The organism is Ulvibacter sp. 2305UL32-6 (genome assembly GCF_058148545.1).
The window spans coordinates 1-115,343 of sequence record NZ_JBYVKA010000001.1 but is presented as its reverse complement, the minus strand read 5'-3'; the positions used below and the strand labels follow the sequence as shown (position 1 = coordinate 115,343).

Annotated in this window: 117 protein-coding genes (1 of these 117 running past the window's edge); 52 read left to right on the top strand and 65 right to left on the bottom strand. The window is 36.5% G+C overall.

Annotated elements, in window-relative coordinates:
• The 15 genes in view from ACY2RU_RS00585 to ACY2RU_RS00515 are tightly spaced (at most 35 nt apart) and all read left to right on the top strand, a layout consistent with a single transcriptional unit that may run on beyond the window.
• Positions 1 to 625, top strand: partial view of an NAD-dependent epimerase/dehydratase family protein gene (locus ACY2RU_RS00585; protein WP_490136458.1) — the 3' portion only. 236 nt of this gene lie to the left of the window's left edge; 625 of the gene's 861 nt are visible here — the last part of the coding sequence; its start codon lies off the left edge, out of view; its stop codon occupies positions 623 to 625.
• Positions 604 to 1,584 (top strand): ATP-grasp domain-containing protein, encoded by a 981-nt coding sequence (locus tag ACY2RU_RS00580; protein WP_490136457.1) that lies wholly within the window; start codon positions 604 to 606, stop codon positions 1,582 to 1,584. The genes ACY2RU_RS00585 and ACY2RU_RS00580 overlap by 22 nt, the downstream gene beginning before the upstream one ends.
• The gene (locus tag ACY2RU_RS00575) at positions 1,584 to 2,225 is read left to right on the top strand and encodes an HAD family hydrolase (protein ID WP_490136456.1); all 642 of its coding nucleotides are present in this window, start codon (positions 1,584 to 1,586) and stop codon (positions 2,223 to 2,225) included. The genes ACY2RU_RS00580 and ACY2RU_RS00575 overlap by 1 nt, the downstream gene beginning before the upstream one ends.
• Before the next feature lie 3 nt (positions 2,226 to 2,228).
• Positions 2,229 to 3,167 (top strand): glycosyltransferase family 2 protein, encoded by a 939-nt coding sequence (locus tag ACY2RU_RS00570; protein WP_490136455.1) that lies wholly within the window; start codon positions 2,229 to 2,231, stop codon positions 3,165 to 3,167.
• Entirely contained in the window at positions 3,164 to 3,790 is a 627-nt protein-coding gene (locus tag ACY2RU_RS00565; RefSeq protein ID WP_490136454.1) for a NeuD/PglB/VioB family sugar acetyltransferase, read from the top strand. The genes ACY2RU_RS00570 and ACY2RU_RS00565 overlap by 4 nt, the downstream gene beginning before the upstream one ends.
• Complete coding sequence (gene rffA / locus ACY2RU_RS00560; RefSeq protein ID WP_490136453.1) at positions 3,787 to 4,902, top strand: dTDP-4-amino-4,6-dideoxygalactose transaminase; 1,116 nt, start codon at positions 3,787 to 3,789, stop codon at positions 4,900 to 4,902. Before ACY2RU_RS00565 ends, rffA begins: the two co-directional genes overlap by 4 nt.
• Positions 4,895 to 6,115, top strand: coding sequence for a hypothetical protein (locus ACY2RU_RS00555; protein ID WP_490136452.1), 1,221 nt, complete (start codon positions 4,895 to 4,897; stop codon positions 6,113 to 6,115). Before rffA ends, ACY2RU_RS00555 begins: the two co-directional genes overlap by 8 nt.
• Positions 6,112 to 7,482 (top strand): glycosyltransferase family protein, encoded by a 1,371-nt coding sequence (locus ACY2RU_RS00550; RefSeq protein ID WP_490136451.1) that lies wholly within the window; start codon positions 6,112 to 6,114, stop codon positions 7,480 to 7,482. The genes ACY2RU_RS00555 and ACY2RU_RS00550 overlap by 4 nt, the downstream gene beginning before the upstream one ends.
• Positions 7,482 to 8,627, top strand: coding sequence for a glycosyltransferase family 4 protein (locus ACY2RU_RS00545; RefSeq protein ID WP_490136450.1), 1,146 nt, complete (start codon positions 7,482 to 7,484; stop codon positions 8,625 to 8,627). The genes ACY2RU_RS00550 and ACY2RU_RS00545 overlap by 1 nt, the downstream gene beginning before the upstream one ends.
• Positions 8,620 to 9,168 (top strand): serine O-acetyltransferase, encoded by a 549-nt coding sequence (locus tag ACY2RU_RS00540; protein ID WP_490136449.1) that lies wholly within the window; start codon positions 8,620 to 8,622, stop codon positions 9,166 to 9,168. The genes ACY2RU_RS00545 and ACY2RU_RS00540 overlap by 8 nt, the downstream gene beginning before the upstream one ends.
• 2 nt (positions 9,169 to 9,170) lie before the next feature.
• A complete protein-coding gene (locus ACY2RU_RS00535) occupies positions 9,171 to 10,286 on the top strand; it encodes a glycosyltransferase family 4 protein (protein WP_490136448.1) in 1,116 nt (371 codons plus the stop codon).
• Between the two features lie 5 nt (positions 10,287 to 10,291).
• Positions 10,292 to 11,344 carry a glycosyltransferase gene (locus ACY2RU_RS00530; RefSeq protein WP_490136447.1) on the top strand — a complete coding sequence of 351 codons (1,053 nt, stop codon included), beginning with the start codon at positions 10,292 to 10,294 and terminating at the stop codon, positions 11,342 to 11,344.
• A gap of 28 nt (positions 11,345 to 11,372) precedes the next feature.
• Positions 11,373 to 12,686 (top strand): O-antigen ligase family protein, encoded by a 1,314-nt coding sequence (locus tag ACY2RU_RS00525; protein WP_490136446.1) that lies wholly within the window; start codon positions 11,373 to 11,375, stop codon positions 12,684 to 12,686.
• Positions 12,655 to 13,671 (top strand): glycosyltransferase family 4 protein, encoded by a 1,017-nt coding sequence (locus ACY2RU_RS00520; protein WP_490136445.1) that lies wholly within the window; start codon positions 12,655 to 12,657, stop codon positions 13,669 to 13,671. Before ACY2RU_RS00525 ends, ACY2RU_RS00520 begins: the two co-directional genes overlap by 32 nt.
• Before the next feature lie 35 nt (positions 13,672 to 13,706).
• A complete protein-coding gene (locus tag ACY2RU_RS00515; protein WP_490136444.1) occupies positions 13,707 to 15,101 on the top strand; it encodes a sugar transferase in 1,395 nt (464 codons plus the stop codon).
• A 70-nt stretch (positions 15,102 to 15,171) separates the two neighbouring features.
• Here the strand turns inward: ACY2RU_RS00515 and ACY2RU_RS00510 are convergent, their stop codons facing one another.
• Both ACY2RU_RS00510 and ACY2RU_RS00505 read right to left on the bottom strand, forming a co-directional pair.
• Complete coding sequence (locus ACY2RU_RS00510) at positions 15,172 to 16,350, bottom strand: lipoprotein N-acyltransferase Lnb domain-containing protein (RefSeq protein WP_490136443.1); 1,179 nt, start codon at positions 16,348 to 16,350, stop codon at positions 15,172 to 15,174.
• Between the two features lie 35 nt (positions 16,351 to 16,385).
• Complete coding sequence (locus tag ACY2RU_RS00505; RefSeq protein WP_490136442.1) at positions 16,386 to 17,453, bottom strand: putative type IX sorting system protein PorV2; 1,068 nt, start codon at positions 17,451 to 17,453, stop codon at positions 16,386 to 16,388.
• A 204-nt stretch (positions 17,454 to 17,657) separates the two neighbouring features.
• Here ACY2RU_RS00505 and ACY2RU_RS00500 point away from each other — a divergent pair, with 204 nt between their 5' ends.
• Positions 17,658 to 18,407, top strand: a complete 750-nt coding sequence (locus ACY2RU_RS00500; RefSeq protein ID WP_490136441.1) for a CDP-alcohol phosphatidyltransferase family protein — start codon at positions 17,658 to 17,660, stop codon at positions 18,405 to 18,407.
• A gap of 89 nt (positions 18,408 to 18,496) precedes the next feature.
• Here the strand turns inward: ACY2RU_RS00500 and lptB are convergent, their stop codons facing one another.
• The 4 genes from lptB to ACY2RU_RS00480 all read right to left on the bottom strand — a co-directional run bounded on the left by lptB (position 18,497) and on the right by ACY2RU_RS00480 (position 21,534).
• A complete protein-coding gene (lptB, locus tag ACY2RU_RS00495; protein ID WP_490136440.1) occupies positions 18,497 to 19,249 on the bottom strand; it encodes an LPS export ABC transporter ATP-binding protein in 753 nt (250 codons plus the stop codon).
• 54 nt (positions 19,250 to 19,303) lie between these two features.
• The gene (locus ACY2RU_RS00490; protein ID WP_490136439.1) at positions 19,304 to 19,657 is read right to left on the bottom strand and encodes a carboxymuconolactone decarboxylase family protein; all 354 of its coding nucleotides are present in this window, start codon (positions 19,655 to 19,657) and stop codon (positions 19,304 to 19,306) included.
• A complete protein-coding gene (tatC, locus tag ACY2RU_RS00485) occupies positions 19,647 to 20,486 on the bottom strand; it encodes a twin-arginine translocase subunit TatC (RefSeq protein WP_490136438.1) in 840 nt (279 codons plus the stop codon). Before tatC ends, ACY2RU_RS00490 begins: the two co-directional genes overlap by 11 nt.
• Before the next feature lie 82 nt (positions 20,487 to 20,568).
• Positions 20,569 to 21,534, bottom strand: a complete 966-nt coding sequence (locus ACY2RU_RS00480) for a KpsF/GutQ family sugar-phosphate isomerase (RefSeq protein WP_490136437.1) — start codon at positions 21,532 to 21,534, stop codon at positions 20,569 to 20,571.
• Positions 21,535 to 21,726: 192 nt separating this feature from the next.
• On the opposite strand from ACY2RU_RS00480, the gene recQ reads away from it, so the two are divergent.
• Positions 21,727 to 23,925, top strand: a complete 2,199-nt coding sequence (gene recQ, locus ACY2RU_RS00475) for a DNA helicase RecQ (protein WP_490137454.1) — start codon at positions 21,727 to 21,729, stop codon at positions 23,923 to 23,925.
• A gap of 66 nt (positions 23,926 to 23,991) precedes the next feature.
• Positions 23,992 to 25,359: a T9SS type A sorting domain-containing protein gene (locus ACY2RU_RS00470; protein WP_490136436.1), complete on the top strand. Its 1,368-nt coding sequence runs from the start codon at positions 23,992 to 23,994 to the stop codon at positions 25,357 to 25,359.
• Here ACY2RU_RS00470 and ACY2RU_RS00465 read toward each other — a convergent pair.
• Positions 25,354 to 26,211 carry a sulfotransferase family 2 domain-containing protein gene (locus ACY2RU_RS00465; RefSeq protein WP_490136435.1) on the bottom strand — a complete coding sequence of 286 codons (858 nt, stop codon included), beginning with the start codon at positions 26,209 to 26,211 and terminating at the stop codon, positions 25,354 to 25,356. The two genes, ACY2RU_RS00470 and ACY2RU_RS00465, sit on opposite strands and share 6 nt — an antisense overlap.
• 136 nt (positions 26,212 to 26,347) lie before the next feature.
• Between ACY2RU_RS00465 and ACY2RU_RS00460 the strand changes: the two genes are divergently transcribed.
• Together ACY2RU_RS00460 and ACY2RU_RS00455 are read left to right on the top strand one after the other, a co-directional pair.
• On the top strand, positions 26,348 to 27,280 hold the full coding sequence (locus tag ACY2RU_RS00460) for a peptidylprolyl isomerase (RefSeq protein WP_490136434.1): 933 nt from the start codon (positions 26,348 to 26,350) through the stop codon (positions 27,278 to 27,280).
• A 154-nt stretch (positions 27,281 to 27,434) separates the two neighbouring features.
• Positions 27,435 to 27,959: a YfiT family bacillithiol transferase gene (locus ACY2RU_RS00455; RefSeq protein WP_490136433.1), complete on the top strand. Its 525-nt coding sequence runs from the start codon at positions 27,435 to 27,437 to the stop codon at positions 27,957 to 27,959.
• Here the strand turns inward: ACY2RU_RS00455 and ACY2RU_RS00450 are convergent.
• Positions 27,956 to 28,513 (bottom strand): thioredoxin family protein, encoded by a 558-nt coding sequence (locus ACY2RU_RS00450; protein ID WP_490136432.1) that lies wholly within the window; start codon positions 28,511 to 28,513, stop codon positions 27,956 to 27,958. The two genes, ACY2RU_RS00455 and ACY2RU_RS00450, sit on opposite strands and share 4 nt — an antisense overlap.
• Before the next feature lie 118 nt (positions 28,514 to 28,631).
• Between ACY2RU_RS00450 and ACY2RU_RS00445 the strand changes: the two genes are divergently transcribed.
• The 3 genes from ACY2RU_RS00445 to ACY2RU_RS00435 are packed head-to-tail and all read left to right on the top strand — an operon-like array spanning position 28,632 to position 29,829.
• Positions 28,632 to 28,943: a phosphoribosylpyrophosphate synthetase gene (locus tag ACY2RU_RS00445; protein ID WP_490136431.1), complete on the top strand. Its 312-nt coding sequence runs from the start codon at positions 28,632 to 28,634 to the stop codon at positions 28,941 to 28,943.
• Positions 28,933 to 29,271, top strand: coding sequence for a tRNA-binding protein (locus tag ACY2RU_RS00440; RefSeq protein WP_490136430.1), 339 nt, complete (start codon positions 28,933 to 28,935; stop codon positions 29,269 to 29,271). The genes ACY2RU_RS00445 and ACY2RU_RS00440 overlap by 11 nt, the downstream gene beginning before the upstream one ends.
• A 12-nt stretch (positions 29,272 to 29,283) precedes the next feature.
• Entirely contained in the window at positions 29,284 to 29,829 is a 546-nt protein-coding gene (locus ACY2RU_RS00435; protein WP_490136429.1) for a DUF6265 family protein, read from the top strand.
• A 3-nt stretch (positions 29,830 to 29,832) separates the two neighbouring features.
• Here ACY2RU_RS00435 and ACY2RU_RS00430 read toward each other — a convergent pair whose 3' ends face one another.
• From ACY2RU_RS00430 to ACY2RU_RS00400, 7 genes are all read right to left on the bottom strand, one after another.
• The gene (locus tag ACY2RU_RS00430; protein WP_490136428.1) at positions 29,833 to 30,327 is read right to left on the bottom strand and encodes an SRPBCC family protein; all 495 of its coding nucleotides are present in this window, start codon (positions 30,325 to 30,327) and stop codon (positions 29,833 to 29,835) included.
• Positions 30,328 to 30,405: 78 nt separating this feature from the next.
• Positions 30,406 to 31,653: an erythromycin esterase family protein gene (locus ACY2RU_RS00425; RefSeq protein WP_490136427.1), complete on the bottom strand. Its 1,248-nt coding sequence runs from the start codon at positions 31,651 to 31,653 to the stop codon at positions 30,406 to 30,408.
• Between the two features lie 96 nt (positions 31,654 to 31,749).
• Positions 31,750 to 32,862, bottom strand: coding sequence for a helix-turn-helix domain-containing protein (locus ACY2RU_RS00420; RefSeq protein WP_490136426.1), 1,113 nt, complete (start codon positions 32,860 to 32,862; stop codon positions 31,750 to 31,752).
• A gap of 37 nt (positions 32,863 to 32,899) precedes the next feature.
• Entirely contained in the window at positions 32,900 to 34,366 is a 1,467-nt protein-coding gene (locus ACY2RU_RS00415; protein WP_490136425.1) for a S41 family peptidase, read from the bottom strand.
• Between the two features lie 70 nt (positions 34,367 to 34,436).
• Positions 34,437 to 36,284, bottom strand: a complete 1,848-nt coding sequence (locus tag ACY2RU_RS00410) for a mechanosensitive ion channel family protein (RefSeq protein ID WP_490136424.1) — start codon at positions 36,282 to 36,284, stop codon at positions 34,437 to 34,439.
• 88 nt (positions 36,285 to 36,372) lie between these two features.
• Complete coding sequence (locus tag ACY2RU_RS00405; protein WP_490136423.1) at positions 36,373 to 37,992, bottom strand: SulP family inorganic anion transporter; 1,620 nt, start codon at positions 37,990 to 37,992, stop codon at positions 36,373 to 36,375.
• A 47-nt stretch (positions 37,993 to 38,039) separates the two neighbouring features.
• The gene (locus tag ACY2RU_RS00400; protein ID WP_490136422.1) at positions 38,040 to 38,555 is read right to left on the bottom strand and encodes a GNAT family N-acetyltransferase; all 516 of its coding nucleotides are present in this window, start codon (positions 38,553 to 38,555) and stop codon (positions 38,040 to 38,042) included.
• 204 nt (positions 38,556 to 38,759) lie between these two features.
• Here ACY2RU_RS00400 and ACY2RU_RS00395 point away from each other — a divergent pair, with 204 nt between their 5' ends.
• Complete coding sequence (locus ACY2RU_RS00395; protein ID WP_490136421.1) at positions 38,760 to 39,728, top strand: lipid A deacylase LpxR family protein; 969 nt, start codon at positions 38,760 to 38,762, stop codon at positions 39,726 to 39,728.
• A 4-nt stretch (positions 39,729 to 39,732) separates the two neighbouring features.
• Here the strand turns inward: ACY2RU_RS00395 and ACY2RU_RS00390 are convergent, their stop codons facing one another.
• From ACY2RU_RS00390 to ACY2RU_RS00375, 4 genes are all read right to left on the bottom strand, one after another.
• A complete protein-coding gene (locus ACY2RU_RS00390; protein WP_490136420.1) occupies positions 39,733 to 40,098 on the bottom strand; it encodes a VOC family protein in 366 nt (121 codons plus the stop codon).
• 8 nt (positions 40,099 to 40,106) lie between these two features.
• Complete coding sequence (locus ACY2RU_RS00385; RefSeq protein WP_490136419.1) at positions 40,107 to 42,626, bottom strand: M14 family zinc carboxypeptidase; 2,520 nt, start codon at positions 42,624 to 42,626, stop codon at positions 40,107 to 40,109.
• A 207-nt stretch (positions 42,627 to 42,833) separates the two neighbouring features.
• On the bottom strand, positions 42,834 to 43,241 hold the full coding sequence (locus ACY2RU_RS00380; RefSeq protein ID WP_490136418.1) for a PUR family DNA/RNA-binding protein: 408 nt from the start codon (positions 43,239 to 43,241) through the stop codon (positions 42,834 to 42,836).
• Positions 43,242 to 43,304: 63 nt separating this feature from the next.
• Positions 43,305 to 45,059: an ABC transporter ATP-binding protein gene (locus ACY2RU_RS00375; protein WP_490136417.1), complete on the bottom strand. Its 1,755-nt coding sequence runs from the start codon at positions 45,057 to 45,059 to the stop codon at positions 43,305 to 43,307.
• A gap of 115 nt (positions 45,060 to 45,174) precedes the next feature.
• Here ACY2RU_RS00375 and ACY2RU_RS00370 point away from each other — a divergent pair, with 115 nt between their 5' ends.
• The 4 genes from ACY2RU_RS00370 (at position 45,175) to yajC (ending at position 48,168) form a co-directional block, all read left to right on the top strand.
• On the top strand, positions 45,175 to 46,272 hold the full coding sequence (locus ACY2RU_RS00370) for a Glu/Leu/Phe/Val family dehydrogenase (protein WP_490136416.1): 1,098 nt from the start codon (positions 45,175 to 45,177) through the stop codon (positions 46,270 to 46,272).
• A 96-nt stretch (positions 46,273 to 46,368) separates the two neighbouring features.
• Complete coding sequence (gene nusB, locus ACY2RU_RS00365; protein WP_490136415.1) at positions 46,369 to 47,313, top strand: transcription antitermination factor NusB; 945 nt, start codon at positions 46,369 to 46,371, stop codon at positions 47,311 to 47,313.
• Positions 47,314 to 47,366: 53 nt separating this feature from the next.
• Positions 47,367 to 47,855: a DUF1573 domain-containing protein gene (locus ACY2RU_RS00360; protein WP_490136414.1), complete on the top strand. Its 489-nt coding sequence runs from the start codon at positions 47,367 to 47,369 to the stop codon at positions 47,853 to 47,855.
• A gap of 25 nt (positions 47,856 to 47,880) precedes the next feature.
• Entirely contained in the window at positions 47,881 to 48,168 is a 288-nt protein-coding gene (gene yajC, locus ACY2RU_RS00355; protein WP_490136413.1) for a preprotein translocase subunit YajC, read from the top strand.
• A gap of 71 nt (positions 48,169 to 48,239) precedes the next feature.
• Here yajC and ACY2RU_RS00350 read toward each other — a convergent pair whose 3' ends face one another.
• Together ACY2RU_RS00350 and pepT are read right to left on the bottom strand one after the other, a co-directional pair.
• Positions 48,240 to 48,809 carry a hypothetical protein gene (locus ACY2RU_RS00350; RefSeq protein WP_490136412.1) on the bottom strand — a complete coding sequence of 190 codons (570 nt, stop codon included), beginning with the start codon at positions 48,807 to 48,809 and terminating at the stop codon, positions 48,240 to 48,242.
• Positions 48,810 to 48,873: 64 nt separating this feature from the next.
• Complete coding sequence (gene pepT / locus ACY2RU_RS00345) at positions 48,874 to 50,109, bottom strand: peptidase T (RefSeq protein ID WP_490136411.1); 1,236 nt, start codon at positions 50,107 to 50,109, stop codon at positions 48,874 to 48,876.
• A gap of 145 nt (positions 50,110 to 50,254) precedes the next feature.
• On the opposite strand from pepT, the gene ACY2RU_RS00340 reads away from it, so the two are divergent.
• From ACY2RU_RS00340 to guaB, 10 genes are all read left to right on the top strand, one after another.
• On the top strand, positions 50,255 to 51,274 hold the full coding sequence (locus tag ACY2RU_RS00340) for a quinone-dependent dihydroorotate dehydrogenase (RefSeq protein ID WP_490136410.1): 1,020 nt from the start codon (positions 50,255 to 50,257) through the stop codon (positions 51,272 to 51,274).
• Between the two features lies 1 nt (position 51,275).
• Positions 51,276 to 51,893 carry a LysE family translocator gene (locus ACY2RU_RS00335; protein WP_490136409.1) on the top strand — a complete coding sequence of 206 codons (618 nt, stop codon included), beginning with the start codon at positions 51,276 to 51,278 and terminating at the stop codon, positions 51,891 to 51,893.
• A gap of 92 nt (positions 51,894 to 51,985) precedes the next feature.
• Complete coding sequence (locus ACY2RU_RS00330; RefSeq protein ID WP_490136408.1) at positions 51,986 to 52,849, top strand: hydroxymethylglutaryl-CoA lyase; 864 nt, start codon at positions 51,986 to 51,988, stop codon at positions 52,847 to 52,849.
• Between the two features lies 1 nt (position 52,850).
• The gene (locus ACY2RU_RS00325; protein ID WP_490136407.1) at positions 52,851 to 54,386 is read left to right on the top strand and encodes a bifunctional metallophosphatase/5'-nucleotidase; all 1,536 of its coding nucleotides are present in this window, start codon (positions 52,851 to 52,853) and stop codon (positions 54,384 to 54,386) included.
• Between the two features lie 4 nt (positions 54,387 to 54,390).
• Positions 54,391 to 54,864, top strand: a complete 474-nt coding sequence (locus tag ACY2RU_RS00320; RefSeq protein ID WP_490136406.1) for a heme-binding domain-containing protein — start codon at positions 54,391 to 54,393, stop codon at positions 54,862 to 54,864.
• Between the two features lie 105 nt (positions 54,865 to 54,969).
• Positions 54,970 to 56,145 carry a porin gene (locus ACY2RU_RS00315; RefSeq protein ID WP_490136405.1) on the top strand — a complete coding sequence of 392 codons (1,176 nt, stop codon included), beginning with the start codon at positions 54,970 to 54,972 and terminating at the stop codon, positions 56,143 to 56,145.
• Between the two features lie 71 nt (positions 56,146 to 56,216).
• Positions 56,217 to 56,747: an FMN-binding protein gene (locus ACY2RU_RS00310; protein WP_490136404.1), complete on the top strand. Its 531-nt coding sequence runs from the start codon at positions 56,217 to 56,219 to the stop codon at positions 56,745 to 56,747.
• Positions 56,748 to 57,245: a hypothetical protein gene (locus ACY2RU_RS00305; RefSeq protein WP_490136403.1), complete on the top strand. Its 498-nt coding sequence runs from the start codon at positions 56,748 to 56,750 to the stop codon at positions 57,243 to 57,245.
• 22 nt (positions 57,246 to 57,267) lie between these two features.
• Positions 57,268 to 57,711 carry a hypothetical protein gene (locus tag ACY2RU_RS00300; protein ID WP_490136402.1) on the top strand — a complete coding sequence of 148 codons (444 nt, stop codon included), beginning with the start codon at positions 57,268 to 57,270 and terminating at the stop codon, positions 57,709 to 57,711.
• 81 nt (positions 57,712 to 57,792) lie between these two features.
• Positions 57,793 to 59,265: an IMP dehydrogenase gene (guaB, locus tag ACY2RU_RS00295; RefSeq protein WP_490136401.1), complete on the top strand. Its 1,473-nt coding sequence runs from the start codon at positions 57,793 to 57,795 to the stop codon at positions 59,263 to 59,265.
• A gap of 81 nt (positions 59,266 to 59,346) precedes the next feature.
• Here guaB and ACY2RU_RS00290 read toward each other — a convergent pair whose 3' ends face one another.
• From ACY2RU_RS00290 to ACY2RU_RS00275, 4 genes are all read right to left on the bottom strand, one after another.
• Positions 59,347 to 59,844 carry an OmpH/Skp family outer membrane protein gene (locus tag ACY2RU_RS00290; RefSeq protein WP_490136400.1) on the bottom strand — a complete coding sequence of 166 codons (498 nt, stop codon included), beginning with the start codon at positions 59,842 to 59,844 and terminating at the stop codon, positions 59,347 to 59,349.
• 109 nt (positions 59,845 to 59,953) lie between these two features.
• Positions 59,954 to 60,397, bottom strand: a complete 444-nt coding sequence (locus ACY2RU_RS00285) for a DinB family protein (RefSeq protein ID WP_490136399.1) — start codon at positions 60,395 to 60,397, stop codon at positions 59,954 to 59,956.
• Between the two features lie 2 nt (positions 60,398 to 60,399).
• Positions 60,400 to 60,642 carry a hypothetical protein gene (locus ACY2RU_RS00280; RefSeq protein ID WP_490136398.1) on the bottom strand — a complete coding sequence of 81 codons (243 nt, stop codon included), beginning with the start codon at positions 60,640 to 60,642 and terminating at the stop codon, positions 60,400 to 60,402.
• The gene (locus ACY2RU_RS00275) at positions 60,639 to 61,100 is read right to left on the bottom strand and encodes an SRPBCC family protein (protein WP_490136397.1); all 462 of its coding nucleotides are present in this window, start codon (positions 61,098 to 61,100) and stop codon (positions 60,639 to 60,641) included. Before ACY2RU_RS00275 ends, ACY2RU_RS00280 begins: the two co-directional genes overlap by 4 nt.
• A gap of 223 nt (positions 61,101 to 61,323) precedes the next feature.
• Here ACY2RU_RS00275 and ACY2RU_RS00270 point away from each other — a divergent pair, with 223 nt between their 5' ends.
• The 7 genes from ACY2RU_RS00270 to ACY2RU_RS00240 all read left to right on the top strand — a co-directional run bounded on the left by ACY2RU_RS00270 (position 61,324) and on the right by ACY2RU_RS00240 (position 70,880).
• On the top strand, positions 61,324 to 63,285 hold the full coding sequence (locus ACY2RU_RS00270; protein ID WP_490136396.1) for a peptidylprolyl isomerase: 1,962 nt from the start codon (positions 61,324 to 61,326) through the stop codon (positions 63,283 to 63,285).
• A complete protein-coding gene (locus tag ACY2RU_RS00265; protein WP_490136395.1) occupies positions 63,285 to 64,136 on the top strand; it encodes a peptidylprolyl isomerase in 852 nt (283 codons plus the stop codon). The genes ACY2RU_RS00270 and ACY2RU_RS00265 overlap by 1 nt, the downstream gene beginning before the upstream one ends.
• Complete coding sequence (locus ACY2RU_RS00260) at positions 64,114 to 65,529, top strand: peptidylprolyl isomerase (RefSeq protein ID WP_490136394.1); 1,416 nt, start codon at positions 64,114 to 64,116, stop codon at positions 65,527 to 65,529. The genes ACY2RU_RS00265 and ACY2RU_RS00260 overlap by 23 nt, the downstream gene beginning before the upstream one ends.
• Positions 65,530 to 65,544: 15 nt before the next feature.
• Positions 65,545 to 66,498 carry an AAA family ATPase gene (locus tag ACY2RU_RS00255; protein ID WP_490136393.1) on the top strand — a complete coding sequence of 318 codons (954 nt, stop codon included), beginning with the start codon at positions 65,545 to 65,547 and terminating at the stop codon, positions 66,496 to 66,498.
• Between the two features lie 37 nt (positions 66,499 to 66,535).
• On the top strand, positions 66,536 to 67,675 hold the full coding sequence (locus ACY2RU_RS00250) for an acyltransferase family protein (RefSeq protein ID WP_490136392.1): 1,140 nt from the start codon (positions 66,536 to 66,538) through the stop codon (positions 67,673 to 67,675).
• Positions 67,676 to 67,905: 230 nt separating this feature from the next.
• Positions 67,906 to 70,179: an aconitate hydratase gene (locus tag ACY2RU_RS00245; protein ID WP_490136391.1), complete on the top strand. Its 2,274-nt coding sequence runs from the start codon at positions 67,906 to 67,908 to the stop codon at positions 70,177 to 70,179.
• A 128-nt stretch (positions 70,180 to 70,307) separates the two neighbouring features.
• Positions 70,308 to 70,880 carry a TlpA family protein disulfide reductase gene (locus ACY2RU_RS00240; RefSeq protein ID WP_490136390.1) on the top strand — a complete coding sequence of 191 codons (573 nt, stop codon included), beginning with the start codon at positions 70,308 to 70,310 and terminating at the stop codon, positions 70,878 to 70,880.
• 7 nt (positions 70,881 to 70,887) lie between these two features.
• Here ACY2RU_RS00240 and ACY2RU_RS00235 read toward each other — a convergent pair whose 3' ends face one another.
• The 3 genes from ACY2RU_RS00235 to ACY2RU_RS00225 form a co-directional block, all read right to left on the bottom strand.
• Entirely contained in the window at positions 70,888 to 71,358 is a 471-nt protein-coding gene (locus tag ACY2RU_RS00235; RefSeq protein WP_490136389.1) for a DUF1572 domain-containing protein, read from the bottom strand.
• Positions 71,351 to 72,382 carry a hypothetical protein gene (locus ACY2RU_RS00230; RefSeq protein ID WP_490136388.1) on the bottom strand — a complete coding sequence of 344 codons (1,032 nt, stop codon included), beginning with the start codon at positions 72,380 to 72,382 and terminating at the stop codon, positions 71,351 to 71,353. Before ACY2RU_RS00230 ends, ACY2RU_RS00235 begins: the two co-directional genes overlap by 8 nt.
• Before the next feature lie 194 nt (positions 72,383 to 72,576).
• Positions 72,577 to 73,191 carry a MarC family protein gene (locus tag ACY2RU_RS00225; protein ID WP_490136387.1) on the bottom strand — a complete coding sequence of 205 codons (615 nt, stop codon included), beginning with the start codon at positions 73,189 to 73,191 and terminating at the stop codon, positions 72,577 to 72,579.
• 412 nt (positions 73,192 to 73,603) lie between these two features.
• Here ACY2RU_RS00225 and ACY2RU_RS00220 point away from each other — a divergent pair, with 412 nt between their 5' ends.
• Positions 73,604 to 74,671 carry a methyltransferase gene (locus ACY2RU_RS00220; RefSeq protein WP_490136386.1) on the top strand — a complete coding sequence of 356 codons (1,068 nt, stop codon included), beginning with the start codon at positions 73,604 to 73,606 and terminating at the stop codon, positions 74,669 to 74,671.
• A gap of 5 nt (positions 74,672 to 74,676) precedes the next feature.
• On the opposite strand, the gene ACY2RU_RS00215 is transcribed toward ACY2RU_RS00220, so the two are convergent.
• From ACY2RU_RS00215 to ACY2RU_RS00150, 14 genes are all read right to left on the bottom strand, one after another.
• Positions 74,677 to 76,152, bottom strand: a complete 1,476-nt coding sequence (locus ACY2RU_RS00215) for a vanadium-dependent haloperoxidase (protein WP_490136385.1) — start codon at positions 76,150 to 76,152, stop codon at positions 74,677 to 74,679.
• A gap of 253 nt (positions 76,153 to 76,405) precedes the next feature.
• A complete protein-coding gene (locus ACY2RU_RS00210; RefSeq protein ID WP_490137453.1) occupies positions 76,406 to 76,501 on the bottom strand; it encodes a CDGSH iron-sulfur domain-containing protein in 96 nt (31 codons plus the stop codon).
• A 31-nt stretch (positions 76,502 to 76,532) separates the two neighbouring features.
• On the bottom strand, positions 76,533 to 77,060 hold the full coding sequence (locus ACY2RU_RS00205; RefSeq protein ID WP_490136384.1) for a YdeI/OmpD-associated family protein: 528 nt from the start codon (positions 77,058 to 77,060) through the stop codon (positions 76,533 to 76,535).
• 196 nt (positions 77,061 to 77,256) lie between these two features.
• Positions 77,257 to 78,822, bottom strand: coding sequence for an amidohydrolase family protein (locus tag ACY2RU_RS00200; RefSeq protein WP_490136383.1), 1,566 nt, complete (start codon positions 78,820 to 78,822; stop codon positions 77,257 to 77,259).
• A gap of 175 nt (positions 78,823 to 78,997) precedes the next feature.
• A complete protein-coding gene (locus tag ACY2RU_RS00195; protein WP_490136382.1) occupies positions 78,998 to 79,339 on the bottom strand; it encodes a hypothetical protein in 342 nt (113 codons plus the stop codon).
• Positions 79,340 to 79,737: 398 nt separating this feature from the next.
• Positions 79,738 to 80,796 carry an ACR3 family arsenite efflux transporter gene (gene arsB / locus ACY2RU_RS00190; RefSeq protein ID WP_490136381.1) on the bottom strand — a complete coding sequence of 353 codons (1,059 nt, stop codon included), beginning with the start codon at positions 80,794 to 80,796 and terminating at the stop codon, positions 79,738 to 79,740.
• Between the two features lie 2 nt (positions 80,797 to 80,798).
• Entirely contained in the window at positions 80,799 to 81,422 is a 624-nt protein-coding gene (locus tag ACY2RU_RS00185; RefSeq protein WP_490136380.1) for a low molecular weight phosphatase family protein, read from the bottom strand.
• Positions 81,423 to 81,432: 10 nt separating this feature from the next.
• Positions 81,433 to 81,900, bottom strand: a complete 468-nt coding sequence (locus ACY2RU_RS00180) for a DUF6428 family protein (RefSeq protein WP_490136379.1) — start codon at positions 81,898 to 81,900, stop codon at positions 81,433 to 81,435.
• A 138-nt stretch (positions 81,901 to 82,038) separates the two neighbouring features.
• On the bottom strand, positions 82,039 to 82,371 hold the full coding sequence (locus ACY2RU_RS00175) for an ArsR/SmtB family transcription factor (protein ID WP_490136378.1): 333 nt from the start codon (positions 82,369 to 82,371) through the stop codon (positions 82,039 to 82,041).
• 141 nt (positions 82,372 to 82,512) lie between these two features.
• Complete coding sequence (locus tag ACY2RU_RS00170; protein WP_490136377.1) at positions 82,513 to 83,385, bottom strand: CPBP family intramembrane glutamic endopeptidase; 873 nt, start codon at positions 83,383 to 83,385, stop codon at positions 82,513 to 82,515.
• A gap of 78 nt (positions 83,386 to 83,463) precedes the next feature.
• On the bottom strand, positions 83,464 to 84,954 hold the full coding sequence (locus tag ACY2RU_RS00165; protein ID WP_490136376.1) for a pyridoxal phosphate-dependent decarboxylase family protein: 1,491 nt from the start codon (positions 84,952 to 84,954) through the stop codon (positions 83,464 to 83,466).
• Positions 84,955 to 85,426: 472 nt separating this feature from the next.
• Entirely contained in the window at positions 85,427 to 86,242 is an 816-nt protein-coding gene (locus ACY2RU_RS00160) for a hypothetical protein (RefSeq protein WP_490136375.1), read from the bottom strand.
• Positions 86,243 to 86,470: 228 nt separating this feature from the next.
• Positions 86,471 to 87,007 (bottom strand): pyridoxamine 5'-phosphate oxidase family protein, encoded by a 537-nt coding sequence (locus tag ACY2RU_RS00155; RefSeq protein ID WP_490136374.1) that lies wholly within the window; start codon positions 87,005 to 87,007, stop codon positions 86,471 to 86,473.
• Between the two features lie 36 nt (positions 87,008 to 87,043).
• Positions 87,044 to 87,772 carry a DUF6090 family protein gene (locus ACY2RU_RS00150; protein ID WP_490136373.1) on the bottom strand — a complete coding sequence of 243 codons (729 nt, stop codon included), beginning with the start codon at positions 87,770 to 87,772 and terminating at the stop codon, positions 87,044 to 87,046.
• A gap of 616 nt (positions 87,773 to 88,388) precedes the next feature.
• Here ACY2RU_RS00150 and ACY2RU_RS00145 point away from each other — a divergent pair.
• The 3 genes from ACY2RU_RS00145 to ACY2RU_RS00135 all read left to right on the top strand — a co-directional run bounded on the left by ACY2RU_RS00145 (position 88,389) and on the right by ACY2RU_RS00135 (position 89,731).
• Positions 88,389 to 88,865, top strand: a complete 477-nt coding sequence (locus tag ACY2RU_RS00145; protein ID WP_490136372.1) for an Hsp20/alpha crystallin family protein — start codon at positions 88,389 to 88,391, stop codon at positions 88,863 to 88,865.
• 105 nt (positions 88,866 to 88,970) lie between these two features.
• Positions 88,971 to 89,231, top strand: a complete 261-nt coding sequence (locus ACY2RU_RS00140) for a YodC family protein (RefSeq protein WP_490136371.1) — start codon at positions 88,971 to 88,973, stop codon at positions 89,229 to 89,231.
• Positions 89,232 to 89,242: 11 nt separating this feature from the next.
• Positions 89,243 to 89,731: a hypothetical protein gene (locus ACY2RU_RS00135; protein ID WP_490136370.1), complete on the top strand. Its 489-nt coding sequence runs from the start codon at positions 89,243 to 89,245 to the stop codon at positions 89,729 to 89,731.
• Positions 89,732 to 89,772: 41 nt separating this feature from the next.
• On the opposite strand, the gene ACY2RU_RS00130 is transcribed toward ACY2RU_RS00135, so the two are convergent.
• From ACY2RU_RS00130 to ACY2RU_RS00095, 8 genes are all read right to left on the bottom strand, one after another.
• The gene (locus tag ACY2RU_RS00130; protein ID WP_490136369.1) at positions 89,773 to 90,219 is read right to left on the bottom strand and encodes a CPBP family intramembrane glutamic endopeptidase; all 447 of its coding nucleotides are present in this window, start codon (positions 90,217 to 90,219) and stop codon (positions 89,773 to 89,775) included.
• A gap of 70 nt (positions 90,220 to 90,289) precedes the next feature.
• Complete coding sequence (locus ACY2RU_RS00125; protein WP_490136368.1) at positions 90,290 to 90,430, bottom strand: hypothetical protein; 141 nt, start codon at positions 90,428 to 90,430, stop codon at positions 90,290 to 90,292.
• A 340-nt stretch (positions 90,431 to 90,770) separates the two neighbouring features.
• A complete protein-coding gene (locus ACY2RU_RS00120; protein ID WP_490136367.1) occupies positions 90,771 to 91,226 on the bottom strand; it encodes a GNAT family N-acetyltransferase in 456 nt (151 codons plus the stop codon).
• Between the two features lie 92 nt (positions 91,227 to 91,318).
• On the bottom strand, positions 91,319 to 92,041 hold the full coding sequence (locus tag ACY2RU_RS00115; RefSeq protein ID WP_490136366.1) for a tetratricopeptide repeat protein: 723 nt from the start codon (positions 92,039 to 92,041) through the stop codon (positions 91,319 to 91,321).
• A 47-nt stretch (positions 92,042 to 92,088) separates the two neighbouring features.
• Entirely contained in the window at positions 92,089 to 92,808 is a 720-nt protein-coding gene (locus tag ACY2RU_RS00110; protein ID WP_490136365.1) for a serine hydrolase domain-containing protein, read from the bottom strand.
• 429 nt (positions 92,809 to 93,237) lie between these two features.
• The gene (locus ACY2RU_RS00105) at positions 93,238 to 94,620 is read right to left on the bottom strand and encodes a S41 family peptidase (RefSeq protein WP_490136364.1); all 1,383 of its coding nucleotides are present in this window, start codon (positions 94,618 to 94,620) and stop codon (positions 93,238 to 93,240) included.
• A gap of 227 nt (positions 94,621 to 94,847) precedes the next feature.
• A complete protein-coding gene (locus tag ACY2RU_RS00100) occupies positions 94,848 to 95,708 on the bottom strand; it encodes a DUF5694 domain-containing protein (protein ID WP_490136363.1) in 861 nt (286 codons plus the stop codon).
• Between the two features lie 391 nt (positions 95,709 to 96,099).
• On the bottom strand, positions 96,100 to 96,513 hold the full coding sequence (locus tag ACY2RU_RS00095) for a DUF6326 family protein (protein ID WP_490136362.1): 414 nt from the start codon (positions 96,511 to 96,513) through the stop codon (positions 96,100 to 96,102).
• Positions 96,514 to 96,734: 221 nt separating this feature from the next.
• Between ACY2RU_RS00095 and ACY2RU_RS00090 the strand changes: the two genes are divergently transcribed.
• From ACY2RU_RS00090 to ACY2RU_RS00080, 3 genes are all read left to right on the top strand, one after another.
• On the top strand, positions 96,735 to 97,430 hold the full coding sequence (locus ACY2RU_RS00090) for a cupin domain-containing protein (RefSeq protein WP_490136361.1): 696 nt from the start codon (positions 96,735 to 96,737) through the stop codon (positions 97,428 to 97,430).
• A 181-nt stretch (positions 97,431 to 97,611) separates the two neighbouring features.
• The gene (locus ACY2RU_RS00085; protein ID WP_490136360.1) at positions 97,612 to 98,478 is read left to right on the top strand and encodes a helix-turn-helix domain-containing protein; all 867 of its coding nucleotides are present in this window, start codon (positions 97,612 to 97,614) and stop codon (positions 98,476 to 98,478) included.
• A 27-nt stretch (positions 98,479 to 98,505) separates the two neighbouring features.
• Complete coding sequence (locus tag ACY2RU_RS00080) at positions 98,506 to 99,642, top strand: acyl-CoA dehydrogenase family protein (RefSeq protein ID WP_490136359.1); 1,137 nt, start codon at positions 98,506 to 98,508, stop codon at positions 99,640 to 99,642.
• Between the two features lie 246 nt (positions 99,643 to 99,888).
• Here the strand turns inward: ACY2RU_RS00080 and ACY2RU_RS00075 are convergent, their stop codons facing one another.
• The 15 genes from ACY2RU_RS00075 to ACY2RU_RS00005 form a co-directional block, all read right to left on the bottom strand.
• The gene (locus ACY2RU_RS00075; RefSeq protein ID WP_490136358.1) at positions 99,889 to 100,440 is read right to left on the bottom strand and encodes a hypothetical protein; all 552 of its coding nucleotides are present in this window, start codon (positions 100,438 to 100,440) and stop codon (positions 99,889 to 99,891) included.
• Positions 100,441 to 100,714: 274 nt separating this feature from the next.
• On the bottom strand, positions 100,715 to 101,128 hold the full coding sequence (locus ACY2RU_RS00070) for a hypothetical protein (RefSeq protein ID WP_490136357.1): 414 nt from the start codon (positions 101,126 to 101,128) through the stop codon (positions 100,715 to 100,717).
• A 150-nt stretch (positions 101,129 to 101,278) separates the two neighbouring features.
• Entirely contained in the window at positions 101,279 to 101,623 is a 345-nt protein-coding gene (locus ACY2RU_RS00065) for a cupin domain-containing protein (protein WP_490136356.1), read from the bottom strand.
• 249 nt (positions 101,624 to 101,872) lie between these two features.
• A complete protein-coding gene (locus ACY2RU_RS00060) occupies positions 101,873 to 102,385 on the bottom strand; it encodes a hypothetical protein (protein ID WP_490136355.1) in 513 nt (170 codons plus the stop codon).
• A 153-nt stretch (positions 102,386 to 102,538) separates the two neighbouring features.
• Positions 102,539 to 102,817: a hypothetical protein gene (locus tag ACY2RU_RS00055; RefSeq protein WP_490136354.1), complete on the bottom strand. Its 279-nt coding sequence runs from the start codon at positions 102,815 to 102,817 to the stop codon at positions 102,539 to 102,541.
• Entirely contained in the window at positions 102,786 to 103,619 is an 834-nt protein-coding gene (locus ACY2RU_RS00050) for a DKNYY domain-containing protein (protein WP_490136353.1), read from the bottom strand. The genes ACY2RU_RS00055 and ACY2RU_RS00050 overlap by 32 nt, the downstream gene beginning before the upstream one ends.
• Positions 103,620 to 104,023: 404 nt before the next feature.
• The gene (locus tag ACY2RU_RS00045; RefSeq protein ID WP_490136352.1) at positions 104,024 to 105,367 is read right to left on the bottom strand and encodes a hypothetical protein; all 1,344 of its coding nucleotides are present in this window, start codon (positions 105,365 to 105,367) and stop codon (positions 104,024 to 104,026) included.
• A gap of 163 nt (positions 105,368 to 105,530) precedes the next feature.
• Positions 105,531 to 106,379 (bottom strand): SDR family oxidoreductase, encoded by an 849-nt coding sequence (locus ACY2RU_RS00040; RefSeq protein WP_490136351.1) that lies wholly within the window; start codon positions 106,377 to 106,379, stop codon positions 105,531 to 105,533.
• A 22-nt stretch (positions 106,380 to 106,401) separates the two neighbouring features.
• Positions 106,402 to 107,196 (bottom strand): alpha/beta fold hydrolase, encoded by a 795-nt coding sequence (locus ACY2RU_RS00035; RefSeq protein ID WP_490136350.1) that lies wholly within the window; start codon positions 107,194 to 107,196, stop codon positions 106,402 to 106,404.
• Between the two features lie 402 nt (positions 107,197 to 107,598).
• Positions 107,599 to 108,747: a ligand-binding sensor domain-containing protein gene (locus ACY2RU_RS00030; protein WP_490136349.1), complete on the bottom strand. Its 1,149-nt coding sequence runs from the start codon at positions 108,745 to 108,747 to the stop codon at positions 107,599 to 107,601.
• Positions 108,748 to 109,039: 292 nt separating this feature from the next.
• A complete protein-coding gene (locus ACY2RU_RS00025; protein WP_490136348.1) occupies positions 109,040 to 110,536 on the bottom strand; it encodes a S41 family peptidase in 1,497 nt (498 codons plus the stop codon).
• Positions 110,537 to 110,782: 246 nt separating this feature from the next.
• A complete protein-coding gene (locus ACY2RU_RS00020; RefSeq protein ID WP_490136347.1) occupies positions 110,783 to 111,082 on the bottom strand; it encodes a hypothetical protein in 300 nt (99 codons plus the stop codon).
• 168 nt (positions 111,083 to 111,250) lie between these two features.
• Entirely contained in the window at positions 111,251 to 112,513 is a 1,263-nt protein-coding gene (locus ACY2RU_RS00015; protein ID WP_490137452.1) for a serine hydrolase domain-containing protein, read from the bottom strand.
• Positions 112,514 to 112,745: 232 nt separating this feature from the next.
• The gene (locus ACY2RU_RS00010; protein WP_490136346.1) at positions 112,746 to 113,666 is read right to left on the bottom strand and encodes a hypothetical protein; all 921 of its coding nucleotides are present in this window, start codon (positions 113,664 to 113,666) and stop codon (positions 112,746 to 112,748) included.
• 240 nt (positions 113,667 to 113,906) lie between these two features.
• The gene (locus ACY2RU_RS00005) at positions 113,907 to 115,130 is read right to left on the bottom strand and encodes an alpha/beta hydrolase-fold protein (protein ID WP_490136345.1); all 1,224 of its coding nucleotides are present in this window, start codon (positions 115,128 to 115,130) and stop codon (positions 113,907 to 113,909) included.
• Between the last annotated feature and the right edge of the window lie 213 nt (positions 115,131 to 115,343).

Below are 115,343 nucleotides of genomic sequence, written 5' to 3'. Positions count from 1 at the left end.
GGAACAGCGTTTACAAGCGGTGAACGTCGATTTGGTGATGCGTATTTGTGATCACTTTAAACAAGCCAAAGTTGTGTATTGTTCTACGGTTTCGGTGTATACTTCGGAAGGAAAAATCATCACAGAGTCAACTCCCGTCAACCCACAAAATCCCTATGGTAAATCGAAATTAGCGGGCGAAGAAGTTGTTAAAGAACACCCGAAATTTGCCATTGTGCGAATAACGTCCATGTTTGGACCCAATATGAAAGAAACTACCTTTCTACCGCGTATCATTAAGCAAGCGCTAAAAGGAAAACAGATAGTACTTTTTGGTGACGGAAGTAGAATGCAAAATTATATTTATGTAGACGTTGTGGCGCAATATCTTATTGCAGCTGCTTTGAAAAAAGAGAATGGTATTTTCTTAGCTGCTTCGGAAGAATCGCTATCAAATAAACAACTAGCACAAACTATTCAAAAGGCTCTACCGCATACGCAACTCGAATATCAAGGGGAAGACAATTCTCCTTCGTATCTTTACGACAACCGATTAACACGCGAAAGACTTAAAATAACCAACAGTGCAGTCAATTTGAAAGATCAATTGAAAACCCTCATAGCATGGATAGCAAAAAAGTACTAGTTACCGGTATTGGAGGTAATGTAGGGCAGGGTATTCTTCGGAATATTAAAGCAACGGGGTTTCCTATAATGACCGTAGGCACTAACATCACCGATTTTTCGGCCGGAAATCATCTTTGCGATACTTTTTACAAAGTACCTTATGCGTATGAGCCTTCGTACATTATTACAATGCAGCAAATTGTAAAGAATGAAGGAGTTGATCTTATCATTCCAGCAACCGATTTTGAAGTGTATTATTTATCGGAAAATCAAGACGTTTTGGGTTGTGATGTAGCCGTTTCCGAAGCAAACACAGCCGCCATCTATTTAGACAAATACGCAACATACCTCCATCATAAAAAGCATGCCATACCTTTTGCCGATTCTTTTCTGCCCAGTAAATATATCTCAACGGGCAAACCGAGTATTGCAAAACCAAAAAAAGGCAGAGGATCAAGAGGTATCGTGTTAAACCCAACAGATTTCTCTGGTTTTTCTGATGAGGATTATATGGTACAGGAACTTGTAGAAGGAACAGAAATTACCACTGCTTTCTATGTGAATAAACAGCAAAAACTACATGGCTTAATTACATTTGAGCGGATTCTTGAAAACGGTACAACCACCCATTGTAAGGTTACAATAGATCACGACGCACAATTGGAAGAAATGATCAATTTGATGATTTCTCAAGCACATTTTAAAGGTTCTGCCAATGTTCAGTCTATCGTTACAAAAGAAGGTAAAATTATTCCTTTTGAGATCAATTGCAGGATCTCAGGAACCAATTCAATTCGAGCAAACTTCGGATTTGAAGATGTAAAGTACACCTTGCAAGAATGGTTGTATGACCAAGTCCCTTCCGAAGTAAAAATCAAAAAAGGCGTAGCGACCCGTGTGCTTATGGACGTGATCTATACCGAGGCTACCAATTTCGATCAAGCCAAAGACGCTTCAGCTAAACACATAATCTATTAATGGCAGTTGTAAAATACATACTTTTTGATGCGGCAAACACGCTTATTCATAAACCTACACTCTGGCAAAATTACAGAGAAACGCTGGCACAGCACGGTTATCTTATTGATGAAAAGCTGCTTAAGCACCATCATACCCTAATTAGCGAAACGATACAATTTCCTGATGTCACTTCGGAAACGTTCTATGCCCATTTTAATACAGTTCTTATAAACAGTTTAGGAATTGTGGAAAACAAAAAATTACTTTCTGATATCTTTCTCAGCTGCAAAAATTTGCCTTGGGAGGCATTTTTAGATGTTGAAGCGCTTAACGAACTTCACCTTCCACTTGGAGTACTCTCTAATTTTAATAGCAGTTTACGACAGCTGCTTTCAGAAAAAATTCAAGACGTATCATTTAAACATCTATTTATTTCTGAAGAGCTCAAAGTAACAAAACCAAATGTTGAAATCTTTGAGAAAGCTATTTCGACGATCGGGCTGAATCCCGAAGAAATTTTATACATTGGAGATTCATTGAAATTAGACGTAAAACCGGCACTTGCTGTTGGAATGCAAGCAAAATTGATCGACAGACAAGCTTTGTATCCAGCTTCCAAATACAGCATAGAAAGCCTAGCAGTACTAACCAAATTGTAGCCAGTGAATACCGAACTTTCTTTAGTGGTCCCTGTATATTTCGAAGAAGAGGTGGTTTCTCAATTTATTTTGGAAGTAACCGAAGCACTTGCGAAAATTCAAATTACCTACGAAATTATCTTTATTGATGACGGGAGCGCCGATCGCACTAAAGAGATCATCAATGAGCACGCCGCCAAGGATGATCGATTAAAATTGATCGCCCTTAGTTATAATCACGGCAAGCAAGCGGCTTTGACTGCGGGTATTACATATGCACAGGGGGAGTATCTTTTGTATATGGATCCAGATCTACAGGATCCACCAGCGGAAATTCATCGATTTCTTTCTGAAATTAGAAAGGGATATGACTTGGTTTTTGGAGTTCGAAAGGAAAAGAAAGACACTTTTATTAATAAATTATTTTCTAAAATATTCTGGGGAACACTTCGCCGTTTTACAGGACTTCAAATTCCGAAGGATCTAGCAGTGATGCGCATTTTTAACCGAAAGTTTGCCAACCAGTTTTTATGCTATAAAGAACAAAATCGTTTTATTGAAGGAATCTTTATGCACATTGGTATGAAGCAAACTACCATAACGATTGAGCAGAGAGAGCGATTTGCAGGAAAAAGCAAATTTAATTTTAGAAAAAAAATGGAGTTGGCATTTAATGCTATTTTCGATTTTTCAGAACTCCCATTAAAGTTGGCAGTTAAATTAGGACTGGGTTTTATTGTTATTGGAATTCTAACATTACTTATCATTATCGTTTTAAAACTTACCTTGGTTGATTTCCAATCGGGTTGGCCTTCTATTATAGGAGCGCTGATCATAGCTACGGGTGTTCAGCTGTTTTTTATAGGAATTGCAGCCTTGTACATTGGTAAAATATATAAAGAATCTAAAGGAAGACCCTTGTTTTCAGTTATGGAACTTACTAATCTAACTTCCAGATCATGAAAAAAGTTGCCATCATAGGATCTGGCGATCTCGGACAGCTTATAGGGCATCATGCAAAGCACTCATACAAAGTAGCTGGTTTTTTTGACGATTATCAAGAGGCTGGAACTAAGGTTGATGCGTTGCCTGTTTTAGGAAAAATAGATACCATTGAGGAACAATTTGCAACAGGTATTTTTGACGAAATAATGATCGCAGTTGGATATAAGCATTTTGCGTTTCGCGAAGCGTTGTTTGAGAGGTTCAAGGAGAAAATTCCGTTTGCTACCATCATACACCCCTCATGTTCGGTAGATCCAAGCTGTCTAATTGGGGCAGGGAGTTGTTTGTTGCCAGGATCTGTTTTAGATCGAAATGTGGTGATTGCAAATAATGTTTTGATCAACGTTGGTTGTACGATCGCTCATGACACTACGGTTCAATCGCACAGCTTTTTATCTCCGCGTGTGGCCTTAGCGGGTTTTATAAACATAGGGGAACGCTGCAATATTGGAATTAACACTACAGTTATTGACAAAATATCAATCACCTCGGATGTACAAACAGGTGGCGGAACAGTGATTATTAAAAATATTGAAAAGCCCGGTCTTTACGTTGGTAACCCTGCAAAATTTATACGATGATCCCCTTTAACAAACCTTATCTTTCTGGCAAGGAACTCGTTTATATAAACGATGCAGTTTCTCGTGGCAAACTTTCCGGAGATGGGTATTATACCAAAAAATGCCACAAATTTTTTACAGAGACTTTTAAGTTTAAAAAAGTTTTACTCACCACCAGCTGTACAGACGCTCTAGAAATGGCCGCATTGCTATTAGATATCCAGGAAGGTGACGAGGTGATCATGCCTTCATATACTTTTGTGTCTACTGCAAATGCCTTTGTCTTGCGCGGAGCAAAAATAATTTTTGCCGATTCCCGTGAAGATCATCCTGGATTGGATGAGGCCTCATTGTCTTCTTTAATTACTGAAAAAACAAAAGCGATCGTTGTAGTGCACTATGCAGGTGTCGCGTGTGATATGGATCAGGTGATGCAGCTCGCTAAAGCACACGGTCTATTTGTGGTTGAAGATGCTGCTCAGGCTGTAGATAGCTATTACAAAGGAAAACCTCTTGGCGGTATCGGACATTTAGCAACTTTTTCATTTCATGAAACCAAAAATATACAATGTGGTGAAGGAGGATTACTTATCATAAATGACGAACAGTTTATTGGTAGAGCTGAAATTATATGGGAAAAAGGAACCAATCGTAGTGCGTTCTTTCGCGGTGAAATCGACAAGTACGGCTGGGTTGATATAGGATCTTCTTTTTTGCCTTCAGAATTAAACGCTGCCTATTTATATGCACAGTTAGAACATTTAGAAGAAATTCAGCAAAAACGAAAAGCAATTTGGACCGCCTATTCAGATGGTTTAGCGCAATGGGCAAAAATTAATTCAATTCAAATACCTAGTATTCCAGATTACGCCACAAATAATGCCCATATGTTCTATTTAGTGTGCGCCTCTGTTGAACAACGTTCGGCCTTGATAGCGCATCTCAAAGCAAATAATATATGGTCTGTTTTTCACTACTTGAGTCTACATACGAGTCCGTTTTTTAAAAATAAACACGACGGAAGAAACCTGCTATATAGTGATCGCTATACCGAACGCTTAGTGAGACTTCCCTTGTTTGTCGAACTTGAACCAAAGCAGATTATTGAAAAATTGATCGCATTTCATGGGTAAGCTGCAGCCATATCTTCTATGGGTTTTTCGCGTTGTTGTACTACTGTATACGCTAATTGCTGGTTATTTTTTTCTGAACCGACCCGCAGGCATTGGTGATGAAGACCTGTTTATTAGTGATTTAAAGTACATTCAATCTGATGGCTGGTGGGCAGCCATTGAAAAAGGTATTTCATTGCCTTATATGCTGCTCAGCTACTTACCTGCGCAGTTCCTCGATACACATATCGCCCTACGTTTTATAAATATAGTACTGCTTTTAGGATTAGCAGGCTACTTTTTTTACTTCCGAAGCATAAAAAAAGCAGATTTTTATCTACTCCTGCTTTTCTTTATAAGCACCGTGGGATATTTTTATACGGGCATCAATGATACGCTTCTTATAGTTAGTTCGGTTATCTTTTTTTCTGAAACATATCGACTCGCATTTATAGCGAAAAAAGGAACATTAGCTCTGTGGGGAACCGCCCTAATTATTATGTTCTTTACACGAAGCTTAACTTTGATCTTTCTACCTGTAATTGTGATTTCTATATTTTTAGTGATCAAAAAAGGCGCTTTCAGTAAAAAGACATTGTTAATTCCTGTATTATTTTTTTTGACAATGATCGCGCTTAACCTTCCCGCGTTACAAACAAATGGAGGGCTTTCCTTTGATAAAAAGGATCCGCCTCAAGACGTAACAGTTAATTGGGTACAACGGCAGTATTTAGCTCAACTTATGGTGAATGATGGAAGTTTAAAAAATCATAAACACCCGTCGTGGGAGCAAACAATGGAGTATCTAGATGTGCATGGTGAGGAGGCGCTTCCTAAAGGGATCTTGTCTGGACTCTTCTTCGATATTGGTTTAACGGTTAAAGAATTTTTTAAAGATCTTGGTGAGATCCTTCTCTACGGAAGCAGGCAAATTGGGTTGATCTTACCGATCATGCTTTTCTTCGGAATACAAAGTTTGATCAAAAGAAAACGTATTGATCGATCTACCTATATTCCCTTGCTATTGATTATGATGATGTGCATCTTTGCGTTGATCATTATTTCGTATGTAGAGTTGAGGTGGTTTGGGTCTGTATTTATCATGACGATCTACGGCTTTTGGATGCTTGCTGAAGAAGAACGCATTCCGAAGTCATTAGTCACATTAAACTACGCCGCAATCACGCTTTTAAGCTGCTACGGAATTTACGGGATCCTTAAAGTAATTTGGTGAATAAAAAAGAACGTATATTACTATTAGTGCCCGATGGGACAGGAATTAAAAACTATTTGTACTCAAATGTTTTTAAGAACACCAATCATGAACTGATCTTGCTGCACCCCTTTGATGAGGACACTCTTTCGTATATAAAGACGAATGTTACCTTAGATAGCTGTATCGCCATCCCTAAATACACCGAATCCATCCGTGAAAAGTTTTTACGGGAGCTTATCCACTTAGCACGTCTACGTTATAATGCAAAGGAAGTAGAAAACCCTACGATCCTTAAATTCTGGAAGCGTGGTCATAAGTCATTAAAACTAAAGATCTTTTATACGGCTGTTCAGATGGCAGCAAGAACAGTACGCTCTTATGCGCGCATTGAAGCCTTAGAATTGAAATATGACGAGTCGCTTCAGAAGAATCCATTTTACAAAAAAATTGAAGCCATATTAAAAGAGAATACCCCTACACGTATCTTTTGTACTCACCAACGGGCGCTTGTAGCACCTACAGTTTTTAAAGTAGCACGCGACCTTGGAATCTCGTCAACTACGGTCATTTATTCTTGGGATAATATTCCTAAGGCCCGACTTGCATTACGTGCCGATAACTATTTGGTTTGGTCTGGATTTATGAAAGAAGAATTACATAGCTTCTATCCTGAAATCCCTCTAGATAAGATCACTGTAACCGGCACCCCGCAATTTGAGTTTTATAACGATCTAAAGTATGTCTACTGCAAAGAAGAATTTTATAAAAAATATGGCTTAGACGAAAACAAACAACTTATCTGCTTTTCGGGAGATGATGTAAAAACGTCTCCATATGATCCTCAATACCTTAACGATTTTGCAACCCAGATCACAGAGCAGGGGCGTGCAAACGATTTTCAAATTATTTTTAGACGTTGTCCGGTCGATCTTTCAGGGCGTTATGATTGGGTACTTCAAAAGTTTCCGAAACTGATCGTCGATATGCCACCGCTTTGGAATTTTAATTCTGAAAAATGGACAGCCGTTTATCCTACCCATGAAGACGTCAAATTGTTAGTAAGCCTTGCGCTCTATGCAGATGTTGTTGTAAACGTAGGTTCAACAATGGCATTCGACTTCGGAATGTTTGATAAGCCCTGTATTTATATTCATTACGATCATAAAAAAGACCGGAATTGGTCTGTAGACACTATTTATAAATATCAGCACTTCCGAAGCATGCCTACAAAAAACACTGTATTTTGGCTTAATGGTGCTTCGGAAATCGTCCCGCTACTGGATGCTATTCATAAAAATCCCCAAACCGACATTCATGAATGGTTTCAGATCGTTGTTTCAGATGTCGCAGATGCTTCCAGTAATATCATTAAATCACTCTCCTGATGCATATTTGCTTTCTTACCAATGAATATCCGCAACCCGGCAAACCGCACGGAGGGATAGGTACTTTTGTACAAACCCTGGGAAAAGGATTGGTTTTAGCAGGTCACAGGGTTTCGGTAATAGGAACGGGTGATTCCTCCCAGGATGCTCTTCGCGTAGATGATGGGGTACAGGTATATACTACCAAAGCTTATAAAATTAAGGGACTTAAAGCCTTGCTCAACGCAAAACGGATTAATAAAAAGCTACGCGAAATTCACAAGACACAGCCTATTGATATTGTTGAAAGTAATGAAAACGGACTCGCAATGGTTAGTAAGATTCGGGGCATAAAGTACGTGATACGGATGCATGGCGGACATCATTTTTTTACGCTTTTTGAGAATAGACCGCGTGTAAAGAAAAACGTCTGGCTCGAAAAACGGTCGTTTGCCAAAGCAGATCACTTATTTGCTGTTAGCAAGTATGTGGCTAATATTACTTTAAAAGAATTAAGTCAACCTGAGCGCGAGGTCACTGTGATCTACAACCCTATAGATACTCAAAAATTTCGGCAGGTAGATTATTCGAAGGCAATTCCGCAGTCTTTGTTGTTTGTAGGAACGGTCTGCGAAAAGAAAGGTATACGGCAATTGGTTCAAGCCTTGCCAACCATACAAGAGCAATTTCCGAAGGTACATTTAAAGATCGTGGGTCGCGATTGGTTTTTTGCCAATGGGAATTCTTATATTGAATATTTAAAGCGTGAAATTCCAACTTCGGTAAAGGAGCATATTTCGTTCGAAGGGGTTGTGCCTAATACGGAAGTAGTTAGGTATATTGAAACTTCCGAAGTATGTGTTTATCCATCACATATGGAAGCCATGCCGTTGGCTTGGTTGGAGGTCTTGTCAATGGGTAAACCTTTTATAGGAAGTGCTATTGGGCCAGGATTTGAAGCCGTTTCTGATGGAAAGACCGGTTTACTCTGTGATCCGCATGATCCAAAATCGATCGCGGAAAAAGTAATTTGGATGCTAACAAATAAAGAACAAGCTATCACAATGGGCAAAGCAGCTCGAAAAGATATTTTAGAACGATTTAATATAGAGACCTTAATCGAAAGGAATGTACAGGCATACGATGGCCTGATTCAAAATGGGTAAATTTAGTACAGACATACAAAAGTATAAACGTTATTCAGGGAAGAGCGGTCTCACCGTGTTATTAACCCAACAAGGCCTTTGGGCGCTTTGGGTGTACCGTTGGAATAATGCTATCTACACAAGTACATTGCCGGGTTTTATAAAGAAAGTACTACTTGTTTTTGGAGTGATTTATCAAAAATGGATCGAGATCATTACAGGTATCAGTTTGCCTTATAGCGCAACCATAGGGGAAGGTTTTTATATTGGTCACTTCGGAAATATCATTATCAATGCTTCGGCAGTGATAGGAGATAATTGCAATATAGCACAAGGAGTCACGATTGGTGTGAGTGGAAGAGGAGCAAATCGCGGTGTTCCAACCATCGGGAATAACGTATATATTGGAGCGCAGGCAACCGTTGTGGGGCCTATAACGGTAGGTGATAACGCCGTAATAGGTGCAAATTCGCTAGTATATAGAAACGTAGCAAGCGGTACAACTGTAGTAGGAGTGCCAGCAGAAGAAGTAAGCACAAACGATTCAAAAGGGTATATTTAAGTATGCGTTTTCTAGTAGTTACTCTGGCTCCCACCATGCTCAAAGAAGATGGTCATTTCTATTCGTATGCTCCGTATGTAAAAGAGATGGATCTTTGGTTTTCAGCGGTAGATTCAGTGGCTATACTTTCACCTACTTCCTATGATGAAGTGTTATTGTTGGCGCCTTTTAAACGGAAAGATATTGATGTGCAATCGGTTCCTACACTTGCTTTTAATAGCTTCGGAAAAGCTGCTGTTTCCATACTTGTGTGGCCGTATATTTTTCTGAAATTATTTCGGGAGTTTTCCAAGGCAGATCATATTCATTTGCGTTGTCCGGGAAATATGGGACTGCTAGGTGCTTTGGTGCAGATCTTTTTTCCGAAGAAAACCAAAACAGCAAAATATGCCGGAAACTGGGACCCCAACGCCAAACAACCTAGCAGTTATCGATTTCAGAAGTGGTTGCTCAATAACACTCTACTCACAAAAAATATGCAGGTTTTAGTCTATGGCGAATGGCCTAAGCAGTCAAAAAACATCCGATCTTTTTTTACAGCTACCTATCCAAAATCAAAGATGCTGGAAACCGTAAGCCGGTCTGTAAAACAACCTTTTCGGTTTCTATTTGTGGGCATGTTATCGTCTGGAAAACATCCATTGTATGCTTTAAAACTTGTAGAAGATCTTTATAAAAGTGGCGTAGCTTGTACCTTTAATTTCTATGGAGATGGTGAAGAGCGAGCAGCATTGGAAAGCTATGTTAGTTCAAATAACTTAGAAGAAATTGTTTTTTTACACGGAAATCAAAGTGCGGAAACTATAGAACAAGTATATAAAAGCAGTGATTTTTTAATATTGCCATCGCAGTCTGAGGGCTGGCCAAAAGTAGTGGCAGAGGCTATGTTTTGGGGTGTGATCCCGATTGTTTCAAAAGTATCTTGCGTCCCATGGATGCTAGATCAGGGGAAACGAGGCGCCCTATTATCAATGGACTTTTTGAAAGATACACAACTGCTTAAAAAGTTAGTTGCAGATGACAAAGAGCTGGCTAAAATGTCTAACAAGGCTATGGCTTGGTCACAACAATATACCTTAGACGACTTTGAGAGGGAATTAAAACTGTTGGTGCAATGAGGGTGATGCAACTTATAGATTCGTTGAATCCCGGAGGTGCAGAGCGGGTCGCTCTTACTTTTGCCAATGCATTAGTTGGAAAAATTGAGCAGTCTTATTTATGTACAACAAGGGATGAAGGTCTCCTAAAATCAGCACTTCATGATGAAGTGGGTTATCTTTTTCTACGGAAAAAGGGTACGCTCGATTTAGCTGCCGTATATCGCTTAAAAAAGTATGTGAAGAATAAAAGAATAGATATTGTTCATGCACATACTACCTCTTATTTTATAGCAGCTCTTTTAAAACTGATCTACCCACAAGTACGTGTCATTTGGCATGAACATCAAGGGAATAGGGTTCATACGTCAAGGCTGCAAAATATCCCCTTGCTGTTAAGTTCACTATTTTTTACTAGTATTTTGACGGTAAATACGGAGCTCGAAGCTTGGTGTAAAAGAAAACTATGGACAAAACATGTGCAGTACTTACCCAATTTTGTTGTTACAGATCCAATTAGTCAACCTTCACATGCTCGTAAAGATGTTATTATTTGCGTGGCAAATCTAAAGACACCTAAAAATCATCTTAATCTATTAAAAGCCTTTGCTATAGTTCACAAGCAGCATTCAATGTGGAAATTACAGTTAATAGGAAAGGATTTTCAGGATTCTTATTCGGAAAAGCTAAAAACTTTTATTAAAGAAGCCTCCTTGAGGGATCACGTTGAAATTTTAGGAAGTTCTGATACCGTATTTGTGATGATGCGTGCTGCCTCAATTGGAGTGCTGGCTTCAGATAATGAAGGACTGCCAATGGTGCTACTAGAATACGGGGCCTCTGGGTTAGCAGTTGTGGCTACCCAAGTAGGACATTGCGAAGAAGTAATTAGTACCTTTGGCAAAACGGTGCCATCTAACAATAAAATAGCACTTGCTGATGCCTTAAATTACTACATAGCGAACAAGGCAGAACGAGAAAAAGATGCGGTGGCGTATACGCAGCACATTGCAAAGAATTATGGTGTGGAAGCTGTATTGCCCAAATTATTAAATTGCTATAAAAACGATCACTATTAAACAGAAAAGAAACATAACGTATCTCCAGTTGTTACTTATCCATGCCGCTATGGCCTTGGTTATTTACGCTATGGAGTCAACTTCCAAATTCTTTTTACTAGCCGCGATTATATATTTTCTTTATCGGGTGGTAACCAACAATAATCGAAATGATGAAGTATTGTTAGGAGCTGCCTATGTAATGGGTTTTGAAGTTCTATCCCGTATGACGGGCGGAGCATTTTCTTATGAATTTGCCAAATATGCGGTCATGGGGTTTATGGGAATTGGAATCTTGTATAAAGGGATACACCGTGGAGCCTGGCCTTATGTGCTTTTTATCTTATGTCTGGCGCCTGGAATATTCTTTTCGGCTATGAACTTAGATTATGAAACGAATGTTGCAAATGCTATTGGTTTTAATTTAAGTGGTCCTATGTGTCTGGCGATCACAGCCTTGTATTGCTATAACAGGAAAATGCCCGAAAACCGCTTTAAAGATGTATTGCTGGCGGCTTTACTTCCCATATTAAGCACAACGGCCTATCTGTATATTTATACTCCAAATATTCGCGATACTTTATCAGGAACAGCCTCCAATTTTGCCGCCTCCGGGGGGTATGGACCCAATCAAGTAGCTACTATTTTAGGTCTTGGAATGCTCATACTATTTGTTAGACTCTTTACGATCAAAGATAAACTCACAAATGGAATCGATCTCGCGCTGTTGGCTTTTGTTGGGTATAGAGCTGTTGTGACATTCTCACGAGGAGGTGTGATCACTGCACTTATATGTGCCATAGCCTTTTTAGGAATTTATCTTTTGCAGATCAAGGCTTCGCAACGCAAGGTCTTGATCCCTAGAATTATTATCATTGTTGGTGTCATGGCGATCACTTGGCTTATAACGTCAATATCAACACTTGGGCTTATAGACAAACGTTATTCCAATCAGGATGCAGCTGGCAGACTTAAAGATGATATTTCAACAGGACGACAAGAACTAATTGATTCAGAAATTGAAGCATTTTTACAGAATCCTATTACAGGTGTTGGTATAGGTAAGGCAAAAGAATTTCGCTTAGAAACAACAGGAAGGCTGTCTGCTACACACAATGAAGTGAGTAGAACTCTTTCGGAACACGGACTTTTTGGTATCTTTAGCTTGCTTATTTTACTTTTGACTCCGCTTTTCTTCCGTTTAAAAAACAGAACTAATTACCTCATATTTGCCTGTTATATTTTCTGGATTTTTACCATCAACCACTCAGCCATGCGTATCGCAGCCTCTGCATTTGTATATGGTCTTGGACTTATTGTATTTGTAAAAAATGTCAAAAAAACTGCTGTACATAGGAAATAAACCTTCCCAAAGTACGGGTACGGTTACCACTATCGAAACACTTTCGCTTCTACTTGCTTCGGAAGGGTTTGAGGTAGTTACAGCTTCCGCAGCCAAGAATAAAGCGCATCGTCTTTTAGATATGATCATTACAACTTTTAGGCAGCGTAAAAAGGTTGATTTTGTGCTAATTGACACCTATAGCACTTTAAACTTTGCATATGCCGTCGCAGTTGCAAAGCTCTGCAGAAAATATAAGGTCCCGTACATTCCTATTCTTCATGGAGGTGATTTGCCCAATAGGCTTATTCGGAGCCCGAAACTGACTAAAAACCTCTTCGGAAAGGCCCATGTTAATGTTTCTCCATCACATTACTTAACGGAAGCTTTTAATAAGGCAGGTTTCGACAATGTAATATATATTCCAAATACCATTGAAATTTCAAATTATCCTTTTTTACTTCGGAAGGAGATCAAACCCAAATTACTATGGGTGCGTTCTTTTTCAGAGGTTTATAATCCCATGCTTGCGCTAAAGGTCTTGCAGGAGTTACTTCCGAAGTATCCCAATGCAACATTGTGTATGGTAGGACCGGAAAAAGACGGAACTTTATCTCTATGCAAAAAGTTTTCACAAAAAGAACAATTGGCTGTTACTTTTACCGGACGTCTAGAAAAACAAGCATGGATCGAACTTTCGGCTCAATATGATATTTTTTTAAATACAACCAATTTTGACAATATGCCTGTAAGTGTTGTCGAGGCCATGGCACTCGGACTCCCTATCATTTCAACCAATGTTGGAGGTATTCCTTTTCTAGTGGAAGATAGAGTGAATGGACTTCTGGTCTCACCCAATGATGTAAAAGGCTTTATACAAGCAATAGATGAAGTTATAAAACAACCCGATGAAGCAGTTTTACGCACTGAAATCGCTCGAAAAAAGGCAAACACCTTTGATTGGGAAAATGTAAAACATAAGTGGTTAACGCTTTTAAACCACTAAATAAATACCTATTTTTGAGCGACTAACATAACCGTATGGCTCAGAAATCGAGTATCCATTTTGATATTTCAGAGCGGAAAGTACTTCTGCGTATTTTCGATATTGTATTTGTGCTTGCACTACTTTACGGTGTAGGGCTTGTATTTGATTTCGATTATTTTATTATTAAAGCACAACACTGGGTTTGGTCTATTGTGTTGGGCTTATATCTTACCATTTTTGCTACTATTTTTGAACTTTACAATCTGCAAAAGGCGAGTAAATTTGAAGTGGTTATTCAGAATATTATTTTAACATCTTCTGTAACGGTACTCTTTTACTTGCTCACGCCCTTCTATACACCCGAGTTACCTGCAAATCGTTTACAGATCATCTATTTTTATATTTCTATCAATCTCGCCTTGTTTATTTGGCGATACGCCTATATCGTACTTATTTCGGCGCCTCGTTTTTTTAAAAGAGTACTGCTTGTAGGTAATGCCAATGAAGTTTTGGAAGTAGTTGAATCATTGCAAAAGTCTGATCCAAATTACAAAGTTGTGGGTTATATCAATACTGAACCTAAGAAGGTGGCCGGAGAAGGTATTCGTGAAATTCCAAGTTTTAGTTTCAGGACCATTTCTGAAACCATAAAGAAGTATCAAGTCTCTGAGATCGTGGTGGCATCACCACAATCGGATGCAATGACAGCAGCCTTGTACAACGCATTGATCTCGCAGTTGGAAAATGGCGTGCCTATTAGGGAGTATACCCAGGTATACGAAGAAATCACACACCGTGTACCGATACAACATGTAGATCGCGATTTCTATCGCTATTTTCCTTTTAGCCGAAGTAATCAGAACAAACTATATCTTTTTTTTCATCGAATTTTAGACTTGCTGTTTTCAGTTTTAGGACTCGTTTTTGGCTTGATCATTTCACCGTTTATCATTGTTGGTAACCTAATTGGTAACCGCGGACCGCTTTTTTACACGCAAATACGTGTTGGAAAGAACGGACGGGATTTTAAGATCTATAAATTACGCAGTATGGTCACAGATGCAGAAAAGAACGGAGCACAATTTGCTGCGAAGAAAGATGCAAGGGTTACTAAATTTGGACGATTTCTTCGGAGATCACGTTTTGATGAGATCCCGCAGTTTATCAATGTGATCAAAGGAGATATGAGTGTGATTGGCCCCCGTCCCGAACGGCCAGTTTTTGTAAAAGAACTCACTAAAGAAATTCCTTTTTATCAAGTTCGGCACCTAGTAAAACCGGGGGTTACAGGCTGGGCACAGGTTAATGCTAAATACGGAATGACCCAAGAAGATGCCATTCAAAAATTACAATACGACCTTTATTATATTAAACACCGAAGCCTATTTCTAGATATTAGCATTGTGATCAAGACGCTAAGTACCATTATTTTCTTCCGTGGACAATAGCGGTGAATATTGCTTGTTGAAAACAAGTAAGTATGAACCGATCACAAATAACTGTTCACGAATTACTAAATTATTTATTCCGAAGAAAACTTGCTAGAAACACATATCGAACCATAAGCGCGATAAATAAAGGTAGCAAACCTATTGCGAATACCTGAACACCCGTTACCCAATGAATACTTAAAAGGATGAGTAGTAATATGAGAAATATTACATAGCGCTGAATCCATGCCTTTGGAACTTTTTTACATATTATTCCAAGGAATAAAATATTAAAAGGAAAAGCCCAAAGTAGATTGTAATTATTGGCAGTAGCCGTGTGATCTGTAGCAAACCAAAGTAGAAAGAGCAGGACACCAATCAAGCCAGTAATTAAGAATAAAAGTCCGTCCAACCATCGGGATCGTTGTTTCTTTTGAAAATCGCGTAAGGTGATAAATATGATGAATGCGCTAAGAATTCCTAGAATAAACAACGGACTCAAAAAGAAATTAGTGGACTTTTTAACGGGCTTGTTAACATACAGATCTGTTGTTTGGTTAACAAGCTTTACAGCTCCTTCTGCTCGGTCTATTGTTGCAACTTCAGCGGCTTTATAAATGTATTCTGGAAGAAATTGATGTTCCCATGGGGTCGCATTTCTGTCAATAATAGCTCCCAAAGCAGCATCTATACCGAGACTTCCCCAAGAATTTGCGGTGAGGTTTTTCTGAATTAGTTGCCTAAAGGTCGAATCTTCAGTTACGAAATCATCATTGTAATGTAGTTTATTTCCAAGTACATCAACCAAAACATCCCTTATTTTGGTAGCGCAATTGTCAAAAAAGAAATCGTATTTATATTTTCGGTTTTCAGGTTTGATATTATTTTGGAGAAAATTGAATATAGCTTGTTTTTCACTGCTATTTAAATTGAGACTTTGCTCTTTTAGCCATCTATTCTGACTGCGATAATGGTTGTAAAAAGGCTGAAAATTATTACTGCCTATCTCATATAAAAGCTTCCCCTGAGCAAACTTTAAATAGAAATTTGGGGTATCAAAATCATATCTCCCGTAGTCATAAATAGCGTCAAAACCAGCTTGATCACTTTTTACACGGAATGCATTATGACCAAATTGGTCGCTAAGTGAGTCACCTGGACCAATAGTAATGATGCTAATTTGAGTGTCTTCTGGAAGGGAAACATCCTGAGCTTTGGCCGAAAGGCCCACAAACAGAATAAATAGAAATGCGTAGTATTTGATCAAGAGCCTAGATTTAGCGTTATAAATAGTCTACAAATTTAGCGAAAAACGCTCCAATCTATCGTCAACGAAAATACATTGGAGTAAAGTGCGGCACTTTGATCGCCAATATCAGTTAGGGCATAGTCTACTTGAATGCCTTTATATTTAAAACCAACACCTATATTGGGCTGGAAGCCCACAGATTCATTACCATCTAATTGCTGAACGTTCTGAAAATTACCCATACCAGCGCGAACAAAGATCATATCAATATAACCAAATTGAAGCCCTAGTGCGGGTGTCATGCTTGCGGCAGAAGATGAAATTATATCATTGGTTTCTGCAAATCTAAAGTTAAAATCTACTTCAGTAAGCAAAACATAATCATAATGAAATACGAATTCTCTTGAAATTCCGAGTTGTAGCTTCGGGATGGTGATCTCGGTTGTTTCCGGAAGATCTTGATTCTGCCCTTCCACAGCGCCAGAAATTTCTGCAAATTTCTCCTCATCAATCGCCCAGGCATTAAAAGTTGTGGTAATATCACGCGCCATCAACCCGAAATTCCATTGGCCAGATTCAAATTGAATTCCGGCGTCGAGACCAAATCCCCAGGAACTAGCAAAGTCACCAATTATTCTTCTTATAATCTTAGCATTCACTCCAAAATTGAGTCCGTCGAGTGGTAATCTGCGCGCGTATGAAAAGGTAAGCCCGTAATCTGCTGTAGAGAATAGAGAAATTCTATTGTAATCAATATTTCCCTGATCATCAATTAATTGTGTGGTATTTAAAATATCATCAACGCCAAAACGGATAATTGAAAGTCCTACGGCGCTCTGCTTATCTAAAGGCATCGCAAAGCCAGCATAATCATAATTGGCAATGTTGGCAAAGTAGGAGGCGTGCATTAATGACAATTGTTTGTCTTCAACATGTACGAGTCCGGCGGGATTCCAATAGCCTGAATTTACATCAGCTGTGTTTGCTACCATAGCGTTCGCCATACCAAATGCGGCGGCATCAACACCAATGTTCATAAATTCGTTAGAATATTTACGCACTGTTTGAGCGTTAGCTGTAATAGCTACAAGACAAAAAACAAAAAATAATTTCTTCTTCAAGCTTGGAATTTGGGGGCAAAGATGCCACTATTTTATAAGATAGTAAACTATAATTTTAAACACATATTGTGTTTTCAAGAGCTTAGACGAAAATACTTTGCTATTTTTACAGCGGAAGGTACAATTGTTTGTTTTTTGTGCTTCTTTTATCATTTTTATTTTCAGTAGGGAAAAATTGATTTAGACCTTATACAACGCCTAACTATGATCAAGCAAATACCCAATATTATTACATCGCTAAACTTATTATGTGGTACGGTAGCGATATTGTTCGCAGTTTCTGGCGATCTTATAACCGCTTCAGTTTTTGTTTTCTTCGGAATTTTCTTTGACTTTTTCGACGGACTTGCTGCAAGATTGCTCAACGCCCATAGCGAAGTGGGGTTACAATTAGATTCGTTGGCCGATATGGTGACCAGTGGGGTAGCGCCTGGTATTGTAATGTTACAATTATTGAGTCAGGCAACTACAGGTGCATATCTTGATATTGGGGCGCTGTTTTCTGAATCTGCATGGAACACTTCGGTGTTTGACTATATACCTTTTATCGGGCTCTTAATTACGGTTGCCTCTGCCTATCGTTTGGCAAAGTTTAATGTAGACACACGCCAAACTACGAGTTTTATTGGGTTGCCAACTCCTGCAAATACCCTGTTGATCTTAAGTTTGCCACTTATTTTACATTTTCAGAATACACCAGCTTTAGAAAGCATTATTCTAAATCAATGGATGTTACTTGGGTTAACTTTATTGAGTTGTATTTTATTAAATGCTGAACTTCCGTTGTTTGCATTGAAGTTTAAAACATGGGATCTTAAGAGTAACGCGGTGCGCTATCTATTTTTGCTAGCGTGTATTGTTTTGCTCGTGCTGCTTAAGTTTGTTGCGATACCAGCGATCATCTTACTTTATATTTTGATATCATTGTTTTGGAAAGACCAAGCCCCGCAATAGCGATTGAAGCGGCATCCCTCCAACTTGATTGGAGGATATAGCAGAAAGCGCGACCGAGACCTTACGCTAGTAAGCGTCTTGGGATTGCCCTACTCTTTTTTCTGAAAATCAAGTTTCTTTTTACGCAATTCAAAATTCTGACCTAAATACACCTTACGCACCATTTCGTCTGCAGCCAGTTCTTCTGGGATACCGTGTTTTAAGATGCTCCCTTCAAACATGAGGTAAGTGCGGTCGGTGATGGCAAGTGTTTCTTGTACGTTATGATCGGTGATAAGAATACCGATGTTTTTGTTTTTTAGTTGTGCCACGATACGTTGGATGTCTTCTACCGCAACGGGATCAACGCCGGCGAAAGGTTCGTCGAGTAAAATAAAATGCGGATCGGTTGCTAGGGCGCGTGCAATTTCGGTACGTCTGCGTTCACCACCACTTAAAAGATCGCCTCGGTTGGTGCGAATGTGCCCGAGTCCGAATTCTTCAATAAGCGATTCCATTTTTAAGAGTTGCTCCTTTTTTGAGAGTTTGGTAAGTTGTAAAACGCTTAAAATATTGTCTTCAACACTGAGTTTTCTAAATACCGAAGCCTCTTGTGCTAAATAACCAATTCCGTTCTGAGCTCTTTTATACATCGGGTAGGAAGTGATCTCGGTACCGTCGAGAAAGATATTTCCACCGTTGGGTTTTATGAGACCTACGATCATATAGAACGAAGTTGTTTTTCCAGCCCCGTTTGGTCCTAGGAGTCCGACGATCTCACCTTGATTTACTTCTACGGTGATGCCTTTCACAACCTTTCGGCCTTTGTATGATTTGATGAGATTTTCGGCTTTTAGTTTCATGGAATGCGTTTCACTTAGAACGTTAAAAATAGGATTTAATTTCCGAAGTAGACATTAAGACTCGTAGCTTTCTAGGGCTTCCCAGTATTCATAGGCGCGACGCATATGTGGAATGACGATAGTACCACCTATTAATAGCGATACGCTGAGGGCTTCAACAACTTCTTCTTTAGGAATGCCTAGTTTAAAGCATTCTTCCAAATGGTAGCGTACGCAGTCATCACAGCGTAAAACAAGTGAGTTTCCCAAGCCTAAAAGTTCTTTGGTTTTCTTCGGAAGCGCCCCTTCTGCATACGTATTGGTGTCTAAATTAAATATGCGTTTTACGATCTTGTTGTTATCTGCCAGCAATTTTTCGTTCATTTTAGAACGATAAGCGTTGAATTCGTCTACAATATTATTTGACATGTTGCTTTTCTTTTTTACGTTGTTTTCTTACTACGGCACGTGAAATAAAAATACTAATTTCATATAAAATGATTACCGGAACAGCTACGATCACCTGACTCGCAATGTCTGGAGGCGTTATTATTGCTGAAAGTATTAAAACTCCTACCAAGGCGAATTTGCGGTATTTGCGCAGTATTTCGGGTGTTACAATACCTATTTTAGTCAGGAAGTAAATAATAATAGGTAACTCAAAGATGAGTCCGCTAGCCAATACAGACGCCCGAACCAAGCCAATATAGCTACTTAGGTCAAAATCGTTAAAGACCTCTTCGCTTACACGATAGCTTCCTAAGAAATTGATCGATAATGGAGTGACAACATAGTAGCCAAAAAGTACACCTATAAAGAATAGAATGGAGGCTATGATAATAAAACCCCGACTATTTTTACGTTCGTTGACCATTAGCCCCGGACTAACAAATTTCCAAAACTCATAGATTATGTATGGGAAGGCGACTATTATTCCAGCGGTAATGGAAGTCCAAATGTGGGCCGAAAATTGACCAGCCATGGTTCTACTTTGTATTCTGAAGGGCAGTTCATCAAAACAAAAACTATCTTCAAAACCTAAAAAAGTAGCGGCACGACACAATAATTTATAGGTAGGAAAATCTGATTTTTTTGGTCCGAATAATAATACGTCAAAAATAAAATCTTTGGCAATAAAGGCGATTGTTGCCAATATAACTACAGCAACCGTTGACCGTATCAAGTGCCAACGTAATTCCTCGAGATGATCTAGAAACGACATCTCCTTCCCCGGACTATTCTGTAGGCGTTTTGCCATAGGTGTTGTTTAATGACTTAATGGGTTAATGACTTAATGCTTTAATGAAATAATGTATAATACCTTAATTATTTATTATTGACTATATAATGCCTTCTTTGGTTAGATTATGAATATGAACCACGCCTGTATATTTACCGTCTTCTTCAGCTAAAATTTGAGTAATTCCGTATCTGTCCATAATTTCCATTGCTTCAACGGCCATCGCGTCATTATCAATTCTTTTTGGGTTGCTGGTCATAATATCTTTAGCCGTTAAACCAACAAAACTATCGGTTTTTGTAAGCATTCTACGTAGATCGCCGTCGGTTATAATCCCAAGAATCTTGTCATTTTCAACTACTGCCGTAACGCCCAGCATTTTTTCAGAAATCTCAACGATCACTTCTTTTACGCCAGTATCTGGATGAACTTGCGGTTTTTCGTTTAGTGATGTCAAATTGCTCACGCGTAAGTAGAGCTTTTTGCCCAAAGAACCTCCTGGATGAAATTTGGCAAAGTCTTTACTAGAGAATCCGCGAAGATCCAATAAGCACATGGCAAGGGCGTCGCCAATAACCAATTGTGCCGTGGTACTTGTTGTAGGCGCTAAGTTGTTTGGACATGCCTCTTTTTCAACATACGCATTAAGTACAAAATCTGCCTGCTCTCCTAGAAATGAGGCCTTGTTGGCTGTAATGGCGATCAATTTGTTTCCTACCGCTTTTATTAATGGCACCAATACTTTGATCTCAGGGGTATTTCCGCTTTTTGAGATGCAAATTACAGTGTCATTGATCTGAATGGTTCCTAGATCACCGTGAATTGCGTCTGCGGCATGCATAAAGATAGCAGGAGTACCTGTAGAATTTAATGTAGCCACGATTTTGGTAGCAATGTTTGCGCTTTTGCCAATTCCTGTGATGATGACTCTACCGGTAGAGTGGTAGATATATTCAACTGCATCAGCAAATTCGTTATCTACCAAAGAAGCAAGATGCATGATGGCATTGCTTTCGGTTTCAATCGTTTGCTTGGCTACGGAAATAATCTTACTTTGTTTATTCAAAATTTAGACTTTCTAATGGTTGCTACTGTTTCAGAATTTAGTATATTTAAAAGATAAACGCGATGATACAATTGCGTTTTCAGAATTAAAACACATACTATAGATACAGCAGTACTATAATGGTTGCGAAATTACGATTGTTCCCGTGTTTACACAATTTTATTTACGACCACAACAAATTAACAATTAACGATCAGCGTGAGCGAAACCGATTTATACGCAGCACTAAAAAAATTCTTTGGGTTTACCCAGTTTAAAGGTCTCCAGAAACCGGTGATACAAAGCCTTTTGGCAAAGGATGATACATTTGTGATCATGCCTACCGGAGGTGGAAAATCATTGTGTTATCAACTTCCCGCATTAATGCAGGAGGGTACAGCAATTGTTGTATCTCCACTTATTGCACTTATGAAAAATCAAGTGGATGCCTTGCGTGCACTTTCTTCGGAACACGGTATAGCCCATGTTCTTAATTCTTCTTTAAATAAGAGCGAAGTACGACAGGTAAAAGAAGATATTCTTAGTGGCGTGACCAAACTTTTATATGTTGCTCCCGAATCTTTGACCAAAGAAGAATACGTCGATTTTTTACAAAAAGTGACGATCAGTTTTCTTGCCATAGATGAGGCGCATTGTATTAGTGAATGGGGTCACGATTTTAGACCAGAATACCGTAATCTACGGGCCATTATTAAACGAATAGGAGATAATATTCCTATTATAGGATTAACGGCAACGGCAACTCCCAAGGTACAGGAGGATATTCTTAAAAATCTTGGAATACAGGATGCTAATACCTTTAAAGCATCTTTTAACCGACCTAATCTCTACTACGAAATTCGTCCGAAGACTAAAACTGTAGATAGCGATATCACGCGTTTTGTCAAGCAAAATGAAGGGAAGAGTGGGATCATTTACTGCCTAAGCAGAAAAAGAGTAGAACAACTCGCGCAAACACTGCAGGTAAACGGGATTAAAGCTGTGCCTTATCATGCAGGTTTAGACGGAAAGACTCGAATTAAACACCAAGACATGTTCCTTATGGAAGATGCCGATGTTGTTGTCGCTACTATTGCCTTTGGAATGGGGATAGACAAGCCCGATGTGCGTTTTGTGATCCATAATGACATTCCGAAGAGTATTGAAAGCTATTACCAAGAAACAGGTCGAGCAGGCCGCGATGGTGGAGAAGGACATTGTTTGGCCTACTACAGCTATAAAGATATTGAGAAGCTTGAAAAGTTTATGAGCGGGAAGCCGGTGGCTGAACAAGAAATAGGACATGCCCTTTTACAAGAGGTTGTTTCTTTTGCCGAAACATCTATGTCGCGACGCAAGTTTATTTTGCACTATTTCGGAGAAGAATTTGACAACGCAACAGGAGATGGGGGAGATATGGATGACAATATGCGTTATCCGAAAAAAAAGCACGAGGCAAAAGACGAAGTGATAAAATTACTGAGTGTTGTTGATAAAACAAATGAACAGTACAAAAGCAAAGAAGTGGTCAATGTACTTACCGGGAAGGTGAATGCTATGATCAAATCACATAGAACAGATACACAGAGTTTCTTCGGTTCGGGAACATCACATGATGCACCGTATTGGATGGCATTATTACGTCAATTGCTAGTGGCAGGATACCTTCGGAAAGACATAGAAACCTATGGTGTTATAAATTTGACCAAACGTGGGCGCAATTTTCTAAAAAGTCCAGAGTCGTTTATGATGACCGAAGACCACTCATTTAAAGATGCTAATGACGATACAATAATTGTTCAGGAAAAGGGTGGTGCTGTAGCCGATCAAGCCTTGTTTAGCATGTTGAAAGCTCAGCGCAAAAAGGTAGCAGATAAACTTAATTTACCTCCCTTTGTGATCTTTCAGGATCCTTCTTTAGAAGATATGGCCCTTAAATATCCAATTACAATGGAGGAACTCTCTAACGTACATGGTGTTGGAGAAGGAAAGGCCAAAAAATACGGAACTAGCTTTTTAACCATGATCCAGAATTATGTTGAAGAGAACGATATTATGCGTCCAGATGACTTTGTGGTCAAATCAACGGGTACCAATAGCGCCTTAAAATTATATATCATTCAAAATGTAGATCGAAAATTGCCACTCGATGATATTGCTTCTGCTAAAGGTTTGGATATGGCCGATTTCATTAAAGAAATGGAAGCTATAGTATATAGTGGAACCAAGTTAAATATAGACTATTGGATCGAAGACATTCTTGATGAAGATCAACAAGAAGAAATTCATGAGTACTTCTTAGAAGCTGAAACTGATGCCATTGAGACTGCTATGGAAGAATTTGATGGAGATTACGACGTAGAAGAGCTACGCCTGTATCGCATTAAATTTATTAGTGAGGTGGCTAATTAACTGTTTTTTTGGTAAGCTGCCAGCTTTCATTCCTTTAGAAAACGTAATTTTGCCCAAAATGATTTTATGAAGTGTCTTGTCTCTTTACTATTTATTCTTTTTTCACAACTGATTACAGCGCAACCTTTTTCGGAATATCAAAGTTTTTCTGGTACCTATGATTTTGTATTGGTTGGGAATACACACAATGAAGCTGAAAATGCAGGGGGATCATGCACGTTACTTTCTGAAAGTAGCGCGACCTTAGACTTAAATGCCAATCAAACAGTCGTTGCTGCGTATCTATATTGGTCAGGTTCGGGAACAGGAGATTTCGACATTACTCTTAATGGGGAACTTAGAACTGCTTCACGAACTTTCAGTATTCAAGAAAACGGGCTGGATTATTTTGCAGCATTTGAAGATGTTACAAGTCAGATTCAAGCATTAACTACCAACCAATTAACTTTTTCTAATTTCGATATAGATGTTTCCGCTCACTGTGCCAATTCCACTAATTATGGTGGATGGGCAATGGTTGTTGTTTATGAAGATACTATGTTGCCAGTAAACGATATTCGAGTCAATGATGGTTTCGTTTCTGTTTCCGCCTTGAATCCGATGGTTTCAATAACACTTGATGAACCCATTATTTATAGTACAACAACAGCAACTATTGGGTTTTTAGCTTGGGAAGGCGACAGCAGCTTAGCCAATGGAGAAAACCTTAGTATTAATGGTGAGATCATTCAGAATCCGCCTTTAAACCCGGGGGATAATCTATTTAATGGAACAAATAGTTATACAGGTTCTACAGAGCTGTATAATATGGATTTAGACTTCTTCGATATAAGTGGTCTTATAAATGAAACGGATGATTTCTTGGTCATTGAAATGAATACCGCTCAAGACCTCATTATAATGAATACAATTGTTACTAAAGTAAAGGATGCAACCGCTACAGATACCGATGGAGATACGGTGTTTGATGCGCAGGAAGATCTGAATGACAACAGAATACTTGAAGATGATAATACAGATGGTGATTCGTTAGCAAATTTTCTCGATGATGATGATGATGGAGATGGAACATTAACCAAAGATGAAGATTATAATAATAATGGAACCCCATTAGATGACGACACAAATGGTAACAATATTCCAGATTACCTAGATAACGAGGTGTTTTTAGGAGTGCCTGAGTTTACAAGCGCAAGTATTCAGATTATCCCTAATCCTGTAAAAAATAAGATCACGATTAATGTTTCAAAAGTTTTAATAGAGGAATGTACTATAAAGGTACTTTCGGTAGGAGGGCAGACCATCCTCGATTTTGGCACGGTATCTTTTGGAAATGAGCTTGAATTAGATGTTTCAAATTTAAAACAAGGGCTTTATTTTTTGAGTTTTGAACATAAAAATGTTTCTGTTAGCAAGAAGTTTTTAAAGTTATAATCCGAGCTTCTTTTTTAGTTTTCCTCTAATTTTCCTTAGCCACAAAATCGTTTTGTTAGTGCTCTTAAGTTGATGGAATTTATTTTTTCTTCGGAAATCTTTAAGCTCAGATTCCAAATTGTACTTCAACATAAGCTCACTATTGATCGATTTGGCCACCTCAAACAATTTAATGTCCCATGCATTGCAATCAGCTATCTTTTGAATTTCATTGGAAGTAAAAGAGCTGAGGTTTTTACGTGTTTTGGTTTTATTCTGACTTAAATACAGCGGAAGTTTAGGCCAGTTCAAATCAGATTTTAAGATTAGTAAAGACTCATCAAACTGCTTCGTTAAAAAAACATAATCCATTTTTGTTAGATTCTCAATAGCTTTAGCTAACACACGCTCCCCATGAATTGATAGATCAGTTGGTGCTATATTTCGATCTAGTATGTGAGCCACATCGCCCGCCAAATGACGAGTTTGCACATTATCACTACCAATTTTTTTTGAAAAAAGAATAAATTCTTCTATACTATTCATTTTAAGAACCTGATCGTGTACATGGCTACGCTGAGACTCTTTTAAATAAAAGTATGAAGAAACAAAGCGATCAATAGGATCTCTAAGATAGGTTAATGTTGTGGCCTGTTGTATCGATGGTAGCAATTCCAAAGTGAGATGTCCTTTAACCACATCAAAGGCATTTTGCTTTTCCGCAGTAAACTCTTGAAAAGTTTTTACACCCAAAGCCGCCTTGGTGCCATAAATGTGATAAACCGATTTATACATGGTTGAAAGGATCCTATGTAAGGTAGAACCTGCAGTTTTAGGAATATGTATAAATACTAGGGTCTTGTTGGGCTTCATTGTAAAAGAGTAAAGACAAACAAAAGTACTTATATTTTATGATTGTTTTCTAGTTCGTTTTATATGATTGTTCGTGCTATAATTTTGCAAAACACTTATTCATCGTATCTTTGCCCTTTATAAAAAACTAAGAAACATGCAAGACGGTATTTACGCAAAAATAACGACAGAAAAAGGAGAGATCCTAGGTAAGTTAACCTACAAAAGAACACCGGGAACGGTTGGAAACTTTGTAGCTTTAGCTGAAGGTAACCTAGAAAACGAAGCTAAACCACAAGGCACGCCGTATTACGACGGACTCACATTTCACAGAGTGATCCCAGATTTTATGGTGCAAGGAGGAGACCCTAATGGTACAGGTGCGGGCGGACCCGGATATCAATTTGATGACGAGTTTCACCCAGAACTAAAACATGATGTCCCTGGGGTATTTTCTATGGCTAATTCTGGTCCGGGAACCAACGGAAGTCAGTTTTTTATTACTCATGTACCTACAGATTGGCTCGATAATAAACACACCGTTTTTGGTCATGTTGTTGAGGGGCAAGAGGTAGTAGATAGTATTGCACAAGGTGATACAATTCAAAAAGTAGAGATAATCCGTGTGGGTGATGATGCTAAAAAATGGAATGCTGTTGAGCAATTTCGTCAATTTAATGGTGCAAAGGCCGAACGTGAAGCCGCTGCAAAGAAGGCGCAGGAACAGGCTATGAGCGAATTAACGCAAGGTTTTGATAAGACAGATAGCGGTTTACACTACCAGATCATTCAAAAAGGAACTGGTGCAAAGCCAGAAAAAGGACAAACCGTATCGGTACACTACAAGGGAATGTTTGCAGACGGAGGTGTTTTCGATTCATCATACAAACGCGGCAAACCTATTGATTTTCCAGTGGGAATGGGGAATGTGATTCCAGGTTGGGATGAAGGAATTTTATTGCTGAATACAGGTGATAAAGCCCGTTTTGTGATCCCAAGCGACTTGGCATATGGTGCTGCAGGAGCGGGAGGAGTAATACCGCCAAATGCAACCTTGATATTCGACGTAGAATTAATGGAAGTAAAATAAGAAGAGAACCATTCTTCAATTATGAAATTTTGTGAATGTTTTAGTTCGAACACGCTTCGGGATCTTGAAAACATATTCACAGTTCGTTAATAAGATTTTATAAAGATAAAACGAGAGCACCTTCGGAAACGGAGGTGTTTTTTATTTTTGCTAAATGAATTTAGAACAATTACAATATCCCATAGGGCGCTTTGAAGTGACTTCTGAAATTTCCGAAGAACAACTTCAAGAAGCCATGACCATTTTGGAAATATTTCCTCTTCAGCTACGCGAACTAACAAGTACCCTTTCCGAAGTGAATCTTGAAAAGACCTATCGCGAAGGCAGTTGGACGATCCGTCAAATAGTACATCATCTGGCCGATAGCCACCATAATAGCTACTTGCGCTATAAGTGGGCCTTGACAGAAGATAATCCGTTGGTGAAAGTATACGACCAAGATGCTTGGGCCGAATTAAAAGACTCCAAAACCGCGCCAGTTGCATGGTCATTAACACATATAGAGGTGGTGCATCAAAAAATTGTACACCTACTAAAAATGCTCTCTGAAGATCAATGGAATCGAACTTTTAGACATCCGGTTTCTAAGGAAGTAACAAGTTTAAAGTTAAATACATTGCGATATGCATGGCATAGTATGCATCATTATATGCATATTAAAGCAGCATTAAACAGCTAGTTTTTCCACTTTATATTACAACCTATACTCGGTTTTTGATCTTTACGCTGCGGATTATTATTTAAAATATTATCTAAGGCTTCGCGAACGTCACGTCCGTTTACTGGAATTCCGTTCCCAGGGCGAGAATTGTCTAACTGACCGCGATATACTAGTTTAAGTTCTGAATCAAAGACGTAAAAATCGGGTGTGCAGGCAGCATCAAATGCTTTGGCAACTGTTTGATCTGCGTCAAAAAGATACGGAAAAGGGTAGTGGTGCTCGCGCGCATTTTTCCACATTTCAGCAGGGCTGTCTTGTGGGTATGCCTTAGTATCATTACTACTTATAGCGGCAAATCCGAAACCGATAACCCGATAGTCATTTGCCAATCGTACCAACTCTTCATTGACGTGCTTTACAAACGGACAATGATTGCAGATAAACATAATTATCGTTCCCTTTTCCCCTTGAATATCAGACAAAGAAACAAATTGATTGTTTATAGTGTTGATCAATGAAAAATTGGGCGCTTGTGTACCCAGCGGGAGCATATTTGAAGGAGTTAGAGACATAAATTTTTCGTTTACAGGATTGGTCTGCATTAACAATTCAAAGTTACAATTATTAAATCGGTATTAAAATTTTGAAATTTTGATGTCGAGGCTGTATCTTTAAGCTAAACACATAGTTATGAGAGAAGGATATTCATCGCTATCCGTTGCGATAGCCGATTTAGAAAGTAAAGGGTATACAGCCGATTTTAATCTGGTGGCCGATGGCTTAACGTCAAAATCACTTAAGAAAGAATGGAAAGCCGGACATTGCGATGTTATTAAGTATTATCGGTTTGAAGGAATGACCGATCCTGGCGATAGTAGCATTTTATATGTTATAGAAACGCATGACGGTACCAAGGGTTTATTGGTTGATAATTATAGTGCCAAGGGTAGTTATCTATCTCCTGAGATGCTTAAAAAATTAAAAATAACTCATGAAGAATGAATTATCATGGACCGATTTCGAAAAGGTTGATATGCGCGTAGGTACCATTGTAGACGTGCGAGATTTTCCTGAAGCTCGTAATCCTGCATACCAATTGCATATTGACTTCGGAAGTGAGCTTGGCATCCGCAAAACATCGGCTCAGATCACAAATCTTTACGATCTGAAAGATCTAAAAGGTAAACAAGTGGTTGCGGTAATTAATTTTCCGAAGAAACAAATTGGACCTTTTATGAGTGAATGTTTAGTACTTGGAGCGGTAGAAGGGAAAGATGTAACACTTTTACGGCCAGATGTGCCGGTTGAAAATGGTCTACGGATTTTATAATATCTTTATCGCATGAGAAACATATTATTTTGCTTTTTGATTTTGCTGTTAGTTGCCTGCAAAGAGAACCCAACTACAACAAATACTAATTCCGATGAACCTTCGGCCAAGACGAATACTGTTAATTCTTCCAATAAATTAAACGATGCTGCGGCAATGGCATCGCTTAATTGGCTAATAGGAGATTGGCAAAATACATCTGGAGAAATTAAAATGTATGAAAGCTGGTGGCAGGAAAAAGATCATTCCTTTAGCGCAAAAAGTATTTCCGTAGTGGGAAATGACACTGTTTTTTCAGAAACCATGAAATTACATACAGCCAACGATTCAATTTATATGACTGTTACTGGAGCTCAAGAAGATACAGAGCAAATGGTAACCTTTACGCTTGTCTCAGCGAAGGATAAGACGTTTACTTTCGAAAACAAGAAACACGACTTTCCGCAACAGATCGTTTATTCAAATCCGTCTCGAGATACCATTCATGCATGGATCATAGGGATTCAAGATGGTCAAGAGCGAAAATCCGATTTTTACTTTGAACGGGTAGTTGACTAATAGTTAACTATTTATTACACCTTTTATTTTCGGATCTTTGTTTCGTTGATCAACTTGGGCTTCGTAAAATGATTTTAGATTCAGTAAGAAGAATGTCCATCCGCTAGCACACCCTAATCTAACATCTTTTTTTGATGCATCATCAAGTGGAATACCGCTTTGCGATAATTTTACGATTGTATAATCATCTAAAGATTCAAGTTGTATATCAACGATGCAATCTCCAGCGAAATGAAATTGAAAATGGTCTTTACCATTTGCAGCCAAAACTTTATTTTCTTCTACACCGTCATAACCATACCAATACCATTTATAGCTGTTCCCTGCCTTGACTAGTTCATTCTCAGGAAGTTTATTGCCATCTTTGTCGTAAAAATTAGCCTTGCTCAGAAACCATTTTTCTATCTCCTCCGGGATAGCCCAAGCATTATATAGCTGCTGCATGGGAGCTTTAATAGCAATTTTTTTACTGAATTGTGACCAGTCGAAATCTTTCATAAGATAATTGTAAAATGCTAATATACTTTATTTCAATTATTTACATACAATTTCCTGATGTTCATTTATGATAACACATTATTTATAAGTTGGTGGAGTTCCTTTGCTAAAAGAGATAATTCCGTCAAACCGATTGGTTGGTATAAACTCAATGATGCCTCCGTTTTCCAGTTCGTAGGCGCTAACAGGATTGAATAATATCTTGGTAGCATCAGATTTTCTGATGTCTCTAAGATTTAAAAAAGCAATTTGATTTCCCGTATTGGCTAATTTTTTTTCAATATGTGTGACTCCTGAATTATCAAAAGGGATATTTTTCTGAGTCCAAAATTGATAAGCTTCTCCTTGATAGGCAAACAAGCCCAAGGCGTAATAATCATCGCCATATTTCTCTTTTAAAAAATGTCCCATGAATTTGATAGAACCATCCAAAGTATTTGCGTTTTCTACATGTGCATTATGCGCCCAAATAATAAACTTTTTTTCTGGAAACACTTCTTCAAGCAACCAATTTAAGTTTTCAGCCATAAGCTTATCACGCAGTGCAATTCCATTACTCCATTCACTAAAAGGTCTGTCTACAGAACGCGCAAACATACTTAGCGTTCTGGTCATAATGTCGAATGAAAGACTGGAGAGATCATTTTCAGCTATGATCTCAGTTTTGTTGTTTTCAAGAATGCTTTTTGCTGCTGTTGCCGTATTTACAAAAATGTCGCGGTGTTTTACATAGTTTAATGAATCTCCAGAATAACCGGCTCCATAAGATTTTTGGTAAGAATACATACGTACGTTAAGACTGTCGGCCAGTGTTTTATCGTAGCGTTTAAGTATCGATTGCAATTTGCTTGAAAAATATTCGGAGGAAGTCTGTGTATCATATCCCACATAGGTTAAGGGGTGTTCTGTTTTACTTACTTCTTTTATATGCTGAAACATAGCATTTGCTTCGTTTGCTCTAAAATTTCCGAAGAGAGAATGATCACGTAACTCGATAGCCGTAAGCGTATCGATATCCTGATACGCTAACATGATATCGCCTAAACCGCCTTCCATAGCCAAGATCTCGAAATTCATTTCTTTATGGAGGTATTGAACCAATTCCGACTTAAACTTGTAATACGTCCCAAGTCCGTGAGTACTTTCACCTATTGCTACAATTCGGGCATCGCCAATGACTTTGTTTATTGCGCTAAAATTAAGACTCGTCTCAGACGCTAACTCTTCGACATTTTGTTGAAGCCATTCACCTTCGGTCTTTGTGGTTTGTGCACAAGCAATATAAAGGGTTGAAACGACAAGCAATGCGATTTGTAATATTTTCATAAGATGTGGTTTTCTAAACAAATATGATCATAAGACCTGTATTAACAGCACGTTTGAATTGTCTAGATGTCCAAAAAAGAATCATCTTGGACGTATTTATAACGTAGATTGGTTTTTTTTATACAAAGAAGGGGTGATTCCGGTTGCCTTTTTAAAGATGGCATTAAAGCTAGATTTAGAACTAAAGCCTGCTTCTTCGGCCAAGGTGACTAAAGTGTATTTGTTGGCTTCGGAAGAGCGTAACAATTCTTTAACTTCTTCAACGCGATACAGATTTAGAAATTCTGAAAAGTTCATATGATGTACTTCATTGATATATTTTGAGAGTTCTTTTGTGGTGGTTCCTGTTTCCGAAGCAAATTCGGTTAATGTAAGATTTGAATTGGTATAGATCTTATCTACACCAATAGCCTTCTGAACCTTTTTTGCTAAAAGATCCCAATGCGCTGGTGGTGTATTTTTTTTGTACTGCTTAATGGAGGTGAAAAACAATTTTGGTTTTGTAAAACCCATATAACCAATCCAGTATATCAATAGGGTGTTAAACATAAAGGTTGGGTAAGAAAAGGCAAAGCTTTCTTTCCAATTATGTAAAAATAGATCGAAAGAAAATAAGATCAGATCTATTATCATGATCAACAGGAATACAGTTGTGAGTCGTCTTAACCAGCCAAACACGGGTTGTGACTTCTTTTGTCCATTTACATTTTGAGCATTCTTTTTGATCAGGCGAAGTGAGGCGATCAAGATAGCAATGGTGAATACTTGATAGAAAAATTCATGTATTCTGAAAAAATCTGAATCTACGACCACTCGGGTGATTCTAGCACTATTTTCATAGACTGAGATCCCGAACCAATATGTTCTTAAGAGTCCGTATAAAACGGCTGGTAAAAAAAGATACCACTCTTCTTTGTGGTAAACTTTTCCATCTTTTGACGGAAATTGATTTTTTACATAGAAATAAAAACCAGCACCGATCAACCATTTATAGGGGTAGGGGAACATATGAAGCGGCCGGTAATACTGAAAAAACTCCATGTCTAATAGCGCATAGATCAAGTTGTAAAAGGAAAGTGAGAACAGAAAAAGCAGAAAAAAGTATACTGCTAACCGGTTAATTGTTCTCTTTTGATATAGAAATAGACAGAGAATCATACCTTGAATCCCTCCAAGGAGCATGATTATATTAAAAATATTATAGTCCAAAGATATAAGCTTAAAGCAGTCTAAAGATAGCGATTTGCTATTTAAGGTTTTGCTGTAATTCTAATGCTTTAATTATCGCGATATCACCTTCCGAAGAAAGATCGGCAACCACTTTGTGCAAAAACTCTTGTGTATCTCTGGGATAGTCAATTTCAACGTCGGGTGGAATTCCAAGGCCTTCATAATTATTGCCTTTCATATCTAAATATACCTCGCTTGAGAGTCCGAATTCCCATCCATTCGGTAATTCTTTATCAAGAACATCCGAGAACACGCCTTCGGTTCGCGATCCAATTTGCACAATATTAGGCAAAGACAAGGCACTTAACGCCATGATCTCGGTCGCACTTGCCGATTCTCTGGCGATAAGCAAATAGACTGGTTTTTTAATAGGATTTTCTGAAGCCGGTTGAGTTACATAATTGATTGGCGTAAAGCCATCTCCTAAACGTCCTTTTTTTGAAAATACGACCTTTTCTTTGGGATTAAAACGTTTTAGCACATCCATGCCTACCTCGTCTTTTCCGCCGCCATTAAAACGAACGTCGATAATTAGCGCGCTGGTCCCGGCAAGCTCTTTTAGAATGATGTCAAGAGATTCATTGATTCCGGCGACTTCTTCTGGCGTGCCCAACTCTAGGCGTTCTGCTTCTTCAAAATAGGCCATCCAATAGTTGCGCCACGATAGTGTGTCACTAAGACCAAGGTCAACCAATCCCATCATTTGATTGATCTGGATATAACCAACATTATCTTTTAACTTCCCCCAGCGAAGGTTTCCGTTTTTAATGGAAGTTCCTGTCGGAATATATTCGTCGGCTACCATTTTAGCGACTTGATAATTGCGAAGTCTCTTTTTAGGTACTTCGGAAATAGCAGTAGAATTGCTTTCGACTTTCAAATTATTTTTGTCGGAAAGCGCTTTGGCTGCGGCCTCAATTTCGTCGGGCGCACTAATGCTTATATGCGCATCATCGAAAGATTCCAGCATTTCATTCATGATCATAAATAATTTGGCGTCGCTCGTTTCCGAAGTAACCAACGGTCTGTACGTTGCATACATGGCATTAGGATCAATTTTCCGAAGTTCAAAATAGACGTAGTGGGTTTTAAAGGTCTCCCAAAGGACTTCAAAATTGTGCTCAGGATCATTTGCTTTTGCTTCGGCTGCGGCACGTTCGGGAGATCCCGCTTTACAAACTGCGGGAGCGTCTTTCACTTTTACAAAAAAGTAGCGATTGATGCCATCTTGAATAGAAAGCGTATCATTTGAAATGCTCAGGGCATCGGCAAAACTTGAAATTTCACCATTCATCAAAGGGATACATGAGTATTTAGTGACGTCGGCTAAGATAAATTCGCCTTCTACTATTTTTAGTACGCGACCGTAGCCAACAGATTCATATACGCCGTCGAGGCTTTTTTCTTCTGAAATAGTAGTTGATTTACATGCTGTTATTATACTGGCAGTTGCAGCGATTAGAAATATGGCAAATTGTTTCATAGACTCAGTTTCGTTCTTATAAAGATAAGACGAATCATATAAACCAAAGGTTGCCTAAAGGATACCGAATTTACTTTTTATCGGTTTTGTTGGTAAAATTAAAGCTTGGTGGCTTATATCCCTTTGGTAAATAACTTTCCGGAATGGTAGTCATATTACCATCACGTGCGGCTCGATAATGAGGTGATAAGATCTCAATGTTGCGCTCATTGCATACGTCTTGTATATTTTGATGCAGATTGGAATAGATAATAGCTTGTTTATTTGGGTCTCGGGTATAGCCATTGATCTGATAGGAAACATAAAAATCGTCTAAGCTGGTTTGAAGTACAAAAGGAGCGGGGTCTTTCAGTATTAATTCGGTTCTACTTGCTGCTTCGATCAAGGTTTCGTGCATTTCTTTCCATGGAACGTCATAACCAATAGTTACTGTAGAGTGAATTATTAAACCATTTTCGGGTGCATCACTACTGTAGTTGATCGTATGGCTATTCATAACGGCAGAGTTTGGGATCGATATGATCTCGTTTTTGATAGTCCGAACTCTTGTGACTAAAGTAGATTTTTCAATTACATCACCGAAAACATCTCCAATTTTAACGCGGTCACCTATTTTAAATAGGCGCATATAGGTTAGAACCAACCCAGCGATAATATTTGATAAGGAACCTGCAGAGCCGAAGGTAAATAGAAATCCTAAGAATACCGAAACACCCTGAAATATGGGAGAGTCACTACCTGGTAGATACGGAAAGATCACCACAAACATAAAGGCGATGATGATAATTCGGATAAGTTGATAGGTAGGAGTAGCCCAATCAGGATAGAATCCTGGGATAGCTAAATTTCCTCTTTGAATTTCGGTTTTAAAGAAACGAATTCCTTTTAAAATATATCGAAAGATAAATATGATTACTAAAATAGTGACGAGGCTTGGCAAATAGTTCCAAAATGCTAAAAAGATCTTTTTAACAGGATTCAAGATATAACCGAACATGGTATCTGCAAAACTTTCGGTCCATGGAAAGATTGCAAAAAGCACAGGCAAAGCAATGTAAATGGCTATTACAATGGTAAACCATTTAAAAATTTTATTGATAAGTAATAGGGTGCTTACCTGCCTATCTGCGTCAAAAAAGGTATAATTTTTAAACTTAATTCCCTTAATTCTTTTTCCTTTTTGATCTTCAATTTTACCCGCGGTCCAGCTAAATAGCTTTGAGACATATTTGATCAAAAACAGAATCACTATAAGAACCAATACGGCTAAGCCAACTTTAGTTAAAATACCCCAGACATTTGTCTCATCCTCGTATTGCTGTATGGCATCGGTAATGAGGTTCTTTTGATAGGTTGCTAATTCTAAATTTGTTGTATTACTCCACAGCGCATCATTTTCGGTAACCGTCATGATGATGGTTTCGCCAAAAACAATATCATAAGCAGCTTCAGTTTCAATTATTTTTAAAGAATCTACTGTGAAATTTGCTGTTTCGGGAAGCTTTTTGATTCGTTTATGAACGGCCTCGGCGCGATCTTTTGCTGAAAAACTTCCCAACTTATTGTGGATAGAGAAAAGGGTATCTTTAAAAAAGCCAATAACGGGATAGCCTTTAGCCGATTTGCGAAGGACCTCCATTTGGCGTTGTTTTTCCAGAAGTCGGGTTTCATTTTTTCTTTTGATTGAATCGAGCTTTACTTGAAGCAAGACGCGTTTTTCAGTTTCAGAAGAATTTAAAGATACAATCTCGCGTTCTAGGCGCACCTTTTCAAGTGAATCTATGATCCGTTGTTTTTCTAAAGCCAATAACACAGAAGTATCAGGGCTGTTGGAAATAGTATCTGTTGATTGCGCGTTTCCTATTGGAGCAACGAAGATTAAAATTACAAGTAAAAAGAATATTGTTTTATTATCCATGTTTTGTGTGAAAAATCGCGACGAATGTAATTGATAAATGTATACATCCAAATTTTTTATACATTTATTAACATGCACATTTTCAATGTCATACCTCGCTATCCATAATGTCGGTCACCACATAGTATCGCGGGTCATCTATGGCGTTTTGAATGATGGTTTCAAATTCAGGGTTCCACTTTAATAAAAGGGTTTTACAGTCGGGGCTAAGGTGCGTTAAGGTGACCTTTTTACCACTTTCTAAATACTTATTAGCGATATTCCGAAGTGCTTCAACTCCCGAATGGTCACTAACTTTCGATTCTATAAAGTCGATCTCTATATTGTCAGGATCATTTTTGACATCAAATTTATTATTAAATGCCTGTGTAGAACCAAAGAATAAAGGTCCCCAGATCTCGTATACTTTTGTACCATCCTCTTTTATGTGTTTTCTCGCACGGATCATAGTGGCGCTTTTCCAAGCAAAAGTTAAGGCACTCATAATTACACCTGCTATCACTGCTACTGCAAGGTCAAACCAAACTGTTATAGCTGAAACAGCGATTAATACAAAAGCATCAGACAAAGGTATTTTATGTAAAATTCTAAAACTACTCCATGCGAATGTCCCGATTACCACCATAAACATAACGCCTACCAAAGCTGCGATTGGGATCTGTTCAATTAGCGGTGCTCCAAACAATACAAAACAGAGTAAGGCAATAGCGGCAATTGCACCAGATAGTCGTCCGCGCCCACCCGAATTTACATTGATGATCGACTGCCCGATCATGGCACAACCTCCCATTCCACCGAAAAGTCCGTTTAATATATTTGCACCTCCTTGAGCCACACATTCACGATTTCCACTTCCGCGGGTTTCGGTCATCTCATCAATAAGGTTTAGCGTCATTAAGCTTTCGATCAAACCTACTGCTGCAAGAATAAATGCTGTTGGAAGAATTACCGATAAGAAACTCCCTTTCATAGTATAAAATAGAGTGAAAATTTGATCTTGAAAGGTTGGTAATCCACCTTGTAAGCCTTCACCACCGCCATCACGAATAAAGGATCCTACGGTGCTTACATCGAGACCACCAAAGATGGTTACGGAAGCTACCACAACAATGGCAACCAATGCCGAAGGTATTTTCTTTGTTAGCTTCGGAAGGCCAAACATAATTGCCATAGTTAGGAAAACTAGACCTAACATTATATAAAGGTTTTGTCCGGTTAAAAATTGTTGAGTTCCATTTACATTTTCTTTAAAAAGACCTAATTGTGAAAGGAAGATCACGATGGCTAAACCATTTACAAATCCCATCATTACGGGATGTGGAATAAGTCTAACAAACTTTCCAAGACGTAAAACTCCGGCTAGGATCTGAATCCCCCCAACGATAAGCAAGGTGATAAAAAGCCATTGTAGTCCTAGATTTTCCACGGGTATGTCTAGTGCCATTCCAACTTCGTTTCCTTTTTGGATCATATGAACCATAACTACGGCCATAGCTCCTGTGGCGCCACTAATCATACCAGGTCTGCCTCCAAATAAAGAAGTGATGATACCCATCATAAATGCACCATAGAGCCCCACTAATGGGTCAATACCTGCTACAAAGGCGAATGCAACCGCTTCTGGAACCAAAGCTAAAGCTACGGTAAGTCCTGAAAGGATGTCGTTTTTCGGATTTTGAGTAAAATTTTTAATCGTTTTCTGCCACATAGGTTTTTGCTTCAAAAAGCGGCAAAGGTAATCGATTGCTGCTGTTTTTAGCTATGGTAGCGTGTTTTTTTGATCTCGTAGTAAACAGCATCGTCAAGCCCTTTACATACATCATCTTTCCAGTAAGTCATTCCTAATTTTTCCAAAACACGTACCGATGCCACATTTGCTTTGGCTGCCCTCCCAATGATCTGAATAATTTTTAAGGTTTCAAACCCGTATTGAAGCGTCGCCTTGGCGGCTTCGGTAGCATAACCATGTCCCCAGTCTTTTTTAAAGAAACGAAAACCTATGTCGATCATTCCATCATCATGACGTTTTAATCCGCACCACCCTATAAAATTGTTAGTGTCTTTGGTGATTACCGCCCAGCGTCCCATACCATTTTTTCTGTAATCGTCATAGTTTTTCAGAAACTCTAAAGCGTCTTCCTTTGAGGCAAAGGGAGGGTCTCCTGTATATTTGATCACATCCCAGTCTTCATTGAGATGAAACATATCATTGGCATCGCTTAATTGAAATTCACGAAGCAAGAGTCGGTTTGTTTCCATGATTGTCTGCATACTATAAAAATAATAATAATTATGAATGTTGACCAAAATTTGCGAAATGGCACAGTTGGGTGTTAGGTTAAAATGGAAGTTGATAGGTAATCTTTTTAATTGGGTGAAGTTAGTGTGATTTTTGAAATACTTTTCATGAAGGTTTTCTATGTCATGCCATTAAGTTCTATTATTTTAGTGTTTTCTTAACCGAAACTTGTTTAAATGATAAAGCGATTATCGCTGAGTTTACTTATAATACTTTGCTTTTTTACAATTGTAGTAAATGCTCAGAAGATAGATACTACATCATCATTTCGTGATATCGATAGTGAAAAGTACTTTCGTTTTCAATTTGACAATGATTATTTCACTAACAAGGATCAGGATTATACTGAAGGTTTTAATATTCAAGTCTTTAACCCGTGTTTTGCAAAGAACCCTATAAATTACTTGATCTTTAAGCCAAAAAATGCCCAAATCACTTATGGAGTTTCCGTAGAACATATCTCATACACCCCAGAAAATATAGGTAGTGTTGAGATCCAGTTTGGTGATAGACCTTTTGCATCTGCCTTAATTCTGAATAGTACCGTAGTTTCTACAGATACGGTGCGAAAATCTCGATTTAATACAATAGTTAGCTTAGGACTTATAGGGCAAGGGAGCCTTGGTGAAACTTTACAATTAGGCTGGCATCAACTTACCCGAAATGTGCTTCCGCAAGGATGGCGATATCAGATCAAAAATGATATTGTGCTTACTTATACCGTACAATATGAAAAGGAACTTTTGCGAGCAAACAATTGGTTCTCTTTGCAAACTACATCAAGAGCACAGTTAGGGACTTTATTTACCAATGCAGGTGTTGGGTTTAATATGGTACTTGGGCTTATAAATGAACCATTTTCGGCTGCAGCTGATAATAAAAAACTTCGGCTATATGTATACATTCAACCGATGGCTCATATTGTTGGTTATGATGCTACGCTTCAAGGTGGGATGTTTAACAATGACAGTGTTTATACTATCGCCTCTGGTGATGTAGAACGGTTTACTGGACAATATGTTACGGGGATTGTGATTCAGAAATACGGCTTCTATGCTGAATTCACAAGAACGAGTATTACCCGTGAATTTGCCAACGGAAGGTCATCTCATTGGGGCGGTTTACGTGTTGGGTATTATTTTTAATGACTTAATTGTTAAAGGAGCCAATATGCCATAATACACCAGCAGGATCGTGCATAAAAAATTCCTGTCCCCAGTCTTGCTTAACTATTCTTGAAATTTTAACTCCTTTAAAATTTGATTTAAGTTTTCTTTTTTTTACTTCGGAATGATAGGCTGAAACATCAGAAACTTCCAAAAAAATCATCGAATTTTCTATCCAATCCTTATGGTAGTAATCCTGAAGATAGAAACCGAAGTCTTCTTTTCTGAAATAGGACATATTTACTGATATTGGAATTTCTTCAAAACCAAAATCGCGATAGAATGCTTTGGATATTTTATAATCCTTTGCGCCAATAAAGGGCCGAATAGATTTTATTGTGGAATTCATTTTAAAAATTACATTTCATCTCCGAAGAAAATAGCGTTCATAAGTAGTTTATTTGTACCATACCAAAAAGCTCTAAAATTGTTATTATCCGTAAAGTAAATTACTTGCCCACTTCCCAATCCATCAGTCTTAAAGGCCGCGGTATTGGCAAGTTCTTTTAAATTTGGTTTCGAAATATAACCACTTAGCAAGGGGTTTTCGGTATATCGAATAGGATTGTTAAAGCTCTCTTTGTCGGCTTCAAGAAAGAGTGTAGAATTTCTAAACACGGGTAATGTGCTATTCTTATAGCCAAATGCAATGGGATGCGAGCGATCAAGCTTAGTTTCAAATATAGCGCCTCCAATTACCTGAGCCCCGTAGTAATCACCTACTTGCTCAAAGGTTATAGCTTTGGCTGTGTCTTCTTTCGAATTAAATTTCATTTCCAAGAGCTTATTGCTGTTAAACCAACGCCCCGTGTTTTTATAGCCAATTAGCGTGCCTCCTGCTTTTACCCAATTGGTTAACTTTTCTGCCAAACTCTTGTCTAATCCACCGCCCCAGCTTGTAGGTAGAATGATGTCTGTATAGCTGCTCAAATCGGCACGACGAAGATCATCACTATCAATTTTAGTCAAAAGCATATCATACCTAGTGTCCATTAAATGCCACATTTCACCTGCGTCATATGGATTGATTCCGTCGCCAATGATCATAGCAACCTTAGGTAGTTCAAGCGCGCGAAACTGACTACTTCCAAGGTCGATACCCTTTGTTAAACCTGTGCTTGCTGCATGAATAGTTACGCCAGTTTCAAGAGCAACTTCTTTAACTGCTTCGGAAATTTTAGCTGCGGTCATTGCTTGATTTTGTACGGGAATTAAGATGGTACCATAATCGTAGTCTTTACCTCCTAAGCTAAATTTCTTCATACCCACTTTGGTTCTTAAGCCTTTCTTTTGAAGCATATATAACGCTTTGGGCGCATAGTAATCATGCCATTCCATCAAATAGGCATACTGCGAAATCCCTTGAACGGCTCCTTTAGGCTTTTGAAGATCTGTGATCTCTGGGCCTGCCTGACTCAAGCTTGCTTTTTCATCATAATCGAGATTAAAAGCCAAAGGAAATGACCATGCACTTATATCATAGAAAAGGCTGTCTTGAAATGTTGTTCGTTTTTCAAACATAGCTTTTATTAAGCGATGTTGTTTTTGATTCTTCGGAATGATATAAGCACTTCCTTTTTTGTAGTTTTTTCCGTTGGAAGTGAAATCTTGTTTTACTTCGTGAAATTTGATCTTATGTCTTTGTAGTATTTCGGCCAGATGATATGCTTTGGACGCATCTTTTTCATCACCGAAGACAATGGCGCCGCCGCCTGTAGCTTCACGTCGGGCTTCGCTAAAGAAATCACGCTGATAATCTAGTATCTCTTTGCGCATAGAGACTGCAGCTTCTAAAGTAGACAGCGCTGCGGTAAACTGGTTGCGAATGGTAAACGGAAAGGTTAAGATCCCGTTTTCACTTTCTTGCGCATGCCCGCGTGACGAAGCTTGCTCGAACAAAATTCCAATTCCTCCATTAATGTCTGGAAAAGTAGAGCCTTTCCCGTAATAGAAATCGTCAAAGCTTTCTTCAGTATAATAAAAGCTGCCAATTTTGTCTAGTGCCTTGGCGTGAAATTTAGCAATATCTCCAGTGAGTTGTTGATTTTTTTGTGGAGTTAAGGGGTGAGTTCTAGAGGGAATACCTGGTTGGAAAAAGAAACTAGAATTAGTTCCCATTTCATGATGATCGGTAAGTATGTTGGGATACCAATTGTGGAAAGTTTTGATACGCGCTCTGCTTTCAGGAAGTTGTACAGGAAGCCAATCGCGATTCATGTCGAACCAATAGTGATTTGTTCTACCTCCAGGCCATACTTCACTGTATTCGCGATCGTTTGGGTCTGGGTTGATGTTTTGTGACTTGTGCATATTGGCCCAATAGGCAAAACGTTGGAGCCCGTCGGGATTAAACGATGGATCTAAAAGAATTACTGTATTTTGTAATAGCTCGTCTATTTTTGGGCCTTGAGCCGCAGCTAGATAATATGCTAAGGCTAAAGCTGCGTTTGATCCGCTGGGCTCATTGCCATGAATGGAGAAGCCTTGATAGACTACAATAGGCATAGCCGTAGTATTTTGCGCTGAGGAATTGTTTTCGGTGAGGGCAATATGATCTTTACGGATGTTCTCAAGATTGTTATGATTGGCAGGTGAAGTTACCGTAAGCAGGAGTAATGGGCGTCCTTCAAAGGTAGTGCTACGCGATTCAATAGCGATGCGATCACTAGAGGCTGCTACGACTTGCATATATTGTGCAAGCTTATCATGTGTAACGTGCCAATCGCCAACTTCATGACCAAGAACGCTTTTGGGTGTAGGTATGTTTGAATTATAGCTTACATCGTTAGGAAGATAATAGTCGAGATCTACTTGATAATCTTGCGCGAGTAAACCGATTGAAAAAAGGAGAAGACAGAGGTTGGTGAATAGTTTCATGCGTTGTTATTGACGTTTTGGTTTGACTTGGTGCGTTAGCGATTGAGGCTTTGTTGAAGCTCTCACGCAGAAGGCGTGAAGCGACTGCCGAAAGCGCGACACAGACCGAATGTAATGAGGGTCTGAGAAACGCCCAAAAGCTAAAGATAAAAAAACCGCCACGAAGAATCGTAGCGGTTTTGAATTTTTTAATAGAAGATATATTCTTTAAATATCATCGAAATCAATATCTGTAAAATTACTCGCTGCTGGTTGGTCTAAAATGGTGCCAGCTTCAGGAGCGCTAGAAGGGCCTTCAGACTCTAAGTTTTCGTCGCGTTTATAGTCTTTTTGGTGACGCTCACTAATTACCTCTTCGCCTTTTTCATTGATAATGTATTGAATCATTTCGTTAAGGTGATCTTGAAATTCACTGAAATCTTCTTTGTATAAGTAGATCTTGTGCTTTTTGTAATGGAACGACCCATCATCGTTGGTAAATTTCTTGCTTTCTGTAACGGTAAGATAATAATCTCCTGCTTTTGTCGCTCGTACGTCGAAGAAATAGGTGCGTCTGCCGGCGCGCATTACCTTACTGTAGATCTCTTCTTTATCCATCGTGTACTGATCACTCATATAATTTGGTTTTTAATTGGTTGCTCAAAAATCCAAAAAAAATGTAAATATCCCAAAGGTTATTTACATTTCTTTTTCGGTACGTTGTTTGGCATATAATTCTCTATAATATCCCTCTACTTGGGTAAGTTCGTCGTGGGTTCCTTGCTGAATGATCTCACCATCGGCAAGTACAATGATCTTGTCTGCATGTTTTGCTGAAGAAACTCGGTGACTTACAATGATCGTGGTTTTGTTTTTGGATATTTCGTTGAGGTTACGAAGGATCTCTTCTTCGGTTTCTGTATCAACAGCGCTAAGGCAATCGTCGAACAAAAGAATTTCAGGGTCTTTAATGATGGCTCTGGCAATAGATACCCGTTGTTTTTGACCGCCGCTTAATGTGATACCCCTTTCTCCAAGAATAGTGTCGTATCCTTTACTAAAGCCCATGATGTTGTTGTGTACAGCGGCGCGTTTGGCGGCTTGAATAACTTCTTCATCTGTCGCGTCTTCTTTTCCAAATTTAATATTATTTTTTATCGATTCGCTAAAGAGAAAGGCATCTTGCGGAACATAGCCAATACTTGATCTTAGGTTGTTTAGATTTATTTTTTTAACGGGGGTGTTATCTATTAGTAATTCGCCTTCGGGAACGTCATAAAGTCTGCCAATGAGTTCTAAGATGGTTGATTTTCCTGAACCTGTATTACCGATGATAGATAGGGTTTCGCCTGGTTCTACTGTAAATGACACATTTTTTAGTGCGGTAATCTGGGTGTCTGGGTAGGTATAGGTAAGGTTGTTAAAGGTGATCTTACCTATGATCTTCGTGTCTTTAAATACAGAATTCTGAATAGTTGGTATTTCGTTTAAAAACTCGTTGATTCGTTTTTGAGATGCTTCGGCTTGTTGAACCATGGAAGAAACCCATCCTACAATAGCCACTGGCCAGGTAAGCATATTAACGTAGATAAGGAATTCAACAATAGTCCCAAAATCTATTTTTCCGTCAATAAATTGATTTCCCCCAATATAAATTACGGCGATGTTGCTAACTCCAATAAGTAATATCATTAAAGGAAAAAACAAGGCTTGCACTCTAGCGAGATCAATATTTTTGTCTTTGCTACCTTCAGAAAGCGCAATGAATTCGTCATTGGTTCTCGTTTCAATGCCATAGGCTTTGATCACTGCGATCCCGCTAAAACTTTCTTGGGTAAACGTGGTGAGTTTCGATAAGTATTGCTGAACAACTGTACTGCGTTTATGAATGGCAATACTAAGTTTATAGATGAGTACAGAAAGGACGGGTAGGGGAGCTACGGCATACCATGTAAGAATGGGAGCTTTATAAAACATATAGCTTATTACCACGATAAAAAGTGTGATCGTTGTTGTACTGTACATTACAGCAGGTCCGGTGTACATGCGAACCTTGGAGACGTCTTCACTAATACGACTCATAAGATCTCCTGTACGATTGTTCTTATAGAAGCTCAGAGATAGATTCTGATATTGCTGATAGATTACATTTTTGAGATCGAATTCAATATATCTGGAGACCACGATTATGGTCTGTCGCATGATAAAGGTAAACAATGCCGCTAATAAGGTAGTTCCTATTATTAGCGCGATATTGATGAGAAGCTGTTCCTTTACTAGAGCTAGATCGGTGACATCACCATTGATATATTGCTCTACACTGTTAAGGGTATCTCCTATAATGATGGGTACGAACAGTTTAAAAACTGCTGCGATAATAGTTACGAGAAGTCCGAGAGCAAGCCTGCCTTTATACTTTAAAAAATAACGATTGAGGTACTTTAGTTCCTTCATGAATAATTTGAAACTTATTAACAAATTCTTGATTTCGCAACCACAGTTTTGTGGATTTGCTAACAAACAGCTATTTTTGCCCGTCCTTTTTGCGGATATTTAAATTATATAAAAAATGACTGAAGTAGTTTCTCCAAAAGATTTACATAAAATCGACCCAGTGTTTGGTCAGTTATCATTTGATAACCACGAACAAATTGTTTTTTGCAACGACAAAGATACTGGTTTAAAAGCAATAATAGGAATCCATAATACGGTTTTAGGGCCTGCTTTAGGCGGGACTAGAATGTGGCAATACAATAGCGAATGGGATGCATTAAATGATGTGCTTCGTCTTTCACGCGGGATGACATTTAAAAGTGCTATCACAGGTTTAAACCTTGGTGGCGGTAAAGCGGTGATCATAGGTGATGCAAAGACACAGAAGACTCCAGAGTTGATGTTAAAGTTTGGTGAGTTTGTACATTCATTGGGTGGGCGCTATATCACTGCAGAAGATGTTGGGATGGCTACCTCAGATATGGATCTAGTTCGAACGGTTACTCCTTATGTTACTGGTATTTCAGAAGAAAAAGGTGGTGCAGGAAATCCATCTCCCATTACAGCTTATGGAGTTTTTATGGGTATGAAAGCTGCTGCCAAGTACAAATTTGGAAGCGATGACCTTGAAGATAAGGTGATTTTTGTAGAAGGAATTGGGAATGTTGGTGAATCGTTGGTCGAGCATTTAAGCAATGAAGGCGCAAAAGTTTATATCAGTGATATCAATCAAGAACGTTTAGAAATGGTACGCGATACGTATAGTGTCGAGATCTACGGAGGTAATAATCTATATGCTGAAGATATGGACATCTACGCTCCTTGTGCATTAGGGGCAACCATTAATGACGATACCATTACTCAATTAAAGGCAAAAGTTATAGCTGGTGCGGCAAACAATCAGTTGGCTAACGAGCAAAAGCACGGGATGTTACTGCGAGAGAAAGGAATTGTCTATGCACCAGATTTTTTGATCAATGCGGGAGGTATTATTAATGTATACGCCGAATTAGAAAATTACGGAAAGCAGGAGATCATTCGAAAAACCGAAAATATTTATAATACAACCTTAGAAATTCTTAGTGTTGCTGAAACAAATGGCATTACTACACATCAAGCGGCATTTGATGTGGCACAAGCAAGAATAAATACTCGTAAAAACGAAAATAAATAGTCACGAAGTTTCTGTGACTTCATTATCTTTGCAGCGCACAAGAGATTCTTGTGCGCTTTTTATTTTGTTCTCATCTTTAACAAGATCTTTGAAACTATGCTTACACGTAGACATATTCGAGTAAAAGTCTTACAATCTATTTACGCATTTAACCACAGTGCGCATCAGGACCTTGAAAAACAAGAAAAATTCTTACTGTATAGCATGGATCAAATGCACGATCTATACGTATTGCTATTACAATTATTGGTTGCCCTGCGCGATCATGCTGAAGGTCACATGCTCAAATCACAACAGAAGCATTTGGCTACTTCCGAAGAAAAGGATCCTAGTAAGAATTTTATTAACAACCGCGTCTTTCAACTTATTGATGAAAGTCCGCAGTTAAAAGAGGTTCTTTCCAATAAAAAACTTAATTACTGGATACAAGATAATGAGTATCTCGCCATTTTGTTTAACGAATTGCGCGAATTAGATTGGTATAAGGAATATCTTGAAGAGCCCAATCCCGACTTTAAAACAGATCGAGCTTTTGTAGTGCGATTGTTTAAAGAGGTAATAGCTCCTAACGAAAAGGTGTACGAATATATTGAAGATAAAAGACTTACTTGGTTAGATGATTATCCTATTGTAAATACGGCTTTGGTAAAAGTACTTTCTAAAATATCGGAAGGAAATGCCACGCAAATATTAGTTCCAGATCTATACAAAGACGTTGAAGATAAAGACTATGCATTGCAATTGCTTCGGAAGGTACTATTAACAGAAACAGAGTTAAACGGAGAAATAGAAGGTAAGACGCCTAATTGGGATAAGGAACGAATTGCCGATATCGACATGATCATTTTAAAAATGGGTATTTCTGAATTTTTGCATTTCCCTTCAATTCCTGTACGTGCTACCATCAATGAATACCTTGAGATCTCTAAAGAATACTCAACGCCAAAGAGCAGTATTTTTATCAACGGAATCTTAGATAAATTAGTTAAGGATTATACCTCGGCCAACAAATTGAATAAAATTGGACGTGGCCTTCGATAGAAACAAAAAAATAAGTATTTTTACGCCTCTTAAACCAATAAATAAGTAATACTATGAAAAAATCATTTTTAATTGTAGCTATTCTATCTGCTTTTGTATTTACATCTTGCAAGGAAAATGCAGCTGATAAAGTAAATGAAGAAAATGTAGCTGCTGCTGCAGATCGCGATGCTAAGAACACAGAGTACCCAGTAATGGCTTTTGAAGAAAGCGTTTTTGATTTTGGTACTATTGAACAAGGTACACCTCAAGAACACATTTTCAAATTTACAAATACAGGAAATGCTCCTTTAGTAATTGTAGATGCAAAAAGTAGCTGTGGATGTACTGTGCCAGAATACACTAAAGCACCTGTAGCTCCTGGAGCAACTGGAGAGCTTTTAGTTAAATTTAACGGTAGTGGTAAAAACCAAGTAAGTAAAACAGTTACAGTAACTGCAAACACTGAATCTGGTAAAGAAACTTTACAAATCAAAGCTTTCGTTAATGCTAAAGAAGGAGCTGCTGGAACAGGAACTCCATTGCAGGTAAAATCTAAATAAAACCCTTTAAGGGAATTTCAAAACTATGGGAGCTATTCAAGACTTTTTACCATTCATTTTATTATTTGCTGTGATGTATCTTTTCTTGATACGTCCACAAATGAAACGTCAAAAACAGGAGAAGCAATTTGTCAACGAAATTGGTGTTGGCGATCGGGTAGTCACTAAAAGTGGTTTACACGGTAAAATTATGAGCCTGAGTGATGATGGTACTTGTGTTATTGAAACTTCCGCAGGGAAATTGAAATATGAGCGTTCTGCCCTTTCTATGGAAATGAGCCAGAAACTCAATAATCCGCCTGCAAAAAAATAGATTGCATAGCATATTATATAGAAAAAGCCCAGCATTTTAATGCTGGGCTTTTTTATTTTAAAATGTATTGCTTAAAATCTGTATCCAACAAGAACACCGCCTCTAAAAAAGCCGTCCGGTCCGAAATCAGGGTTTAATAAGTAACGACCTCCTCCTACGCTTAACTCAAACACAAAGCCGTTGTTGCTCACCCATTTCTGGCCAATGGCAACACCAACTCCAGCATTAAACCAATCACCGCCACCAGTAGTAAAATCTGTAGGGAAATCATCGCCATTATAGCCGTCGTTTTCATACGAATCATCACCACCAGCAAATTTCAGCAAACCTTCTACAAAGAAGCCCCGAGCGCCGTATTCTTTTTTATTAAAGAAGTATTGACGATAATACGGGGTAAATGCGTATTGCTGATATTCACTAAACCCATCATCTAAACTAAAACTAATTGCGGCTCCCGCACCCGAATACTTGCTGATCACATATTCGTAGTTTATTTCAATATTTGGTATTGCTAATGCCTCCAATACATCGATGCGTAATTCGTGTTTTTTGCTAGGCAATTCATTTTGATTAGTGTCATTTTCTTGTGCAATAGCAAACACAGAAACTCCCATGACCAGGACAAAAAGGATCTTTTTCATAAAGTTGTTACGTTAATTGTTAATTCAGTTGTTCTGAATTAAAGACGAAGCAAAAAGTCTGCCATTACTTCTTTGCTGTAATTTGAGCAATATTAACAATTACTTCAATCGCTTTTTGCATACTCTCCACAGGTACATACTCAAACCTGCCGTGAAAATTATGACCCCCAGCAAAAATATTCGGACAAGGAAGTCCCATAAAACTCAATTGCGATCCATCAGTTCCGCCGCGAATAGGTTTAATTAAAGGAACAATATTGGCTTGTTTCATTGCTTTTTCAGCAATATCAACAATATGCATTACAGGTTCAATTTTTTCACGCATGTTGAAATATTGATCTTTAATTTCTACAGACACACGCTCAAAACCATATTGTTCGTTGAGTTCATCTGCCAGTTTTAACATCATTTCTTTTCGCGCTTCAAAATGGGTTTTATCGTGATCACGAATGATATATTGCAGTTTTGTCCCGTCTACTTCGCCATGCATGCTGTACAGATGAAAGAAACCTTGTCTGTCTTCGGTATGTTCTGGGGTTTCCAGTCTTGGAAGTGAATTTATATAATCAGTAGCAATATACATGCTGTTTACCATTTTTCCCTTGGCATAACCTGGGTGAACAATTTTACCCTTTATAGTTACAACGGCGCCAGCAGCATTAAAATTTTCATATTCAAGCTCGCCCACTTGGCTACCATCCATAGTATATGCCCAGTCGGCTCCAAATTTGGCTACATCAAACTTATGTGCACCACGACCAATTTCTTCATCAGGAGTAAAACCAACCCGGATTTTACCATGCTTTATTTCAGGATGATTAATAAGGTATTCCATAGCCGAAATAATTTCAGCGATCCCCGCCTTATCATCTGCGCCTAATAAAGTAGTTCCGTCAGTAGTAATCAAGGTCTTTCCCTTGTACATCAAAAGATCGTCAAAATCATCGGGTGATAATACGATGTTTTCAGCTGCATTAAGCACAATGTCTTTTCCATTGTAATTTTCTATGATCTGTGGTTTTACATTTTTCCCAGTAAAATCTGGTGTGGTGTCAAAATGCGAGATAAAACCAATAATAGGAGTTTCATGATCCACGTTACTGGGTAAAGTAGCCATGATGTAAGCATTTTCGTCTATGGTGACATCATGCATGCCAATAGATTTTAATTCCGTTACTAGGGCATTGGCAAGGTCCCACTGCTTTGCAGTACTAGGAGTAGTTTCACTTTCTGGATCACTTTCGGTATCTACGGTTACATAGCTTATAAAGCGCTTAATAAGGTGTTCTTTATCTATCAAAACAATGTGTTTAAAGGTTGTGTATCTTGGTCAAAGTTACGTAATAATTTTGTTGATTTCTGAAAGTGGAACCTTCATAAATTATCGTATTTCCATTTATTTCTAACAGCTTAAGTGTTATTTTTGTAGCATTCAACCGAAGCCCATGTACAAAGCTATTATCAGACCCATTTTATTTCAGTTTGACCCAGAAAAGATCCATCACACTACATTTTCCTTATTACGGTTTGCAAATAAGATCGGGTTGGGCGGACTTTTCCGAAGTTTATACCAAATAAAAGACAAGCGATTGGAGCGAGAACTCTTCGGACTCACATTTCCGAACCCCGTAGGGCTCGCAGCCGGTTTTGACAAAGACGCCAAACTCTATAAAGAACTGTCTAATTGCGGATTTGGTTTTATCGAAATAGGCACAGTAACTCCCAAACCTCAGGCAGGAAACCCTAAAAAACGCTTATTTAGACTGCAAAGCGATAGTGCAATTATAAACCGGATGGGGTTCAATAATGGTGGCGTTGCTGAAGCTGTTGAGCGCTTAAAAGCTAATCATGGAAAGGTGCTTATTGGTGGTAATATTGGAAAAAATAAAGTGACTCCTAATGAAGACGCAGTAAATGATTATGTTATATGTTTTGAAGCACTTTTTGATCATGTCGACTATTTTGTGGTTAATGTAAGTTCTCCAAACACTCCTAATCTTCGTGCATTACAAGATAAAGAGCCGCTCACTGCGCTATTGCAAACCCTTCAGGATAATAACAACCAGCGGCCTACAAGAAAACCGATCTTGTTAAAAATAGCTCCAGATCTTACCAACGAGCAATTACAAGATATCATTGATATTGTTGCCGAAACTAAAATAGATGGTGTAATAGCTACAAATACTACGATATCGCGGGACGGTCTCACTTCTGAAAATAAAAAAGAAGCAGGTGGCATGAGTGGAAAACCACTTAAACATAGATCTACAGAAGTCATTAAATTCTTACATGAACAAAGTAAGGGCGCGTTCCCTATAATTGGAGTTGGCGGAATTCACAGTTCAGAAGATGCGCTTGAAAAATTATCTGCAGGCGCAAGCTTAGTACAACTATATACCGGCTTTATTTATGAAGGGCCGAAACTTATTAAAGACATCAATACCGCTATTTTGAAAAGCAGTTAATATGTTCGAAAGTCTAATTTCATTTTCCATAGCAACTTTGCTTTTAGCTCTATCGCCGGGGCCCGATAATATCTTTGTATTGAGTCAGTCGCTTGCTAATGGTGTTAAAAGCGGGATTGCCACCACTGCTGGTTTAATTAGTGGATGTATTGTTCACACGGCTTTGCTGGCCTTCGGAATTTCTGCTGTGATAACGGCTTCGGAAGGGCTGTTTTATGCTATAAAAGTGATTGGCGCGGTATATCTTTTATATTTGGCGTATCGCGTTTTTCGCAGTGATCCATCAATCGTTCTTTCTGAAAATGCACCTAAGAAATCCCTCTTCTCACTATTTAAGCGCGGTGTGGTCATGAACTTGCTCAACCCAAAGGTCATGCTATTCTTTCTCGCTTTTTTTCCAGCATTTCTTTGGAATACCAATGATGATAGTACTGTGCTTCAATTTTTTATTCTTGGTGGTATTTTTATGTTGGTCTCATTTGTTGTTTTTTCTGCTATCGCCATTTTAGCGGGGACTATTTCCAAATATACTCTAAGGCATAAGGGTGTAGGGTTGGTTATGAAATGGCTACAAATTATTGTCTTTGTAGGAATCGCTGTTTTTATACTGATGCCATAAGAGACGGTGTTTGGAATATTAGGATCATTATAGGTTGCTTATTCTAGAATTTTGAATCTTTAGTCTTCAATCTTAATTGTATATTTGAGGTAATGCAAAAAGTAAAGATAATAGAGTGTCCGCGCGATGCCATGCAAGGCATAAAAGATTGGATTCCCACGGAGCAAAAGGTACAGTATATCCAGTCATTACTGCGCTGTGGTTTTGATACCATTGACTTCGGAAGTTTTGTCTCACCAAAGGCGATTCCGCAGATGCAAGACACCGCCGAAGTACTCTCCAAATTAGATCTCTCACAGACCAATAGTAAATTATTAGCCATTGTAGCTAACTTACGAGGAGCAGAAGCTGCTGTGCAACATTCGGAAATTCAATATTTAGGCTATCCTTTTTCTATTTCAGAAAACTTTCAAATGCGAAATACGCATAAAACCATAGCCCAGTCTATAGAATTACTTCAAGAGATCTTAGCATTAGCGGCAGCAAATAATAAAGAAGTGGTTACGTATCTTTCTATGGGCTTCGGAAATCCTTATGGAGATCCCTGGAATGTTGATATTGTTGGTCAATGGGCAGAAAAGCTTTCTGCTATGGGCGTAAAGATCTTGTCTCTTAGCGATACCGTTGGCTCCTCAACGCCAGACATTATCACGTATCTTTTTTCTGAATTAATTATAAAGTATCCAGATATAGAGTTTGGCGCTCACTTACATACAACACCAACTGCATGGCATGAAAAAATAGACGCTGCTTATAAAGCCGGTTGTAGACGTTTTGACGGTGCCATTCAAGGTTTTGGAGGTTGCCCAATGGCTAAGGATGAACTCACAGGAAATATGCCAACCGAAAAAATGTTGAGTTATTTTACCACCAATAAGGTAGATAGTAACATTAACCCTATGTCTTTCGAGAGCGCACATAATGAAGCTACTAAAATATTCACTAAATATCACTAGTATGAAACGAAGTCTATTTTTACTGTCACTACTATTTATGGTGCTAACGGCATGTAAAACAACTGCGCCGGTTGTTCCTAATGCGTCGGAAGATGAAGTGACGTTCAAGTTTATTCAGGTAAATGATGTTTATGAAATTGCCCCTTTGAGTGGTGGTAAATACGGCGGAATGGCACGTGTGGCACATGTGGTTGATTCAGTAAAGGCTGTAGAGCCAAGTACCTATTTATTTCTAGCGGGTGACTTTTTGAATCCCTCTTTACTAGGAGCACTGAAAGTGAATGGAGAACGTGTACGCGGGCGTCAAATGATCGAGATCATGAATGCCATGCGATTTGATCTAGTGACCTTTGGAAATCACGAGTTTGATATTTCCGAAGAAGACCTCCAAAAACGATTGAATGAATCTACTTTTCCGTGGGTCACTGCCAATGTAAAACAAGTTACGGAAGACGGCCCTAAACCTTTTGTAGTGGAAGGTAGTTTTGCGCCGGTGCCTATTCCGGAGACACATGTTGTCACAGTTTCAAATAAAGCTGGAAAGCTAGTAAAATTGGGCTTTGTGAGCGTGACTTTACCTTCAAACCCACAAGATTATGTATTTTATGAAGATATCTATGAGGCTGCACAACGGGCCTATTCTGAATTAGAAAAGACAAGCGATGTTGTATTTGGATTTACACACCTTGCTTTAGAACAGGATAGAGAAGTGGCTCGACTCCTTCCTAAATTACCACTGATCATGGGAGGGCACGAGCACAATAATATGCTCGTTCCTACAAAGAATGGAGTAATTGCAAAAGCCGATGCGAACGCAAAGACAATTTATATTCATACTATTACGTACAACACAAAGACAAAAGATGTTACTGTTGATTCGCATCTAATGCCTATTGATGATACTGTAGCCTCAAATCCTGTAGTGCAACAAATTACCGATAAATGGCAAGATATTTTGAATTCGAGTATCAAACAGGTTATTGAAAATCCGAATGAAGTGATTCACTATGCTACAACGCCTTTGGACGGAACCGATAGTGCAAATCGTGGAATTCAAACTAATTTGGGAGATATTTTTACGGCGGCCATGGTTCGTTCATTTGACGTACCTGCTGAGGTTGCGATATTAAATGGCGGTTCGATGCGATTGGATGACATGTTAGACGGACAAGTAACAAGTATTGATATTTTTAGGGTTTTGCCTTTTGGTGGCAGTGTTTTACGTGTTGATATGACAGGGAAGCTCTTAAAGCAAGTTTTAGACTACGGAAAAGACGCAGGAGGAACAGGGGCTTATTTGCAGCGATACAATATTTCTGAAAGTCCGAATGGAGGGTGGTTGGTAGAAGGAAACCCTATTGACGACACGAAAACGTATGTGGTCGCAACGAGCGACTTCTTAATGAAAGGTTATGATATACCATTTTTAACACCCGAAAACCCTGGCGTGTTAAAAGTTTATGAGCCAAAAAGCACAGAATCAGGACATGATATTAGAAAAGCTGTAATTTTGTATTTGAAATCCCTAAAAAAGTAGTCTTATGAAAATCTTAAAATACTTTTTAATCATTGCCCTAGCCGCATTTATTATCATACAGTTTATTCGTCCGAATAAAAATGAAGGTGGCTACGAAAGCGTCATGGCTTTTGAAAATGAAACCAAGCCTTCGGTGCAAGTGGCAACTATCTTAAAAGAGCAATGCTATGATTGTCATAGCAATCAAACACAATACCCGTGGTATAGCGAGATCGCTCCAGCCTCATATTGGCTTGCAGACCATATAAAGGGTGGAAAAAAACACTTTAATGTTTCTGCATGGAGTGAATATTCAGTAAAGAAAAAAGATCACAAACTCGAAGAGTTGATCGAGATGGTAGAAGACGGTGAGATGCCTTTAGATTCGTATACCTGGATCCATGGAAAGCTAGAGGATGACGACAAAAAATTGCTTCTGCAATGGGCTAGTTTGGTGCGGTTGCAATATCGTGATGAGCTTCAAATGTCGACCAAATAGTTTTATTTAAATATATTCTAAATAATCTTGTGTAAACCAAGATGAGAAAGTATTTTTGCAGCTGAAATAAAAATCTATTTATATTCAGTCTAAATAAGTTTAGAAATGCAGAAATTCATATTCTTAGCCCTTGCGGTAATCACGAGTAATCTTATTGCTCAAACGAGTCAAGATTCAATTATTAATCCGCAAAATCAACTTAATGCTGCCCAGCGAATTCTCTCAGGGAACTACGGAAAAGCAGTAACCTTAGGAGGTTATGCCGAAGCAACTTATAATCAACCAGAAGGAGATAATGGTGAACTAGACGTTCAACGTTTGGTGCTATTGGTAGGATATAAGTTTGATGAAAAAACACAGTTTGTTACCGAGATCGAACTGGAGCACGTAGAGGAGGTATTTGTTGAGCAAGCATTTGTAAATTATAGTGTGAGTGATAATATCAGTTTACGTGGTGGATTGATGCTAATACCCATGGGTATCGTAAATGAATTTCACGAACCTACTACCTTTAATGGTGTAGAGCGACCAGCGGTAGATAATAGTATCATTCCTACCACATGGCGCGAATTAGGTGTAGGACTTACAGGAAGATTACCAGAAGCATCTTTAAGTTATCAAGCATATATTTTTAATGGTTTTAAATCGACACAAGCCGATGGTGACGAAAGTGTCAGTGGATTTCTTGGAGGAAGTAGCGGACTTCGTGGCGGACGCCAAAAAGGAATTAAGTCGACCGTCGATTCGCCCACCTTATCGACCAAAATTGATTATTACGGACTTCCAGGATTGCGTTTGGGATTAGCAGGTTACTTCGGAAAAACGCAAGCTGCAGACGAAATAGAGGATCTTGACGGTGCTAATATTGGTATTTCGATGGTTGGTTTTGATGCGCGCTATGGCGTTGGAAGGTTTACAGCCCGAGGTCAGTTTATTTACGCCGCCCTTAGTGATACCGAAGATTATAATGCTTTGACCGGAAGAGATTTAGGAAGTGCTTTACAGGGTTACTATGTTGAAGGTGCTTTTAATCTATTGCCAGTAGGAGCAAAACAAAGACTTTTTGCTTTTACGCGTTATGAAAATTACGATACACATGCTCAAACTGACGGGGATCTAGCTCGAAATGATGCTTATAATCGCACCGATATCACGGCAGGTTTGAGTTATCATATTGCACCAGGTGTTGTGGTAAAAGGTGACTACCAAATTCGTGATAACAATGTTGAGAATGGGGAAGTTGCAAATCGATTGAACTTCGGAATAGGAGTTTGGTTTTAATCTGATGTTTTATTGGAGCCAATCGCTTCGTAGGAAGATAGCTTTATCGAATTAATAAATAACTTTGTACTATGATTAGAAATGTTTTCTTGTTAGCGATCATTTGTTTTTCTTTAATTGCATTTTCGGTACCTGAAAAGATCGAAAAAAAGGCTAACGTGGCTATTTCAAAGTTTTTAGGAACAGATAATTTTCAAAAAGAAATGATCGTTGTTTCCGAAGCTGCTAATAAAGAAACTTCAACCCTTTTTTCAGAAGATAATTTCTTTAAGATCGTTTCCGAAGAAAAACACATAGGTTACGGTTATATTGGCAATGCGCCTAGTAAAACAGCGACCTATGATTATTTAGTGCTATTTGACACAAACTGGATCATTACAAAAAGTAAAGTGTTGGTATATCGCGAGGAATACGGTGGTGAGATTGGTAGTAAACGCTGGCTTCGTCAATTTACGGGAGCAACAGTTGGTGGAAAGCCCCTTCGTTACAACCAGGAGATCATACCTATTAGTGGTGCGACTATATCGGTGCAATCTATGACCAAGGCAATGAATGAGCTTTTAAAAGATATTAGCTATTTAACAGCTTCAAAACAGATCTAAATGCAGCTACACGGTTTAATACATACTTTTCCGAAGCAAGTAAAGATCTTTATTGCGGCTTTTGTATTCGTATTGAGTGTAGGGTATATCACAGGTTTGTTATTTGTTCGTCAAACAGAATCGGCAGCACCCGATGGTATTGAAGAGAATTACCTCGGAAATGAGGACACAGAGGATCTATCGGTTATGAAATTCAAAAAAGGGGAACGGGAGATGCTTACCATCATCCATACTCACATTTTATCGATGTCGTTCATTTTCTTTATGTTGGGTGGTCTTATTGCATTGACGTCTCTTCCGAAAAAACTTAAAGGATTTTTAATGATTGAACCGTTTCTCTCAATTCTACTCACTTTTGGCGGAATCTACCTTATGTGGAACGGTGTATTATGGATGAAATATGTGGTGATGATCTCAGGTATTTTGATGACCGCCGTCTTTATTATAGGTGCCTTGGCTGTGCTACAACAGTTGTTTTTGACTCCAAATAAAAAGTAGTAGCTTTGAGCAAACTACTTTTATGAAAAACGTCCTTTTGTCTGTTATTTGTCTCTTTCTACTTGCTTCGTGCGGAGCAAAGAAAGGTCCTACTATTTTAAGTTCTACAAGCAACCCTACACAAATGTCGAGTGATTATGAACCCTTTGTTGATGTGACTGACTATGCGCAGAATGAGGAATATGGTCTAAAAGGGAAATTTCCAGTTAAAATTGGCGGTCGCAGCGCGGTAAATCAACGTAGATATTTGGCTTCGCTTGCAGGTCCCAACGGAGAGGAGTTAAGCTTTCACCGAAGAGGAAGTTGCTGTGGCTATAAAAGTGAAAACGGCCTAAGCGGCGTGGCATTGGTAGATGTGTATGAAGTCATGTATGACGGACTCAAAGATCCCATCTTAGTCTTTATTAGCTTCTACGATTTAGATAAACTATATATTCCGAAGGGTTTTACTAAAAGAAATTTATAATCATCTCATTTAATAGTTGTAGCTTTGCACGCAATTAAACAGTAACCACTTTCGGTTCTACGGAGGTAAATATTAATTGCGATGACTGCACACGACCACAAAATTCTAGGAGAAGGCCTTACTTACGACGACGTACTATTAGTGCCTGCCTATTCTGAAGTTTTACCCCGAGAAGTTTCAATCAAAACTAAATTCAGTAGAAATATTACACTAAACGTACCTATCGTTTCCGCAGCTATGGATACGGTTACCGAAAGCGCCATGGCCATTGCAATTGCTCGCGAAGGAGGTATAGGTGTGTTACACAAGAATATGTCTATTAAGGAGCAGGCTGCTGAGGTACGTAAAGTAAAACGCGCAGAAAGCGGAATGATTCAGGATCCTGTTACGCTAAAAAGAGATAACACCGTTGGTGATGCTCAAAATACGATGCGTGAATATAGTATTGGTGGAATTCCAATCACCGATGAACACGGAAAATTGATCGGTATTGTAACCAACCGGGATCTGCGTTTTGAAAAGAACTTCGGAAGAAAGTTACACGAAGTGATGACTTCTGAAAATCTTGTGACAGTGAGTGAAGGGACTTCTTTAAAAGATGCCGAAATTATTCTTCAGAAAAACAAAATTGAAAAGCTACCTGTAGTTGATAAAGACGGAACACTATTAGGCCTGATCACCTTTAGAGATATTACAAAGCTTACTCAAAAACCGAACGCAAATAAAGATGAATTTGGTCGCCTTCGGGTAGCTGCAGCACTTGGCGTGACAGCAGACGCCGTTGAACGTGCCGAGGCATTGGTACATGCACAAGTAGATGCTGTTATTATCGACACTGCTCACGGACATACCAAAGGTGTGGTTGAGGTACTAAAACTAGTCAAGAAAAAATTTCCTAAGTTGGATGTTGTTGTAGGTAATATTGCTACAGCAGAAGCAGCGAAGTATTTAGTTGATGCTGGAGCCGACGCCGTAAAGGTTGGTATTGGTCCGGGATCAATTTGCACTACACGTGTAGTTGCAGGAGTTGGTTTTCCACAGTTCTCTGCCGTACTAGAAGTAGCTGCTGCCATAAAAGGAAGTGGCGTTCCAGTGATAGCCGATGGCGGTATTCGCTATACAGGTGACATTCCAAAAGCCATTGCAGCCGGAGCCGATAGTGTAATGCTAGGTTCATTACTTGCAGGTACCAAAGAATCTCCGGGAGAAACCATTATTTACGAAGGAAGAAAGTTTAAATCATATCGCGGGATGGGCTCGGTTGAGGCTATGAAGCAAGGTTCAAAAGATCGTTATTTCCAGGATGTAGAGGACGATATCAAGAAACTAGTTCCTGAAGGTATTGTAGGTCGTGTTAATTACAAAGGCGAATTACTAGAAAGTATGACGCAATTTATTGGCGGCTTACGAGCGGGTATGGGGTACTGCGGAAGTAAAGATATAGCGACACTCAAAGAAACGGGGCGTTTTGTAAAGATAACCGCTTCGGGAATCAATGAAAGTCATCCGCATGATGTTACCATTACGAAAGAATCGCCTAATTATAGTAGGTAGGTTTTGCTCTTTCAATATTCATATTAATAAAAAGCGCCCGATTCGTGAGAATCGGGCGCTTTTTTATACTTCTTAATTGTATTACTCGTCCTTAATGCCTAGATCATTCATGACTGGGATAGTTAAGTCATAGGCAGGGTCTATGTATGCTAAATTGCTTCCTATTTGTAAAACTTGTGTATAACCCTGAGCTTTTGCAATTTTCTCAAGTGACTTACCGATCTTTTGGTACGCCGGGCGTAATAATTCATCACGTTTTAGATTAACTAAAGTCGATCCGTTGCTTTGAAACTTCGAAATATCTTCTTCCAATTGAAGAATCTCCTGTTGTTTGGCAACTTTCACCTCGTTTGTAAATCCGGCTTCTCCTGCTTGATACGCCTGAGCTGCCGCCTCATATGCTTTTAATTTTGTGCTCATTTGAGCGTCAAGATCTTTTCCGTAGACTTCCAATTGCGATTGAATGGTGGTCAATTCGGGAAGTTTTGAGATAATATAGTCAACATCAATAGTGCCAACTTTAGACTGTGCTACACTGCTAACGCAGATAAATAAAAATAGAATTTTAAATAATTTCATTGTTTTGTGTTTTAATGTTGAAGTGGTTTCAGCAGCTGCAATATTACTAAAAATCTCACTAAAGACTTATTTCTTTGTGGTGCGTTTCAAAAATGCTGCCAAATTTACTTTATCGTTTGTAGAAAATAAAATCGGTACTTACAGGAATCACCCCATTCTGTTTAAGTTCAGTGATAATTTGCCCGCGGTGATACGTTCCGTGATTGATCATATGGTAGATCATATCGGCTATTGCATTTGTAAATTGATCGCCAACGGTATTAACATAGGTTATGCTTTCTGAAATGTTACAGTTTTCCAGCATATGAAGGCTCAGCTCATGATTTTCTTTGTTTACCTTCGGAAGGTCCTCCAATCGAAATAGCGCCCAAACACCTTGAGTATGGGGCTTTCTTAAAATGCGATTGGTCCAAATATTCTGGGCATTTAGCGTATGACAAATAAGTGTTTGAACCCTTTCTGTATAGGCTGACGGATTGTTGGTCATCAAGCTTATAACCTGACCGTTACTGTGATAATTGTATTCAAATTTATCTTTAAAGAAGACTTTCATCGTTATTCGCTTTGATACCGTTGTCCGCGATTCGGTTTTAAACGCTCGCGCAGGTCGGTCATGTGTTTTTCGGCTACGATCATAACAGCCATCCAGTGCATGTCTGAGACTTGTTCGGTAGTGCAGATGTACGGCGAAATAGCTTCGGCTTCTGCAAATTCCTTGAGATGAATTATATGATGTTCGGCTGTTTTCTCTGCATTCGGACCTCTAAAATCCCAAATAAGTTTAATTCCTTCTTTCATGATGTTTTTTCAACGCTCGCTCCATTTTCCGCGAAATTCTTAAAATCTTCCATATATTTTTTAGACTGCTTTTTAAACGCTCCGGGCATCAGGGCTCCCATGGTCTTCATCATAAATCCTGAAAACTGAAATTCACTTTCGCTACGCCATTTGGTTGTGTTTTTGTCAATGGCCTCAAAGTAGTTTTTCTGAATATTATGAACGTTTTTAGCATCGTAGCTCGCGTGAAACTCAGATGGAAAATTATTTTTGAGAATGGTCTCAATCATAACCATCTCTCGTTTCCCCATTTTATATTCAAGTTCCATTTGGGCCCCTTCGGCCTTAGGATCATTTTCATTTAGTAATTTGTACCGAATCAATCCGCGTTGCCAATGCTTCATGTTCTCAGGATTGTCCATTTTTTTGATCACTTCTTCTCTCGGAAGATCGATGATCGTTTCAACAGTATATTTCATAATATATTGATTTTAATCTCTGTTTGACAAATTACAAATTTTCGGCATAATTTCTGAATGAAAGCGTACTAGAAAACATCTCATAACGTTATGCCTAACATAGTTGTAAACCAATGGCTTTTTATTATTTTTGCACGGCTGCAAATAAAACCGATGTATTGTATTTGCAAGCTTCATTTTTTTAGAGATATAAAACGAATATTTATTAAAGCAATCATTACCCATGAAAAGAACGATCTATTCCTTTTTTATTTTTATGCTGTGTGCAAGCAGTTTATTCGCACAGAAGAAAGATGTTTTACTAACTATAGACGACGATCCTATTTACGCTAACGAATTCAAACGAGTGTTTAAAAAGAATCTCGATTTGGTACAAGACGATTCTCAAAAAAGTGTGGATGGTTATCTCGAGCTATTTATCGATTATAAACTTAAAATTGCTGAGGCATACGCTCAGGGACTTGATAAGAAGAAAGAGTACAAGAAGGAGTTTTCAAAATATGAAGAACAACTGGCTCGTAACTATATCTTTGAAGATAAGGTAACTGAAGATCTTGCCAAAGAAGCCTATGAGCGAGGTTTGGAAGAAATTAAAGCGGCGCATATTTTGATCTTGACAACATTTGATGATCCTCCGCAGGATACCTTAGCTGCCTATAATAAGATTAGCAAGATTAGAGAAGACCTCATTAAAAATGGTGGTGATTTTGAAGCTAAAGCCAAAAAGACTTCCGAAGAACCCAATGCAGACAAGTCTGGCGGAAATCTTGGTTATTTTACAGTATTTTCATTGGTATATCCTTTTGAAACTGCGGCCTATGCTACGCCGGTGGGAGAAATTTCTGAAATCACTCGTACCCAATATGGTTATCATATCATTAAAGTGTTAGATCGAAGAGAGCGTGAACCTGAAATTTCGGTGTCGCATATCATGATTACCGATAAGAAAGGCGATACACGTACGTTTAACCCGGAAGAACGCATCAATGAAGTTTACGGTTTATTACAACAAGGCGAATCGTTTGAAGGCTTGGCGAAGCAGTATAGCGACGATAAGAATTCGGCTAAAAACGGAGGTAAATTGAATCGCTTCGGAAAAGGCGATCTGAAGTCTCCCGAATTTGAGGAAGCAGCATATAGCCTTAATAAAGCTGGGGAATATTCAAAGCCGATCCAATCTAGTTTTGGATGGCATATTATTCGGTTAGACGAGAAACACGACATTGCGACCTTCGATGAAAAAAAGACTATGCTCGAAAAACGAGTTGCCGAAGGATCACGATCTAAGATCGTAACACATGCTGTTAATGATCTTATCAAAAAGAAATTCGGTTTTAAAAAAGGAGCTGATTACCATTCATATTTCGATCTTTTGGTGGGTGACGAAGTATTATCACGCCGTTGGAAATTAGATACTATTCCCCCTGAAGACAATAAGACGCTTTTTACTATTGCCGATAAATCGTTAGACTTTAGAAGTTTTGCAGAATTTATTGAGGAAAGACAAGTTACAACACGAATGCCAAAAATAAAGAGTAGATTTTTAGCCGAAATGTATGACGAGTTTGAAACGCAAGAGTTAAAACGATACTTTAAAGATCAATTAGAGGCTGAAGATGAAACTTACGCAGCGGTGATCTCTGAATATCGTGATGGATTATTGATTTTCGATGTGATGGACTCAAATATCTGGCGTAAAGTGCGCAAAGATACTACTGGCCAAAAGCAATACTATGAGCAAAATAAGGAATCTTATAAGTGGAAAGAACGTGTAGGTGGTCAAATTTACGCCGCAACCAGTTTAGAAACTGCCAAGCAAGTATCAACTATGCTTAATGAAAGTAAGTCGGCAGACGAGATCAAAAAAGCAATTAACGTAGATAATAAGATTGGTGTTATAGTTACAAGTGGAATGTTCGAGATAGACGCTCGTGATCTTCCAGAAGGTTTTGTAGCAGAAGAAGGTGTTTCTAAAATTTATGAACAAGGCGATTCATTTCTTGTGGTGCGTGTTTCTGATGTTACTCCACCTAAAATAAAGCGTTTCGAAGAGATCAAAGGAAGGGTGATGTCCGACTATCAAAATGAAGTGGAAGCCAATTGGATGAAAGAACTTCACAAAAAATTTGATGTTGAGATCAATAAAAAAACGCTTAAAAAAGTCAAGAAAGAATTAAAAGCATAATGCAAAAATTCCTCCTCATCTGCATATTGTTTAGCTTAGTTTCTTGCGATCTTTTTAAGCAAGAGGATCCAAGGGTTCCTGTAGCGAGAGTAAACAATAGTTTTTTGTATGAGGATGACGTAAGGGAATTGATTTCTGAAACTACTTCGGAAGAAGATAGTACCTTAATCGTGAATAATTATATCAACCGGTGGGCTACGCAACAATTACTTATCGATCAGGCTAAAATAAACCTGAGTGAGCAAAAGCAGGAAGCTTATAACAAATTAGTGCGTAATTATAAGAATGATCTATTTACCGAAGCGTATAAGAGCGCTATGGTAATGCGGCAATTAGACAGTACGGTTTCAGAACGTGAGTTTGAAGATTTTTATGAACTCAATAAAATTAATTTCAGACTTAATGACGTTTTATTGAAGGTTCGTTATATTCATGTAGATGAAAACTTCACCGATCTGCAACAAGCGAAAGAAAAGTTCGTCCGTTATAATGAATCTGATAAAAAGCAATTAAGTGATCTGGCTATTCAGTTTAAATCATACAATTTAAATGATTCGGTATGGGTTAAAAAAGAAGCCCTTGTAGAGGCCATTCCGGTGATCAAAGACAAAGCAGAGCAAGTGTTAAAAAAATCAAATTTTACACAACTGCAAGATTCATTAGGTTTATATTTGGTGAAAATTCAAGACGTGCTTAAAGCGAATGATATCGCACCATTGTCGTATGTTAAGCCAACCATTAAACAGATAATTATAAACAAGCGAAAGCTTGAACTGATAAAGAAATTTGAAATAGATATTACGAAAGATGCAATTAAAAACAACAATTTTGAAATATACCAGAATAAGTAGCTTACTGATAGCTTTGTTGCTAGGTACGACCGCCTTCAGCCAAGAGATCATAGAAGATACTGTAGAAGAGGAAGTAGCCGAAGTGATTGATAGTTTGGCTCCATTTAAACGATATAAAGCCGAAGGAGTAAGTGCTGTAGTAGGTGAGTATGTGATTTTAGACAGTGATATCGATAAAAGCTATATTGAATATAAGGCTCAGGGAATATCTACTGAGGATATCACAAGATGTCAACTTTTAGGTAAGCTTATGGAAGATAAACTATACGCACATCATGCCAAGATAGATAGTATTTTAGTGCCAGATGCTGAAATCAATCAACAAATAGATCAGCAGTTGGCTTATATGATAAGTGAATTAGGGAGTGAAGATAAGGTGGCAAAGTACTATCGCAAGGATGATATATCTGATCTAAGAACAGAGCTTTTTGAAGTTAATAAAACACTTAAATTGGCTTCTGAAATGCAACGAACCATCGTTGAAGACGTTGAGGTTACTCCAGAAGAAGTTCGAAGTTTTTTCTATTCAATTCCAGAAGAAGACAGACCATTTTTTAGTGCCGAATTGGAAGTTGCGCAGATCGTAGTAGAACCAGAAATTACTGAAAAGGCCCGTGCAGCTGTTATTGCGCGCTTAAATCAAATGCGCGCCGATGTTGTTGATAACGGAGCCAGCTTTTCAACCAAGGCGGTTTTATATTCGAAAGATGGAAGTGCACAAAAAGGAGGGATGATAGCCGGAATCAAACGTAATTCTCCGTACGCTAAAGAATTTAAGGATCAGGCATTTTCGTTGTTAGAAGGAGAAGTTAGTGAACCTTTTGAAACTGAGTTCGGTTACCATATTTTATACGTAGATAAGATTCGTGGGCAAGAAGTAGACGCACGTCATATTATTCTCTTTCCAGAGGTTTCGCAAGAAACCTTAGATGCTGCTAAAACTAAAATTGACACGATCCGGGAATCACTTCTCGCTGGGAAATACACTTTTCAAGAGGCCGCTCAACGCTATAGTACAGAAACTGAAACGCGAAATAATGGAGGTCAATTGGTAAATCCACTTACCTATGATACCCGTTTCGATCTTACTAAAATGGATCCAACTTTAAGCGCACAGGTTTATAACTTAAAAGAAGGCGAGATCTCACCAGTATATAGTGATCGTGATTATACAGGGAAGACAACATTTAAGATCATGACCGTAACCCAACGTCATGACGAGCATCAAGCGGATTACGTAAACGACTACGAAAAGATCAAGGCGCTGGCGTTAAAGGAAAAGCAGATAAAAGCGATCGAAAAATGGCAAGGTAAAAAGATAAATGATACGTATATTAGCGTAAATGAGGATTACCAAGATTGTACATTTTCTAGTAATTGGCTTAAAAAATAAAACCCACTTTAGCTTATGTCAGACGTTGCGGCAGTAAAACAACTCGTTACAAAATATGAGGCGCTTCGCCAAGAGATCAAAAAAGTCATTGTAGGACAAGACGAGGTAGTAGAACAAGTTTTACTTTCTATATTTTCGGGAGGACATGCTTTACTTATTGGTGTTCCCGGACTGGCAAAAACGCTTTTAGTAAATACCGTAGCCCAAGCTTTAGGGCTGCAATTTAAACGTATTCAGTTTACACCAGACCTAATGCCGAGTGATATATTAGGATCTGAGATCTTAGATGAAAACAGAACCTTTAAGTTTATAAAAGGTCCCATTTTTTCTAATATTATCTTAGCTGATGAGATAAACCGTACGCCGCCAAAAACGCAGGCAGCTTTATTAGAAGCGATGCAGGAACGTTCGGTTACTGTTGCTGGTCATCACTACAAACTCGACTTACCGTATTTTGTTTTGGCAACTCAAAACCCCATTGAGCAAGAAGGAACATACCCGTTGCCAGAAGCCCAATTAGACCGTTTTATGTTTGCTGTAAATCTTGATTACCCAACCTTTGCAGAAGAGGTTGAAGTAGTAAAGATTACAACTACAGGAGAAACTAAAAAAGTGAATGCACTATTTACTTCGGAAGAAATTATTGATTTTCAACATTTGATTAGACGTATTCCTGTAGCCGATAATGTGATTGAATACGCAGTTACCTTAGTTGGAAAGACACGCCCTAAAAGTCAATCGGCACCAGAGATCGTAAAAAATTATATTGATTGGGGTGCTGGACCACGAGCGTCTCAAAATCTAATTTTAGGAGCTAAGGCGCACGCAGCGCTTAAAGGAAAGTTTTCTCCAGATATTGAAGACGTACAAAAAGTAGCAATCGGTATTTTACGTCACAGACTTATTAAGAACTACAAAGCGGAAGCAGAAGGTTTGAGTATCGAAGAAATCATTCAACGCCTTTTTTAAGCTTTTTTAGCTACCTTCACTTTCAGAATTTACAAAAGTGAAAATTGATTACGCCAATCGAATTTTTGGATTAGACTTGATGCGATTCGTTGCTATCATGTGTGTATTGGTAAATCATGCGCTATGGAATTTTCCCAATGAAACAGGCGCCATCTTCGGTATCTTACAAAGCCTCGGTTTTATGGGAGTTGAGATATTCTTTGTGCTCAGCGGATTCTTAATTGGGCGCATTCTCTTTCGAATTTTTACTTCAGAAACATTTTCGGCTAATGATCTGCGCTATTTTTTAGTTAGACGCTGGTTTCGAACACTTCCTACCTATTACTTCATTTTAATCATTAATGTTTTAATAGTGTTATGGATAGGGCGTGAGCTTCCTGAAACCTTATGGCTATATTTCGGTTTCCTTCAGAATACGCACTTTGCAATGGACTTATTCTTTACCGAATCATGGAGCCTTCCTATTGAAGAATTTGCCTATATCATTGGTCCGGCGCTTCTCTATCTTAGCTTATTCTTAAAATTGAAGATCTCGAAAACCAAGCAATTTTTATACATTACCCTTGCAATCATCTTATTCTTCCTTATAACCAAATTGTACTATAACTCTGTTGCGGTAGGCTTTGACATTTTAGACTGGAATAGATCGCTAAAAGCTGTGGTGCTCTATCGTATCGATGCCATTTATATTGGGGTGTTGGCTGCGATAATTTCGTTGGTTCAAGTAGATTTTTGGAAAAAACATCAAATCCCTGCAGCTTTCATTGGTGGTGTGCTCTTCTTCGGACTTTTTGCATTGGTTCAAATTTTTGATCGTAGTTCGGAAGCGTTTAAGACATTATTGAACGTTTGGTATTTACCGCTCAACTCGATCAGCATTGCACTCTTTTTACCCTATTTGTCTCAACTTCAAGTAAAATCGGTTGCCATTGTAAGGCCAATTACCTTTATAAGTGTTATTTCCTATTCGATGTACTTACTTCATTATTCTATTGTACTTCAACTTATGCGTACGCGTGTTGATATCGAGATAATGTCTTTTTCTGGAAAAATTTTATTTTCGATAGGGTATATGGCTATTACTATCCTTTTGGCCTACTTTTTATACCGCCTTTACGAAAAACCACTTACAGATTTACGCGATTCAGGAAAATTGAAAAGATACTTCGGAAAGTAAAATTATGAATACCACAGTTTTGCACGTTTAAAAATGCCATATTCGTAATATATTTTACTGAATGTTCTATTTTACTGAATTATATTTAACAATTTCTCTTCTTTGTTGTGTATTTGTGAATTATTGTAAATTTTAGTAAATTTGCAGCAAAGCAAGAAACGAGATTTTGTAGCTTTAACAAGTACAATTTTGCTTGCAAAATTTACTAACAACTCTTAAAAAATATTTCTATGGCATTTGATATTGACATGATTAAAAAAGTTTACGCCCAAATGGCTGAGCGTGTGGATAAAGCACGTGAGATCGTGGGTAGACCTTTAACCCTTTCTGAAAAAATATTGTACAATCACCTTTGGGATGGAATGCCTACCAAAGCATTTACTCGTGGAAAGGATTATGTTGATTTTGCACCAGACCGTATTGCTTGTCAGGATGCAACCGCCCAAATGGCACTGCTACAATTTATGCAGGCAGGGAAACCCAACGTTGCTGTACCAACAACTGTACATTGTGATCACTTGATCCAAGCAAAGGATGGAGCTAAAGCTGATCTTAAGCATGCGAATGAAGTGAGTAATGAAGTATTTGACTTTTTAGAATCTGTTTCCAATAAATATGGAATTGGGTTTTGGGCACCGGGTGCTGGAATTATTCACCAAGTGGTTTTAGAAAATTATGCATTCCCTGGAGGAATGATGATTGGGACCGATTCACATACCGTGAATGCTGGTGGGTTAGGAATGGTAGCCATTGGTGTTGGTGGAGCAGATGCAGTAGATGTTATGGCAGGAATGGCTTGGGAACTAAAGTTTCCGAAGTTAATAGGAGTGCGCTTAACAGGAAAACTTAGTGGATGGACAGCGCCAAAGGATGTTATTCTACGTGTTGCTGAAATTTTAACGGCTAAAGGAGGAACAGGTGCCATTGTTGAATATTTTGGACCAGGAGCGACAGCCATGTCATGTACAGGAAAAGGAACCATTTGTAATATGGGTGCCGAAATTGGCGCAACAACATCTACTTTTGGTTATGATGAATCTATGGAACGCTACTTACGCGCAACAGATCGTGCTGATGTTGCCGATGCTGCCAATAAAGTAAAAGAATATTTAACTGCAGATGCCGAGGTGTATGCAGATCCAGATACGTATTTTGATCAAGTGATCGAGATCAATCTTTCAGAACTTGGACCACTGCTTAACGGACCCTTTACGCCAGATCTTTCTACTAGTGTTGGAAAAGATATGACTAAAAAAGCAACCGAAAACGGTTGGCCAATTGTGGTTGAATGGGGATTGATAGGTTCTTGTACAAATTCATCATACGAAGATCTTTCACGAGCTTCTTCTATTGCACAACAAGGAATTGATAAAGGTTTAAAACTTAAATCTGAATTAGGAATCAATCCAGGTTCAGAGCAAGTGCGATATACTGCTGATCGTGATGGTATTTTAGGAATTTTTGAAGACTTAGGCGCTAAGATATTTACGAATGCTTGCGGTCCTTGTATCGGACAATGGGCACGCTATGAAGATCCTAAAAATGCACCTAAGAATAGTATCGTGCATTCTTTTAATAGAAACTTTGCCAAACGTGCCGATGGAAACCCAAATACACATGCTTTTGTAGCGTCACCTGAGCTAACAGCTGCTATTTCCTTTGCTGGTCGATTAGATTTTAATCCAATGACAGACTCACTTATCAATGAAAATGGTGAAGAAGTCCGATTTGAGGAGCCAACTGGATGGGAATTACCTCCTAAAGGTTTTGCTGTGGAGGAAAATGGCTATGTTGCTCCAATGGAAGATGGAAGTGGTGTTGTGATCAAAGTATCGCCAACAAGCGAAAGATTACAATTACTTACGCCTTTTGAACCTATTAAAGATAGCCAAGTTCAAGGTATGAAATTACTTATCAAAGCCTACGGAAAATGTACTACCGATCATATCTCTATGGCGGGTCCTTGGTTGCGTTTTAGAGGTCATTTAGATAATATTTCGAATAACTGTCTTATTGGAGCGGTGAACGCTTTTAATAAAAAGACAAATTTTGTAAAAAATCAACTAGATGGAGAATACGGTGGTGTTCCAGATACACAACGTGAATACAAGAAGAACGGTATTTATACAGTTGTAGTGGGTGATCATAACTATGGTGAAGGTTCTTCTAGAGAACACGCCGCAATGGAACCACGCCATTTAGGAGTGGCTGTTGTTTTAGTTAAATCGTTTGCACGTATCCATGAAACCAACTTGAAAAAGCAAGGAATGCTTGGATTGACGTTTGCGAATGAAGCTGATTACGATAAAATTCAGGAGAATGACACCTTTAATTTAATTGATATCGCCGATTTTGCTCCAGACAAACCTCTCACTATTGAAGTAGTACATGAAGATGGTTCTAAAGATATCATTAAGGCGAATCATACCTATAATGATGCGCAGATTCAATGGTACCGTGAAGGAAGTGCTTTAAATCTCATTAAAAAGCAAAACGCTAAATAATAAAAAACTCCCGCTTTATAAGCGGGAGTTTTTTTATTGTATTTGATAGATCGAAAAGTCATCTCGGATACCAAATACAAGCGTATGTCTTGTTTGATTAAAAGCTAGGCTCGTTTAATTTTACCTTTATGCTTCGACTAAAAACATTTCTGAAAAAACAATGGAGTAATGTTCTTTTTGTATTGATCATAATTCTAATGATCATACCACAAACACGTATGCCTATTCAAGTTTTTCTACAAAGACTAATTGCATTTAGTCCTTCGGAAATAAGTGTGGAAGATAGAAGTGTACTTACCGATTACAAGTGGGATTTACTTGCATTAGACGGAAGTACTGCTGATTTTTCAACTTCGGAAGGAAAGGTGATTGTGGTCAATTTTTGGGCGACTTGGTGTCCGCCATGTGTTGCTGAGATGCCATCTTTACAATCGCTCTATGATCACTATGGAGATAAAGTTGATTTCTACTTTATTTCTGCGGAAGAAGCCGAAAAACTTTCTAGCTTTCTTCGGAAGAAAGAATATAGCTTCCCTGTATATAGACAAATAGAAGAAGCGCCCGAAGCTATTCGTACGAATGCATTGCCAACCACCTATGTGATTTCAAAAAATGGAACCATTGTGATTAATAAAACGGGAGCGGCAGCCTGGGATAGTGAAAAGGTTTATACGTTGTTAGATGAACTCATAAGCGAGTAGCTAGCAATTAGTGTTGTTCATTCACGAGTTTTTTAAGCAGTGCGATCTGGCCTAAATGATAATGGCTATGTTCAATTAAGCCGTGAAGGTTTCTGAAATAGGAACCATATTTTACATCGTAGAAGTCTTTAAGCATCATTTCTTCTGGGAGTTGTTCAATAAGAGAAGCAAGGGCTTCAACATCGCTCCATGTTTTTTCTTTCATTGTGTTCCAATCGGTGTGAGATGTTATCGGTGGATGATCAAAACTTAAATGATCTGCAGCGTTTAAGGGGTTTCCTCGCAGCACATCAAGTTGCGCGACAACATAGTAATGACTGTGAAAAAGGAGCGTTGCAATGGTGTTTAGCGATCCTATTTGGGTTGTTGCTTGTTTCCAATCAACATCTTCCAATTGTTTTTTAAAATTAGAAGCCGTCCAGTTGCCATCAAAATAGACATCGCGCAAGTGTTTTGCAGTTTGAGTAGCGCTATTCATTGTGGGTAGTGTTTTGTAATTTGCTTAATAATTTTTCTTTAAATTTATCTTTCTCATCAATATATAGAACTAAAGTTTTAAACGTTTTCTTGATTCCATATAAACCGGTTAGGTGTTGTGTTCTATTGAAAGTGATGATCATATTGTGAGTTTCCAAGCTTCCTAAAAATGATAAACTTCGAATCTCGTTATCCAATTTTATTTCACGGGAGCTTATTTCAATCGATTCAATTTCGTGATAGGCTATGGTTGCTTCGCCCATGATTCCATACCGAAGATATAATGCTGAATCGTCTAAAATGATGGGTCTTTTCAACATCGCTTTTAAAAAGCCAAAAAGCTGAATACCAGAATAAATACTCAACAGGGTGAAGATCCACGCGGCTATAATACTCCAGTTAACAAGGATCTTGTGGAAAACAACAGTTTCAACCGCAACAATAAGGATGATGGCCGCGAGGAGGGTAATGGTACCACTATTTTTATGATAAGAGAATTCGTTACATTTTAGAACTTTGGGTTTCCAGTAGACGAAGCCGTAGTAAAATACTGCGATTTCGGTAACCACTGGGATTACAAATGCCTTTGGAAGTATTTTGGAGCAAGCTTCTTTCAGTAAGATAAAAAAATCGGTTGTTTGATCGTTGCTTCGGTCATAAGATCTGAGCAGTTTCCGAAGATGATATATAACGTACGATGCAACGGTTATTTCAATTAGGGGAATAGCCCAAGTTTTGAACAAATCTAAATAGTATTGGTTTTCCGAAGGAATACTAAAAGTAGCTACAAGCACCCCTAGGAATATAAAAGGAACTACGGTAGTTTTGGGAATATTGGTTTTCCTAATTAATAAAAAATAGAGAAACGGAATTGTTAGCAGTAGATCAACTGTAATAGCTGTAGCAAGCAGTTCGGGGCTTTTGGTAAACGCAGAAGAACTTGCAATCACCACCATAAGAATTACAAGACCGAGCGGTATTAAAAACCGTATAAAGGTATTTTGAACTGTTAGTTTTTGATCCATAAAATAGGACTATCACTATAAAAATGCATACACGCTTAAAGATACAAAATACAATGGCTTTTTTGCATTATTTATTGGATGTAGCGAATACAATATTCTTTTCTGCGAAATGGTGATGGGCTAATTAACGATATCGAGCACTATTTCTGCCTTTGGGCGCTCTGCACAGCAGAAAATGTATTTAGCACGTTCAATTATTCTAAAATAACAAAGAACCCTTTTAGTCCTGATAAGATACTTTGAACCGCGTAGGAGGCGAGAATAAGTCCCATGATCTTACTTACTACGGTAATTCCGTAATCTCCAACCCGTTCTTTTACCTTATTTGCAATAAGTAATAGTAAACATGTAATTGTAATAACCACAAATACCAATACTGTGGTCATAGCTTGTTGTTGAATTGAATAAACTGTATTGTCGGTCATTAAAACCACCGCCATGATCGCTCCAGGAGATGCGATAGATGGAATAGCGACAGGAAATATGGTAACATGCTTATAATCTTTGATTAGATGTTTTTCAGATTCTGGTTTACCATCTCCAAAAATCATGGTAAGAGCAAATAAAAATAAAATGACACCTCCCGATATTTGAAAAGCATCCAGAGAGACATCCATGCCGTCAAGAACGAGTTGTCCAACAATAATAAAGATCAAAAGAATGAGGAACGCGATAATGGAAGCACGTATGGCAACACGTTTTCTATGGGTTTTATTTAATTGTTTGGTAGCCTCTAAATAAACAGGTACTGAACCTAATGGGTCAATTACGGCAATTAAAAAAAAGATAGTATTTAAGATTTCGGTCATTGTGGCTTATATGAATTAATAAAATTAAAAATTTGACAATAGTTAAACACACTTTAGAAGTTAAAATATTCTTTCCGCGCAACAATTATATAAGTCATATTTTAAGAGTTTCGTTGATGTACGGTTGTCATTCATTTTAAATAATACCGATCTACTTTCTCTTTTACTTATTTCTTATACTGGTTTTTAAAGTATCTTTGGCAAATATTATTTATTCGGTGATATTAATTATTAACTCGTGTACTTTTTGCACTTTGTTTGGGCTTTCTTTAGAAAGCTGAGAATATAATTGATTTAACTCTAGCGAACAACTTAATGCCTGATTGCTAGTAAGTAACTACCATAGAGTTTTTTAATCTTACGCTTTGCTAATCTCATTAGTCTGCAACTCGTTTCAATTCAATGTTAATTGATGAATGCAGCTATAAATGTAAATAAGCCTGAGCCTATTGTGGTTGGAGAGCAAGTGGTGTTGTTTGATCGCACAACAGATATAAGACAAACCATTCAAAGTTTGGAAGCGGGTACACCCGTATTAATTATGGCATTTTACAGCGATGGAATGTTACTTCTGAAGGGGCTTCAAAAATATTTAAAAAGTAAATTACCAAACAAGACTTTTAAAGAACAACGTCAGTATCGTTCCGAATATCAGAGACTTTCAAATCTGATTATAATTGAGATTGAGGATCACCAGCTAAAAGTTAAAAAATCACCTTCAATAGGATGGTTAAAAATGCTGTATCCAGAAACAAGTAGTTTTTTTCTCGCCTTCCCCCAAGTTCAAGGCCTAAATAGTTCTTGGCAATGGTATCAAAACGGAATTGTAGTACCAGTTTTACGCAATAAGCTGCATCCGTATTACGGTGTTTATTTTCCTACACGATTTGATCATTTAATACTTTTTGACAATTGGTTAAAACGATATAAGGGTGCGAAGAAATCTGCAATTGACGTAGGCATAGGGAGCGGTATTCTTGCGTTTCAACTCATTAAGCACGGTTTTCAGAAGGTTTATGGCACAGATATAAATCCGAATGCCATTGTTGGTCTCACGGCGGTTATGGCAGATACAAAGCTATCGAGGAAAATAGAATTAGATTTTGGATCTCTTTTTGGAAACTTGCAAAAGCAATCTGAATTAATTGTATTTAATCCACCCTGGCTGCCAAAATCGAATGATCTAAATAGGAATGATGAAGCCATATATTACGACAAACAGCTATTCCCTGATTTTTTTAAGGAAGCAGGTGAGAGGTTGCTAGACGACGGAAAACTCGTTATTATATTTTCAAATTTAGCTCAAATTACGAATGTATCGAAAGAGCATCCAATTGAAAAAGAACTAGATGAAAACGATAGGTTTCAATTAGAAAAATGCTATAAAAGAGTTGTAAAAACTGCTTCGGAAAAAACCAAGCGAGATCAACACTGGCGTTCTTCCGAAGAAGTAGAGCTATGGGTATTAACAAAAAAGTAAATAGTTTACAATTCTTCTCCGATATGTTTCTTATAAAATTTCCAGGTTTCTTTGGCTACATTTCTTCCTAATTCCAATCCGGCAATGTTATCAGACTGGATATGATATCCACCCAAAACTCTTGATATTCCTGCCATTTCAGCGGTTTCCGTAAATGTTGGGAATTTTAAGGTAATTGTATCTCCCAGATTATATGGTTCTGTGAGAGCGCCTGCAACCAAAACAGCCTCAGATCCAAATTCTTCACTACCCGTCCACATTTTTAAGGCTTCAGCACAACCTCCACTAATAGTACTATGGCCTGAAGTGTAACTAGGAAAAGGAGGGCATAAAAATACTTCTGGTGAATACGGCTGCCATTCTGTGCCATCCATTTCAATCATACCTTTTCCTTCGCCACCCCACGCTTTTATTTTTTGATTCTCATAATATTTATGTACCAATGCATATGGTCTGGCAGAGTCATAGTACATTTTAGAATCCCAGGAAGCGATAAACGCATCCATTGCTACCACTTGATTATAAAAATACATTTTAACGTCTTGATCAAGCGTATGATTGTCTCTTCTAGAAACATCCTGTGCAAATTTTAACCAATGCCCTGCTTGTTGAACAGATTGTGGGCCATCCCGCATAAATTCGACTAAAGCTTTTTGATAATCAGTTAGGTTTAATTGTAATTCGATAACCTCCTGAACTTCTTTTTCCATTTGTTCTGAGCCGATCTTTGGGGGTGGACCTGGGCGAAATTGATCGCCAGACTTTAATGCAATAGGTTTCACCTTATCCCAAAATGGGGTAAGGCATCCTGGAGCATATTTTCCGCCTTTGCCATCTGAGAAATATTTTGGTTGCCAACGGTCTGGATCTATATTTTCATCTGGAGAGTTTACAGGTGAGTAGCCCGTATAATCGAAGTAAGGTTGCCCGTTTGAACCTTCTTCTTCTCCGTATTGATTTGCACCATCATTTTTTCTGGCTTCAATAACAGCTTTGGCTGCCAAGTTTCCAATTCCTTCAGGTGTATTTGGATCTAAAGATTCATTTGTGGGGTCTAATCCCAGACTTACCATAAAATCTGCGAACATCTCCTTATCAGAATAATAATATTCATTCATTGCTCTAAAAGCCGCATAGCTAATAGCGATCTCTTTGTTCTTAAGAGTTTGTTCGTCTGTAGGTCTTCTTTCAACTCCATCTAAGTAAACAGGTATGGCTTTCGCATCAAACCTTGACCAAGCGTCGAAGATGGAAACCGATATTAATCCTAAATATCTGGAAGTAACCGTTGGTCTTGGCTTAAATCTTTCCGTATCATTAGCTTGCGCTGTTAAAGCCATAAATCCCCATTTGTATGCAACATTATTAACCCCTTTGGGCTCTGCAATCTCTATTGAAATTGGGTCGTCCTTTTGATTTTCTTTTTGCTTACAGGAAAATAGTGTTAATGTGATAATTAACAGTAGTAATGTTTTTTTCATATTGAAATAATTAGGTTGTGTTAATGCCGCAAGTAAACTGTGTAGAAGGCTTTTGGCTTTTGTAATTCGTTATGGCACTGCAACTATGAAGAAGCAAAGTATTGCCAGCTGTGGTAACAGCTTGAAATTTAGTGGCCATGATGAAGTAATTGGTTAGTTTATTGGAAATAAATATACGTTTTTTTAGAAAACTAGCTGGCTGTAGTCATAAAAAGTGATCATTTATGTCATGATTCCTGAATAGTCAATTTTGTTACGCTTGCTCTAATTGCTTGTGAGAACCGTCACAGTTCGGCTTTCGTTTTGATAGTCCGCAGGTACAATCATTTAATCCGTAGCCATCAAGAATGCGTTCTATGTTTTGCTCAATTCTCGATATTTTAGTTTTGGATTGTTTTGGATTGTTTTGGTTTGGAAAAATGTAAGAGGTATCCTTTTTGTCGTCCTTGAGTTAGGCTTTTAAATGCTTTTTGAAAATCTGGGCGATGTTCAAAAATTTGCAGTAATTCGGTAGGGGTTTCAAATTCTGAAAGTTTTTTTTGCTTTGTTTTTAAACCAGCTCGTTCCACCTCGATAGCTTCTTGAATATATTTTTTTATCGTGGGCGTTAGTTGGAGGATTTCAGACGCGTCCGTAAAACGAATTTGTCTAGCTGAATGTGTGTTTTCTGTTTGTTGAATTAAAATTTTTTCTGGGTCTTTCAGCAAAGCACCCTTAGGAAACAGAATGGCAGCGTATTCCTTAAAATCGTGAATCAAAACAATATTCTTTCCATTATCAGTATAGCAGGGATGCATCCATTTGAAATCTTCTATCAACCCACAATCGATTATGATTTCTCGTAGTGCTGCTAATTCGTTTCTCCACTTTTTTAAGCTTTTTAGATATTTGCTAACATCTTGATTCATTCTTTGGAAAGTGTCTTTTATATATTTAAGATGTGGTAGAGGAGGGGTGACGACAAAATCTTGTGATTGTTTTTGCCATTATGAATATAGTAAATTTCATAAAATTAAAGTGATTTTTTAGTTCTGCGTGGTTATAATTTTTCCGCTAAAATGCTTAAAAAAAGACTTTTTCAGCAAATAAAAGATAGACCGTTTACTAGATACCTTTGGCCGAGAGCGATGATCTGTTCAATACCTTACCATTAATAACAACATATTCAATATCATTATATGCCTCGATCGTTTGTAAGGGGTTAGTATTCAGAATTAAGATATTAGCTGTTTTATTTTTATGAATAGTACCAATATTTTCAATTAAACCAAACTCTTTCGCATTATTAAATGTGGCTGCCTTGAATATTTGTTTTAAAGAAACTCCTGCCTCAACCCAATGCTTCATTTCTAAGAACCCATTGTAACCAGGAGGATGTGTGTACATGTTCATTGCACCATTATCGGTACTAAACAAAAGGTTGGCATTGTTTTCTGAAAGCAATTTAACAACTTTTTGAATTTTTATCTCAAATGAATTGTACAGTGCCTCAAACATTGCTTCGTCACTATTAAACTGACTTCTTATTGGGGTGAAAAAATCTGGATTCATTTGTTCCAGAAACTTCGGCCGTGCTAAAATTCTATTCTTACTCCATTGTGCGTCTTTGGTTTGCAACCATTCTAGGTAGTTAGGGTAATATAGGTTTTGAAGGGTTTTATCGTTTTTGAAAGTATCATCAAGGATCTCTTTTTCTGCGAGGATCACTCTAAAAGTTGGTTGATACCCAATATTTTTTGCTGCAATTTCGAGTAACAATTTTTTATGTGTTTCGGGAAGATCTGTATTAAGATAATCTTCAGGAACTGCGGTCCAATTCCACATGGTATGAGCAATAATATCAATTCCTGTCTCCACGGCAAATCTTTGCCCTTCAAACGAGGTTGCATGCATGATCACAGGCAAACTATTTTTATGCGCTTCAGCAACAAGCTCTTCCATGATTTTGGCAGTAGGAACCTCCCATACTTGTTTAAAACCTGAAGAAGCATCTTCATATAATGTCTTAACGCAAATATTATCTGCTAAAGCAATTTCAGAAATAAGGCTTTTAGGGGTATGTTTTTCAGTGTTAATCGAATCTGGTAGTTGAATATTTGGATTATAGCGATCATACAGAAATGGCAATTCATATCGTTCCTTCTGAGGGTATTCATTTATTACCATTTCGAAATCATCCATTACTTGTACTTTTTTAGCACAAGTATATATTTCTGGTCGTATAGTAGCCTTTTTAAGATTATTTATCGTGTTTGGCGCATAATTATCAACATCAATAAGTGTTGTATATCCAAAGTATAAGAAATTCTTAGGGAGTCTCTCAAAGTAATCTAATACTAATAGTTCTTCAGATTCTCGCTGCCTGAAATTTATACCAGCAATGTTGTTTAAATGAACATGACTATCAATTAAGCCAGGAATGATATATTTTCCATCGCCATCTATAATATTGAAAGACCCTTTTACATTCGGTTTTTTCTTACCGGAAAAAAGGATCTTAGAGCTGTTTATTAAGACAAAGCCCTTATTGACACCTAAAGTTCCTGTTTCGTCTGTAGAAATGATAGTAGCGTTCTCAATTAATGTTCCGTTGGAAACTATAAAGGATTCTTTGGAAGTTTTGCAACTAATTGAAATGGCAAATAGAAATAGTATGCTGAGTTTTTTCATGACCTAAGCGTATTTCTATTTGACTATCATGAATTCACTTTGTTACAGGGTTTAGCGCACAATGGGTTAGTGTATTGTGTGTTAGCTTCATTATAATTTTGCAAAAACGAATGTTTAAACTAAATATAGAGGAATGGTGATATACTTTGGGGTAGAAATTTTTCAGAAAAGATCCCTAAAAATCTAAATTCTTTTTATTGAGTAATTTTTCTGAAACTCTAAAGGTAGCCGAATATTGAAGATCTGCTTTTTCCTTTTTGAAGTCCATAAAGGCTTTGTTATACCATTTGGGATCTGTAGCCTTTTTATTGTAATCTTCATTCCCTTTTACACCATAAAGCTTTCCATCAAACCACGGTTCAATACCGTAGATCCCAACTCCGAATTTAGCCGATCTTTCTAAAACTTTTTCAAAATCGGATTCGGAAAAATAATGGATAGCTTCAGGATTGAAACCATCATTAAGATTATTTAAGTCTACGAAAATATATTGCTCTAAGAATTCTGCTTTTTCCATAGTAGTGAAGGCTAGGTGTTTGAATAGGGTTTATTATGCTCTGGGAGCTCCGCTGAACTCACGTTCACCTTTGAACGTAAGAATATTTAAAGTTAGCTATTTTTTTGTGTTATTGCCTTGTGAAAAATCAATTATAAATAGACTTTTATTGTAATTTTTTCTACCATTTAATCAGTATTTTGTTTGATCGAAAAGGAGAATACTCTTTCCAATCTTGTGCTTAGACTGTCATTAGTATGTTTGAACGAAGTATATTGTAGTTTGATGTTGATATGTAAAACGCCATAAATCTTATAGCCTCATTTAATAACAAAGCAAGACATCTATTAGTTAATTTAATAACGGTTCAGTTAATGACTCAAACCGCTATTCTGTAATATGGAACGTGCAGTTTTCTCTTACTCAACTTTGTGTTGTGGTGTTTTTTTGAAATATTTTTTTCGTAACCAAAACGAAACACGAACTAATAAGATCAATGCAGGTACTTCAACTAATGGACCAATAACTCCTGCAAATGCTTGTCCGGAATTCAATCCGAATACAGCAATCGCCACGGCAATAGCTAGTTCAAAGTTATTTCCAGCTGCTGTAAAGGCTACTGCTGCAGTTTTATCATATGCTGCTCCCGTTGCTTTGGTAATGAAAAATCCAATAATAAACATTAAGCTGAAATAGATAAGTAACGGAATTGCAATGATCACTACATCCATTGGAATCTCAACGATCAATTCCCCTTTTAGAGAGAACATAACTACAATTGTAAATAACAGAGCAATTAAGGTTATTGGCGAAATGGTAGGTACGAATTTCTTTGTATACCATTCTTCGCCTTTTATTTTAACTAAGATCAGTCTGCTTAATATTCCCATTACAAAAGGAATACCTAAATAAATAGCTACACTTTCGGCGATTGTTCCTATTGAGATATCTACAATGGCGCCTTCAAATCCAAAATACGGCGGAAGCACTGTTATAAATATCCAGGCGTAAAAACTATAAGCAAACACTTGAAAAATACTATTTAAGGCAACCAACCCTGCTCCATATTCACTGCTTCCTTCAGCAAGGTCGTTCCATACTAAAACCATTGCGATACAACGTGCCAAACCAATTAAGATAAGTCCGACCATATATTCCGGATAATCACGTAAAAAAGTAATTGCTAGAATAAACATCAAAATGGGTCCAATTACCCAGTTTAGGATAAGGGAAATGGATAAGATTTTTGTGTTTTTGAATACTTTTGGCAGTAGTGCATAGTTGACTTTTGCCAGGGGAGGATACATCATAAGGATCAAGCCGATCGCAATTGGGATGTTGGTGGTTCCGTAACTAAATGAATTTATAATATTCGGAAAACTTGGAATAAAATACCCGAGTCCAACACCAATTATCATTGCAACAAAGATCCATAGAGTTAGATTTCTATCAAGAAAACTCAATTTTTTAGTAGCCATTTTTATGAATTTATTTGAGAGAAAACATAAAATAATTCGGTTGCGATTTGCAAACTTCTCTCGTTATATTTTTTAGCTTGTTGTGGTGTATTATCAAAAGCTTTTGGGTCTTCAAAAGTTATTGGAATACGTTGTTCGGCTCCTGGAACAAAAGGGCAGGCTTCATTTGCCGAATCGCAGGTCATGATCGCAGCGAATTGCGATCTTGGATTAAAATCATCATCTAATAGTTTAGAAAATCCAATGATGGGGTGTTCATTATCGGCGTATTTAATACTGTAAATAGGATTTTTATTTTCTGAAATCATCCTGATTTGAAAACCTACATTTTTTAAAGTTTCTGTAACCATTGGGAAAAGAGCTGTGGCTTCGGTTCCGCCTGAATAGCAAAATACGTTTTTAATATTAAAGTAACTAGCCATTGTTTGAGCCCAAACTTGTGATAAGTGACTTCGCCGTGAGTTGTGAGTACAGATAAAATTGATTCTAATTTCCTCATCATTTGTAACCTTTGACTGAATAAAATTGGTTAGCGGTTGTAAAATAGTTTTTCGCTCTTCTGAAATAGTTTGCGGGCGCAAATTCTTAATGGTTTGTTCTATTTCAAGGAATAGGGTTGTGATCATGTTTTGGTATTTAGCAACAGTTTCCATCTGGTGAACAACACGGTTCTTCAGTTAGATCTGATAATTTTACTTTTGTTTTTTCCGTAGGTATTCCGCATTTATCCTTTGCCAAACAATCGGTTTGTTTTGAGGTTAGTAAAAAATGTGTTCCGTCAAAATCAAGTCCGAATTTTCCGATCGTTTCTGCTTGGTATTCAACTTCGATCTCTAGATCTCCAAGGTCTAAAATCTTTTCTGAAAGTTCAATTATACTCAATAATTTTTCGGGATGCAATCTGTGATCATAGTCGTTTGCATTCCATAGCTGAAAATTAGCAACTTCTTCGTTTCGTACAGTTCCGCCGCAGTCAATAAAGTGTTTAGTGACTTTTCCAACTTCGGTTACATGAAAATGATTGGGAACGAGTTCTCCGTTTGGTAGTTGAAAGGAAATCGTTTTTAGCTGACGTAATTGCGTTTTGATCTGAGATATATTCATGATGTTCAATTTTTGTTTTTCTTGTTAATTATGTTGTGTAGTCTGGAAATAAGATTTTGGTCTTCATAGTGGTTGAATTAAAAAGATTCATAACACATTAATTTATTGCAATAAAGCGATTAATAGAATCAAATTTTTTTAACAGCAATCTTCTTTAGATATAATATCCTGATTTAGAAACTCAGTCATTACCTCTTTCATTTCGGTCCATTTATCATTATTTATACAGTAACATACGCTGGTTCCTTCAACATTTCCTTTAATGAGCCCCAAATATTTAAGTTCTTTGAGGTGTTGCGAAATGGTAGGTTGGGCTAATCCAATCTCGTTGACAAGGTCGCCACATACACAAGAGTTAATTTTAAATAAATGTTGTAGGATCGCTACTCTCGCCGGATGACCAAATACCTTAGCAAAAGTTGAGATCAAGTTTTGTTCATCGGTAAATATTTCTGTTTTTGAAAGTCCCATTGCATTATTATCTATCGCAATATTACGATTAATGTTTTAATTGACCAAAAGAATCATCAGTAAAATGCTAAACGAGAGACATTTTAAGAGGTGTGACCTCTTGGTGTTTAGTATAATTATTTATAAAATTAATTGTACTTTCTATTGGTCTAATACAGTCTTAGTCTTTATTTTTCGTCTATTTATCTTATTCTCTTTTATAGATAGATATAAAAAGACGATACATACTACCAGCAATAATAACACAGACAAGATTGAATCTTCAATTCCATATATAGTTCCAGTTATTAATTCTGGACCGCTAAATTTGGCATTTAAGACAGTGCCAACATCTTGGAGACCAGATAAATTTGAACCATAGAAAGGCTGCGCAAAATTCCATCCCAAATGAAATGCAAATGGCAACCAAATTCTCTTGGTGTATGTATACATTATTCCATGTGCAAAACCAAAAAGAAGTCCTAAAAGCACAGATAGAAGTGTTACGTTATCATTAAATATATGAGGCAATTCAAAGAGAATGGAGATAACGACCAAAGCAATATAAGTTCCAATCCAGTTTTCTAAAATTCTGTATAGAATAGCTCTGAAGAAAATTTCTTCCATTAATGCCGCTATCACAAGAAATGAGAACGGAGCTAAAAAATATGAGAACCCTGAAAAGCTCAATACCTCATAATAGCCGAATAAATACAGTATTAGAATTACAACAGATAAAATTGAAAACCCTAAAAAGAACCCTCCAAATAGTTCTTTAATTATATTCTTACTTGATAATTCCGCAATCTTTCTTTTTTCATACAAGCGGAATAAATAGTAATAGGTAAACAACAAAACTGCAACTGAAATATAATTTATTATCGAATCTGCTATTTGCTTGGAGGCGATTAAGTTTTGAAATATGGGTTTTGATATATAGTTTTGAACAGCGATCAATATTAGCAAGCAGATTGCTATACCTAGCATGATTTTAGTAATAGGAAAGTGGATGATTCGTTTTAAAGATTTGTTCATTATGTATAGTATATTTTTTAAATTTATATGGGCACACTTCTTTTGGGCAGAAGTGGTTACATAAAACAGTATGCTGTTTTAATTACTTTTTTCGTTTTTGGATAAGTGTTGATGTACTTTTCTTCCCTCCTTTACTATAATTTCTATTATTTCTTGAATGTCTTTTTTGGAAGTTCTAAAATTTACAATACAAGCCCGCAAACAATATTGATCTTTAACCACAGCGTTTGATAAAAAAACTTCTCCGCCCTTTTGTAATTCGTTTAAGAGATTTTCGTTTAAAGTATTTAGATAAGCATTGTTTGCAGAGGCCGTATTCGGGTTATATCTAAAAGTTGTAATACTTAAGTTTTGAGAAACGGCTTCCAATTCGGGATGTTTTTCGGCAAGTTCAAAAAGCATTTTTGCAAGCTCAATATCTTCGTTAATGAGTTTTTCATATCCACTACGGCCGAGCTGTTGTAGGCTTAGCCAGACCTTTAAAGCACGAAATCCTCGTGAGTTTTGAAGTCCGTACTCATAAAAATTTTGCGCCGTATCGTCTTCACCGTTACTAAAGTTGTAATATTCAGGATGCGAACTAAAAGTATCAACTAGATGCTGAGGATTTTTCACCAATGTACATCCAGCTTCGAGCGGACTGTATAACCATTTATGAGGGTCTAAAGCAATAGAATCTGCTTCTTTAATTCCTTCAAATAAATGTTTAAGTTTTGGGATGATCGCGGCAGGAACTCCATAGGCCCCATCAATATGAAACCATAGATCGTATTTTTTGCAAATAGTTGCAATTTTATTTAAATCATCAATAACTCCAGTACTCACATCACCGGCTGTACCAACTACCATTAATGGAATACAGTTATTCGCTAGATCCTCACTTATCGTGGAAGCCAAAACCTCAATGTTCATTTTATTAGAAGCATCGGTCTGTATCCATCGAATGGAGTTTGTGCCTAATCCGAATAAGATCACTGCCTTTTCAATCCATGTATGGGTTGTTTTAGAACAGTAGACTGTTAATTTTTTTGAAGCATTCTGAATTCCATCTTCCTTAATGCTTTTAGGTGCTTTTGCAGTTCTAGCTGCTAAAAAGGCGGTAAAATTTGCCATATTACCCCCACTAACTAAAATACCGCCGTAATCTGGTGAGACACCAATAAATTCGGCTAACCATCTAATAGTTTGTTTTTCAATTTCAGTAGCAATTGGACTTAAAATATGTGCTCCAACATTTGGATTGACCGAAGCTGCAAGTAAATCTGCTAAGGCTCCAATTGGGGCAGCAGAAGACGTGATATACCCTAAAAATTTGGGGTGCCCGTTCAATAACGAATGGTTCAACAATAAATCTGTCGTTTTAGAAATTAAGTCAGATGCTGGCTTACCATTTTCAGGTAAGGATTGGTTTCCTAGTATTTTTTGTAGCTCACTCGGACTTTCATTTGGAGTGACTGGTTTTTGATCGATAGAATGAATAAAACTAGAAATATCATCAATTAATTGATATCCAATTTTTCGAAACTCTTCCTTATCCATTTCGATAGATGACTTTCTAATTTTTGTCATGGGTTACATTTAAGGGTATTTAAAATTCGGTTGGTCAATTGATTTGTTCATACATGTAGTCACCAGTGTTTGCGCCTATTTTTAATAGTATTTTAGCACAATAACGTGGCGATCTAGAGCTCGTTTTAATTCCGAAGAAAAACGAATATCTCGCATCTTGGAGAGCGTAAAGCTCAGAAGCCGCGACAAAGCAGTATAGTGTTTTCTTCAGAATTAAAGATAAGTAATTATATGAATGAATGATAATGCCTCTAATCGAGCTTATCATTCTACTGATCCCTGTTAAGACAATCATGAAGGAAATATTGAAAAAGGCATCAAATATCTTACTCGATTTAGTCCGTAACCAAATTTGAGTTATAACTCAAAACCTCACTAAAAGCAGTCTTTTTAACGGTAAACAACCTTTAAAGTAGTCTGATAAACACAATTGTTTAATTTATTGTGCTAATCTGTTTTATTAATGTTTATTCTATTCTTTAAATAGGTCTTTATTTAAATCATTTTGAAATTTAATGTTTGACCAAGTTACATATATCCATGGTTCTTCACTAACATCGGCGTTCCAAGTAGATTTTTTGTATTGTCGTTGTGAGGGTATCAATATACTATCTATAGGCTCATACTTTAGTGTCATTAAATATGGAGTTTCAACCACCCCAAAATCAGCTACAGTAAAAAGAAATTGGTCTACCAAAGAAGTTTTTTTATTAATGTATAGCTGATAAATATCGGTAGGAGTTTTATCGATAGAATTAAACGTAACTTTAACTACGTCATAATCTATATCATTTATAAGTTCATCTCCGAGGTATTCATAATTTAAACCGGGATCTAATAATTTTTGAAACATTGTAAACCAATAAAAGTTGGTCGGTCTATTAAAGGCAACTCGTTTTAAACGAACAGAATCTTTTATAGTTTCTCCTTTGTGCTTTAGCCAGAAGTTATTACCGTCATATCCCTGTTCAAAGGAGCCTACAAGGTCAGGAAAAGTTCGTTCATGTTTTTTATAAAGTCCGTATGACAGTTCTCCATCAAAAATGTATTTTTCTGTTGAGATATCAGATTTACCATCGGGAGTTTGATAGGAATAGGTGTAGATCACATCCTTTTTATCCATAAGAGTTTTATAATCTCCAACCTTTTTTGACATGTTGTAGATGAGTTCATGCCCTTTATTTTGAAAACTTTGTAACGTTTCTTCCTGAGTTTCTTGCTTGGGTTTGTTATTACAAGAAAACAGTAAAAAGCTTAAAATCAGAATGGGCAATTGAGAATAATTCATAGGTGTATTTCTAGTAGGTTAGGTGTAGGTATAACTTAAGGTAATTTATAAATGCCGAGCTATTGTCAACAACCAAAATAGGTTCTTTGTTCTGACGGGAATCTAGCACGACATTCAGATAAAGTCGGTTACATATTTGGCATTAAATATACGTTTAAAAATATGACTTTAGATTTTAACAATGTTCACTATTGATTTTATAGGGTGTTGCAGCTATTTCTATTTATTTCAAATGTTTGTTTCAAAACCATCAATACTTTGCGCATTCTTTTCAGCCCAGTATTTTTCTATTTTTTCATTGCCTTGTTTCTCTGCCCATGAATTTAATATGGTTCGCTCCTCTTTGAAATCCATGATGGGAACGGCATATCCACAAGATGTTTGAACTAGATCAACTTCCATTTCTATGATTTGCCTTGAACCTGCTGTCGACGGAAATAGTTTTAAATGATCTTTAAATTTCTCATCTCGATTATGGTAGATCTTAGCAAAACCATAAAGTCTTAGTATTAATGGTTTCCCTTTGAAAGCACAAAACATGATGGTCATTCTATTATTTTTTAATAGGTGTGCAGCGGTTTCATTCCCACTTCCAGTTAGATTTAGCCAAATAATTTTATTTTGGCTAAGTACTCTAAAGGTATCCATTCCTTTAGGAGAAATATTTACTCTTCCATTTTCAGCAGCTGTTCCTACAAAGAACATTTCCTGTTGTTTGATAAATTCCTTTAATTCGGAGGTAATGTGATCTAATTTTTTTCCCATTCTTTTAATATTGGTTACAAGGGTGTTTTGCCTTTGTTAGTTGTTGCCGATTTCATTGTTAATAGCTCTGATTAACGCGTCTATCTTCGGTGAAAATTCTTCGATTGCATTTTTTGAACTTGTAACGCGCCAATCAATATCTGAAAGAAGCCATATGAATTTTGGTTTTTGTAAAATGTCTTTCGGAATACGATTAACAACCCAGTTGCTGTCTTTATCAAGGAATGGGTCTTCACGAAGTGCGAGTAACAGATCTACATTAGGTCTATAGCGTCTCGTAGTATGATTTATTTCCGTTTGAAACTCTAATAGCTTGAAATCAAAGAAATTTATAAGGTGATTTCTAATACTGTCATTAGAAACACGATCTAATCCAGAGGATTTTAGGGCATCATATGGACCTCTGTTAAACTGAAAATATCTACCAATATTTAATTTCCATAAATCTGATTGCATAGAATCTTGAAAGATGATCTTATTTTGTGTCAGATCTGTAAAATAATCTACCGTATTTCCCAAGACTACATAGGCGTTAATATGCTCTTGTAAATTCAATTTATCTAATAATAATCCTTTTTCAATTTCAGATAACATTTTAATTTCAAAAGCTCTGTCTTTTTCGGCTTCATTCCGATTATTGATTGAAAGTGCAATTAAAATTCCGATAACCACGAGGATAATTTCTCCCAAGGCATATAGTAAGTATTTTCCAAACTTACTTTCCGTGAGCGTTTTTTGCCGAATTTTTCTAAAGAATTTTATCATAGGTTACCGGTTGGTCAAAATGAAGCACAACTTTTTATAAGATTAGTTGCGTGTTTTGAGTAACGAATTTACCAAATACAATTCGAATATAAAATCCGCTTGATTTTGCCAGTGCAAGCTACACTAGCAATTATATTTACATAACATTGTCTCTTTACTTTTTATCAGTAATAGTTATGGATTCTTGTTTTTGATTTTCAATAATGATCAAATTGTCGAACTTTTTTCTAACTAATTTTAATGCTTCCTTATTTGAAATTTCTGAATGGTTGAAATAAAATTTTGCGTCATGTCTATTCAGTACTTTAACTGTAACAACGGCTTGTCTTTTTGTTTTTAAGAATTTGAATTTGTCTAACCACTCCTGTAATTTGTTTTATACGCTTTTGGGTATATTGAAGTTAATGATTAGACGGTTATTCTATTGTCAATATGACATTTTTTTTAACTGAAAAAACTTCATTTATTCTGAAAATTTGACAGAAATATTCAGGACTACATCTGTTTTTCGTTTAAAAATGCGATTCGTTAATTTTGGTATTTTATTTGTCAATGTATTATTGAAATCAAGAAGATTTCAAATTTGAAATAATGTTTAATTTAAAATTTTGTAATTATGAGCAACTTAGTTAGTGTTCCTAAAAACGGAAGTTTATCGAACAGCAATTCAAATCAAAACTTCCCAACTTTGTCAAATTGGTTAGATGATATCATTAATAGAGATCTACCATCAGTATTTGCATCAAACTTCAATACTGGAATTACGTTACCAAAAGTAAATATCAAGGAAACTCCCGATGATTTTATGGTGGAAATGGCAGTGCCAGGTCTAAAAAAATCAGATTTACATATCTACATTGACAATCTGGTATTATCAATTTCTTCAGAAACAACGGAAGAAAACGAACAGAAAGAAGAGAATTACACGCGTAGAGAGTTTGGCTATTCTGCCTTTAAAAGAACTTTTACTCTCCCAGAGAGTGTAGATGAAGAAAAAATTAATGCTAACTATAACGAAGGCATTTTGAGTATTCTTTTACCAAAAAAGGAAGAGGCTAAACAAAAGCCTGCTAGAAGTATTAAGATTTCATAATTGAATCACTAAGTTTTTAGATTAAGAAGTATGGAAGGGGGCCGATAAATCAAATCGGTCCTCTCTATACTATTTAGAATGTTTAATTTTTAAAATTTTAATGCTATGCCTAGAAAGTTCAAATCTGGAGATTGGGTAAAAGTTAAAGGGAAACTTACCGCTCCAAAAATGCAAGTTCTAAAATATGTTCCAAAAAAAGACTCTATACTTGGTTTGGTTGATTGTGACAGTTATTTGGAATGTGTGTGGTATAAAAATGGTGAACGAAAATCCGAGGAGTTTCACCAAAATAAATTGATAAAAACGATAGAAACAGGAGGTTTGTTCAAAACATTTATAACAAACCTTAGATTAAGTTTAACTTAAAACCTAAAATGATGAAGAAATATGTTTTATTATTTATGATTGGCTTGTTAAGTATTAGTTGCAACGGACAGAAAAATGATACAAAAAGTGCTGAAACAAAAGAAATTCAAGGAAATGTAGCAGAACAGCCTAAAGGTTCTTGGAGAGTTGATAAAGAGTTTGACGACAACGGGAATTTAATTAGATATGACAGTATCTATTCTTGGTCATCGAATGGTAACCTAGAGAACCTTTCGAATGTAGATAAGGACAGTTTATTGCAATCTTTTAAATCAAGATTCTTTACAAATTTTTCAGGTTTTGAAAATCAAGGGTTTGAAGATGTTTTTTCTAAAGATTCACTTTTTAGTAAGCGGTTTTTTAATGATGATTTTTTTAAAAGTGATTTTGGCAGGGATTATATGGATATTGATAAAATAACACAACAAATGATCGCCAGACAGAAGAAATTTTTAGAAAAATATAAATTAGAATTTGTCAAACCTGAAGACGAAAACTAGCTAGTTTTCGTCTTTTTTTGTTGTTATGAGTTCAGTATTTTTTATATCGGTTCCATTTGATAGATACTTATAAATGAAATTGTATCTATGATTCCATGCATCAGGATCAACGGCCAGAGCCTTCTGCCGTTTATAACAAAAGCGACCCCAAAAATGAATCCAATGCATCCAGTGAGCAAAATACCAGTAAGTCCCTGATAGGCATGAATGACTCCAAAGATTGCCGAACTGATCACTACAGCGGTCCACAATGACCATTTAGTGCTTCCTAACAATCTATCAATCGCATTAAGCAGGAATCCACGGAAAATAAGTTCCTCCAAAAAAGCAGCCGTAATCCATACCATGATGAGTGAGATAATAAGCCCCTGAAAATTTCCGGGTATATTCATTAAATGTGAAATGTCTGGACGATCCCCAAGTTTCATGATTTCAGGCGCTATATAGCGACCAAATAGGGTGTAGGTAATATATAATCCAATGAGCATAAGTATTGGTTGCCACCAATTCTTTGATTTTCATAAACCCAAATTACTCCATGTCCAATTCGCGTATGTTTTATAGCCAAAACCCAATGCTATCATATGCCGTGATATCAGTCATATACTGTTTTATGAATATGCTCGCTATATAATTGACGGTCAATAACAATAATATTGTAAGACCGATCATCAGCTTATTATCTGTTGTTTTATTCATCAGTTTCATTTTACTATTGTGGTGAAAGTATTTGTATCAAGCTCGTGGCGATCCTTTGCTCAATGAGGCGTAACCAAATTTGCGGAAGGAAATATTGGCAGCTGCGGTAATAGTGTGAGACCCAGAAGCCACGGCGAAGTTTTCTACTCGTTTATTCTGTTTATCTATGATAGTAATTTTTGAGAAAATTGAATTCGCTTAACCATCAGAGCTCTAGCTTTTATACACAGCTAGCAACCATATTTTAGTAAGCACACTCTAAAACGATAAATTACCGAATAGTTGAGGATTTAATTTGCTGAAATGTATACAGTATTTTTGTTCCAATACGGTATTTTGCTTAGTTATTTATTCTTCGCTCAAATTTTATTTTTCTAATTCCGTGGTCCGTGTCCCATTGTTTCACTTCTTTGAAATTAAATTTCTTATACAATTCGTTAGCCGGCCCATTGTCTAATCCAGTTTCAACAACAAAAAGTTTCGAATCATATGTATTAAAAACGAATTCCATTAATTTTCGTGCGATTCCTTGTCTGAAAAAATTTGGAGCCACCACTAAGCTATTAATATGTGTAAAGTTATTGTTATGTTCAATTTCAATAACTCCGGCAAGTTCGTTACTTTTTAAGTATCCGAAAAAGGCTGTTTCACTATTTATATAACTTTCAAGAGATCTTTTTAAGGGAGGAAAGTCCGTAGCATTTAACAATTTGGCCTCTATCTTATATGATAATTGAAAAACTGAACGTATTCTTTGTGCTACTTCTATGTCATTATTTTGGAGTTTTTGGATCATTTTTTATAATAGTTTATTTTAATTAATAACACTGGTCCCGGTCACACTTAGTAGTGTGAAATTTCAATTACTTATAGTCATTGTTGGCAATATCAATCTCTATACTTAAGCTCATTTATTTTAGAAATATTAATTTTTGCGTTATTATTATTTGGGTTTAATTCAAGTGATTTTTTATAATTGATTAGTGCGTTAGAGAAATCGTTATCCACTAAATATGCATCTCCTAAACTATCATAAGCGTTGCTGTTTTCGGGATATTTGGATATCAACAATTTGAATATTTGTAACGCTTTTTTAGTTTCATTTTCACTTAAATATTCATAGCCTAAATTGTTTAAAGCATCTGATAAATTATTATGAACCGTGTAATATGTTTGATCTTCTTTTGTCAATTTATTATAATCAATAATAGCTTGATTTGGATCTGTGATAAATTTATCTTTGAGTAATGACATCAAGTTTCTTTTTGGATACATTATTAAATCTGTTTCCACTTTGTCATAAAGTAATGCCCAATCATTATATGCTTTTTCAGATGTGCTATTGGCAATTAGAATAAGACCATATCTGGTGTCAGGACATATTAAAAGAACACTTTGAATGCCACTTGAAGTTCCTGTTTTCATATAATAAAAGCCCTCCTTTTCCGCCACATCTACATCCCAGAGGTACCCTATCTTATCGTCATCATTGTTTTCAAATAAGGTTTTAGTTGATTCTTTAATTAAAGGGTTATCACTTTCAAACTGAAATCTCATAAATTTAATCAAGTCGGGTAAGGTTGATAACATACCTCCGCCGGCTCCAAGCAAAGCACTTTTGGATCTTGGAGCTAGTTTGCCATGCTCGGTATAACCATCTACATGATATTCACTGTGTTCTTTTCGACTATTTTGTAGGTAGGTTTCATATCTAATTCAGTTAAAAATGCTTCTAGTATATTTTCAAATGAATCATTGTAAACTTGCTCTAGAATATAAGCTACTAATTCTGGTCCTATTGAGTTATAACGATAAAAAGTTCCTGGTTTTTTATCGAGTTCAATTGTATTTAGTTCTTGTAAAAAATCACTTATATCGTAGTCTATAGGGCGATTTTCATAATATCCGTTAGAAATTTTATTTTCAACTTCTTCTAGTTTTTTAGGCCTTTTGTTTTTAAAACCTAACGTATGTGTCAATAAATTTTTAATAGTTATAGGTGTTTCTTCAAATTTTAAATTTGGATAATCACCGTCTAGATAGTCCCTAATGTCATCATCTAATGAGATTTTGTTTTCGAGTACAGCCTTTGCAGCAAGAGAGCCGACAAAAACTTTTGTAACAGATGCGATTTCATAAACCGAATTGTCATTTGCTATACCCCTAGAGTCTTTATGAATGTTGCCATAATAATTATGATATACTTGCCCATCTTTATATATAGCTACTGCCAACGAATTAATATTTCCTTTTTCTAATGTATTATCTGCATATTGGTCAATTGAGTTTATTAATTGTTTAAAGGGAAGTTCTTCGGTTTTCTTAGAAGATTGGCAGCCAATAATTATTAAGGCAGCAAAGACGATTATTCTTTTCATTTTTGATTTGTTAGGATATTATTACCAAGGAGTTTATATTTTTCTATAATTACCAATTGATTTTTTTAAATTAATATCAGCATGTATGCATAAGGCTTATGACATTCGTTGGTTCGCTGTGGATCCATCAAGTGCGTACGCAAATTCCTCCAGTAGCTTATTGTCGAGCAAAGTGATTTGACCCGAACTCTGAAGAGTTGCATCATTAGGGGTTAGTTTCTCTAAAGATATAATATTAATTGAATTAGGTAGTTCAAATAATCAAGCCCAACGGTATTGTAAATGCTTTGCTTAGACAGTGAAGACGTGTAGGCTTTTTATTGGTTGTTGGAGTGAAGCTGTAACTTCAAATATATCGGGAGTAACAAATATTTAATGGTAGCTAAATTTTTGAGTTATACGAATTGCAAAATGAATTATACACAGTTTTTATCTCTCTTTTATTACATTGAGGGCTGCTTGTTTAACCAGATCATGATTCAAAATAAGATTGTTAAACTTCTCTTTAACAATTATATCCGGAATAACTCCTCTTGAATAGTTCCCTAAGTCGTTTACATCCAGAATGTAATGAATGGGAGGTACGTAAACTATAATTCCAGAATTAGGTAATACTTTCCGCAACATACCTCCACTATTGTTTCCGTAATAGCTACCTCCTGTTTCACGCCCTATGATTAGACCTCTTTTGGTGCTTTTAATTTTAGAAGAGAATTCACTTGTAGCAGAAAAAGTAAATCCATCTGTTAATATGAAAACTTTTCCCAGAAAGGGATTTGGCTTGGGAATCTGTAATTCTAATTGAGGATGGATTTTCCAGTAATATTTTCCTAAACTATCTTGTTCTATGGGATAACGAGCAAGCCATCGTAAGGCTTTTGGAACATCATAATTTTTTGTCACCTCTAATTTATCATAATATCTAAATGTTTCAGTTGTCAAATAAGAGAACAATTGTGCTCCGTCACTATCTCTATTGAATGAATCGTATCTTACATCTATAATTAAATTATGTATTTTATTAATTCTAATTTTAGAAAATGAATTTTCGAGAAAATCATTAAAAGCCTTTTTAGATTTTGAATTCCGAATAGTTATAATTGCTGTAGAAATGGAATCTATTAATTTTAGTTCCATATCATCCAATTTCGAATGATTCGTTTTCGAAATGAAATCTTTATAGCTAATACCATCTACGGAAATAGTCTTATTCTCCTCGCTATTGTTAATCTCAATTTGGAACTGCCCGGAAGTATAATGAAACTTACTATAGTCGATTGAAAAGTAATTTTCGAGCATTTGATATTTACGCGACATTATTCTCCCATCGGATGGATATCTGTTTAAATTTGAATTTATAAAACTAGCTGCACTAACACCATCAATTGATAAAATTTCTAAGCCAGGAAATAGATTCTTACTCTCTATTAAGACTTCAGTTATAAAGAGTCTGTCATCAATGATTCTAATTCGTATAGGTAAGAACCTTCTGTTTTTTTGAATCTTTTTTAATTCTTTTGGGGGAATTTTAGAAGTAGTATGACCACACCCTATTTGGTTAATGACAGGAACCAAATTATTATAGAATTCAAAAACAGTTTGATTTTTTTGAAGGTTTGATTTCAATGAGTTAAACCCATCTTCAAACTGCTTTTTAGTTTGATAGGTATATATCCCTGGATGCAATTTCTCTAACTCTGTTTGGATGAATTCAACATCTTCTAGTTGTTCATCAATTGATAATGTTTTTAATGACTGACTATTTGCGGTGAATGCAATAGTTAATATTAATATGGTGAAAAGTCTTGTCATTTAAATTGTGACTAACGTGTTTTTTATAATCCCAGTTGCGATGCTTGGCTAGCTATTGCTCAAAAAGTTTTGCTGAGCAAAAGCTAGAAGTTGCGAAGCAGCGTGTGATCTAGCAGCCACGGCGATGCCGTAAACGGGCTTATCTGAAATAAAGATACGTTTTAAATTGTAGAATTTACATTCATTGACCAACTTCCGCCGTTGGCTTAAAACAGTGTTAGCCATAATTATTTTTCCATAACCTGTTGTAATTCCTTGACCTTCCATTTGTCATTTTGTTTTATAAATAACTCAAACATTGCAATGTGACTTGAACCAGCCAAAATCATAATTCTTTCATCGGATTCCGTTACATTTTTTTGAATTAATGACCACATATACAGATTTCTTTTATACCATTCGGAGGTTAATAAGGGTCCAGAAAAATCTTCTGTGCTACCTGCTAAAAGCATTAAATTATTGTGAAAGTAATTAGATAACTTTCGCATCTCTTGACTATTGACATAATACGTAAGTTCAATAAGCGAAACTCCAGATTCAATTTTATTGTCAAAATCAACTGTGAATTTAGAAATGCCATCTTCAATCATTGATTTAAGTTCAGATTGATTGTTTTTTGCAATTTCCTTCATAACATCCTCAAATGGGAATGAGGTAGAATAGTCTATTGCGTATAATTTTTTAAGATTATTCTCTTTTGCTATTCTAAATGCTAATTGAAAAATCTCATTTTTTAAATAAAAGTCAGAAAGACTATCGTTGTCGAAATAGTTACCTTTTGTATAAATATGATAAAGAGAATCTAATTTCTTTTGTTCGTCGTATGGCCATTCTACAAATATTTTCGTTGGATTGTAATTTGTGATTTTTTTACTAATTTTTTTTAATTCAAGTTGAGAATCTTCGTTGAGGATGTCAAATGTTTTTGTTTTGGCAACATCAGCACCAGGATTATTATAATGAAATGTTCCAACGAGTAAAGCTTCTTTAATATTTGAATTTTCATTGAGATTAGTTTTTGACTTTTCTTGTGCATTTACGCAACTTAAAATCAGAAATACGATTGATAAAATTACATAGTTCTTCATAGTTTTGATAGTCTGTTAGAATTAATAATGTAAGCTGTTACTTATAAAGACGCTAAAAGTTTTCAAACGGTTGCCTGAACACTTGATTTTTAATTATTATGGCTAATGTATATGTCTATGATTTGTGGCGATCCTTGGCTCGCTTTGGCTCAATCAAATCTTGCCAGGGCGGGATGTTAGCATGAGTATTAGCTACGTGAGACTCGAAAACCACGGCGAAGCTGTCTACGAGATTATTCAGTTTATCTAAGATAGTCTTTTTGTGGGAATATCAATTCGTTTAACCAATTTGGCTATTGGTTTTACGGTACTGGCAACTGGCTTTTATCCTTCCCGCAATTCTCTCATTTTTTTCCTGAGTTTCGTTTTTTTTAAATTGATTTTCGACAATTTAAACTTCTGATTTTTCTTTAGGCCATTTCCAAGCATACCAAACAATTAAGGCCGTAATAATACTTTCTAAAAATGCTAAAAACACATAAAATAAATACCACTCTTTAGTTGAACTTATTCCTATATAAACCATCATTATCGTAAATAATGCTCCAAATAAAATGTTAAGAATTCGGTTTATTTTTGGCTTAAGGAAAATTGAAGCTGCAACCATTACAGATGGAATCGCCAAAATTATTGATGCTATTAATAATGTAGTTGGATTATCCATAATATTATCGCCTGTAATTAAACTATTTACTTTACCGGGCGTATATAGCTCAAAATAATCTCCATATAAATAGCAGAATGTTGCGGTAGCCCATAATGAGGCGAGTTTGATTTTAATGTTTACTTTTTGGTTTACTAACATATTGGCTTGGTCTTTATCGTTAATAATGTATATCTACTTATAAAGACGTAAACTCTGTTCAAATAGTTGCCTCGGTCATAAAAAGGTGTTATGCTTTCAAAATTACTGTTTTGACACACTCAGTCAATTTATTGAATGTTCTAGTCACTTAAAATACTTTTATTCTTCCTAGTTTTGATTCTTACAATTTGAAGTTAATAATAATAACAAATATTTCCACCATGCTGAAAAATAAAAAGAACATTGTAGTAATAAAAGTAGCTACCATAACTATGTTATTTACCATCGTCCAGGGTTGTGGCGAAAATGTTGATAAATCTGAAAAAAAAGACGATTCAGTAGCAGTAGTTTCTCATGACGAAAAAGAGGAATCTCATATTCATGATAATTCCTCGCATTTCCACCCTGGGAAAAGAATATTAACGCCTGAGGACGCACAACAGTTATGGATATTTCCAGAAAACAAAGATGAACTTGGGTCTGGTGGACTGCTTCAAATTTATATGGATCCTGAAAGTCATCCCGAGGCTTCTTCAGGTTTTTCAAAATATGAGTTGGGTGTAGGTGGAGCCTTACCAGAGCACAAGCACAATAAAACGGAAGAGATTGCTTATTTTCTTTCAGGAACGGGTATAGTAATAAGTTATGAGAACGATGAGCGCAAAGAAACAAATGTAAAAGAGGGTTATGTATGGTATACGGCACCGGGAGAATGGCATTCCTTTCAAAATACGGGTAGTGAACCTTTAAAATTGGTATTCGCTACTGTTCCAAATGCCAAGCATGGTTTGTTAAACTTCTTTAAGGAAGTAGGGGTAGAGCCTGGGAAAGAACCGTCTAAAGCATTAAGTGCAGAGGAATTTGCGAAATTGGCATCAGACAATGATTTAATTCTGAAGCCTTCAGAAATCGATTAAAAATCTACCATTGGGTTTATAGTAAGTAGAAATAAACACATAAATTATCGGATGGTAAGAAAACAAATAGTTCCGCTATTTGTGGTGTAAAATAATGGTTCATTAATGCCTAAGAAGTTTACAAAGAATTTTGTTCTCTTAAAAAAATGTACTTTTAATAGCGTAAAATATATTTAAAACAATGGGTAATGGTTATGACACAGCAAAAAGTACACCTACGTTCAAGAAAATTGAAGTATCGTCACTTATGTTTTCGGAATATCGATGTACGGAGCAAAAATCTATATTTACTACTTGGAACCATCTAAATTATTTTATTTATGTACTAGAGGGTAAAAAGAAATGGCGAACGCTGGAACATAGCTATATGGTTCATGCCAATGAGGTGCTTTTTGTAAAAAAAGGAGCAAATATTATTGAGAAGTATTTTGACTCAGATTTTTGTGCCATAGTAATCTTTATTCCCGATTCTTATGTGAAGGATTTTATGTCACAAAAGCCTGAAATAGGCGCCAATCAAAAAGCTAGTCTTCAAAGCGATAGTGCAATACCTTTAAAGATGGATAGAACATTGAGTACATATTTTACTTCAATGTTAGATTATTTTTATAATCAAGAAAAGCCTTCAAAATATTTGATGGAAATTAAATTTCAAGAGTTGTTGGTCAATATTTTATCATTGCCTTACAACCCTGAAATCGGGAGCTATTTTAAACAGATTGCCCAAGAAGTTAAACCATCGGTCAAAAATATAATGGAGTCCAACTTTGTTTATAATTTATCCTTAGAAGAATTTGCAAAATTATCCCACAGAAGTTTAAGTACTTTTAATCGCGACTTTTATAGTGCCTATGGAACATCACCAGGAAAATGGCTTACAAAAAAAAGGATTCTTCATGCGATGCGATTATTAGAGAATACCAATCAAAAAGTATATCAAGTGGCTTTTGAAAGTGGTTTTGAAAGTCCCGCCCATTTTGCAAGAGTATTCAAGAACGAGAATGGTATTACTCCTTTAAAGTTTCAAAAAGCGCAACTGTCTTTTTGAGGTATCATAGATAAAATCAGTCGTAGTATGAATATTAATGAAAATAAGGTAGCTGAAACAACTTCCAAACAATGGTTAGATCTTATTGATCAGTTAGGCGACGAATTAGCTGAAAATGGAATTGCCCACGATAAGGCGGATACTTTCGTAGATAATAATTATCAAATATTAAAAAAGCATGGATATCTCACAGCCATGATACCAATAGCTTTTGGGGGTGCTGGAGTTTCTTTTACTGATATGTGTGCTATATTGGTTAGAATAGCGCATTATTGCCCCTCTACGGCATTGGCACTGTCCATGCATCAACATCTTCTCGCTGCAAATATATGGAAATACAAAGAGCAAGGTATCGGCGAAGCATTCTTAGAAGAGGTAGTCGCTAAAAATCTAGTGTTGGTTAGTACAGGTGCACGGGACTGGCTAGATTCTAATGGAACCATGAAAAAAGTCGATAATGGTTATTTAGTCTCAGCGAAAAAACAATTCGCAAGCCAGTCTGCGATAGGCGATCTCTTGGTGACTAGTATACCCTATAATGATCCAAAAGAGGGATGGCAAGTCCTACATTTTACAGTGTCAATGAAATCCAACGGGATAAAACTATTGGATGATTGGCATACGTTGGGGATGCGGGGAACAGGCTCACAGACCGTAATCCTTAATGATGTGTTTATTGCAGAAGACTCCATTGTAATGAAAAGAGCAAAAGGAGAATTCCCGATGTTTTGGAATGTGGTATTAACTGTAGCGTTACCCTTAATCATGGCTCCCTATATTGGAATTGCAGAAAAAGCAATGAAAATTACCTTAGAAAAGTCAAAAGCAAAAGAAAGCAGGCCAATTCAAACCACTTTCTTGCTTGGAGAGATCTACAATAGCCTTATAATGGCCCAAGTGCTGCATAAAGACATGGTTCGAATAGCCAATGATTTAGATTTTCAGGCTGAAAAAAGGATAGGTGTTGAAATGTTGTCTAGAAAGACATTAGTGGCAAATGCATGCACTGAAACTGTCAATAAAGCAATGGAAACAGTTGGCGGACAAAGTTTTTATCGAATATTTGAACTTGAGCGACTCTTCCGGGACATGCAGGCAGTTGGTTTTCATACATTACCTGAAAAGAAGCAGCAGCTTTTTACAGGAGAATTTTTATTGAAGTAGCAAATTATTACCGACGGATTTGTATAATGTTAGTGACGGACCTTGGTAAGCTACATCAAAAACAGTTTTGAGGAGTAAAAGCTGGAAGCCGCGTCGCGGCGTGAGATTCGGAAACCATGCCGAAGCCGTCTATTAGTTTATTCAGAATTAAATATAGTGTTTTTAATAATGACGAAATTTTAGAACTATTCAAAAGTAGCCATTGGATTTATACGGTGTTGTAAGAGTTTTTTCTCTTAAAGAATTTTATTGAACTAATTTCAAAAAGCCTTCATTCTCAAATTTAATAAATTCTATTCCGTTTTGAGATGAATAAACTATAGTTCGTATATCAGATGCTTCCTGCTCGCAAGGTTCGAAAACAAATACATTTTGAAAATCAAAACTATCACTACTGTAATTCCTAAGTAAAGATTCTGTATTTGCTGGGAAATTCTCACAAGTTGGTAGATATTTAACGTCATTATTATCGATCTCGAATGATGTGTCGCCAGCAACATTTTTTTGGAGATTAATCACGAGGTTAATATCTTTTTTAGATATGGTGAGAGCGTTTTGTTGAGTTTCTCTTTGTGCATCGTCACAGCTTTCAGATCTACTGTACGCTACAAAAACTGTAACCTTTTCACTTGCAACTGCTGAAAACAATAGGTCTTCTTCGTCTACGAATTGCAGATTTTCTGTCATATCAAAAGGAATCAAAGTTCCCTCGTATTCAGTTAAATTATAATCTGAAATTTCACGGCAAGAACAACTTGTGATTATTAATGCGATAATTACTATTAAAATATTTTTCATATCGATTTTTCTTAATAAAGATACTTTTTATGGTTGCAATTAAAGTGCTTACGTATTTGTATAGTGCTAATGGTGGGCCTAGGCTCGCTGTGGCTTAACCAAATTTGTGGACATAAATGTTTGGCAGGAGCGGTAGCGATGTGAGACCAGGAAGCCACGGCGAAGCCGTTTACATGTTTTATCCGATTTAAAGATAGTTAATTATTTGTATGAAAAACAATTCGATTAACCGTCTTCCGCTATTTGCTTTATGCAGTGCTAGTTAACTTTTTTATTAATTACATTTCTTTAAACTCTGTCGCTCTTTAAACTTCATCCAAAATTTTTCTGGTTTTTCGAAGTTTAGCTTTTCATCAATTTTTGATAAATAAAGGGTTTCACCGCTTTTTAAGATATTTAGTTGAATTTCTCCTTTTCCTATATATATTATTTTTGCTTTTTTATAATCTCTCCATTCTCCAAACGTCTTAAAGTAAAGCGTGTCCTTTACAACTTTGATTTTTCTCCATTCAGATAATTTAATCCATTCATTATCTGCAGCAATTCTAATTGAATCCTTTTTGATATATACTTCTGAATATTCCCCATTTTCACAAATGGAATAATTTCCAATAAGATTATGATCATATTGACAACTAGCCATTAAAGCTAGAATTAAAAAGTGAATTAAATAACGGAGTTTTTTCATCAAATGTTGGCTAAAGTGTATGGCTATGATTTTATTGCGTAAAAACCCACGAGGATTTATGCCGTAAACCGAAGATAGCAAATTTACGAGGACTTTCCGAGAGGAAAATCAGAAGCAAGGAACAATAGCCAGCTTTGTGTGGCGTTTTTATTAGTCAAAGTCATCATGTCTATCTCCGCGAGTTGTTGGTTCCGAAATCACGATAAATTCCAAGTTTTCTGATTGCTCATTCCGTATTCTGTGTTTTATTTTCGGTAGAATATGAATTCCGTCACCACTTTCTACTTCGATAATTTTATTTCCGATTTCGAAGGTTGCTTTTCCACTTAAAATTCTAAAGAATTGTTGGGAATTATTATGGTAGTGTTTTTTTTCTTGAGTATTTGGAGGCATCAGCTCTTCAATCACGCTCAAACTGTTCGACTTCACTAAATGCCATCCGCTACAATTGTCTCCCCAATAATAATGTTCACTATTTTCTTTTGATTTTTTCATTTACATTAAGTTTTTCAGAATGACACACAATGTGTTTGTATGATGCCAGTGGTAGTTCTTGGCTCGTTTTGCACAACCAAATTTCCGGACGCAAATGTTGGCAAGAGCGGTAGCGACGTGAGACTTGGAAGCCACGGTGAAGCCGTCTCCAGCTTTTATCTGAAATAAATATGCAGTTTTTAAATGGTGTGATTTTCAATTCAATGAGTCAACTATGCTATTGGCTTTATACGGTGTTATGCACAGGATTTAATTATCTGGCGTATTCCAAACAAACCCAATATGCCATGTTTTCTTGTGATCATCATCAGTATTGTATTCCCACAAAACTAAAATTCCAGGAAAATCAGTCGAAACATACCATTTAGCATTTTTCCTAGACAAGTCAACATTTTCTCGTGTTTCAACGAAGTTAAATTCTTCCAATTCCTTTTTGAACTCAGAAACCATTTTATCGTTTCTTGTTAAAAATGAAGAATTTAAGGAGCCATCTTTTGAAACTGAAAAGTTTACTCGTATTCCTTTCGATCCTATTATATTAGTTCCACATTTAAAGTGAGTGTAATAAGTAAAAGTTGGCATTTCTTTTTCATCATTAAAACAAAACCCATATGGTTTAATAAATTCAGAAAATTTAGATGGATTGTCGCAAGTTTTAGTTGCATCTAAAATGGTTTTGAACTTAAGAGTTTGGTTTTGTGAAGAGCAATTTATGGATGCTACTATCAGAAATAATAGAATTATGTAATTGAGTTTTTTCATTTTCTATTGTGCCTAACGTATTTATATATGGTTAGTTGCGTGGTTAAGCACCTAATTTAGCAAATAAAAACTGAATAGAAAATCTGCGAGAATTTTCGTAAGTAGAGTAGAGCTAGCAATAAATTAGATACGGTGCGCTAGTTGACATATTTATTATTTAATAAAATTAAAAATCTGATTCCAAGTGCTATCATTAGGAAATTCATATACGTCGTTATGGCCAGTTGTATTGATTTCCATATATTTTTTTTTACTTCCCACATTTTTTGCCAAAGCTTCGCTCATATAAATCGGAATTGCTTTATCTTTTTTACTATGAATTATGTACAAAGGTGATTTAATATGCTTTACGCTTTTCAATCCATTCCAAACATTTGGATAGTCAGCAATATTTTCTTTTTCAACCACATTTTTTTCTTTTCCCTTTTTCATATCTGTATTTAGAGTCTCTTCCATATCCAATTTCATCTATCACTTCAAACCTAAAATTCTCCAGATCTCTGGTCTTAATTATCTTAATACCAAAAGGCTCGTTTACAAAATAGGCATATTGGTCATCCTTAGCATAGTAATGGATATCACATTCTAAATAATATGGGGCATCCTCACCTATGCATTCTTCTAAGAATTGAAAAGTTGCAGGATTTGCTCCTTCTACTAGTTTACTTTTAAAATATAGATGGTCTTTATCTTTAAAAAGTGTTTCCACTTTTGGGTGAACTTGTTCAAAAGTATTCACATCACAAGTCATTTTTATGGTATGACCATAATATATGGCATTTCCTACTCTTTGGAAGCATTGATTAATTGGCGTCATTTCAGAAAGTGAATAAGGTAGTTTAGAATCATGCCAATAATCGAATTCCCCAGAAGTTGAGTAGCCGTTATCAATATCTATAATGCGAAAATTGTTTGGACTTACCTCTGGTAAGATTGTAAAACCACACATGGAACTTTTTAGATATACAGCGTTTTTATCTTTAAAATAAATGGTTCCTTCGGTTTCATTTGCTTCAATTATACTAAAGCTAGCAATATCAATCTTGTTCAGATGTTGCTCAAAACAAGTGTTGAGATAAAAATAAATCCAATCTTTATTTTTTGAATATCCGTGTCCTAAATGTACCCAGTCGTGATCGTAATCTTTCCCTCTAAAAATTTCAAACTCTTTGCCTGATTTATCTTTTACAAGTTGTCGATCCCATAATATATCTAAGATTATTAAATCGTCCATTTTAAATTTTTATAAATGTGGTTTTAAAAGCTTATTTGTTTAAATGCTGTTCTGAAATTACAGGAAGTAATAATGGGTGTTTTTAGTTTTAGTAAAATAAATAATCTGGAATATATAGTGAGCCAACGGCTAAAAAAGTAGAAATTAAAAGCAGGATTATAATAATTTTGGCTTCTCTAACTTTAACTTTTTTCTTAATTCTTATCCCTTGTATTATTAAAAGTGTAAATAAACACTATGATACCACTAACCAAAAAGAATGTATACTTTGCAAAGTCATGATATCCTCTAAATCCAGTACTAAGTTCCGATTTTAGAATCAAAAAAAGTATAATTCCGATTGGAATATAAGCTAGAAAAATTGTTTTGTAGTTTGTTTTTTTTAAATTATTGCTAACGTTATTCTATTGTTCACTACACCAAGAAAGAATTTTCGGATATAAATCTATAATTTTTTCAATGGGTAATTTATTTTTATATAATTCAATCATTTTTTGATTAAATTCTTTAAATTTTATAAACCCTCTTCGTTCAGTCATTTGCAACTCTACTTGATTATTGATAAATTCAAAATTTTCGATTTTATAATTATCAAGCGCATATAGTGCAAATATCGACCAAGTCATATATTCATTGAATACCAAATACGAATTTCCATAACTGTTTATAGCATCTTCTGTAGTCCATTTAGAAAGATCATTCAGGCTACTATTGATTTCATTCTGATATTTGTCGGATATTGGATTTACGTAGTTATGGTCGATTTCTGTAAACACAACCCTTGTCATTAACCCTTCTATAATTTCTTCGTCATATTTTGTGCTTTCAGTTGGTCCACAAATGAACATCACGGTTTGTTTAAAATTATTCTGTATAAAATTATTAGTTGAATGACCTCCTTCTACTAAAGGTGAAAAAGTAATTCTATAATTATCGTACTTAAAGTCAAATTGTTGTTCCAACCAATCCCATTGTTTTTTAATTGGCATTTGTTTTTCAATTTTTGCAATAAGATTAGAGTAGTATTTTCTATGTTCTTGGTAGAATTTTCTAAATTTTATTTTATTCCCAAAATTTTCTATTTCTGAAATAAAAGGTTCAATTTGATTTGCACCATTCCAACTTAGTCTTTTGTAGACTGAATCTTTTTTTATCTTATTTTCATCAAAATAAAATCCACATGCATCCATTTTTAACCTTGAATAATAACCTTGTTTTAATAAAGTATCTAATTTAAGTACTATAGGTTCGTTTTTATATTCTGAAAATTCATTCAAAATTTCTTCGTAGTATTCTGTACGATGGTTTACCATGTTTTTGTTATTCATTCCAGTAGGTGTTAAAGCAAAAATAAGATGAACTAATTCTTGAACTTCTGGAATTTCAAAACTGTATTTTCCAATATTTTTCTGAATGTATTTATTATTAAAATCAAAATGAGGTATTGTGTTGATTTGAGTCCAACACGTATCTTTTTTATTTAATAAAATAATAAAGTCATATTTTTTTTTAGGCTTTACAATAAATGAAATAGAATCTAAATCTGTATAAAATGTTACTCTTTTGGATTTTACGACATCAGTATGATAAATATCTGGCTTAACTTCTGGAGCTAATGACCATCCACCTTCTTTCCAAATTTCCCCATCTCTAACATTAACTAAGTTTGAGGTAGCTTCAATAAAAGGCGTTTGGGAAGAACCGGCAGTATTGATTATTAATAACACTATAACTATGTATTTTTTCATAGAAGTTTGTCTTTAATGTTTGCCAACGTGCTTGTGTATGGTTAGTTGTGTGGTTAAGCAACTAATTTAGCAAAAATGCAACGAACCAGCGGACATTCCGACGGAATTTCCAACTAGGCTAGAACTAAGCAATTAAATATACGTTGTTCCTAACTGGCTTTGCTTATTCACTTCTAAATGCTTCAATCAGCTCTATTGGTGTTTTGTGTGGCCGCCCTACAGCTGTTTCAAAATCTGATGTCACATCATTTGCTCCACTAAGAATCCCTTCGTAAATGCCAGCTATTATTGTTCCCATAAAATCTCCCAATTCTTTTTTTCTTTCTGTTGCATAGTCTTCAACTGAAATCGAATTAAAAACAAGGTTGGTGTTATAAACCTGATTTATATAATTAGCAAGTTGGGTTTGGGTAATAGGTTCGCCTACAAGGTTGTAAACTTGTCCATTATGTTTTTCTTCTATTAGTATTTTGGCATACGCAACTCCTAATTCTTGTCTGCTGGTGTAGCTGCATTTGCCATCGGTTGCACAATTTCTAATTTCGCCTTCTTTTATATACGTATCTATGTATTCTAAGTCTGGCTCAATGTATATTCCGTTTCTTCCTATTACCCAATCAAGACCTGAATTTTGGATATCTTTTTCAGTTTGTCGGTTGGATTGTACCACAGGACTGAAGGCGTTTTTTTCTTCGTCACCAACAATACTCGTATAAACTATTTTTTTTACCCCGTTGCTTTTTGCAGCTTCAATAACATTTCTGTGTTGCTGAATTCTTTTTTGAGGTTCAGCCATGCCCGAAACCAAAAGAACAGCATCAATGCCTTGTAAAGCTTTGTCAAAATCTGGACGATTATCGTAATCACCTTTTCTAATTTCAATACCCAGATGTTTTGCGTTTTCAGGTGTGCGTGCTATGCCTACGACATTGTTTAGACCGATTTCTCTTATCAGCTCTTTTACGATTGCTGACCCTAACTGCCCACTTGCAGATGTTACTGCTATTTTCATAATTTTAGTTATTTGTGAATGTTTAGTTACCCACTTTAATTTGATTGATGAGCTCAATTAAATATGGAATGATAAGGTTGGTATTTCTATAAGAAATCTCGTGCCCTTTTTCTGAAATGGAAATCACTTCTATATTCTGAAATTTTTCTTTACTATAATGTATGTTTTCATAAGGTACAATAGCATCGACATCTCCGTGAAAATGTAGAATGGGAACAGTAAGGTATTTCCAATCTTCTTCCATCAATGTAAGTTCCTTTGCGTGAACCGATTTTTCATCGCCTGCGACACGGTAAGCTGTTGGAACTAACCATCTCGTTAATTTCCATTGTGTAAATCGCGATGCCCATATATTCTTCTCATTATTTGGGTCTATGGCCGGTGAAATCATTACTACCGCTTTTACGTTTGTGTTCAAAACACCAACTCTTGCTGCTATTGGACCGCCAAATGATGAGCCAATTGCAACGACATTTTTTAAATTCCTATCGTTGATAATAGCACTTATTATTTGAGATTGTTCATCAATGGATGTCATTGCTCTACCAAAATTTGAATAGCCATAACCTGGTCTATCAACAGCATACATATTTACATTTGCTATAAGTGTAGAATCTTTAAGGTATTCTTCCCAAGTTGAAAGTGAACTTGGTGCTCCATGAATGAATACGAGATTCACATTTTTATTATCAGACTCAATTTTTTGAATTCTGATTTTTAAATCAAGGCTATCAACTTCAAAATAAGAAATTTCACTCTCGATCTCTAAATCATTAAACTTTTTTTGAATTTCTCCGTCAAACTTGCGCCATTGCACGACCGTACAAGAAGTGCAGCCTAAACAAATTCGGTCAATTCAGTTTTATTTGAATTGGACTGACAACTAAAAAATGAGCTAGAAACAATTACTAGAGGTAATATTATAATTCTCAATGTTCTTTTCATAATTGGATTTTTTAATGTGTGCCAACGGTATTGTATATGAAAAGTGCATCTTTTCGGAGACGGATTTTTCAGCCGTGATTATTTGTATTTAGTAGGGGAGAACTCAAAGTTAGCTAAATTTGACGTATTTTTTATATACGTTGTTAGCGGCTGCCATATTTTTTCTATTCAGAAAATGTTGTGACATTTTCCCAACGTATTTGCTTAAACTTGTGTTTCTAGCCCCGAGCAAAGGTTCCCATCGTTATCTTCAACAAAACAAAATACACCATTATTACTTAGACGCTTTCTCCGAAAAATCAGTAAAGGTTTTTCCATCGAAACGATACAAACCTGTATTGTTTGTTCCTACCCAGATATTTCCTGCTTTATCCGCTACCATAGACCAAACCTGATAATCTTCTAACCCATCTTGAGTAAAATTTGTACAGGATTTCCCATCATAACGCCATATACCTCCTGAACCTCCAAACCTACTCATCTTTCCAGTGAACCAAATATTACCTGCTTTATCTTCTAATATTGGACCAAATCCAACTTTTCCTTCAAGACAAATTTTTCCAGCTTTCTCTTCTACAATTGGACTAAATCCAATATTCTCTGTAAAATCTGTAAAAGTTTTTCCATCATAACGAAAATAACCGTGATTTCTTCCCGAGAACCAAATGTTTCCCGCTTTGTCTTCTAAAATATATGGTACCCAAGCATCACCATTTGGTTTATAGCTGGTTATGAATTTTCCATCGTAACGGCAAACACCTTCTCCGCCTCCCATTCCCGAACAGAACCAGATATTTCCGTTTTTATCTTCTAACATTCGCTCAACCGATTTAAGTTGTAGACCATTTTTATTTACAATGCTCTCATTATTTAGAAAAGCAGAAAACAAGTTCTCTTTATAAATAAAAACTCCTTTATTAGTACCAAACCAAAGGGTTCCATTTTTACTCTGCATTATAGCCCCTACTGTAACTCTTGAATTTGAATTATTAGTTATAGTAGTATTTGAATTTGGTATTTCCAAAGGAACAGTAACTATCTCTTTCCCATCAAACTTAAATAAACCATCACTAGTACCAAACCAAATATTTCCAATAGTATCTTCTAAAATTGACCAAACAGAATTATTACTTTGATCATTTTTTAAAATAAATTGAGTGAACAATTTACCATCATAGCGATAAACACCTTCCCCAGTCGTGCCAAACCAAAGGTTTCCTTGTTTATCTTTAAGACTACAGTGTACATTATCACCAAAGCGAGAACCTTGTGTTTTTAAAAGTTTAGGTGTTCCAATAGTAATTGTATCTGTGTTTTTTAAATCATCTGTTGATTTAGTTTTGTCCTGACCATTACAAGAATTAAAAAATACTAGGAGTAGTAAACTATATATAATTTGTCTATTAAAAAGAAATTTAATCATAGTTTCATTTTAGTTATTATCTCTTTAATTATACGTTGATTTACTTTGGTAAACGTCATTGATGGTTGCCGCTAACGTGTTTGTATATGACCAGTGACAGTTCTTGGCTCGCTGTGGCTCAAACAATTTTGCGGAGCAAAAGCGGGAAGCCGTGTCGCGGCGTGCGATTCAGCAGCCACGGCGAAGCCGTTTGCGAGTTTATTTGGAAATAAATATAGTGTTTTTAAAAATGACGAAATGTTAGATTTGTTTAAAAGTAGCCATTGGCTTTATTCGTTGTTAGGCACAGTTTTTATTCCGCTTTTATTATTTCTAAAAGTCTATTTAATTGATAATCTTCTTTCATAAAAATCTGGTTTAAATTTCGCTCAATAATGATGTCAGGTTCCGTTCCAATTCCGTCTAATATTTTACCGTTTTTTTGAAAAGACACCATTGTGCTTATTTTTCCACGAAGTTCAGAATTTGGCAATTCAAACCGTTCGCTATTTCCGCTTGAACCATCTGTATTAACTCCAACAATTTTTATATTTGGCAGTCCTTTTAAGGTTGAAACAAGCACAGAAGTAGCACTAAAACTTTTCTCATTGGCCAAAATATAAATTGGCTTATCGTAATGATATTTATCTTTAGATAATTTTCGACCATTGAAAATGTAATAATAATATTCGCTAAATCTTATACTATCCAATTTATACATTGGTTCAAAAGAACTCATAAACTTATCGACTGCCTGTTGTTCTATAATGTCTAATTCATCTCTCGAAAATAAATAGCGATTGTTTAAACGTTGTTTTAAATCCTCATCTAATGGCAAAATTCCTCTCTGTTTTGTTGCGTTTACGACATAAACAGAATTAGGGTCAACAAAATATCCAGCTAATTCATTGATCAAATCACGACTTCCGCCACCATTATCCCTAACGTCAATAATCAAGGCGTCAGTTTCTTTTGCTTTCATCATAAAATCATTTAGCAATTCAAAAAATACTGGACTTTCCTCTTGGTCTAACATAGAATATATTTGTACATACCCAATATTATTAGTGACGGAAAAAAATTGCTCTAAAATCTTTTTATCGTTGAGTTTTTCATCATCATAGTAGAAATAAAAGTCTTTTTTATGAAATTGTTCGTCCCACAAATATCCTTTATCATCATCCGAAACTAATGTTATTTTTAATTCCTTTTCAATTCCGTTTTCATTTTCAAGTGTTATTGGAAGCGGATTTGGTAATTCCATTTTTAAAATACTAAAAATGGTCTCAATATCTCTTAAATCTCTAACTGTATTAATTAGATAAGATTTTTTTGGGGCAAGCTGGTCGTGAGGACGTATTTTCTGTAATATTTTCTCTATTGGTGTATTATTTATTGATTTTAAGAAAGGAAATTCCGAATTATGAAAACTATATTTTCTATTAGCTTTATCATAGTCAAGAACTAATACCTTTTCATTATGAGGTGCAAAGGATAATGGAAAATAAAGTGTTTCTGGTAAATCATAATCTTTTATGTAAGAATGTCTGTCGCCAATTTTTCCAATTGTTTTAGATAAGAACAATCCAAAATCAGATTGACTAATTTTTTTGTCAGCTATTTGGTTCAAATATTCGTCAAAATCTTTTCTGTAATCAAATCCATTTAAACCTTGATAAGAGGATTTTTTTTGAAGAATTTCGTCAAGTATAGCCAAATCTTTCTCTATTTGCTTTTTGGTCAAATATTGATTTTGTGCATTGCAAAAAACCGTAAAGATTGATAATAAAATGATGATGTAAATTTTCATTGACGATTGTTTTTTTAATTGTGCCTAACGTGTTTGTATATGACCAGTGGCGGACCTTGGCAAACTGTGGCTCAAACAGTTTTGCGGAGCAAAAGCTGGCAGCCGCGTTGCGGCGTGTGATTCAGCAGCTACGGCGAAGCCGTTTGCGAGTTTATTCGGAAATAAATATAGTGTTTTTAAAAATGACGAAATGTTAGATTTGTTTAAAAGTAGCCATTGGCTTTATACGTTGTTGTAAGTAGTTTGTTAATTTATTATGTTCTTGTAGCAATAGTATACGAATCCACCAGTCAGAATTATTGATATAACTATTATAATTAAATCTTTTCTTTTTTGAATATTTCCTTTTTCACGAATTTTGTGTTTAATGTCTTCAAGCTTCTTTGGATTTACAGATTCAAACCTAATTTTCTCGCTTGAAACCGGAGTTGAAGTCAAGCGATTACGTTTTAATTTGTCATCCTGACGTTTTAATTTTTTACGACGTAGCTCTTTAGCCCTTTCATTGTGAGCGTTTAATCTTCCATATGATCCATCTAACGGCATATTTTGCAAATTACTTACAACGGTTAGTATATGAAAAGAAGGCGATTTCGAAGCACGAAACTTTCGGTTAAGCACAAACTTTGATAAGAGCCAAAAACCTTGAATTTAGCATTAATTCGCCTATTTTTTATATACATTGTTATGCTCTGTTTTAATTCAGTTCTTCTATTAATTAAAAAGGTTTGATTTAGAAACCTGTCTTGAAATATCATCTAATTCGTTATAAACTCCATCATCATCGGCAGTTCCAAAAAAGGCTATCACTAAATTGCGAGAAGGAGAAATGTAAAGACCTTGTCCGCTAAATCCACCTTTATAAAAATCTCCGTCTTCCATTACTTTGTCCCATTGATAGGTATTGTGACGAACAACTTCTTTATCAAGAGTGTAATTTTCAGAACCGTATGCAGTTACCAAGTGAGGACGACCTTGCTTTTGAATTTTATCAAAATATTCATTTGAAACGAAAGCATTTTCAGTTGAACGACCTTCGTTCAGAAACATATAGCCAAATCGAGCTAAATCTCGAAGTGTAGAATTAATTCCTGCATGAGAAATGCTAGTGCCATTTGTTTGAGTAATAAATGCATCAGATTCCGCACCGATTTTTCGCCAAATTTCACGTTCAATATTTTTTGCATAAGAAAGACCTGTGATTCTCTCTATGAGGCAAGAGAGAACGAATGTGTTTACTGAAGTATATTCAAATACCTCTCCAGAGGTTTTTGCAGATGATAAGGTCTTAATGTGCTCAAAAGCATTGTCTGCGGTTTTTTCTGTTCGTTTTAGAAATCCAAGAGCTGCTTCAAATTGATAGTAACAAGTTTCAGGGTTTTCAAAAGCACCATCAACCCATTCACGACAATCAATTCCTGAAGCCATATCGAGAATGTCAATAACAGGAACGTTTTTCCATCCAGACCCTTTAAGTTCAGGTAGATAATGTTCTATCGGTTTTGTCACATCAAGTTGTTTTCTGTCTTCCAAAATTGCTATAAGAGTTGAAGCAAACACTTTAGATACTGACCAGTAAAGATGCCTGTCGTTTGGAAACATTCTTGGGTAGGCTTCATATACAATACGGTCTCCTTGCAATATTATCATACCATCCACTTTCTCGCTAGTTTTGACATAGTTGTGAAGTGTCATTTGTCCTAATTCAGAAGTAACAACAAACTCCTCGATTTCTTTGCGGTAATCTTCTTTCAGGCTTTTAATATTTCCTTCTCTGTTGATAATGGCGTGAGTCCAAAATTCAGGCATATTTAAAAATATATAACGAGATATTTCACCTCCATCATCCCAATTATCCAAATTCCATTGCTTAAATACGGATTGAATTTCCTTATTTGAAAAACCATCATAAGTTTGAGCAAATAAATTTGAATATGGAACAATTAATAAAAGAAGTAATAGTCTGTAATAGTACATTTTTTTCAAGGATGTTCGGTTTTTTGTATAATGCCAGTGGCGATTTTTGGCTCGCTGTGGCTCAATCAAATTTGCGGTAGCAAATGTTGGCAGCGGCGTCGACGCGTGCGACTCGGAAGCCACGGCGAAGCTGTTTACTGGTTTATTCGGAATTAAAGATAGGATTTTTTGTAATGACAGGCTAGGGGAGTTCACAAAACTCGCCATTGGCCTTATACGGTGTTGGCTACAGTTATTTGTATTTCCAATTAGTTAGGATATCAGCAATTTCTTTACCAACATCTTTTTCCAATTTAATCACTAATTCAGAGTCACTAAGTAATTCTGTTTTACTCAAATCAGTTTGAATTAAAAAATCTTTAAGTTTTATTAAAATCGTATCACTTTGTGAATCAATTATCGATTTGGAGTTCTGATAAAGTTGCATTTGAAACCATTCGTAATTAGGTGGAGCTAGTTTTTGCACATACTTTTCTTCAAAATCTTGTAGCGTTTTAAATTCAGCCATTCTATCTCCAGATTGAATTACGAATTCAGGATACGTATTCATCAAATTATAACAGGAATTGCATTTTTTTTTTATAAACGCATACATACTCATAGTCGCAAATAACTCCTGCAACCATTTTCTTTGTGGTTTGGTTCCTTCTTTGAAATGATAAAGATGTGCTAATTCGTGGATAGATAGTGTCTCTCTATAAAAAAGATCAAGATCTATTTTTTCACCATACACAGTTTTTAAAGAAGTCAAATATTGTTCCGGTAGTTTTGATAGTATAGCTTCCACTTCAAATGAAACTATAGATTTTTCCAGCCCGAGAATTACATTCCCATTGCCAGCTTGAGGTAGACCAGGTGGGGGAAAGTATGCATGATTATTCCAAAGATTGTTTTCTACGAATAACACTGCAAAATCTAAATCTGTTTGAAACAATTTATCAAAGTAAAACTTAGCATTATTTAAATTTTTTAGTGTTTCAGTTGGCGCCTCGATTGAATCATTCGAAACAAATGTTTTAAACGAATTTTCACCAGTTATTTCAATTAGTCCATTGTGGATTGAAGTATCAATCCAAGAGTTTTGCGCCTTTATTTGTGATGATAAACATCCAATAAAAATCGCGATCAGAGATGTAATGGTTAGTTTTTTCATGGTCTTTTATAATTATAGCCAACGTGTTTGTATATGACCAGTGGCGGACCTTGGCTAGCTGTGGCTCAAACAGTTTTGCGGAGCAAAAGCTGGCAGCGGCGTCGACGCGTGAGATTCAGCAGCCACGGCGAAGCCGTCTGGTGATGTATTCGGAAATAAAGATAGTTAATTATTTGTAAGACTTTCAATTCATTACCAATCTTAGCCATTGGTTATATACATTGTTAGAGGCAGTTTTTATTACTGTTCTAATTCCTTTAGTTTAGTTTGAGCTTCTTGATTTGCATCTATTCCCACTGCTTTTTTATAGTATTTGATTGCTTCTGATTTATTTTTTTGAGATAAAAAGTAATTCCCCAATGCAACATAACTTTTTGATTCATTAGGATAGAAATCAGCATTCAGTTCTAAATATGCTAAAGCTTTTTTAGGAAGATTATGTCCATCCAACATAAAGAACCCAACTTGATTTAGTAATTCCCAATCAGGTTTTACTTCACGTTTCATTCGAATGCTCAATTCTTTATAGTGGGTTTTAAAAGGTTCTGTTAATTCTTTGGCGGAATATTCTTTTGGTGTGTTAAAACGCCACATTTCTGGGAATGGAAACCAAGAGAAAATCGACCGCAATCCATTATACTGGGCTGGAACAACAATGCTTCCGTGGTCTTCATTCTCAAAGTATTCCCATTTAAAATTAATATCTTTATTATTTTTCACTAATAGGTCGTGAAACTTTAAATTGGCTCTAATCTGTTCAGTAGGAACTGTTTTGTCTTTTCTAACTTTAACCGTGTCCATTGCTTTGCCAATACTATTAGCCACAGCTATATATAATGACTTTTCTTTTCGATTTCCTTTATTTAGTAGTTCTTGAGTTTCTTTAACCAAATTTTCTTTGTCCCACCAAAGGCTTGGGTCAATTGCCAAATAATTATCAAAAGAATTTTCGTGATGTAAGTATGAATAAAGTACAAAAAGACCTCCTGTAGAATGACCAATAATGGTATTGTTGTTTTCGGTAGGGTATTTATTGTTGATATACGGTTTTAATTCTTGATTTATGAATTTTAAAAAATTACTGGCACCTCCAGAAGTTTCCGATTCGTGTCCGCGTTGAAAAGGAACATTGGTATTCGTAAAATCTCTTGTTCTATCCGTATTGGTAATGCCAACTATTATAGATTGAGGAATTTTGAAAGGCGTTAGTTGCTTTTGCATTCCAGTAATAACATAAAATTGTTGAGATGCGTCCAATACATAAATAACTGGATATTTTTTAGTGCTATTAAAGTCCTCAGGTGTATGTATCCAAATTTCTCTTTGCTCTTTTAGTATTTTGGAATATAAGCTATCAACTTTCCCAACTACTATTTGCTTTTTGCTATTTTGATTAAATTGTGCTATTCCTTTGAAACATAGGAACAAGGTAATTATGGTTATTACAATTTTAGATTTTCTCATTTATTTGGTAAGGTTTTAGTTTGTAATTATTTCTTTTGGATAATTGACAACATCAAAAATAATTCCAGACTTGTCCTTTTTACCTGTCGTGTTTTGTATTATACTGAAATAGGTTGACCTTTTTCGGGTTCATTTTTCGTTATTTAAAAGGTCAAAAGTTCTACATTTTCTTTGTTCATTTTGTAGGAACGATAAGCTACATTTTGATTTGAA

Bases quoted from the DNA above. Each gene is read 5' to 3' on its own strand.
- ACY2RU_RS00580 (WP_490136457.1), top strand. From the start codon at position 604: ATGGATAGCAAAAAAGTACTAGTTACCGGTATTGGAGGTAATGTAGGG.
- ACY2RU_RS00575 (WP_490136456.1), top strand. From the start codon at position 1,584: ATGGCAGTTGTAAAATACATACTTTTTGATGCGGCAAACACGCTTATT.
- ACY2RU_RS00565 (WP_490136454.1), top strand. From the start codon at position 3,164: ATGAAAAAAGTTGCCATCATAGGATCTGGCGATCTCGGACAGCTTATA.
- rffA (WP_490136453.1), top strand. From the start codon at position 3,787: ATGATCCCCTTTAACAAACCTTATCTTTCTGGCAAGGAACTCGTTTAT.
- ACY2RU_RS00555 (WP_490136452.1), top strand. From the start codon at position 4,895: ATGGGTAAGCTGCAGCCATATCTTCTATGGGTTTTTCGCGTTGTTGTA.
- ACY2RU_RS00545 (WP_490136450.1), top strand. From the start codon at position 7,482: ATGCATATTTGCTTTCTTACCAATGAATATCCGCAACCCGGCAAACCG.
- ACY2RU_RS00540 (WP_490136449.1), top strand. From the start codon at position 8,620: ATGGGTAAATTTAGTACAGACATACAAAAGTATAAACGTTATTCAGGG.
- ACY2RU_RS00535 (WP_490136448.1), top strand. From the start codon at position 9,171: ATGCGTTTTCTAGTAGTTACTCTGGCTCCCACCATGCTCAAAGAAGAT.
- ACY2RU_RS00530 (WP_490136447.1), top strand. From the start codon at position 10,292: ATGCAACTTATAGATTCGTTGAATCCCGGAGGTGCAGAGCGGGTCGCT.
- ACY2RU_RS00520 (WP_490136445.1), top strand. From the start codon at position 12,655: ATGTCAAAAAAACTGCTGTACATAGGAAATAAACCTTCCCAAAGTACG.
- ACY2RU_RS00515 (WP_490136444.1), top strand. From the start codon at position 13,707: ATGGCTCAGAAATCGAGTATCCATTTTGATATTTCAGAGCGGAAAGTA.
- ACY2RU_RS00500 (WP_490136441.1), top strand. From the start codon at position 17,658: ATGATCAAGCAAATACCCAATATTATTACATCGCTAAACTTATTATGT.
- lptB (WP_490136440.1), bottom strand. From the start codon at position 19,249: ATGAAACTAAAAGCCGAAAATCTCATCAAATCATACAAAGGCCGAAAG.
- ACY2RU_RS00490 (WP_490136439.1), bottom strand. From the start codon at position 19,657: ATGTCAAATAATATTGTAGACGAATTCAACGCTTATCGTTCTAAAATG.
- tatC (WP_490136438.1), bottom strand. From the start codon at position 20,486: ATGGCAAAACGCCTACAGAATAGTCCGGGGAAGGAGATGTCGTTTCTA.
- ACY2RU_RS00470 (WP_490136436.1), top strand. From the start codon at position 23,992: ATGAAGTGTCTTGTCTCTTTACTATTTATTCTTTTTTCACAACTGATT.
- ACY2RU_RS00465 (WP_490136435.1), bottom strand. From the start codon at position 26,211: ATGAAGCCCAACAAGACCCTAGTATTTATACATATTCCTAAAACTGCA.
- ACY2RU_RS00460 (WP_490136434.1), top strand. From the start codon at position 26,348: ATGCAAGACGGTATTTACGCAAAAATAACGACAGAAAAAGGAGAGATC.
- ACY2RU_RS00455 (WP_490136433.1), top strand. From the start codon at position 27,435: ATGAATTTAGAACAATTACAATATCCCATAGGGCGCTTTGAAGTGACT.
- ACY2RU_RS00450 (WP_490136432.1), bottom strand. From the start codon at position 28,513: ATGTCTCTAACTCCTTCAAATATGCTCCCGCTGGGTACACAAGCGCCC.
- ACY2RU_RS00445 (WP_490136431.1), top strand. From the start codon at position 28,632: ATGAGAGAAGGATATTCATCGCTATCCGTTGCGATAGCCGATTTAGAA.
- ACY2RU_RS00440 (WP_490136430.1), top strand. From the start codon at position 28,933: ATGAAGAATGAATTATCATGGACCGATTTCGAAAAGGTTGATATGCGC.
- ACY2RU_RS00435 (WP_490136429.1), top strand. From the start codon at position 29,284: ATGAGAAACATATTATTTTGCTTTTTGATTTTGCTGTTAGTTGCCTGC.
- ACY2RU_RS00430 (WP_490136428.1), bottom strand. From the start codon at position 30,327: ATGAAAGATTTCGACTGGTCACAATTCAGTAAAAAAATTGCTATTAAA.
- ACY2RU_RS00425 (WP_490136427.1), bottom strand. From the start codon at position 31,653: ATGAAAATATTACAAATCGCATTGCTTGTCGTTTCAACCCTTTATATT.
- ACY2RU_RS00415 (WP_490136425.1), bottom strand. From the start codon at position 34,366: ATGAAACAATTTGCCATATTTCTAATCGCTGCAACTGCCAGTATAATA.
- ACY2RU_RS00410 (WP_490136424.1), bottom strand. From the start codon at position 36,284: ATGGATAATAAAACAATATTCTTTTTACTTGTAATTTTAATCTTCGTT.
- ACY2RU_RS00405 (WP_490136423.1), bottom strand. From the start codon at position 37,992: ATGTGGCAGAAAACGATTAAAAATTTTACTCAAAATCCGAAAAACGAC.
- ACY2RU_RS00400 (WP_490136422.1), bottom strand. From the start codon at position 38,555: ATGCAGACAATCATGGAAACAAACCGACTCTTGCTTCGTGAATTTCAA.
- ACY2RU_RS00395 (WP_490136421.1), top strand. From the start codon at position 38,760: ATGATAAAGCGATTATCGCTGAGTTTACTTATAATACTTTGCTTTTTT.
- ACY2RU_RS00390 (WP_490136420.1), bottom strand. From the start codon at position 40,098: ATGAATTCCACAATAAAATCTATTCGGCCCTTTATTGGCGCAAAGGAT.
- ACY2RU_RS00385 (WP_490136419.1), bottom strand. From the start codon at position 42,626: ATGAAACTATTCACCAACCTCTGTCTTCTCCTTTTTTCAATCGGTTTA.
- ACY2RU_RS00380 (WP_490136418.1), bottom strand. From the start codon at position 43,241: ATGAGTGATCAGTACACGATGGATAAAGAAGAGATCTACAGTAAGGTA.
- ACY2RU_RS00375 (WP_490136417.1), bottom strand. From the start codon at position 45,059: ATGAAGGAACTAAAGTACCTCAATCGTTATTTTTTAAAGTATAAAGGC.
- ACY2RU_RS00370 (WP_490136416.1), top strand. From the start codon at position 45,175: ATGACTGAAGTAGTTTCTCCAAAAGATTTACATAAAATCGACCCAGTG.
- nusB (WP_490136415.1), top strand. From the start codon at position 46,369: ATGCTTACACGTAGACATATTCGAGTAAAAGTCTTACAATCTATTTAC.
- ACY2RU_RS00360 (WP_490136414.1), top strand. From the start codon at position 47,367: ATGAAAAAATCATTTTTAATTGTAGCTATTCTATCTGCTTTTGTATTT.
- yajC (WP_490136413.1), top strand. From the start codon at position 47,881: ATGGGAGCTATTCAAGACTTTTTACCATTCATTTTATTATTTGCTGTG.
- ACY2RU_RS00350 (WP_490136412.1), bottom strand. From the start codon at position 48,809: ATGAAAAAGATCCTTTTTGTCCTGGTCATGGGAGTTTCTGTGTTTGCT.
- ACY2RU_RS00340 (WP_490136410.1), top strand. From the start codon at position 50,255: ATGTACAAAGCTATTATCAGACCCATTTTATTTCAGTTTGACCCAGAA.
- ACY2RU_RS00335 (WP_490136409.1), top strand. From the start codon at position 51,276: ATGTTCGAAAGTCTAATTTCATTTTCCATAGCAACTTTGCTTTTAGCT.
- ACY2RU_RS00330 (WP_490136408.1), top strand. From the start codon at position 51,986: ATGCAAAAAGTAAAGATAATAGAGTGTCCGCGCGATGCCATGCAAGGC.
- ACY2RU_RS00325 (WP_490136407.1), top strand. From the start codon at position 52,851: ATGAAACGAAGTCTATTTTTACTGTCACTACTATTTATGGTGCTAACG.
- ACY2RU_RS00320 (WP_490136406.1), top strand. From the start codon at position 54,391: ATGAAAATCTTAAAATACTTTTTAATCATTGCCCTAGCCGCATTTATT.
- ACY2RU_RS00315 (WP_490136405.1), top strand. From the start codon at position 54,970: ATGCAGAAATTCATATTCTTAGCCCTTGCGGTAATCACGAGTAATCTT.
- ACY2RU_RS00310 (WP_490136404.1), top strand. From the start codon at position 56,217: ATGATTAGAAATGTTTTCTTGTTAGCGATCATTTGTTTTTCTTTAATT.
- ACY2RU_RS00305 (WP_490136403.1), top strand. From the start codon at position 56,748: ATGCAGCTACACGGTTTAATACATACTTTTCCGAAGCAAGTAAAGATC.
- ACY2RU_RS00300 (WP_490136402.1), top strand. From the start codon at position 57,268: ATGAAAAACGTCCTTTTGTCTGTTATTTGTCTCTTTCTACTTGCTTCG.
- guaB (WP_490136401.1), top strand. From the start codon at position 57,793: ATGACTGCACACGACCACAAAATTCTAGGAGAAGGCCTTACTTACGAC.
- ACY2RU_RS00290 (WP_490136400.1), bottom strand. From the start codon at position 59,844: ATGAAATTATTTAAAATTCTATTTTTATTTATCTGCGTTAGCAGTGTA.
- ACY2RU_RS00285 (WP_490136399.1), bottom strand. From the start codon at position 60,397: ATGAAAGTCTTCTTTAAAGATAAATTTGAATACAATTATCACAGTAAC.
- ACY2RU_RS00280 (WP_490136398.1), bottom strand. From the start codon at position 60,642: ATGAAAGAAGGAATTAAACTTATTTGGGATTTTAGAGGTCCGAATGCA.
- ACY2RU_RS00275 (WP_490136397.1), bottom strand. From the start codon at position 61,100: ATGAAATATACTGTTGAAACGATCATCGATCTTCCGAGAGAAGAAGTG.
- ACY2RU_RS00270 (WP_490136396.1), top strand. From the start codon at position 61,324: ATGAAAAGAACGATCTATTCCTTTTTTATTTTTATGCTGTGTGCAAGC.
- ACY2RU_RS00265 (WP_490136395.1), top strand. From the start codon at position 63,285: ATGCAAAAATTCCTCCTCATCTGCATATTGTTTAGCTTAGTTTCTTGC.
- ACY2RU_RS00255 (WP_490136393.1), top strand. From the start codon at position 65,545: ATGTCAGACGTTGCGGCAGTAAAACAACTCGTTACAAAATATGAGGCG.
- ACY2RU_RS00245 (WP_490136391.1), top strand. From the start codon at position 67,906: ATGGCATTTGATATTGACATGATTAAAAAAGTTTACGCCCAAATGGCT.
- ACY2RU_RS00240 (WP_490136390.1), top strand. From the start codon at position 70,308: ATGCTTCGACTAAAAACATTTCTGAAAAAACAATGGAGTAATGTTCTT.
- ACY2RU_RS00235 (WP_490136389.1), bottom strand. From the start codon at position 71,358: ATGAATAGCGCTACTCAAACTGCAAAACACTTGCGCGATGTCTATTTT.
- ACY2RU_RS00230 (WP_490136388.1), bottom strand. From the start codon at position 72,382: ATGGATCAAAAACTAACAGTTCAAAATACCTTTATACGGTTTTTAATA.
- ACY2RU_RS00225 (WP_490136387.1), bottom strand. From the start codon at position 73,191: ATGACCGAAATCTTAAATACTATCTTTTTTTTAATTGCCGTAATTGAC.
- ACY2RU_RS00220 (WP_490136386.1), top strand. From the start codon at position 73,604: ATGAATGCAGCTATAAATGTAAATAAGCCTGAGCCTATTGTGGTTGGA.
- ACY2RU_RS00215 (WP_490136385.1), bottom strand. From the start codon at position 76,152: ATGAAAAAAACATTACTACTGTTAATTATCACATTAACACTATTTTCC.
- ACY2RU_RS00205 (WP_490136384.1), bottom strand. From the start codon at position 77,060: ATGAATCAAGATGTTAGCAAATATCTAAAAAGCTTAAAAAAGTGGAGA.
- ACY2RU_RS00200 (WP_490136383.1), bottom strand. From the start codon at position 78,822: ATGAAAAAACTCAGCATACTATTTCTATTTGCCATTTCAATTAGTTGC.
- ACY2RU_RS00195 (WP_490136382.1), bottom strand. From the start codon at position 79,339: ATGGAAAAAGCAGAATTCTTAGAGCAATATATTTTCGTAGACTTAAAT.
- arsB (WP_490136381.1), bottom strand. From the start codon at position 80,796: ATGGCTACTAAAAAATTGAGTTTTCTTGATAGAAATCTAACTCTATGG.
- ACY2RU_RS00185 (WP_490136380.1), bottom strand. From the start codon at position 81,422: ATGATCACAACCCTATTCCTTGAAATAGAACAAACCATTAAGAATTTG.
- ACY2RU_RS00180 (WP_490136379.1), bottom strand. From the start codon at position 81,900: ATGAATATATCTCAGATCAAAACGCAATTACGTCAGCTAAAAACGATT.
- ACY2RU_RS00175 (WP_490136378.1), bottom strand. From the start codon at position 82,371: ATGGGACTTTCAAAAACAGAAATATTTACCGATGAACAAAACTTGATC.
- ACY2RU_RS00170 (WP_490136377.1), bottom strand. From the start codon at position 83,385: ATGAACAAATCTTTAAAACGAATCATCCACTTTCCTATTACTAAAATC.
- ACY2RU_RS00165 (WP_490136376.1), bottom strand. From the start codon at position 84,954: ATGACAAAAATTAGAAAGTCATCTATCGAAATGGATAAGGAAGAGTTT.
- ACY2RU_RS00160 (WP_490136375.1), bottom strand. From the start codon at position 86,242: ATGAATTATTCTCAATTGCCCATTCTGATTTTAAGCTTTTTACTGTTT.
- ACY2RU_RS00155 (WP_490136374.1), bottom strand. From the start codon at position 87,007: ATGGGAAAAAAATTAGATCACATTACCTCCGAATTAAAGGAATTTATC.
- ACY2RU_RS00150 (WP_490136373.1), bottom strand. From the start codon at position 87,772: ATGATAAAATTCTTTAGAAAAATTCGGCAAAAAACGCTCACGGAAAGT.
- ACY2RU_RS00145 (WP_490136372.1), top strand. From the start codon at position 88,389: ATGAGCAACTTAGTTAGTGTTCCTAAAAACGGAAGTTTATCGAACAGC.
- ACY2RU_RS00140 (WP_490136371.1), top strand. From the start codon at position 88,971: ATGCCTAGAAAGTTCAAATCTGGAGATTGGGTAAAAGTTAAAGGGAAA.
- ACY2RU_RS00135 (WP_490136370.1), top strand. From the start codon at position 89,243: ATGAAGAAATATGTTTTATTATTTATGATTGGCTTGTTAAGTATTAGT.
- ACY2RU_RS00130 (WP_490136369.1), bottom strand. From the start codon at position 90,219: ATGCTCATTGGATTATATATTACCTACACCCTATTTGGTCGCTATATA.
- ACY2RU_RS00125 (WP_490136368.1), bottom strand. From the start codon at position 90,430: ATGAATAAAACAACAGATAATAAGCTGATGATCGGTCTTACAATATTA.
- ACY2RU_RS00120 (WP_490136367.1), bottom strand. From the start codon at position 91,226: ATGATCCAAAAACTCCAAAATAATGACATAGAAGTAGCACAAAGAATA.
- ACY2RU_RS00110 (WP_490136365.1), bottom strand. From the start codon at position 92,808: ATGAAAAGAATAATCGTCTTTGCTGCCTTAATAATTATTGGCTGCCAA.
- ACY2RU_RS00105 (WP_490136364.1), bottom strand. From the start codon at position 94,620: ATGACAAGACTTTTCACCATATTAATATTAACTATTGCATTCACCGCA.
- ACY2RU_RS00100 (WP_490136363.1), bottom strand. From the start codon at position 95,708: ATGAAGAACTATGTAATTTTATCAATCGTATTTCTGATTTTAAGTTGC.
- ACY2RU_RS00095 (WP_490136362.1), bottom strand. From the start codon at position 96,513: ATGTTAGTAAACCAAAAAGTAAACATTAAAATCAAACTCGCCTCATTA.
- ACY2RU_RS00090 (WP_490136361.1), top strand. From the start codon at position 96,735: ATGCTGAAAAATAAAAAGAACATTGTAGTAATAAAAGTAGCTACCATA.
- ACY2RU_RS00085 (WP_490136360.1), top strand. From the start codon at position 97,612: ATGGGTAATGGTTATGACACAGCAAAAAGTACACCTACGTTCAAGAAA.
- ACY2RU_RS00080 (WP_490136359.1), top strand. From the start codon at position 98,506: ATGAATATTAATGAAAATAAGGTAGCTGAAACAACTTCCAAACAATGG.
- ACY2RU_RS00075 (WP_490136358.1), bottom strand. From the start codon at position 100,440: ATGAAAAATATTTTAATAGTAATTATCGCATTAATAATCACAAGTTGT.
- ACY2RU_RS00070 (WP_490136357.1), bottom strand. From the start codon at position 101,128: ATGAAAAAACTCCGTTATTTAATTCACTTTTTAATTCTAGCTTTAATG.
- ACY2RU_RS00065 (WP_490136356.1), bottom strand. From the start codon at position 101,623: ATGAAAAAATCAAAAGAAAATAGTGAACATTATTATTGGGGAGACAAT.
- ACY2RU_RS00060 (WP_490136355.1), bottom strand. From the start codon at position 102,385: ATGAAAAAACTCAATTACATAATTCTATTATTTCTGATAGTAGCATCC.
- ACY2RU_RS00055 (WP_490136354.1), bottom strand. From the start codon at position 102,817: ATGAAAAAGGGAAAAGAAAAAAATGTGGTTGAAAAAGAAAATATTGCT.
- ACY2RU_RS00050 (WP_490136353.1), bottom strand. From the start codon at position 103,619: ATGGACGATTTAATAATCTTAGATATATTATGGGATCGACAACTTGTA.
- ACY2RU_RS00045 (WP_490136352.1), bottom strand. From the start codon at position 105,367: ATGAAAAAATACATAGTTATAGTGTTATTAATAATCAATACTGCCGGT.
- ACY2RU_RS00040 (WP_490136351.1), bottom strand. From the start codon at position 106,379: ATGAAAATAGCAGTAACATCTGCAAGTGGGCAGTTAGGGTCAGCAATC.
- ACY2RU_RS00030 (WP_490136349.1), bottom strand. From the start codon at position 108,747: ATGATTAAATTTCTTTTTAATAGACAAATTATATATAGTTTACTACTC.
- ACY2RU_RS00025 (WP_490136348.1), bottom strand. From the start codon at position 110,536: ATGAAAATTTACATCATCATTTTATTATCAATCTTTACGGTTTTTTGC.
- ACY2RU_RS00020 (WP_490136347.1), bottom strand. From the start codon at position 111,082: ATGCCGTTAGATGGATCATATGGAAGATTAAACGCTCACAATGAAAGG.
- ACY2RU_RS00015 (WP_490137452.1), bottom strand. From the start codon at position 112,513: ATGTACTATTACAGACTATTACTTCTTTTATTAATTGTTCCATATTCA.
- ACY2RU_RS00010 (WP_490136346.1), bottom strand. From the start codon at position 113,666: ATGAAAAAACTAACCATTACATCTCTGATCGCGATTTTTATTGGATGT.
- ACY2RU_RS00005 (WP_490136345.1), bottom strand. From the start codon at position 115,130: ATGAGAAAATCTAAAATTGTAATAACCATAATTACCTTGTTCCTATGT.